We start from the raw sequence: 87,872 nt of genomic DNA on the forward strand, positions 1-87,872 counted from the left end.
CTACCTCGCTATGATTCGGATTATGGTGCGACGCTTAGCCTAATTTGATACCTCGGATGAATTCTCAAACATCCTCTAAGCTGAATATGCCAATCGGCGAACCGTAGGACTGCGACTGGCAACTTTGATGGACTGCTGAAAGGAGAGGCGATGAAATACTTCGAGAAACCGGGGCCTGAGATGCGCGATCGCGTTCCTCCCGGACAGCATTTAGCCAAAGGGTTTCCCGTCTTGACCTACGGCGACACCCCACAAATTGCACGCGGGGAGTGGCAGCTAAAAACCTGGGGGCTCGCGGACTCCAAGCGCTATACCTGGGACGACATGCTCGCGCTGCCCCAGCAAGATTTCACCGCCGACTTTCACTGCGTCACCACCTGGTCAAAGCTGGATGTGAAATGGACGGGCATCGCGGTGCCGGACTTTCTCGCCACACTCCAGGTCGAACCAACTGCGACCCATGTGTTGCTGCATTGCTTCGGCGACTACACCACCAACCTCACCCTAGAGGATTTCAATCGTCCCGAAAATTTCTTTGCCCACACCCTCTATGGGGAACCGTTGCCCGCTGATCATGGTGGCCCCATGCGCCTCGTCGTCCCCCACCTTTACGCCTGGAAGAGCGCTAAATGGCTCAACGGTATTGAGTTTTTAGCCGAAGAAAGCCTCGGCTTTTGGGAGCGTAACGGCTATCACCGTCGCGGCGAACCCTTTGCCGAAGAGCGTTATGCGGGTCGCTAATCCGGTTGGTGAACGGCAAACTGGATACCATGCTGAGCCCCCACCGCTCCAACCCGAGTCAGAGCGATAGGGGCAACTGGTCATCAAGCAGCTTCAGGCAATCACGGGGAAGGCCCGAAGACATTATTCGCTAATGAGGTGCGCCTCTAAGAACCACAAGCGCTTGTCAATGGTGCGTGACACTTCGGTGTAAAGGTCAGCTGTATCAGCATCGCCCAATTCATCCGTTGCATCGATCGCTTCACGTACATGCTTGGCATAGGCGGCATAGCGATCGGCGAGGGCGGTGACATGGTCGGCACCACTGACTGCATCAACCGGATACTCCGGCAAAATCGATTGCTCAGCGGCCATTCTGGCAGTCCCTAAGGCCGTACCGCCCAGCGCCGTGACTCGTTCGGCCACCATATCCACGTACTCTTCCAACTCGCCAGCCATCTCATCAAAGAGTTCGTGCAGCTGGTAAAAATCTTTGCCCTTCACGTTCCAGTGCGCTTGCTTGGTCTGAGTTTTGAGATCGAGCGTTGCTGCCAAGCTCTGGTTCAAAACGGTGACTACCTGCTCTCGCACAGATGCAGACAAGTCATTACGGGTCGGATAAAAGCGGGCAGTGGGTTTAGCAGTGGTTGCAACCATGAAAATTTCTCCTAATCATTCCTGAGCGGACCTATCGAGTGAAGCGAATTTCAGCGCCGCACTATCTTAACTCCTTTTATAAATCATACTCGTTATGACTTCGCATTGCAACCAGCAGGTAAACCATGGGGCTGCAAAGGCGATCGCGATCGCTGGCTAGCTGACATTGATGCGACTAGGAAGGCAGTGACGACGCTGATTTAGCGATCGATGAATTACTTGCTCGTGTTGCCCGGCTGTCGCGCTACACAGTCCCGATTGTGACTGACATATGCGTTCTAGCCAAACAACATTTAACTAGCAGCATCCCGGTAACCAATATGGTCTGTCATCTGTACAGCGGTAGATTCAGTGGCGACCAAAGCTCAAAGTGCCAGTCAAGAATGAGATGGCGAGTTGATCGGTAAATTTGTGTGACCCAGATAGCTAAGCCGTAGCAATTGGGGAGGAGGGTTGCCTTGCCGAGCTAAACAAATTGCTGTGCGAGGCATCTTTCCCGATGCAAGACACGCTAGAGTCTGGCGTGATTAAGATTACTAATTCTTTGGGAAAGCATTTATAAGTTTCTTGAGTCCAGATCCATTGATCCCTACAATTAATAGAATCAATTGATAAGCAAATATGCGCAGTTTGGTTAGGAGGAACTATGGCGAATCGTCCAATTATTTTGGGGATCGTGGGCGACAGCGCCGCGGGCAAGACCACCCTTACCCGTGGGATCGGTCAGATTTTAGGTGAGGATCAGGTCACGGCCATCTGTACGGACGATTACCACCGCTACGATCGCCAACAGCGCAAAGATATGGGTATCTCGGCGCTGCATCCTGACTGCAATTATCTCGACATCATCGAACAGCATTTGCAACTACTGCGAGAAGGCAAACCTATTCTGAAGCCGATCTACAACCACACCACGGGCATGTTTGATCCGCCTGAATACATCAAGCCGACCAAGTTTGTCATTGTGGAAGGGCTGTTAGGATATTCCACCGCGATCGCCCGCAACTGCTACGACGTGATGGTGTACCTCGCGCCTCCTGAGGAAATCCGCGCCACCTGGAAAATCAAGCGCGATACTCGCAAACGCGGTTACACCGAAGAGCAAGTGCTCGATCAGCTCAAGGCGCGCGAGCCCGATTCCGAAGCCTTTATCCGGCCCCAACGGCAGTGGGCCGACGTGATTGTCAGCTTTTATCCCCCAGCTGAGGGCAACGGCGGCAAAGATGACTTGCTGCTCGACGTGAAATTAGTGCTGCGCCCCACCATTCCCCACCCCGATTTCACCCATATTTTGGACGATACGGGCAATCACTTGGGAGATGCCATTCGCTTGGTGCTTGACCGGGACATGGGCAAGCCCGTGGATGTGCTGGAAATTGATGGTCAAGCGACCCAAGAACAGGTGCAAGAGCTGGAGCGGATTTTGTGTGGTGAAGTGCCTTACTTAGGGCAATTTTGCAGCCTCGAAGGCAATGACGAGATCGGTAAGCTGGTCGGCACAACTGGGGAAACTTTGCAAAGCTATCCCTTAGCGTTGACGCAGCTCTTCATCACTTATCACATGTTGAAAGCCGATAAGGTGGCGGCGCAGTTAGCCGCATAGCACGGTGGCACGATTGGACTGTTATCGGGGGGAGCGAGCACAATGCTCATCCCCCATTTTTGTGCCCAGGGTGATGAGCCGCCGAGCAGAGGTGTGGAATGGCGACAGGCTGGCAACCTACCCAACCAGTGGCCTGTAGGACTGGAGTCTACAGAAAATCGCGATCGCCCTTGAGCATCACAAAGTCTCAAAGTTACGTGGCATGAGCTGTTTGCCCGAGCTGTTTGGAAAACCCGACAGGATGACTGCTGGAGGTAGGGAAATTGCCCATCCAAACATGAGGTTAAGTTCCCCAAAGGCTTGTTAAAAGAACGTTACAGTATGAACAACTGCGATCGCGCCTTCTCCTGATGGTGTACCTGTAAGAGAGAGCGCTGTATAGTTCGCGATAAAAACTGTCTGGATAGCATTATGGGTTTCAAGCTTCACAACCTTTTTCGTCGTCTCAAGCCCCTGATTAAGCCAGTGATGGCGATCGCTCTTGTGGGCGTTTTGGTCTTTGGTCATGCGGATGGTGCCCTCGCCGCGCGGGCGGGTGGTCGCATTGGGGGCGGCAGCTTCCGGGCGCCAACCCGAGTGGCGCCGAGTCCGTCCTATCGCAGCCCCAGCGGGGGCGGTTACTATCCCGGCGGCGGCTTTGGTTTCCCGTTCTTGTTTCCGCTGTTTGGGTTTGGCGGGGGCTTTGGCGGTCTGTTCACGATCATCCTGTTCATCGGTTTAGCCAACTTCATCATGCGCACCGTGCGTGAGATGGGCAGCGATAACGATGGCGGCATGGGTGCGGCAGATAATCCGGCGGTGTCGGTCGCTAAGCTGCAAATTGGTCTGTTGGCTGAGGCCCGTTCTCTGCAAGAAGACCTCAACCGCATGGCATTGTCGGCAGACACGTCTTCGACCACTGGGCTGACGCAGGTGCTGCAAGAAGCGAGCCTGTCTCTGCTGCGTCACCCTGAATACTGGCAGTATGCGACTGCTCAGACCGAAGCCACCCGCTTACTGTCGGCCGAGCAAAAGTTCAACCAACTGGCGCTAGCTGAGCGCAGCAAGTTTACGGGCGAGTCGGTGAGCAATGTGAACAACCGCTTGCAGCAGGCTGCCGCTAAGGAAGCTGAGGCCGGGGAGCTGGCGACGGCTGAACCCGGTCAATACATCGTGGCCTCAGTGATTGTGGCCACTCAGGGCAAGCTCAATCTGCCCAAGGTGTCTTCGACTCAGGATGTGCGTCAGGCGTTGAGCACGTTGGGGGCCGTGTCGAGCGATCGCCTCTTGGCCGTCGAAATTCTCTGGACTCCTCAAGCGTCGGGTGAGACGCTGACAGCTGACGAAATGATTGCTGAATATCCCGAATTGACGCTGATCTAGCGGGCTGTAAAGCATCACAATCGATCATTGGCTAACCCGCTCGAATCGTTTTTGGTTCGGGCGGGTTTGTTAAAATTTGAGACTGCACTCTGGTTCGGGAACTTGCAACGATGACGGTATCTCAGGCGGCGACGACAAATAGCACCTCCAGCGCAGTGGATTTGTTGCCTATTGCGCAACGCACACGAGCCGCAGCCCAAGCCCTGGCCCCACTGCCCACGGCGACCAAGAACCGAGCCATTGCCGCGATCGCCGACGCCCTCGAAGCCCAGAGCGAAGCCATTTTGGCCGCCAACGCCGCTGACTGTGAAGCCGCGATCGCCGATCAACTGGCGAAACCGCTCTACAATCGCCTCAAACTGGATGCCGTGAAGCTGGCAGGGGCGATCGCGGGCGTTCGTGATGTGGCGAAACTGCCCGATCCGGTAGGCACCGTTCAGCTCCACACCGAGTTGGATACTGGCTTGGAACTGCAACGCATCAGCGCCCCGTTGGGCGTATTGGGAGTGATTTTCGAATCTCGTCCCGACGCTGTCATGCAAATTTCGAGCCTGGCGGTGAAATCGGGCAACGGCGTAATTTTGAAAGGCGGCAAAGAAGCCGTCTGCTCTTGTCAGGCGCTGGTGACGGCCATTCGCGCGGGCCTGGAAGCTGCTGGCGTGAATCCGGAGGCGGTGCAACTGTTGACCACCCGCGAAGAGACCCGCGCCATGCTGGCGTTAGAAGGGTATCTGGATCTCATTATTCCGCGCGGTTCCAATTCGTTTGTGCGGTTTGTGCAAGACAACACGCGCATTCCGGTCCTGGGACACGCTGACGGTATTTGTCACCTGTATGTGGACCAAGTGGCCGATTTTGAGAAAGCCATCCAAATTGCGATCGACGCTAAGGTCGGCTATCCTTCGGCCTGCAACGCGATCGAAACCTTGCTGGTACACGAAGCGATCGCTGCCGATTTTTTACCCCAGCTAGCAACTGCCCTGCGACAACATGGGGTGGAACTGCGGGGTGATGCGTTGACCCAATCCATTCTGCCAGACGTAACGCCCGCGACGGAGGCCGATTGGGCGACGGAATATAGCGATCTGGTACTGGCTATCAAAGGGGTGGATTCCTTGTCGGCGGCGATCGCCCACATCAACACCTATGGGTCGCGCCATACGGATGCGATTGTCACGGAAGATCCAGAAGCTGCCGCCACCTTCCGCAGTCAGGTCAATGCCGCTGGGGTCTATCACAACTGCTCTACTCGCTTTGCCGACGGCTTCCGGTACGGGTTCGGAGCCGAAGTGGGCATCAGTACCCAAACCATGCCGCCGCGCGGGCCGGTAGGGTTAGAGGGGCTTGTGACCTATAAATATCACCTGATTGGGAATGGCCACATTGTCGCCACCTATTCTGGTGAAACCGCCAAACCCTTTACCCACAAAAACTTGCTGTCTTAAGGATTAAGAATTTCACCCGTTGGCACCACTATCCTGGCGGTTCACCGTTAGACACGCATCGAGGCAACTTGCCGTCCCTAAGCAGATGCGTCATGCTAGCAAGCGAAGAGTTTTCTAAGCGATCGCGACCCATTCATCATGTTTGCGCTGCTCAACCGTTTCTTTAATCGCCATTCAGCCGACGTCCAGGCTGATGTCGAGATTTACACCTGGCAGACGTGCCCCTACTGCATTCGCGCTAAGCTACTGCTTTGGTGGAAAGGGGTGGCATATCAGGAATATAAAATTGATGGTGATGGGGCTGCCCGAGTGCGCATGGCCGAACGCGCCAACGGGCGCAAGTCGGTGCCCCAAATTTTTATCAACAACGATCATATCGGCGGCTGCGATGACCTGTATGCCCTGGATCGCCAAGGTCGCTTAGATCCGCTACTCAGACAGGTGAAAACGGCAGAGCTCTAGTAGCCGGGTCATTTCATTGCCTAACCCTTATCGCTCATCCTGCTGGGTGGCCGGCTCGTCAGGCACTAAATTTAGGATCGTGCGCAACAGCAATTGATCCTGAACGTTGATGCCAAAGCGGCCGCTTTCCACATCGCGCACCCAACTTTGACTCTTGCCCAGCCGTTCGGCTAATGCCCGCTGCGAGAGTTGCTGCTCTTGTCGGGCCGACTTAATCACATCGCTAGGAATCACATCCGTCATTTTTGCCGGGGTTGGTTTCGCCGTCTGTCGACGGGTAACCGACTTTTTCTTAATGGTCTGCTGCCACTCGTCAGACAGCTCAAAGCCACAGAGCCGGGCATTCAGCAGGCGTTGCCATTTATCCCGGGGGGCGGCATCCGTGAGACTGAGATGATGATTCGCATCCTCTGTCCAAAAGGCCAACGCTTCGTCCGCTGAGTCTGGAATTTGATTCACGCGCATCCACATCGGTTGAATATCGGGGGGATACGTTTCAGCATCAAAAATTGGCGTGAGCCCATAGTGATAGACCGCCTCTAAATCCCCTTCAAAAGTTTTGAGTAATCTTTTGTGGGCTCCCCGCACGGTCGTGGCTTCGGTGAGGCGATCGGCACCATAGGCAATTTTGAGCAGTGTCCGAACAGTCATGCGATGCTGGTCGCCCAACCGTAGCTTAAACAAGAGCCAGAGCAGTAACCGGACGGCCCCTTCGTGTTGTTGCCAGTTACTCATCACCTCTGCCAACAGAGATTGCGGCAGTGCCCCGTATTGGTAAAAGGCACGATGGCGGCGATAGTCTTGCTTATTGAGGAAATGCTTGGCCCAGACTCCGGCTTTGATCGTAAAGCTGAGACCAATTAAATGATTGTGTCCCTCGGCATCCTCTTCCCAGTAGTAGTGGGTATCGATGAGCTGCCAAACGGGGTGCTCGGTCAATAAAAAGGCGGGTACTTTGCCCTGGCGGGGCCAATCGACTGTCACGAATAGCCGACAGCATTGATAGACCAAAGACTTAATCAGGGTTAGCCGCTCAAGTTTGGTCAAATCGCGACGTTTATCAAGACCGAGATACTGCTCAAAGTGTTGGTCATTAATGACCAAGGTTTCTTGCCAAGGCTGATTTAACGTCGTAATTTGGGCGGCCAAAATCAGGTGTACACAGGCGGCGCGAATATCAAAGTCGGCAAAAATATCCTCGGACTGGGTGGTTGACGCCGTCAGGGGAACGAGGTCCGCATCTGTCGGGTCAGCAGCCAGGCGAAACTTGAGATTGCCCCGTCCTCGATTGACCGATCGCTGATAGCACCACGCGCCCTCGTCATCGGGCTGCCAGGCAACGGCAGAACGCTGCGCCAAAATGTTGCAACTTTCCCAAATGACGATGGAAGAGGCAAAGGGATTCGTTTTGCCATTGAGAAAGATTTCAGGAATTGCGGGTGGCAGCAACGTACTCTTACAACGCCCCTTTTTGGGCTGAAGCTTAGCGACGGCATTCACCTGGCAAAATTCCGCACAAAGTGGCATCGGTTCGTTCACACAGTCGTTGCACAAAGTCGGATCAACCCAAAAGCCGTCACCATCGGCTTGGGTCTTGATGGCTCCCTCAGGGCAAACGGATTGACAGACACTACACAGCGTACAGTTTTCGTTATTGACCGTCTGAGCCATTTAATCTTTCCCCTGGGTCGGTGGTCTGAAATCGGTCTGAGCAACTCGCTGACAAAAATACAGAATCCGCTTTATGGGCTTCGCAAGTCACGATTTTAGGCGACGGGTCATTAATTCGAGGCTTTGAGCAGGGGCAGGAAATGCTGCAATCTCATCAGCGCGATCGCTGAATGGGATGAGCCACTGCTCGGCAATCAAAAACCTGCGACAGGGTTGAATTCGACTCACCACGACAACCCATCAAGCAAAAAATTGGCAGAAGGTTTAGTGCAATGAGAGCGATACTGACCGATTTCTGCGCCAGTATTCGCGGCTATATATACCCGTTTGACATATAGGAATAACAATACCAATCGCTTAGATCGATAACGCTTGATACCGTTTTAGCACCTATTTTTCGGCGCTCTAGTCATCGGTTCAATTTGGACAATGAAGCGTTTTCTTTTGTAGCAAAAACAACTTACTGCCATCTCAAACATAGTGATTTACTCACATCTGTTACATTGCTAGATGATCTGAGAAGAGATGCAATGCTAATAACAAGAAACTAAAAAAACACACATGATTGAGAGGAGTCGTTTACGTTCTCTAACGATTTTTGGGTGTTTGATTAGCCGCTAGATGCAGTCTAAATAAAGCAATAGCCCAACTCAGCAAACCCTCGATAACGCTAGGGTTTGCTGAGTTGGGCTATTGCTTTATCTAAATCGCTCTTCCAAAGGAAGCAAGGTCCGCAACCCTGACGGCATCGCGAAGACCCCTCAGGGACAGCAGCAGAAATTTAGTTGGCGTTGGGTTGAGCCGGGCGATAGGGCAATTCCATGTCTGCACCGAGGCCAGCCTCGGAGGTTTCATCTGACTCTAGCCCGAGTGCTAAGAGCGGATTATTCAGCACGTCGGCCAGGTTGGTGACGGCGTAGGCAATCAATTCGTTGGGATCCAGCAAGATCCAGCCCTGTGCGGTCAATTCGCGGAGCTCAAAGTGCAAGTGCGGGCCGGTGGAGTTACCAGTGCTGCCGACCAACCCGACGACTTCGCCCTGCTGTACCCTTTCACCCGGTCGCACCAAGATGCGAGAGAGGTGGGCGTAGCGAGTTTCCAGGGTGCCTTCGGCGTGACGAAGGATGACGATCAGGCCGTAGCCCCCCATGTAGTCGGCGATGTGAACTTCGCCATCTTGGGTCGCGACAACGGGGGTGCCTTCGGGCGCGCCTAAGTCAGTCCCCGTATGGAAGCGACGATCGCCAAAAATCGGATGGGTGCGCCAGCCAAACAGTGACGTAATGGGCGAGGGGATCGCCAGCGGAAAGACAAACTCTTGGGTGCCGCGCCGCATCACGTTCAGAGAGCGCAGCTTTTCATTGAAGTATTCGCGGCTGATGACCGTCGTGTTGCCAATGGTGACGCCATTGCCACCGACGCTCACTGGTCCCACTGAGAACTGGGTACCTTCATTATCGGTCGCGCTGCCGTTAGCCGGGGAGTTGTTGGCTTGTGTCGAGCGATCGCAGAGGCTGCCAGCGACAGCTTGCCCTTGTCCGACCGTCAGTTGACAGCCAGTCGCGCGATCGGAAAACAGCAGAGATGGTGAATCGGGAGACCGGGTTGCCCCCAAGCTGTAATCAGTGGTGTCAATTAACGGATTGTTGAGCAGGGTTTCGGCATTGACCTCAACTGGCGGGACGCTATCCGCAACCGAGCCATCGGGCAGGGGACTCGCCTCTGCGGGGGCCGAAGATTCAAATACGGGGGTGGCAAAGGGCGGATTAGAGTCAGGAGAAGGGGCTGAGCTCAGCTGTGGCTTCAACAAAGACTCGGCTGAAGTTGCGGCGGGCGAAACGGGCGCTACGGTCTCAACCGCCGTGGGAATCTCCATCGGGCGGTCGGCCTCGGCGCGAACGGGCAGACTGCCGAGCAGTAGCGTCGCACTCATGGCCCCAACGCTGCTCAACCACAAAAGAGTGCCCCCAGATGCCAGGGACTTTAGATGAGCGTTCGATTGGCGGGAGAGTTGCTCCGGCTGCATATTCGCTGCTCCGTCAGACACCACGATAAACCTCAGTAATTGTAGCCTAGGCGAATCTCACCTGGCTTTAAAGATCGAACGAAGTTTTTACCCTCGTGTTGCACACTCACGATCAATTCACCCTGTAAAGAGACGCCCTCGACCCTAGCAGTGTGCCCGTCCACTGTAACTGTTTTTCCTTGATGGGCCAGTTTTTGGGTGTAGGCGTTTACGAAAGCGGCGTTGCCTTGCTGCTGCCAGTAATACAGTCCTTGCAAGATGCCCCGCAGCGCGATCGCGGCCAGTGCTTCCAGCGTTTTTACCCTGGGCACGGATGGCTCAGGCCACAGCTCGCGCACAGAAATCGCGTTGTCTGGCAAGGGGTTATCCCAATTCAGGCCCACGCCGACCACGACTTGCTGCAATTGCGGGGCATCGCCCGCCGTGGGGGATTTGACTAACCGACTCTCGGTTAAAATGCCGCCCACCTTTCGCTGCTGACTCACGAGATCGTTAGGCCACTTGATTTGGATCGGCGCGCCCAAATTCGTCAAACTGGTGGCGATGCCCCAGGCACTCGTCAACGTCAGCAGAAAACTTTGGGGTAGGGGCAACTCCGGTTCCAACACGAGAGACAGGTAAAGGCCCCCTGGCGGCGATACCCAAGTGCGGCCCCATTGCCCCCGCCCTGCTGTTTGCCTGGCGGCGATGACGACGGTGCCCGCGCCGCTGCCCTGGTCAATGAGTTGCCAGGCGGTTTCATTGGTTGAGGGCAATTGTTCGTAAAGATGGAGCTGAAAGTCTGGCCGGAGGGAGGCGACTTCAGCCTGCAGACCCAACTCAGCGGCGGAGCCCGTGAGTGCCTGGGTTATGCGTTGAGCATCGAGCATACTTGCGGGAGATAGCGGAAACTTGAACGACTTTTTAGTCTATAAGAGCCTATCCGACTGCTTGGATTTTATGACGGTGGGCGGTGCCCACCCTACGGTGTGTCAAGCTTTTTGGTGATCTGTGTCGATCGCTTTTTGGGGTTTCCGGATAGGCTCTCAGTGCAATGGTCGTGCCGAGACGTAAAATCACCACAACATCAAGGGTTGGTAGTAGTCTATCGACAACTCCAGAGAGTGCAGCGATCGCCCTGCTACGCTTAACGGAGCGATGAACCATCTGGTGGGCCTGAGAGTCCGGAACCTTGTCTCAGTTCCCAGTTTCCCTGTGCAGTGCAAAAGAGGATAAAGCGCATATGTCACCGACTCGGCAATCTAGCGAAGCAATGCTGCAAGCACTGCGATCTCAGGTCAATGCAGATCCCCATCATGCTCAGGCGCGGGCGCTCTGGACGATTGAAGACAGCGAAGAACTGTATCGCATTCATGGCTGGGGCGAGCCTTACTTTTCCATTAACGCGGCAGGGCATGTGATGGTCGCACCCAAGGGAGATCGCGGCGGTTCCCTCGACCTCTACGACCTGGTGACGGCACTCAAGCAGCGCAATCTGGGTTTGCCGATTCTGATCCGGTTTTCCGACATTTTGGAAGACCGGATTGAGCGGTTGAATGCCTGTTTTGCCAAAGCGATCGCCCGTTACCGCTACAGCGGCGTCTATCGCGGCGTCTTTCCGGTGAAATGTAACCAGCAGCGCCACCTGGTGGAAGATTTGGTGCGCTTTGGGCAGCCCCATCGCTTTGGTCTGGAAGCGGGTTCGAAGCCGGAACTGCTGATTGCTCTGGCGACGCTGGATAATCCCGGTGCTTTGCTGATCTGCAACGGCTACAAAGATCGGGAATATGTGGAAACCGCGATGCTCAGTCAACGGCTGGGGCACACCCCGATCATCGTGCTGGAGCAGTTGGAAGAAGTGCCCCTGGTGATCGAGGCTAGTCGGCGGCTGAATATTCGCCCTATTCTCGGGGTGCGGGCCAAGCTCAGCAGCAAAGGGATTGGCCGGTGGGGGGGCTCGGCGGGCGATCGCGCTAAGTTTGGCCTCGCCATTCCCGAAGTGCTCAGCGCGGTGGAGCAGCTCAAGGCCGCCGACATGCTGGACTGTCTGCAACTGCTGCACTTCCATATTGGTTCCCAGATTTCCGCCATCAGCGTGATCAAAGACGCCCTGCGGGAAGCCTGCCAAATTTATGTAGAACTGTCGGAACTCGGTGCCCAGATGGGCTATCTCGATGTTGGTGGCGGGCTCGGGGTGGATTATGACGGTTCTAAAACCAACTTTTCGGCGTCGAAAAACTACAGCATTCAAAACTACGCCAATGATGTAGTGGCGGAAGTGCAGGAAGCCTGTTCGGCGCGCAATCTGCCTGTGCCCACGCTGATCAGCGAAAGTGGGCGGGCGATCGCCTCCCATCAATCGGTACTGGTGTTTGACGTGTTGGGCACCAGCGATCGCCCCGGTTTAGAAGCCATTGAGCCCCCGACGGAAGACGACCACGCGCTACTGCGCGAGCTGTACGACACCTACGCCCACGTCACCATCAAAAATTACCAAGAGGCTTACCACGACGCCGTTCAGTTCAAAGACGAGGCCATCAGTCTGTTTAACTTTGGCTACTTGAGCTTGACGGAACGGGCCAAAGTCGAGCGGCTGTACTGGGCTTGCTGCCGCCGCATTTTAGAACTGGTGCGCCACGAAGAGTACGTGCCCGACGATTTGGAAGATCTGGACAAGAATCTGGCGTCGATTTACTACATCAATCTGTCGGTGTTTCAGTCCATGCCCGATGCGTGGGCGATCGACCAACTGTTTCCCATCATGCCCATCCATCGGTTGGATGAGGAGCCGACGAACCGGGCCACCCTGGCTGACCTCACCTGCGATAGCGACGGCAAAATCGAGCAGTTCATCGACTTGCGAGATGTGAAGTCAGTGCTGGAGTTGCATCCCTTGAAGGAGCAAGAGCCTTACTATCTCGGCCTATTTCTCGGCGGCGCGTATCAGGAAATCATGGGCAACCTGCACAATCTATTCGGTGACACCAACACTGTCCACATTCACATGACGCCCAAGGGCTATCAAATCGAGCACGTGGTGAAAGGCGACACCATGACGGAAGTGCTCAGTTATGTACAGTACGACTCCGAAGACCTGATCGAAAACATTCGCCGCCGTTCAGAATATGCTTTGCAAGACGGCAAAATCACCATTCAGGAGGCGCAACTGCTGCTCCAGCATTACGAGCACAGCCTGAACCATTACACTTACCTGTCTACGGATTGAAAGAGAGTAGCAATTGAATCTATTTCGATGAGGTTGTCCCAACCACTTATTTGAATCTATCCACTTCGATTTTGCAAAGCTTTTTGCAGTACTTGGCGGGCTTGGCGGGCTAACCGATGATCGGGAAATATCTTCAGAAAGGTCTTAAGGTCTTGAATGGCATCTTGAATGCTCTGGCGACTGGCCTGGCAGTGTAGAGCGTCTCGGTAATAGCGCTTAGCCTGCTCTTCATTTCCTGCGGCCAGATGACACAGCGCCAGCGGGAATATGTTGTGCCCATCGCTAGGATCCTTTTCATACTCTGCTTGAGTTAATTGAATTGCTGCAGAAAAGTCTGCTTCAGCAAACTCCAACTGTTGAAGGACTTTGTATACAGTGCCTCTAATAAGTAAACAGTGAGGGTTCTTACTGTCTAATTCAAGAGCAAGATTACAATTTTCTATTGCTTCGTGATATTGCCCTGAAAGTAAGTAGGTCAGGCAGCAATTGGCGATCGCCCAGTCATATTTGGGGTCAAGTTCAATGGCCCGAGTAAAGTCTTGCAGGGCTTCGTCATATCGTTCCATTAACTGATAAGTTTTACCGCGATGGGCAATTGCCCAGTCATATTTGGGGACAAGTTCAATGGCCCGAGTAAAGTCTTGCAGAGCTTCGTCATATCGTTCCATTAACTGATAAGTTTGACCGCGATGAGCGATCGCCCAGTCATATTTGGGGACAAGTTCAATGGCGCGAGTGAAGTCCTGCAGCGCCTCCTCATACCGCTCCATTAACTGATAGGTTTGACCGCGTTGGGCAATTGCCCAGTCATATTTAGGGACAAGTTCAATGACGCGAGTGAAGTCCTGCAGCGCATCTTCATACCGCTCCATGTACCGATAAGTTTGACCGCGTTGGGCGATCGCCCATTGATATTCTGGGTTCAGTTCAATGGCGCGAGTGAAGTCCTGCAGCGACTCTTCATATCGCGCCATTAATCGATAGGTTTGACCGCGATGGGCAATCGCCCATTGATATTCTGGGTTCAGTTCAATGGCGCGAGTGAAGTCCTGCAGCGCCTCTTCATACCGCTCCATGTACCGATAAGTTTGACCGCGTTGGGCGATCGCCCATTGATATTCTGGGTTCAGTTCAATGGCGCGAGTGAAGTCCTGCAGTGCCTCTTCATACCGCTTCATCAACTGATAGGTTTTGCCTCTTTCTGCAAGAACTAATTCAAACTTGGAGTCAAGTTCAATGACGCGAGTGAAGTCTTGCAGTGCCTTTTCATACCGCTTCATCAACTGGTAAGTTTTACCTCGGTTTGCAATTGCCCAATCGTATTCAGGATTAAGCTGAATTGCCCGGTTAGAGTCTTGCAGTGCCTTTTCGTAACTCCCTGTTATCCAATGAGTGAGACTTCTTTCAGTCATTGCCCATTGATATTCTGGGTCAAGCTCAATAGCGCGATTAAAGTCGTCTAATGCGTTCTCATACAGCTCCATCAATCGGTAAGTTTTGCCACGCCATCCAAAAGCAATTGGCTGCCATTGTGGGGCAATTTCACGACAGTTTATTAATGCGGTAAACATTGCGAGGGTTTTGTCATAACGATCTTTACTGTAGGCTTTTAAGCCCCCAGCCAATTGGTGGCCCCAGTACTCAATTGCGGTCATCTCACTGTCTTTACCGGCCTGGACCATGACGTCAGCCCATCGCTCAGCAAATGTCCGTTTGTTCTTCAGAGCCACCAAAAACTCGTTCAGCACAATGGGCAATTGCTTTTGTGGCGCTTGACATAGGCGGTGATACATCCCGTTCAACTGATGAACTTGCCATGTCAGATCCGTGTATCGATCGTTTTCTTCCAATGCCAGGGCACCGCATTGCGCCTGGTAATAATCTGCCAGCTTGCCATGCAAATAAGCCCAGCTTTGGGGCGAGGTTAGTCGCTTATGGCGCAGCATTTGCGCTCTCACTACATCGTGATACGCCCAGCCATCCGTGCGTTCTCGTACAAAGGGTTTTTGCTTCAGCCAAACAAATAGTTCATCTGCTCCATCATCAGGACGCAATTGGGCAATAATATCTTGGTTGAGTGATCGCGGCAGCGCTGCATCCAGAGCCACTTGTCGTCGTTGCGGGTCACTCTCCCACTTCAGAAACCGAGCGACTGCCGTATCGCTCGCATCACCGACCTGATCAGGGTGATCAGGGGTCCCTTCCGCCAGTGTGGCAACCAGCAGCGGTAAACATCCCGACAAATTTAAAATCATCGCCACCGTGCCGGGATCGGTGACACCCTTGCTCGCTAAATACTGCTGAGCTTCCGCCTCGGAAAACGGTTCTAGTGGCAAGCGGATCATGATGCCTTCATAAGTCGCCCAGCGATTGCGATTTAGCTCTTCTCGCCCCGCCATCACCCACAAAAAGTTGATCGGCACCTCACCATAGCTACCTTGCAACACATCCCGCAGCCAATCATCCAAAAACTCGCCCGTGCGCTCATAGGTATCAAATATCAGCACCACATCGACTTGTGATGCTACCCGACCCCAGTCTTGCAAAAACAGCGGCGTGAGCACCGCCACCGGGTCTCGAATCAAATGGACTTCATCCTTGTTGCCCAGTTTCTTCGCCACAAAGGTTGCCCATTCCCCCGCTTGAGTCGCGACCGCCTCTTCATCCACCAGGTCAAAGGCGACCCCCGCCCCCGGCACCTGACGTCCCAATTTCACCGCCGTTTTTGCCATGGTGCGCCCAATCAAGGCAGAAAATCCTTGGGGCGCTTCGGGATCAGCTTCTAACTCTTCCTGCTTTTGGCGATAAAGGCGATAGCGCTTGCTAAATTCTGGCAATTCATACCCCTGCTGCGCCAGATCACGGGCAAAGCGAGCCATCACTCCTGGAATATCGCGCTCCCCCTCATCGATGTAGGCCGTAATACCGCCCTGACTGCGGGCAATCTCTCGAAACTGTCTCAAGAGGGTGGTTTTGCCCACTCCCCCTTGTCCCCAAGGATTAAACACAAAGTATCGTCGGGCATCCTCCGGCGAATAGGTCAGATTTTGCCGGAATAAATCGAGCTGATCCTTTCGCCCTACGAAACTAGATTGCTGCCGTTGCCTGAGAATGTCTTGAAAGTTTTTTGGGGAGGGGGAGGATGGCATTAAAAGAAGTCAATCGGCTGCGGAACTGGACGCCTCAATTTTGGCAAATTTATGGGCGATTGCCGATCTTGTCGGGTGCTTTCTCTGCGGTAAAGCCGACTGTCCCTCTGAATAGTTATTTGGCAGCGCACAGCCAATGCATCAATCGCCTGAAACTTACAATCTCAGTTTGAAAAAGGCAATATCAAAAGCAAGAGCAAAAAAGAAGATGTCCAATTTCCAGGTCATCCGCGCCCATCCCCAAAACGCCTGCGGTACCGTTAATTGGAATCTCCTTAACAAGCTGTTGGTAATCAGCAATGACCATATCAACGACGAATCCTTCCACACCGATACCTGGCGGGAATGTTGGGCACGTTGCTGGAATGTGTCTGCCACAACTTTTTGGCTTGGCTGTAAACCTCCATGGCTAGACCTGGATGAAGGTTATAGGGATTCCAGGTGGCAGAGGAATTGGATCAGCTCTTCTTCGGAAAGCTCGTGGCGCGATCGCTTTTGATAGGTCTGTTCTAAATATTCGCGTCCCGTTTCCACCGACCAGCCGAGGCGGCGCAACTCAATATCCGTTTGGGCAATGACATCAGACAGGTTGATCGGCGCGGGCAATGATTCAGCGGAGATGGGGGCGGCAGCAGGTTCGGGCGGCGCTTCCGATACGGGCAGTGGCTCTTCGGTTGGGGCGATCGTTTCCTCAAAGTCATCCCCGTCGAGATGACTGTCATCGTCCTCAAAGCTGGCTAACTGAGGCTCGATCGCCTCGGGTTGGGGCTGAATTTTGGCCACCGTTTGGGAGGTGGCGATCGCTTTTGCTGGTTTCGACGGTGACGGTTTGGGCTTGGGCGTTCGCTCGGTTGCGGTTGGCGGCGAGATCGGGGCCGCCATGGCTGACTGAGATGGGGAGGGCTCAGGGGCGCTCTCTGGGGCCGGTAGAGGAGCGGTTGATTGGGGATGAAGGGGACTGGCCGATGCCACTGGCTCGGTCGCGGCATAGCCCAGGGCGGCCATGGCTCTGAGGCGCGCTTGGTCTTCGGCGACTTCGATCGCGGTGTGGGTCGCTAACCCTGAGGCGACTCCCGATGAAGCTGTGGTAATGGTGACTTTGACGACAAAGCGTTCGCGTTCCACCAGCAGCAACTCACTGAGGATCTGAGCATCGGGGTAGCGATCGCGAAAGGCTTGAAAAGACACAGTCATCCTTGCTCACATTGAGCTCGATACAGAGCTACCGACTAAGATTCCACCGGGTCGCTAACAGGAGCCGACAACCGCCGGGGGGCACCCATGATGCAACTGCCCGCCAGCACGAGGGCAACGATGCCGACCAGACTGGGCAAGCCGACCGGCAACGTCTTTAAAGCTGCGGCCACAGTGCCAAATAGCGACGAAGCCGCCGCCCCGCCACTAAAAAACATGCCAGTGCCTAGCCCCGCTTTGGAGGAAGGCACCAAGGACAGCGCGAAGGGAATGGTGCCGTTGGAAACCAAGCTGAACGCCGCCCCAAACAGGATTGCCAGGGCGATCGCGGCTCCATTGTTGGGCACGGCGGCGATTGCCGCACTCACAAACGCCAAAGCGGCCAACCCCAATACCATCGCTCGCCGATTGCCCAAGCGCACCGCCAGCACTCCCGCCGGAATGGCCGTCAACGCCAGCGTGACAAAGACCGTGCCCAAAACCAAACTCGGATTGCCGTCAGGCACTTGACCGTTGAGCACCCGGCTAAAGAGCAGCATTAACGAACGAAAGCCCAGCGTCACCCCGACGCCCGCCCCAAAGATCAAGGCCAGCCCGGCTATTGAAATATCCTGAGTCGCAGGCTGAGCGAGATCATCTCCCACCGCTGCCGGAGCCTCAGGCGCGGTCACCCGCAAAACAAACGCCGCCACCAGCAAGACCACCGAGCCCAACGCAAACGCGGTGACTGGCCCCCAACTGAGAATTCGTTCACTCGCCAGTGGCCCCATGGCCCCCGCTACGCCCCCGACCAAGGTCAACACACTCGCCGCCTGAGGCAACCGAGTGCCAAAGGCGTAGCGCCCCAGCAGCGACATCGCCGGACTGCGAAAGATGGTCATGGTCAGCGCCCACAGCACCAGCATCAGGGGCAATATCCAGCGTGCTGCTGCTGCCCAACCCCCTAGCACCGCAATGGGCAGAGCCAGGAACGCGCCAGCGGCCAAAATTGCCCCCAAGCTAATCAGCGGAAACCGCGTCCCCAACTGCTGCTGAAAGCGATCGCTCAGGCTGCCCATCAGCGGTTCCATCACCATGGCCAGCAGATTTTCTACCACCAGCAGCGCGGTCGCCAGGGTCTGCGGTAGCCCCACCTGAGTCAGCAGTTCCACCAAGTACAGGTTGTAAATCACCCACATGAGGGCGATCGCACCCTGCACTAGACCTAGACCCACCACTTTGGCCCATAAGACTTGAGCCGACGCGGGCCTCAACTCACTGGAGGACATAATGACAAGAACCTCATGCAACTGACCGACACCCGTCGTGGCCGTACCGAGCCAACCTGACGATGCACCTTGTTTCTAACGACACGCCCTGACCATTCGCCTCATCCAGGGCCGCCCATACTTGTTTGCGCCTGCTCACTTTAGCAAACTGACTTGGGCAACAGTAGGACGTTAAACCGTTATTTAATCAACCGTCGCCCCGTGGCATCCGGGGCCAGAAACGAGCGATCGCGATCGCCTAATTTCGTTGATCCAGACAAAAAAAGTGGCGGGAACCCCAGCCCATGCTGATCATTCCCGCCGGAGTCGAACTGAGTTAAGCCGCGAAGTCAAACAGCGTATCGAGATAGATACGATTAACGCGGCGATCGCAGTTGCCATTCTGCATCAGGAAAAGCGATAACGCAGCGCAGAACGCCCGTTGCTGATTCCAGGCCGGATGAGAATCGAGATAACACTGAAGCGATTCGTGGAGTTCTTCTGGGACTTCCACTAACAAGCTAACCATAGGGCCGCTCATCCATTCCTCCTTTGACACCATAACCAATCGGCAAACACTAGAAAACTGCACCTCCATGCACTCCAGACTTATCCCCACTCGCTGACGAGTTAGGAGTTTCAGTCGCTGAGTTCACAGGCGCTTACGTTTTCCAGTGGGCATCATTCTGCCTACTCCGCAAAACAGTGTCAATGTTGAAAAAAAACGGTACATCTGCCTACAAGAGCATTCGGAAACGAAGGAATCAGGCTTTCATGCGATCAACGCTGATGATCCCCGGTTTTTTTCGGTTTTCCCCATCGTGTGGAAATTCATTTTCCCTTAATCCACAGTTTTTCAGAAAGACCTTGAAACTCGTTGCAGGCTGTGGAAAAGTCTGTGGATTTTTCTACCAAAACTGTGGATTAAATGTGAAATCCAAAAAACTTTAAAAGATCTGACAATAAAGTTTTGCAACGCCAGGTCACAATCCCTTGAGCCAACCCCTTCCAACGGGCTCAAGCCCTTTCATAGAAAGGGTTTTGAGCTTTTGAGAAGGTTGCGTTTAACTCCGGACCATAAAGTATCAAGGGCGACATTTTGACTCTCTAGTTGATCTGAACTACTCAAGGGCGATCGCTGTTTGGATCCGGTCGTCTTTGGCAAAAGTGGCCCATTGTGATGGATGTCATAACGGTAATCTTGAGCCAGTCAAAAGCGAGTGGCGGCGGTGGATGTGGGAGGCTGAGCTCAAATTTAGGCCAGTGGTGATGGCTACATTGAAGATGTTTGGGATGAGAAAATATGCGGCTTATTTTGCCACTAATTAATCTCATTCATCGCGATTTTTGGTCGCTTTTTGGCAGTATCGGTTAAACCAATAAAGCCCCTCTTCTCGACCCTTGGTTGTCCCCAAAAAGGGCTTGATAAAGTTGGGGTTAGACGCAACGAAACCCAACGTCAGTCAGCTTGCCGTGAGCGACGCTGGCGCTTAGGCACAATGATGCCCGGCGGGCTGGACCCTGTCTTGCGTCCATTTGCGCTGCTTTGACGCCATTCTCGATGGAGCAAGGCCAGCTTTAAGCATTGGCCTGTGAAGGGCTATTGTGCTTTTCGGTTCAGCCATTTCAGGGCTTCGCGCCGACTCAGTGGCGCGAGTTGGGTGGCTGCCACTAGCGCTTTGACGGCATCGGCATCGGTTTTGGAATATTCACGCAAGGCCCAGCCGATCGCCTTTTGAATAAAGAACTCATCGGAGGCCTGATTTTCCGCCACAATCGCCCACAGCAGCGGCACATCTGTCTCGGCTTTATAACCGAGTTGAAAGAGGATGGTCGTGCGCCGTAGCCAAATGTGGTCAGATTGTCGCCAGGGGGTGAGGGTGCGATCGCGGATTTCCGGATATTTCTGTAACAGCTTGCCCACGTTATGGTTGGCGATGGCATCCACCGTATCCCACCAGGATTTAGTCGTCACCAAATATTCCAGCAGCGGCACCCAGTCGGGCGTCAGCTGCTTCTGGTACTTATCTAAAAAGTTGAGGGCGAGGTACTGATATTCGCGTTCGGGCCAGCTCCACAGCGTTCGGACGATGGCGTCGAGTTGGTCGAGTGGGGGTAAACCGTGATTTGCCACCAACTGTTTGAAGAGCGCTTTTGTTGCCGGAGTTTTAATGCCTAAAAACTCGAATTGGTTGCGCATGTATTTTTTCATCGGCACCGCTGCTTCAGGATCCGCTTGGGCGCTATACAGGTGTTGAATGGCGTCGAGATAGGGTGTCATGGCATTTCTGAGGGCAGCATGGTCTGAGTAACGTGCTGGTGGGCGCTGATAGCAAGATGTCAGCCGATGGGCAGCCGACTGCTGGGGGTACGTGTTTGGGCGATCGCCCGCAATGGAGAACTGAGTGCTCCCGTGGTTAAGGAATGGGGATTTAATGATGTGTGGACAGCCGTCTCGGCTGTCCAAGTGCAGACAAGATGCCTGCACAACCGTCTCGGCTGTCCAAGTGCAGACAAGATGCCTGCACAACCAAACTTGGATTTTATAAAATCCTCATTCCTAGGTCGGTGCCAGGGGAGGGCGATCGCGGCTGATCCCAGATATCCTCCCCTAGCACGATGGCCCGCCTAATTTTGAGCGGCACTCATGCTCTTTAAGGCGTCAACGATCGCATCGCGCAAAATCGATACGCCCAACTCGATTTCCTGATCCGAAACCGTCAGCGGTGGCGCAATACGAAAGATGCCGCCCATGCCCGGTAGGTTGACGATATTCATGCTCAAGCCTCGATCCAGAGCGTTTTGCGTAATGCGATCGCCCAACTCGGGGGCCGCCGCCTTGCTCTCTTTGTCGCGCACAATTTCCAGACCCAGCAACAGGCCACGCCCCCGTACATCGCCCACACAGTCAAACTCCGCTCGGAGCGCTTCGAGTCCCTGTCGGAGCTGGCGGCCCGCGCTCTCAGCTCGCTGCACCAACTGATCACGGAGCAGCACCTCCAACACCGTTAGTCCGATCGCTGCGGGCAGCGGGTCCGAAACGTGGGTGGTGTAAAACACAAAGCCCCGTTCATGACATTTTTCCTCAATCTCTGCCGAGGTGAGCACGGCCGACAGGGGCAATCCGGCTCCCAAGGTTTTTGAAAGGGTGAGAAAATCCGGCACGATCGCATCTCTCGCAAACGCAAACATTTCCCCAGTGCGACCGAGTCCGGTTTGGGCTTCGTCGATGATCAGCATCATGCCCCTGGCCTCGCAGTGGGCTTTGAGGGCTTGCAGATAGCCCACTGGCAAATCGAGAATGCCCCCCGCACTGAGAATCGGCTCAGCGATAAAGGCGGCCAGCGCGCCAGTCGATTGGCGATCGACCAGCTCAAAACCGTAGTCCAGCTCTGCTTGCCAGTCATATTCAGCCGCTGAACCAAAGGTCGGGCGATAAAAATTGGGGGCCATAATCGCCATGCCGCCCACACCCATGGGGCCGTAACCGCGCCGCGCCGCTGAATAGGTGGCGGCGGCGGCTCCCCCAGTCATGCCGTGCCAGGATTGAGCAAAACTCACGACTTCGTGCCCCCCGGTGGCTAGTCGCGCCATCTTCAGCGCCGCTTCGTTCGACTCTGCACCCGTGCTCAAAAACATCACTCGATCAAGACCGGTCGGGGTGAGGGCGGTGAGGGCTTCAGCCAGATCCACCACGGGTTCTGACAACATGCCGCTAAACAGATGCGCCAGCGTCCCAATCGACTGGCTGACCGTCTCAACAATGTCGGGGTGGCTGTGCCCCAAAATGGCGCTCATTTGACCAGAGGTAAAGTCGAGCATACGGCGGCCGCTGCGATCGTAAATAAACGAGCCTTCGGCGCGGTGAGCCACAAAGCTGGAGAAGGCCCCGCCATAACGAATGAGCGTCGTTTCAGCCTTCTCTAGCACGGGGTTGACGGGCAGAGCGGTGCTTGTCGTTTGAGCATTGCCACCAATTAAGACCATTCGCTTGACCTCATGAGATATTTGATGCGTCCTCGCACGGCGACGCATGCAGTAGTTTTAGCGTGATTTATCGGTCCACAGATGTTCTCGACGATGAACAATTGAGGGGCAACCCAGCGATCGCCTGCAACGCCAACGCGATGGCCTCGTCCCCTAATGGTGGAATTGATGTGGGAATGCGATCGCGGTCTCTTCGGTCGCGATGCGGCATGGCGTGCCAGCGTCAGGCCTGGGTCATTCCCTGAGCCATCAGGATTGATAAAATCCCAATCTTGTCGGGCAGGCATGAAGATGCCTGCGCTTGAACAGCTGTCTCAGCTGTTCATACCCCATTTAATTGCCTAAGGAATCAACATTTTGATGCCTAACAAAATCATGGCAGTGCCAAACGCCTGTCTTAAAAACTGCTCTGGCAAGTCAACGGCAAATTTCGCGCCAATTAAGCCACCAAAGACAAACCCGAGGCAAATGAAGATCGCCGCTCGCACATCCACATATCCCTGTTGGAAGTAGGTCCACGCGCCCAGCAACCCAATCGGCGGCACTAAGAGGGCTAGCGTGGTGCCCTGGGCGTAGTGTTGCGAAAACCCAAACAGGTAAACCAGAGCGGGGGTGATCAGGACCCCACCACCGATGCCAATAAGACCACTGAGCGTCCCGACACCGAGCCCCAATAGGAGAAACAGCGCTAGTTCTAAACCCATGTCAGCGATGCTCCAGCTGAGGACTACACGAGGCGGTTGCGAATGCGAGAGGAGATGGTATCAATGACGCCAACCGTCACCACTAGAATGATCAAAATCGCGCAAACGTTCTGATAATTAAAGGCGCGGAAGTTTTGATACAGAGCCACCCCGATGCCACCGGCACCCACGATGCCGAGCACCGACGCCGATCGCACATTGGACTCAAAGCGGTACAGGGTGAATGAAGTCCATAGAGGAATGACCTGAGGAATGACGCCGAAGATCACCTCTTGCACTTTGCTCGCCCCGGTGGCGCGAATGCCCTCAACCGGACCCGGCTCGATCGCTTCGATCGCTTCGGAAAAAAGCTTCCCCAGCGTCCCCGCCGTGTGCACAAACAGCGCCAGCACCCCCGCAAACGGCCCTAAGCCCACTGCGACGATAAAAATCAGCGCAAACACCAGCTCGTTGATGGCCCGCATGGCATCCAGCAATCGCCGCACAGGAAACACCACCCAAGGGGGACAAACATTCTCTGAGGCCAAAATCGATAAGGGAATCGCCACAATGACCGCCAGCAGAGTGCCCCAAATGCCCATCGCAATGGTTTCAATCGTGGCCTGAAAATAATTCCACCAGCGGGTGAAATCGGGCGGAAAAAACTTGACGACCAAATCGACCATGGCCCCAATGCCATTGAACAACTCGATGAAACTCAAGTCACTCAAAATGCCCGCATAAATAAGGACAGCAATTGCGAGCACTAAGCCACCGATGCTCCAGGGGGTCCAGAATGGTTTTTCTTGCGCTAGGGCCTGACGCACTGCCGGTGAGTACGCCGCTTGAGCGGAATTCAGAGAGGAGGTATCTTGCATGGTGTTTACGATATCAGGCGGGCAAAAAAACGCGCCATGAGAAGGCGTTAAAGCGGTTTCCCATGGCGCGTTGCTGTCACAACGTGAGGTGTTTTTACTTCAACGCTTCCAGTTGCTTTTCGAGCTCTGCTAGCTGGGTAGTTTTATCTGCTTCGCTGATGGCAGCATCATTCTTGATCTCTTCCATCTGTTTGGCAATATCAAGCTCACGGATGGTATTCCAATCAGTATCGCCAGCGGGGTCAAAACCCGCCCAGTCCAACGGGCCGAGCACGGCCTCATCATCAAAGTTATGGAAGAAGTCTTTGAACTCTTCTTTCAAACAGTCGGGAAGATCGGACTTGAACGCGATGGGGTCACTGGGAATCAACGGCGAAGTCCAGATGATTTGCACTTGCTCAAACGCTTCTGGATCAGTCTCTTGCAGACGCGCCATCGATTCGCTGTTGTTGGTAGCGACATCGACTTGATTGTTGGCGACAGCTTGTGCCGTCGCTTCGTGGCTGCCAGAAAACACAAGTTCGCTGAAGGCTTCATTTGGATTGACGCCATTCTGGGCGAACACGTAATAGCTCGGCACCAAGAAGCCCGAGGTCGAGTTCGGGTCATTGAAGGCGAAGGTCAAATCAGCAGAATTCTCGATGACGAACTGATCGCCATTCCCGGCTTCCACATCAATCTCGCCCACAATGGGATTCTCTATATTCGTAATGAGGTGAGCGTAGTAGCCCTTGCTGCCGTCGCTCGCCACCGTTTGGGCAAAAGCTTCAGCCCCAGAACGTTTGGCCGCCTCGATGTAGGACTTCCCGCCGTACCAGGCCAGCTGAATTTTGCCTGCCCCCATGGCTTCAATCACGCCCGCATAGTCGGTGGCGTAAAAGCCGTTGATCTGACGCCCCATATCCTCAGACATGGCGGCCAAGAAGGGCTCCCAAAGCTCTTCTAAATTGGCCTGAGACTCGGTAGAGATAATGCCGAAGTCAATCTCCGCAAACTCTGGGGCACAGACTTCACCATCAGCAGGGGCAGCCGCCTCGGTCGCTGCGTCGTTACCCGCATCTGCCGTATCCGTGGTCGCGGATGGATTGCTGCAGCTCACAATCAAGGCGGTGCCAACCAAAGCAAAGGCTAAACGAGCAGACCCATTCATGAAAAAAGCAGTTTTCATCGAAAAATCCTCATATTAGATGTCAACTCTGAACAACAAAAACGAACACCTGAAAACCGTTTCAGCAACTATGTGTGAGGCACTAAAACACTGGTGGTGACTAAACTTGAGACGCGGTGAAGATCTCGGCATGGCCGCTCAATACCAACTCTTTGGCTGCGGCGCCGTAGATATCACTCAGCCGTTGATCATTCAAATCTTGAATCGCCCCGTCAAACCGAACGACGCCATCCCGTAACGCCACCGCTCGCTTGAAGTAGCGGCGCACCATTTGCACTTGGTGCAGGGAGGTAATGACGGTGATGCCCTCATCCTCATTGAGGTGGGTGAGCAACTCCATGACCTTGCGGGCCGATTCTGGATCGAGGGAAGCAATCGGCTCATCGGCGAGGATGATTTGCGCTCCTTGCATCAAACAGCGAGCGATCGCCACCCGCTGCTGCTGCCCTCCTGACAGGCTAGAGGCCCGTTGGTAAGCCTGATTTAAGATGCCAACTCGCTCTAGCGCGGTCAAAGCTTTGAGCTTTTCTTGCTGACTAAAACCGCGAATCAGCGATCGCATCATGGAGGTTTGGGACAAGTTACCAACCAACACGTTCTCCAGTGCGGTCAGGCGATTCACCAGATTGAACTGCTGAAAAATGAAGCCCATTTGACTGCGCAATTGCCGCGCTTTGGAATGGAGCTTGCCATCGATCTGTAGCGGGCTCCCAAAGATTTCTACGGTGCCTCGCTCAGCCTGCTGCAAGCCATTCAAATTGCGCAGCAAAGTCGACTTGCCGGAGCCCGAGGCACCGACTAAAGCCACCATTTCGCCGACACCCACGGTCAGACCCACATCCTGCAGTGCTGGCTGCCCTTTGAAAGACTTAAACAGATGCTGCACGCTGACAGCAGGGATAGCAAAAGATGCTTCCAAGGCGCTCTCCGTAACTGATGGCATGGCCGCTATTTGCCCAACTGAATATCAACATCATGGCTTAAAGCTGACATGCACCCACTCGCCAGGCGAGGCAACGGCGATCGCCTAAGACTCATGTAGATGTCTAGACGAGCACCTCAGCAATAAACCACTACATATATTCAGATAGCGAGTTTAAGATTTGCCCCATCCTAGATTAAGTCAAGGGGAAGATTACTTAAAAAGTGTGCTCAGGCTCGATGGGGTGGCCGGAGTGCGGGCGCGGTAATGTTGATGCCGCAAGGCTGCTGGCATTCATTGAGGACGCGCCCGAAACCAATCACTTGGCTGGGGTGGGACGGGTCGCGGCGTCGGCTGGGGAATCGGCTGGGGAATCGGTCGCCTGACCAACCTGGGTAACGTTTGTAGGGGTCACAGCGCCGCCGCAATGAAAGTCAGCTCGGGGACTCGTCGTTATCGAGCACGAGTTCCATGCGATCGCCTCGAAAACGGGTGACCCCATACTCAATGACGGTGTCATGTTGGTTGACGTTGATGGACTCGGATAGCAGCACCGCTCCATTCGTCGGCATTTTGAGGAGCCGGGCATCTTCATTTTGGGCCAATTGGGCTGACACCCGGGTGCTGCGGCGAAAGTGCTCACACCCATACTCTTCTTGCAACATTTTGGAAATGGAACAGTAGACTTCGCAATGCTTGACCAGGTTGGGAAATTGCTGCCCGGAAAAGTGACTGCTCGAAATGCTGAGGGGCACCCCTTCGACGGAGCTGAGGCGCTCATATAAAACGACCGGCGCGCCGATCGCAATTTCTAACCGCTGCGATAACTTGGCATCGGCCTGCAGTTCCACCACCCGCAGCACCTGCCAACTGGGCTGGAGCGACTGCGCCTTGAGATCTTTGTTGAATCGCACTCGCCGACTGAGGTGCAAGGTAATTGGGGTGGCCGTTACAAAGGAGCCGCGTCCCCGCTCGACGCTGACAATCCCTTCGTTGCGCAGCACCTCGATCGCTCGTCGTAAAGTATGGCGATTGACCCCAAAGCGCTCACTGAGCTCCGGCTCGGTTGGCAGGCGATCGCCGACCTTATAAACCGTTTCTTCAATGTGGCGACGCAGCTCATCAGCAATCTGCAAATACAAAGGCAGGTCTTCTCGATGCATGTTGGGTGGCTAAGAACAGACGGAAATCGTTAGGTCAGTATAGTATTGCCCACCAAAAGCGTTGCGTTCAGAGCCATCATGTCCGATATTTTGTATAGACGTCTATACCAATTTAAGAGGCGGTTAACCCTTGGTTAAGTAATGGTTGAGATGAATGAGATTCGCTCAAGATCAGGCTGGATATCGGTGCTGGCTAAGGCTCCTTTGCCTTTATTGGAGCAGGGGGTCAAGTCTTTGGGGGCGCTGCCGGATTATGGATTTTTGCGATCGCCCGAAATTGGTCTCGCGATGGTGCGGGGGCGGGCTGAGGGCACGGGGCAGCCCTTTAATCTCGGAGAAATGACGATCACCCGCTGTGTGGTGCAGTTGGCCTTGACGAATCGGGATGGTGAGACGCTCTCGGGGTTTGGCTATGTGGCGGGGCGATCGCCGCGTCATGCCGAGCTGGCGGCGGTGTATGATGCGCTGCTCCAGCATCCAGACTGGCAGGCTCAGGTGCAGCATCAGGTGCTTGAGCCACTGGTGGCCGCGGCCCAGGCTCAGCGCCAAGCTGAGGCCGCCGAAGTGGAATCGACTCGGGTGAATTTCTTTACCTTGTTACGAGGAGAAAGTTGAGATGACCACGGCAACCGTTCAACTGCCTGGCTTCACCGATCCGGTGCATGAGGCACAGCAGACCTTTCGCGCGTTGTTGGATGCCCTGGCTCGACCGGGCTTGCCTCAAGCGATGGTTGCGGTCACGGCTCCGGCGGGTTTGACCCCCGAATGTGCGGCGGCTTGCCTAACGTTGCTGGATTTGGAAACCACGGTGTGGCTGCAGTCCGGCCTCTCTGAAGCGGCCCGGGCCTGGCTGCTCTTTCATACGGGCTGTCGGTTTACCGAGCAGCCGCAAGCGGCTGATTTTGCCATCATTCACGATGCGGCGAACCTGCCGCCACTGGACGCCTTTGGCTGGGGCACAGCGGAATATCCCGAAGCCTCAACGTCGTTGCTGATACAGCTCCCGGCGTTGACGGGGCCGACGACGGTCACTTTGCAGGGGCCGGGTATTCGCGAGGCGATCGCCCTGCAAACCCCACTGGGGCAACCCTTTTGGCAACAGTGGCAAGTGATGACCGCGAGCTATCCATTGGGCCTGGATGTTTGGTGTCTGGCTGACCATCAGGTCATCGGCTTGCCGCGCACCGCTCGTGTGACCGATTCACAGGAGAATTTGTAATGTCGGTATTAATGCGTGAGGTCACCGTGGATGACCTGCCGGCGGTGCTGCGGCTGTATGGCGAGTCCGGCGTCGATCACGAACCCTGGACTGACGTCGCGGCGGCTGAGCAGCTGTTTCAGCGCCTGCAGCACTATCCCAACTACACGATGTGGCTGGCCGTGTTGGCTGCCTCGCCGTCCCAGGCTGTCGGCACCTTTTCCCTGTTAATCATGGATGCCCTCGTCCACAGCGGCACCCCCGCGGGGGTGGTGGAGGGCGTCGCGGTGGACCCCGACTTTCAGGGACAAGGGATTGGTCGGCAAATGATGCAGCACGCGATCGCTCAGTGTCAGGCGGCAGGCTGCTACAAGATGAGCCTATCGACCAATCTCAAGCGTGAACCAGCCCATGCTTTTTATGAATCCCTGGGGTTCGAGAAGCACGGCTACTGTTTTTCGATGCCGTTAGCAGTCGGTTAACTCCCCGGAGATCACTATGCCCTACGTTGCCGTTAAAGGCGGTGAGCACGCCATTCAAAACGCCGAAGCCTTGCTTCAGGCCAAGCGACGCGGTGATACCACCGTGCCGGAACTCTCCCTGGAACAAATCAAGCAGCAGATGCAGCTCGCGGTTAATCGAGTGATGGCCGAAGGCAGCTTATACGACCCCGACCTGGCGGCCCTCGCCATCAAGCAAGCCTGGGGTGATTTGGTGGAGGCAGCCTTTTTGCTGCGGGCTTACCGCACGACCCTGCCGCGCCTCTATTACAGCGACCCGATTGATACGGGCAGCATGTACCTGCAGCGACGCATTTCTGCCATCTTTAAAGATGCTCCAGGGGGGCAAAAGCTCGGCCCCACCTTCGACTATGTGCATCGCCTGCTGGATTTCAAACTGGCGGCTGAAAGCAACGAATTTACCGCGCCGACTCAGCCCCCGATCGCGGCGACCGAATCGGCACCTCGGGTGGTTCAGACACTGGTTCAAGAGCAGCTCGTCACCCCGCCGCCTGCAACCCCCGTGGATGCGCCGCCCTTTGATGTGACGCGCCAGCCGCTCCATACCCCTACCAATCGTGATGCGCGTCTGCAAAATCTAGCGCGGGCTGATGAGGGCTTCTTGCTGTCGATGGCTTACTCGACCCAACGGGGCTACGGCAGCAATCATCCCTTTGCGGGCGAGATTCGCATGGGCGATGTGGAGGTCGTCATCTGTCCAGAAGAACTGGGGTTTGAGGTGGCGATCGCCGACATTACTGTCACCGAAGTGCAAATGGTCAACCAGTTCACCGGCAGCAAAGACATCCCGCCCCAGTTCACCCAGGGGTATGGCCTCACCTTTGGCTACAACGAACGCAAGGCAATGGCGATGGCCCTCGTCGATCGCGCCCTCCAGGCCAAAGATTTGGGAGAGGCGATCGACGGCCCCGCCCAAGATGAAGAATTTGTCCTCTTTCATTCCGACAATGTTGAGGCTCAGGGCTTTGTCCAGCATCTCAAACTGCCCCACTACATTGACTTCCAGGCCGAGCTGAATTTGATCCGCCAACTGCGACGGGACTATGACCAGGCCCAGCCGCATCAGGCTGAAGAAGTCCTCGTTGCAGACTCGCCCCCGTCGGCTAACGCCGAGCCGTCCTCTGCCACGGGCCAGGCCTCAGACCCCAACGTGCCCGCCAAGCATCCTGCCTCTGAGTCTCACTCTCCGTCGGAGCTGACGCCGTGAATCGGCGCTGCGTTTGTGCCAGGCACCGCTACCGAAGTCCTCAATCGCCTTGAACCCATGACCCCGCCATCTTCCCACTCCCCCATCGCCCCAGCGCTGCCCGAACCGGGCTTCAACTTCGCCTACCTCGACGAGCAAACCAAGCGATCGATTCGGCGGGCGCTGCTCAAAGCCGTCGCCATTCCCGGTCACCAGATTCCCTTTAGCTCGCGAGAAATGCCCATGTCCTACGGTTGGGGCACGGGCGGCATTCAGGTCACGGCCTCGGTGATTGGCCAGCAGGACACCCTCAAAGTGATCGATCAGGGGGCCGACGACACCACCAATGCGGTCAATATTCGGCGATTTTTCCGCAAGGTGTGCGGTATCAACACCACCGATCGCACGGCTGAGGCGACCGTGATTCAAACCCGCCACCGCATTCCCGAAACCCCCCTGCGGGAGGGGCAGACGATGGTCTACCAGGTGCCCATGCCCGAACCGCTGTATTTCATCGAACCGTCGCGCACGGAAGCCAACAAAATGCACGCCCTGGAAGAGTATGGCCCCATGTACGTGCGACTGTACGAAGATGTCACCCGCTTTGGCCACATCGCCATGGCCTATGACTATCCGGTCATGGTGAACGATCGCTACCTGATGAAGCCCAGCCCCATTCCCCGGTTCGACAATCCCAAACTGCACATGAGTCCGGCGCTACAGCTCTTTGGGGCCGGTCGCGAAAAACGCATCTATGCGCTGCCCCCTTACACCCCAGTCAAAAGCCTCGATTTTGAGGATCATCCTTTCACGGTGGAAACGTGGGACCAGCCCTGCGAATTTTGCGGCGCGACCGATAGCTATCTGGATGAGGTGGTGATCGATGATCGGGGCTCCCGCCTGTGGATTTGCTCGGATACGGACTATTGCCACCAGCGCCAGCAAGCCCAAGCGATCGCCCCTCAGACTTTGGGGTAATCCGGGGTGGGCCGCTGCTACAACCCATGCGATGGAAACGAGTTGACACTGAGTTATGAAAACCACTGAACCGCTATTAAAAATTGACGGGCTGACGAAACGGTTTGGGGCTATTCGGGCCTGCGATCGCATTGCCTTTGACCTTTATCCGGGGCAGGTGCTCGGCATTATTGGGGAATCGGGTTCCGGCAAAAGTACGTTGCTGAAAGCGATCGCGGGGGAGATTCCCGTCGATGGGGGGCAGGTGTTGTATCGCGATCGCACCGCCCAGCTCATCAACCTGCGCACCCTGCCAGAAGCCCGCCGTCGCCAACTGATGAAAACTGAATGGGGCTTTGTGCAGCAAAATCCTCGGGATGGTCTGCGGCTACAAGTCACCGCCGGGGCCAACATTGGGGAGCGCCTGCTCGACGTGGGGGAACGCCACTACGGCAATATTCGCGCCGAAGCCTTGGCTTGGCTCAACCAGGTGGAAATTCCGGATGCCCGCATGGATGACCTGCCCAGCAACTTTTCGGGCGGGATGCAGCAGCGGCTACAGCTCGCCCGCATTTTGGTCACCCGACCCCGGCTGGTGCTAATGGATGAACCCACTGGCGGGCTGGATGTGTCGGTGCAGGCGAGGCTGCTGGATTTGTTGCGATCGCTGGTGCGCACCCTGCATCTCAGCGTCATTTTGGTCACCCACGACATCGGCGTGGTGCGGCTGTTGGCCCACCGCCTGCTCGTGATGCAAAACGGCCAGGTCGTCGAAGCGGGACTAACCGACCAAGTGCTTGATGACCCGCATCATCCCTATACCCAGCAACTCGTCAGCGCGACCCTCGTGCCCTAATGACGACGGCTCGATCCGGCTCGGTGCTGCCCCTTCTTAAAACTCCCATGGTTATGACTTACACCCTGTTACCCACTCCCACCCGCCTCCCGACGGACTTGCCCCCGCACGCCGTCATCCATGCTGATCAACTCCACAAAACGTTCACACTGCATCATCAAGGGGGCGCGCAGATTCCCGTGCTGGCGGGGACGACGCTGACGGTGCAAGCGGGGGAATGTGTGGCGCTGCAAGGGCCATCAGGCTCCGGCAAGTCAACGTTTATGCGATCGCTGTATGCCAACTATCGCATCGACCAGGGGGCGATCTGGGTCAAACATCAGGGTGACTGGGTCAACTTGCCCCAACTCCCAGCCCACCAATTGCTGGCCGTGCGACAACAGACCATCGGCTATGTGAGTCAATTTCTGCGGGTCATTCCCCGAGTCCCTGCGTTGGAGGTCGCCGCTGAACCCCTGCTGGATTTGGGGGTAGAGCCGGAATCTGCCCGAGACAAGATTTGTCAGCTCTTTACCCAGTTGAATCTCCCGGAACGGCTGTGGCACCTGTCTCCGACTACCTTTTCTGGTGGCGAAAAGCAGCGGGTCAATATTGCCCGGGCCTTTGCCGTCAACTATCCGGTGATGCTGCTGGATGAACCGACCTCCGCCCTGGATGCGGCGAATCGGGAAGTCGTCATGGCGCTGATCGCCGCCCGCAAAGCCCAGGGATGCGCCATGGTCGGCATCTTTCACGATGACGAAGTGCGCGAGCGGGTCTGCGATCGCACCCTGCATTTCTAACTCCCCCAGTCCTACCCATCTCGTTAATGCCACCTCAACATCCCGTTAACCTCGATTTGATATCACAGGGCTAGCCTCCTTCACTGACGACTGTCACCCTCCCCCGCTGATTGCTGCTGTTCATCGTTTACGTCACCCGAGAGAGTTTATTCATGATCGAGTCGATTTACACCAATTACCGTCTACAACTCCCCACCGAAGAGGTGGTGGGCACGCTGGTGGTGCGAGATGGACGCATTGCGGATATTCAGCCGGGGGTGGTTGCCCAGGGCGAAAACGGCGCTGGCGACTATTTGCTGCCCGGTTTAGTAGAGCTGCACACGGATAATTTTGAACAGCGTCTGTCGCCGCGCCCCAAGGTATGCTGGCCCATGGATATGGCCGCTGTGCATCACGATCGCGACCTGGCGGCCGCTGGCATTACGACGGTGTGTGATGCGATCGCCGTGGGCGACATCACCCCCGACTCCATGCGGATGACCCAGTTCGACCCAATGATCAATACCATCCACGATGGCCAAACCGCTGGCCGGTTTGCCGTCGATCATCGATTGCATCTGCGCTGTGAGTTGGGCTACGAGGCTGTGCACGAAGTGACTGCGACCTATGCCGAACACCCGCTCCTCGCCCTGATTTCCTTGATGGATCACACGCCCGGTCAACGGCAGTTCGTCCAAATCGACAAATACAAAGAGTATTACCAGGGCAAGCACGGGGTCAGCAGTGCGGAGATGGAAGCCTTCATTCAAACGCGGATTGATGCCCAGCAGCGCCACGCCGAAGACAATCGCCGCAAGCTCGTTGAGCTGACCCAAGCTCACCAAATTTGTCTGGCCAGCCATGACGACGCCACCCCCGAGCATGTGCAGGAAGCGCTGCAAGATGGGGCCAAAATTGCGGAGTTTCCCACGACTTTGGACGCGGCGAAAGCGGCCCACCAACATGGCTTACAAGTGCTGATGGGGGCTCCCAATCTGATCCTGGGCGGTTCCCATTCAGGCAACGTGTCCGCGATGGAACTGATCGAACAGGACTTGGTCGATATTATCTCTTCGGACTATGTGCCCCAGAGTCTGGTGCAGGCCATCTTCCTGATTGCGCAGCAGCAGCAAAAACCGGTGTATGAGGCGATGCGGCTGTTCACCGCCAATCCGGCGCGGGCCATTGGGCTCGATCGCGATCGCGGCAGCCTCGCAGTGGGCAAGCGCGCCGACTTCCTCACCATTCACTATGACGGCACCGTCCCCCGCCTGACCGCCGTCCACCGTCAGGGTCGCCGCATCGCCTGATCGGCCCCCACCGATTTGTCCGGCGCGGTCCCCGACCCACCGATCTGCTCACCCTGGATTGCTATGCCATATACCCTCTCAAGCCTGCTCGATCTTTATCGCGATCGCGGTCAAGCCCAGTACGGCAATGAAGCCGTTAGTCAGCTCGAACACGCCCTTCAGTGCGCCACTTTAGCCGCAGCGGCAGGACAATCGGCCGAGTTGATTGCCGCTTGCTTATTCCACGACTTGGGGCACCTGCTCCACCCCCTGGGCGACGCCCCCGGATTGCGCACCATTGACGATCGCCATGAATACCGAGCCATGCCGGTTTTAGAGCAGATGTTTCCCAGCACCGTTACTAGACCCATTCAGCTGCACGTCGCCGCCAAGCGGTACCTCTGCGCCGTCGATGCCGGTTACTGGGATGCCCTATCCGCCGCCTCAAAGCGGAGTCTGGAACTCCAGGGTGGCGTATTTTCACCAACTGCGGCGGCGGCTTTCATTCAACAACCCGACGCCAAACAGGCGGTGCAACTGCGGCGTTGGGATGATTTAGCCAAAGTGCAGGGGCTAGAGACGCCCGATTTAGACCATTTCTTACCCATGCTGCAACAGGTCCATCGAGCGCCCTCCGAACCCCTCGGCTAAGGGGGCCGCTCAGCCCCAGTCGCCCAGTCTTGCCCCCATTCGTTGTTGTGTAGATGGTCAAAAATATGGAAAGCACTCATGTTCAGCCTCGGTTTGCCATGCTGCCGGATATGGCGCTGCAGCCTCGGGGCGTCGTCTCAGAACAGTATTTGCAGCGGGGACTGACAACCTTCCGCGCCGCTTGCGCCTGGACGCAGGACTTACCCTACGGTGCCAACTCCAATAACGAGGATTCTTTGATTCTGTTTGAGGAAGGTTACGGCACTTGCACCACCAAACATGGCGCGATCGCCCGCCTCGCTGAGGAACATCACCTGCCAGTTCATAAAAATCTGGGATTCTACCGACTGAACGATGAAATTGTCACCGGAGTCAATGCGTTGCTCGCCCCCTATCAGCTGGAGTTTATTCCCCAAATTCATTGCTTCCTGGTTTACGAAAATCATCGCATCGACCTGACTGAGGGCAACTGCAATGGCAAAAACAAAACCATTGCCGACTATGACTTTGTCGTACCAGTCGCCCCTGACCTGACCCACGAACAGCATCACGCTTACTATTTGGAGTATCTGCGACAGTATGCAGCGCTTGCGCCTGCGCTGGCGGCCCTCAGCGAGGAAACCGTGATGGACATATTAGCGGCGTGCGATCGCCAGCTCAAATATCAGTGTTCCATCATGCTGGATGCCGCCAACCCGCTGGTTCCAGCGACCCGCTGACTTGATTGTTGCGTCTGAGAGTTCACCATGAGTTTTGACCACAAACCGCGTATCCTGTTCCTCTACGGTTCTTTAAGAGAACGTTCCTACAGCCGTTTACTGGCCGAAGAAGCCGCCCGCATCATCGAAGACTTTGGCGCTGAGGTGCAATTCTTTGACCCCAGAGGTTTGCCATTGCACGGGGCTGAGCCTGACACCCATCCCAAAGTTCAGGAACTGCGAGAGTTATCCCTATGGTCGGAAGGCCAGGTGTGGTCTAGTCCAGAGATGCATGGCAACATTTCGGGACTGATGAAAACCCAGATTGATTGGATCCCGCTCAGCATCGGAGCGATTCGGCCAACCCAGGGCCGCACCCTGGCGGTCATGCAGGTCTCCGGCGGCTCCCAATCCTTCAACGCGGTCAATACCATGCGCTTGCTGGGACGCTGGATGCGCATGTTCACCATTCCCAATCAGTCTTCCGTAGCCAAGGCGTATCAAGAGTTCAATGAAGACGGCACCATGAAGGAATCAGCCTATCGCGATCGCGTAGTGGACGTGATGGAGGAGCTTTATCGCTTTACCCTGCTGCTACGAGACCAGGTGGATGACCTGACCGATCGCTACAGCGAACGTAAGGCCGCAGCGGCTAAACAGATTGAGCAAGCTGCTCAGAAAGCAGTGCAGTAATCCCAAAGCCGTACTCTACATATCAGGGGCATGGCATCTTCTCCGGTAATTCCCCCAGCTGACTCGGTAATCGAATGTACGAAGCTCATTCAATATTGAACGGGCCTTACAGGATTCGAACCTGTGACCGACCGCTTAGAAGGCGGTTGCTCTATCCTCTGAGCTAAAGGCCCTAGTCGAGAGTTGCATCTTACTAGAGAACTCCACTCCATTATCTATTCTCCTGACAAATCAGCAACCACCTCAGCCGTCATCACTTGTTGATCGGGAAGGCCGATTTGTCATGCTTTCCAGGCTTACAATTCCAGCGGCAAAAACGTCTGAAAGCATTGTCAACACTGGTTTAGCACATGTGCTGCAGGATTGACCAAACGCCCCATGTCCTGAGAGGGCAAATGGTCGGCCCAATCAGCGAATATCATATGATGCAAAGTTTCCAGTATTCATGCTGGTGAACCGACGGGATGGGCTAATGTAAGGTATCAATAACGTAGGGTTGAGAGGCCCTACGCTCTCTTAATTGAGAGGGTTGCCTGTCCGATCAGAATGAGCTATCAGGCGCGATCGCACCTATAGTTTTCTGAGCTTGACTCCACAGACACGAATCGCTGCATCATGTTCATTCTTAAGCGTCAGGATGTTGATATTAAAAATGTTCAGCATCCCAGTAAGGAACAGCCAATCCCAATCTTGTACTATCAGGGGCAGACTTTTCGGCTGCTGAGTGTTTTTGCGGCAGCGCAAGAAGAAGAAGCCATGGCGCTCTGGCGCGACCTGACTGACAACCGGGGCAAGGCCTGCGTGCTGTTAGAAGAGACCGAACGCTTTAGCATTTGGGGCAAGATTCGGCTGGATGCGTTAGACCAAGACAGCAGCCAAGGCAGTGGCCAACCAGCCGCCCAAGCGTTGATTCAAGGCTGCCTCTTAATTTTGCAGGCTTTATTTATTGATATTGAAGATTTGCTGGGAGCCAAGCAGGCTAACTTGTTTGAGAGCGAGATCTCGAGCGCTCTGATGCAGTGGCGGTTTCCGCAAGTCAATTCAGAAAAGGCCATTAAAAGTCTGTTGACGATGGATCCGCTGGCGACTCAGGTGCCCCCTTGGGAAGAGCACCACTTGCAGCGACTTTTAGAAGAAATGCATCGGTTGGGCAAGGATGCCTTTGGCAATGCCAACTTTACGGAGCGATCGCTCGATGCCATCGAAGATCTCTCGAATAATGAACAAAAACAGTTCATGAGTTGGCTCTCGATGTCGCCTTCTGGCAAGTTGTGGCAATAAGGAAGCAAACGGCTTGACATCAGCTCATGCTGCAAACTAGCCGAGTTTGATGCCCCCTGCCTTACGTATTGCTAACCCTGGATAGATTTAATGCGTCAGTTTAGCGATATTGCGGTAAAACAAGACCTACTGGGTTATTCTGCTGTGATTTGAGCGCCTCAAAAGCGACCTCAACGGGTTGAACTTTCCCAAACTTGTTGTGTGCTCTGAGGAGAGTATTCCATTGAGCAAGCAGTCTTCCTCCTCTTCTTCGCTGTTGTCAAACAATGCCCTGATCACCCTTTCGATCATTTGGGCATTGCTGGCAATTTTCATTTTTCTGTTTTTCAGCGTGCTGCCAGAAGGGGCCGACACGCGGCCAAACTGGTATCTCAACACCATTACCATTATTGAAACTGGCGCGTTTCTCTTTGCGAGTTTTTTGTGCTTTCGTAATTGGCAAAGTAGTCAAATCGTCAGTGGACGAGGCGTCTGGCTATCGATTGGAATTGGCTTGCTACTGTATGCCGGTGGCAATATCTTCTTTTATCTGTGGAATAACGTTTTTGGTCTAGATCCGTCGGTGTCCTTTGGCGACTTCTTTTATCTGTCGTCCTATGTCTTTTTGGCTGTGGGGATGTTTAAGGCGGTGTTGCCCCGTCGCCTCAACCTGGATCCCAAGCAATGGGCAATCGTGGTTATCGTGGCCGTCTTGGGTGCAGCGCTGGCGATTTTCCCCCAATTTGGCGGCGATGAGGCCGCGATCGCTCCCCCGATGCCGCCATCGGTGTCTGCTCGGGTCACGCTGGCGTCTCCGGCTTGGGCGCAAGACCCGCCGCCTGCTGAGCCTGCTCCTGCGGAACCCGTCCCCGCTGAATCGGCCCCCGCTGAACCGACGCCTACTGAACCCGTTCCGGTGGAAGTTGACGAAGCACCGCCATCGACAGCGCCGGGGTGGGCGGTGAGCATTGACAACCTCCTCGATCCGTTTGTGGATATTGTGGGCTATCTCTACATTTTCGGCGACTGGTTATTGTTGGTCGTGGCCACGACGTTGCTCGTTGCTTTTTGGGGCGGTCGCTTTTCGCAGTCGTGGAAATTGATCGCGATCGCGGCCTTCTGCCTCTACATCGCCGATATGTTTTTCGCCTACCAAGACAACTATATCGAAGGTGCGGTGTGGGAAGTCTTTTGGACGTTCTCCGCGCTGTTCTTTGGGCTGGGGGCCGTGGTAGAAAATGCGATCTCAAGTCGTTCGCGGCGCGGTGCTCGCCGCCGTCGAGTACAGTCCTGAAACCTGTCAGACTCCGTTGCGCTGTCTGCCTTGTTGACTCTCCAAAACTCGCGATCGCGCCTACCAATCCAAGCGGGCGATCGCGAGTTTTGATTTTTCTGGCTGTGTGGCAGCAGCGATGGGGGAAATCAAGCGATCGTGATTTCCTCCGACAAATACACGTCTTGAATCAGGTGAAAGAGCTTAACCCCTTCGGCAAAGTCGCGCTGAAAGGTTTTGCGACCGGAAATGAGGCCACAGCCCCCCGCCCGCTTGTTAATGACCGCCGTGCGTATCGCTGCCGCAAAATCATTTTTGCCTGAGGCTCCGCCAGAGTTGATGAGTCCGGCTCGGCCCGCATAGCAATTCAGCACTTGATAACGGGTTAAGTCGATGGGATGGTCGCTGGTCAGGTCGGAATAAACCCGGTCATCCGTGCGGCCAAACTTTTGCCCAGTGGCTTGGGCCACGGCTCGATAGCCGCCGTTATTTTCCGGCAGCTTTTGCTTGATGATGTCGGCTCCAATGGTGGTGCCCAGGTGGTTGGCCTGTCCCGTCAAATCAGCTGATAGGTGATAATCCTGATCTTGCTTGAAGGCACTGTTGCGTAGGTAACACCACAGAATCGTCGCCATTCCCAGTTCGTGGGCGCGGGCAAAAGCTGCTCGCACTTCTTGGAGCTGTCGGGTGGCCTGCTCGGATCCGAAGTAAATCGTCGCCCCCACGGCCACGGCTCCCAAGTTCCAAGCTTGCTCGACCGAGGCATACATGACCTGATCATTGGTGTTGGGAAAGGTCAAAAGTTCGCTGTGATTGAGCTTGGCGATAAAGGGGATGCGGTGGGCGTATTGACGTGACACACTGCCCAAGACGCCTACCGTGGTGGCAACGGCATTACAGCCTCCAGCGATCGCCAACTCGATAATATTTTCGGGATCAAAGTAAATGGGATTGGGCGCAAAAGAGGCCGCAGCGGAATGCTCGATGCCCTGATCGACAGGCAAAATCGACAAGTACCCAGTATTCGCCAATCGGCCGCTGCCATAAAGCTGTTGCAGGCTGCGGAGGACTTGGGGATTGCGATCGCTCTGCGCAAAAATTCGTGACACCCAGTCAGAGCCTGGCAAGTGTAACAAGGCTTTTGAAACCTTCGCGGTGTGGTTCAGTAAATCGTCCGCCTCATCACCTAAATAGTCACCGATTGTGTGCGCTACGGGAGTCGCCACCATTTCTTCTCTGTCTCCATATGCAACCTCAGCCAGTCTGACTTGCGGCCCATCCGAGGCGACCTAGCAATCTGCCAAGACTCACTGTTCATCTTTAGGCTAAGGGGCCGCTGGGGAAGCGGCTTCCCCCAGACCACAGATCTCGGCCCATAACCAGCGATAGAGACCGTCGCCCAGCCGTCGCCAGTGGAATCATCGGCAAGATGCAGCCGCCGATGGCAATCGGTAGCCTAGAGAGGCTGCCCCCAAATTTGTACAATGTCACAGTCTTTTTGCCACGCGGCCTTTGTGGCTCTAGCCACCAACCGTCTCAACGAGTTGACGAAATTTTATGAGGCGCTGCTGCAAACGCCACCCAGTAGTTTGATGGCCGATCGCTATGCCGAGTTTGCGATCGCCGGTCTCAAACTGGCCCTCTTTCAACCGCAGGCCACTCACCAAAGCGAATTTGCTCAGCCCGACCACGCCGCCATGAGTTTGTGTTTAGAAGTGGCGAATCTGGAGGCGGCGATCGCCCACCTCACCCACCTCGGCTACGCCCCACCGGAAGCCATCACCACAGCTTCCCACGGTCGCGAAGTCTACGCCTATGATCCCGACGGCAACCGCCTCATCTTGCATCAGTCGTCGTAACCGTTCCCCTCGTTAAGGCGAGCTGCCATGAGAACACGCTCTATTTTTGGGCGGTTTCGCGTTGGCGCTGCACGACCACTTGCCGAAAGCCCAGCACCACCAAAATATTCGAAATCGTCAAAAATGACTCCGCCGAGCCATGCAGCCAATCGACATTGGCGAGTTCGGCGCCGTAAGCCTGTTGCGCATAAATGCCAGCGGGAATCGTGATGACGACAAACACCAGTAAAAAATAAAATCCCACCAGGGCGAGACGCGGTGTTTGTCCTGACCGCGTCACAAAAAACAAAAATCCCAGATAGGGAAACAGCGACATGGCAAACAAATTTTGCTTGTCCAATAACGTTTCCATCGCCTTACTCCAAACGAATACTGCTGCTGGGGCGGGTTGCAGAGGAGGGGCTCGCCGCCGCTCTGCAACTAACCTTCTACGGAATCTTGTGAGGTCTTAGCTTGCCGCCAAATCCACCAGGCGGCGAGACATGCGGTGGAATTACCCACCACTGTCATGCCCGCTTGCAGCGTCACCAGCCACGACAGAGACTCGGCATTATCAAAAAAGTGCCAGGTGCAGGCACACATCGCGCTGATCAACGAGGGCAACATGCCAAAGGAGAGCGCTCGCCAAGCCGTGTGGCCCGTCACCCCGGCAAACACCCAAATGAACCAGATCGCGGCAATCCATTCAACAACGCTGGTGATGTGAACCACCCAGGTGGGAATTGAGAGGGCATGCATAGAATTTGCAACAGCAGATAACAGCAGGGGGCAGACAAGCTCAGCACGGCCATCGTTAGCAGTCACCAACTTGTCCTTCTAGTAAAAGGGCGATCGCCCTTGCCCATCATCCCCCAAGCGGACGTGTTTCCCAACCGTTGGGTCGCTTTTTTGCTCCTTGTAGGCGGCCAATTCAGCAGTATGGTAAGAGGGGCATTTGGGGCAACGGAGTGGGGATGAGAGTTGTACTGTGTGGTTATTACGGCATGGGAAACGGCGGCGATGAAGCCCTGTTGGCGGCGCTGCTGCAAATGCTGCCGCCGCACGTGACGCCGGTCGTGCTATCGGGCAATCCTGATGCTACCCGACGGGATCATGGCGTCGAGGCTTACCCCCGCAAGTCTTTAGCGGGAATTTGGGCGGCGTTTAAAGGCGCCGAGGGGTTTATCTGGGGCGGCGGTAGTTTGATGCAAGATGCCACCAGTGCCCTGAATCCGATTTACTACGGTGGGCTGATGCTGTGGGCTCAGCTGCGCGGCCTCAAAACGGTCGCCTGGGCTCAGGGCATCGGGCCGTTGCAGCGGGGCTGGGCACGACGACTGGCCTACAAAACCTATCACCAATGTACGGGGGTGACGGTGCGCGATCGCGCTTCGGCAGCCCAGGCGGCTAACTGGGGGGTACGGGCTTGGCTTTCTCCCGATCCGGTCTGGGCGTTGAGTTCCACCCCTGTGCCCGGACTGGCGGATTTTCCAGCCCCGCGCGTCGCGGTCTCATTGCGGAGTCACCCCTGGCTAACGCCCGATCGCCTAGCTAATTTTGGCGAAGCCCTGGCGAACTTTCAAACCGCTACAGATGCCAGCATTTTGTTAGTCCCGTTTCAAGCCAGTAATGATCTGGCCATTGCCGAGGCGATCGCGCCGCAACTCCCCGGCCCGCATCAGATCCTGTCGTTGACCGATCCCCGCCAGCTCAAAGGCGTATTTCGCGGAGTGGAAATGGCGATCGCCATGCGACTCCATGCGCTGATCATGGCCGCTGCCGAGGGCTGCCGCTGCTTTGCCCTGAGCTATGACCCCAAAGTGACCTATCTGGCCGAAGACCTCGCCATGCCCGGTTGGGAAATGGCTCCCGTCACTGATCCGGTCATGCCGACTGACTTTGCGCTGGCGGCGTGGCCCGACAGTGCCGCCGCGATGACCCAGACCTGGTTAAAACATTATGCGAATGGACTGCCCGCTTCACCAGAACAGATTCAGTCACGGGTCGATCGCGCCCTCATCCATCAAGAAATGCTGCAGCGATTTCTCGCCGACTCATAGCTCAGCCTGCAGGTAGGGACAACTGGGATCAACGTCGCACGGCCTGGACAAAGCGATCGCACCTGGCCAAATCGGCCACGGGCTGGATCTCTCGATATTGTTGGGTCGCCTTTAACAGTTCCCTAATCGCTGCCGATTGTCCCTGCATATGCTCCACCAGCCACAGGCCACCCGCGACCAAATAGTCCGGCGCCGTGATGACCAAGTGCCGGATTGCTGCCAAGCCATCATCACCCCCGTCTAAAGCCAGATGCGGTTCATGGTGGGCGACTTCGGGTTCCAGCGTTGAGACCACCGCCGTGGGAATATACGGTGGGTTGGAGACGATGCCAGCTAATTGGCCGTGCCACTTTGACAAAGGCTCAAACCATTCTCCTTGTAAAAACTGGATGCGATCGCTCAGGCCATGGTCCACTGCATTTTGTTGGGCGATCGCTAACGCCGCACCACTCACATCCACCGCGAGAATCTTGGCTTTTGGCAACGCCTGCGCGAGGCCCAGGGCGATCGCGCCGCTGCCAGTGCCCAAATCTACCCAAGTACCCTGGCTGAGAGCTGTCGCTTGGGGGTTTTGTGCCAGCCAGTCCATGACTACATCAATGACCAATTCCGTTTCGGGCCGGGGAATCAAGACGGCTGGCGACACCCGTAAGGACAAATCGCGCCAAGCCACCTCCCCCACCAAATGTTGAATGGGTACGCGATCACTCAGACGTTTTTGCCAGCGAGCCTCAAGTTCCGCCAGGAGAACCCGCGAGGGCACTTGGGTAACTTGCGCTAAAGTCCCGAGCCGCAGCGCCAGACTATCGACTTGGCACAACCCGCGCAGCAACCAATCCACTTCGGTCAGGTCAATTTGGTGGATTTGAGCTTGCGCCCGCGCCTGCGATCGCCAGGCCCACAAGTCCTGACCGCTCAGCCGATAGGGAAACGCCGCCACCCTCACACCCTGTGACTCTCATACCCTGCCACCTTCATACCCTGCCACCCTCACAGCACCCGCAATACGCTCGGCACCTGTTGAATATTGGCAAACTCCCGCAGTTCGGCCAACGCCGCTTGAAAGTTGCTCTCTTTCACTTCATGGGTGACCACGACCACCTCGGCCGTCTCCCCATGCACGTCAATTTGCACCACCGATTCAATGCTGACCTCGTGATTGCCAAAGCAGGTGCCGATGCGGCCAATGACGCCAGCCTGATCTTTCGCCAACAGTCGCACATAAAAGCGACTCACGATGTCCGCCATGGGACTCACCTGGCAATAATGCTGGTGCGTGCAGGCCAAGAGCGGATTTTGCGGCTCAGAGGCGGCGGCTACACTTTGCGATTGCAGCGTGCCCACAATATTCAAAATGTCGGACACCACCGCACTCGCGGTGGGCCCTTCCCCAGCCCCCGGCCCAAAGAACATCACCTGACCAATGGGATCACCTTCCACCAAGATGGCGTTGTAGACATCGTTGACGCTAGCCAGGGGATGATGCTTGGGCACCAATGTTGGATGCACCCGTAGTTGTAGCTGCTCCAGCGCTTCATTCGACATTGGGCAGGTATCCCGGCGGGCGATCGCCAGCAGCTTAATCACAAAGCCTAAGCGATCGGCATAGGCAATATCCGAGGCGCTCACATGCCGAATGCCTTCGCAAAACACGTCCTCTAGCTTGATGCGTCCGCCAAAGGCCAGCGATGCCAGAATGGCAATCTTGTCGGCAGCATCGAGACCGTCCACATCTGCCGTCGGGTCGGCTTCGGCATAGCCCAGCTTTTGCGCATCGGCCAGAATGGCCTCAAAGTCGCCACCCTCCTCCTGCATCCGGGTCAAAATATAGTTGGTCGTGCCGTTCACAATGCCCGTCACCGCTTGAATGCGGTTGACTCCCAGCGCTTGCTTCAACGGCTGAATTACCGGAATGCCGCCCCCGACTGCCGCCTCCAGCAACACATAGACGCCCGCTTCGTTCGCTGCTGTAAAAATTTCGTCGCCATAGCGGGCAATCACGGCCTTGTTGGCGGTCACCACATGCTTGCCTTGGCGAATGGCTTCTAAAATCAGCGATCGCGCTGGCTCTAAGCCCCCAATCAGCTCCACCACCACATCCACATTGGGGTCCGTGACAATCGCTTGTAAGTCGGTCGTTAAACGGTCTCTCGGCAACTCAATCGCGCGGGGTTTATCGAGCGATCGCACCCCCACCCGATAAATTTCCACGGCTTTCACTAGCGGGTGCCGCTCTGCCGGATCGAGCAAAATTTTTGCCGTGCCGATCCCGACTGTCCCTAAACCCAATAGACCTACTTTTACCGTCACCGTTAGCTGATTCCTTTTTGAAAGCCTTTACCAATGGTAGGGGATGCCGTTACGAACAAAAACCGGAGAGGCCCAAAAACCTCCCCGGTCCAAACAAAAGAGCGAATTGACTAACAACATGCCTCAGTTAAAGGCCGTAGTCGAACGGTGGATAGACCTAGTAGGTCTCAACGTGCCACCGATGCTCCTTCTTCATTTGCTTACGGAAATCGTCCCAATTGATACCGTTCTTCTCAGCTTCGGCGGCCATCGCGGCATCAATGCCGTCTTCCATGCCCTTCAGACCACACATATAAGTATGGGTCTTCGGATCTTGAATCATTTCCCAAATGCGAGCCGCATTTTCAGCCACCCGGTTTTGGATGTACATCTTGCCGCCTTCAGCATTTTGTTGCTCACGGCTAATGGCATACGTCAATTCAAAGTTGTCGGGATACTTGGCCTGTAGCTCTTCCAACTCCTCTTTGTAGAGAATGTTGGCCGTGTAGGGTACCCCAAAGATCAACCAAGCCTTACCGTGGAACTGATAGTCGGGATTGGCTTCCCGCTCAGCATCCTTAAACATGCGCCACAGGTACGCGCGGAACGGTGCAATGCCAGTGCCAGTTGCCAACATGATGATTTTGGCGTCTTCGTCATCGGGCAGCAGCATTTCCTTCCCGACCGGGCCAGTCACTTTAACTTCGGCACCGGGCTCGATATTGCAGAGGAACGAAGAGCAAGTACCGTAAACGGTTTCGCCACTCTCGGGATCTTGATACTCGAGCTGACGAACGCAGAGAGAAACGGTTTTGTCATCCATGTCATCGCCATGCTGGGTCGATGCAATGGAATACAGCCGCAGTTTGTGGGGCTTACCTTTCTCATCGGTGCCATCGGGGATGATGCCAGCACTCTGACCTTCGACGTAGTGATAGTCACTACCCGACAGGTCAATCTTGATGTGCTGCACAATCCCAGAACCGCCTTCGCCGACCAGAGGCTCATTCGAGATGACCTTAGCGATGAGCGGATCTTTGGGCTTATAGAGGTTAACGGGAACGTCTTTCTTTTTGGCTTTGGGCGTCGCTTGAGTCATAGACTTACCATTGTCTTGCTGTGTAGCAGCAGGCGCGCTCTGACCATTCGTATCGGCCTCATTTACCGGCGTGATGCTAACAATCTCACCACCCATGCGGGTAATGCGCTGCATCTCTTGATTCATCCGGCTGTAGGGCACGGTAATAAAAACGCTGCCGCTCTTACGAATGGGATTATCCATCTTGTCGGTTTCAGCGTTCTGCCGTAGCCCCTTGACTTCGTACCTAAATAAGCGACTTCCTGATACAGATGTGGCACTACCGCCACTCACGCTTGGATTATACATTTGCTGACTGTTATGACTCCGAGAATCGGTCTACATCGGCAAGCCTGCTTTGCTGTTCCACCCATGACAGAAGTAGGCACAAATATCGACAAGGCTCGCCTAAGCATCATTTTCCCTAGCGTATCACTGTACCGGAAAGCTCTCCCAATTTGGACTCACGGGACACCGTCAGACCCAAAATGGAAGACGTTTTAACGGCGATCGCGCACTGCCTGCCATGTATAAGGTAAAAGGTTTTTTCTTTCAGCATTGTGTTATTCATCGCATTTTTCGATCGATCACAGGCTTTTGGAACATTAATGCTGCGGGTTAGTCACTTTGCTGCGCTGCAGCAGTGGCCTCTCTCAGACCTTTAGACAACTCAGTTAGTCGCGATCGCGCCCCTGACCAAGCACATTAGTGCTACCCCAGTCTCATGATCTGATGACACGGGTTTAAGGCAGCGGCCTCTTGGCCCCCAGCACCGAGGAAGAATTGCTGTAATTGAGTAAATACACTTGTGAGCAGTGATACCGATTTGATACTATTGCGTCTTAGTGAAGATATTGATGGTGGAGCCTACTTTTGCTTATGCAACGGTGGGGATCTCTGTGAGACTGGTTTCTTAATTGAATCTATTCCATCGTGTTGTCTCTGCCCCTGAGCTGTTCTGCATTCATGGTCTTTAGGTCGTGAGTTCGGCGCAGGTTATTGACATAATCAAATGTTTCGAGCTGAGCAGCGATGAGTCAGCGTTAGCAGCCGCAACACATCTCATCTCTGATGTTCGTAACGCTAAAGGATCGAAGCACTAACAGGCGACAGTGATTGTCGCATTGTTTCACTCAGTGCTAAATCAAATCTAAATTATCAATTTTAGTTGTTTTCTGTGTTGCTCGAGGAAAGCTATGACAAGTATGCCGGATCGCGTGGTTTTGATTGGGGTTGCTGGCGACTCTGGATGTGGTAAGTCCACGTTTTTGAGACGACTTGCCGACCTGTTTGGTGAGGAATTTATTACCGTCATCTGTCTGGATGACTATCACAGCCTTGATCGAAAGCAGCGCAAAGCGGCTGGTGTTACGGCTTTGAATCCGAAGGCCAACAACTTCGATTTGATGTACGAGCAAATCAAGTCGCTGAAAGCGGGCAACTCTATTGATAAGCCAATTTATAACCACGAGACGGGTGAAATTGACCCTCCTGAGCGCGTCGATCCCAATCACATTGTGGTCGTCGAAGGGTTACACCCCATGTATGATGAGCGGGTGCGTGAGCTCCTCGACTTTAGCGTGTATCTCGATATTCACGACGATGTCAAGATTGCTTGGAAGATCAAGCGTGACATGGCTGAGCGGGGTCATACCTACGAGGACGTTCTTGCTTCCATCAATGCTCGCCGCCCTGACTTCGAAGCCTATATCGACATCCAAAAGCAGTATGCCGATGTGGTGATTCAGATTTTGCCGACGCAACTGATTCCCAACGACGAAGAGAAGAAGATTTTGCGCGTGCGTCTGTTGCAGAAAGAAGGCATTGAGGGCTTCGACCCGGTATACCTGTTTGACGAAGGCTCCACGATTGACTGGATTCCTTGCGGTCGTAAGTTGACCTGTTCCTATCCCGGCATTCGGATGCACTATGGTCCGGATAGCTACTACGGTAACGAAGTGTCGGTGCTTGAAATTGACGGTCAGTTTGAGCGTTTGGAAGAACTGATTTATGTCGAAAGCCACCTCAGCAATACGTCCACTAAGTATTACGGTGAGATGACTGAGTTGCTGCTTAAGCACCGTGAGTATCCAGGTTCCAACAATGGCAGTGGTTTGTTCCAAGTCTTGGTGGGTCTGAAGATGCGCGAGAGCTATGAAAAGATCATTGCGAAAACGCCCCAAGCGGTGGGTTAAACCCAGCAATTGAGCGATCGCGCTAATTCAATAGAAATTAAACGGGCGGTGAGGAGCACTCATCGCCCGTTTTGTTTTTGTGCGGGGTGAGAAACCTGGCCAGCACACACTGATCTACTACGGTTGCGGCTTGGCCAAAGCACGGTAGTTGCGGTCTAGTCAGCGGTCTCGGGCTCCGTTGGCAAGACCCTGACTGTGCCCGACAGTTTGAGTTTCTGATCGGCGACCTGACAATCGATCAGGGTCACTTCATCCCCCAGGTCAATTTCAAAGCCGTGCAGGTCAGACAAGGGGATGCTGGTGGGGGCGGTGCTGGTCTCGTCGGCGAGCCAGTGGGGATTATCGAGACAGAGTCGATGACCGTCGCGAATCGACAGTTGCGTGCTGATGGCGATCGCGGCCACCGTCGGGACCTTGGGCTGTAGCCGTAGAATAACTTGGTCAGCTTGGATGGCAGCCTCGGCCTGGTAGTGAGTATGCACGGTGCGATCGGGCAGCGAGTCGAGGACTGCTTGCAGTGGGGCAGCTTCTGGCTGAGAACGAGCCAGTAGCTGCAAAAAGTCATAGAGTCCTTCCCCCAAGAGGGGGGATTGCAGCGAGTCATTGAAATCAGCTTCGGTCAGCTCGACGGCTCCATGAATGGGGAAGGGGGCCAACAAGCGCAAAGGTTTACGGCGTATCACCTGGCCTAAATTGACGCGAATGCCAGAAGCGGTGACGGTGGCTTGGCTGAGATGAATGCCTTGATAAATCGCCTTTTGGGCGGAGAGGGCGATTTCAGGGATGTGGCCGGATAGAATTTCGCGATCGCGCCCCTGCACCTCAAATTGCAGATTTTCCACATGGTCAAGCTGTGTTGTGAGCCAGAACCGAATGGCTGGGGGCAGCACCCGACTAATCATCCGACTGCCACGGGGTTGGGTCGAAGACGCTTTTTCCACCGCTATGATGCCTCACTCACACACTGTATCCATCGTCATTCAACCACGTTGTTGGGGAGGCTGTGACGGGCAAAAATTGCGATCGCACGAGCGGGCGAGATCAAAATGTCAGGAAACATAGACATACAAAAGGGATTGATCCTAGAATGTCATGAAAATATGACATAACGATCCCCGAAACTGCCTTGCTTTCATGGAGACGCCATTAGTCAAGGCTTTCAAGGGTTGATTTGATTCTGCTGGATCTGTCATAGTGTCACCAAATTTCGATCCCCGCATCGTGATTTTGATCCCCGCTGAATGTTGACGGCAATATTGAGGCGGCAGTCCTACAAATTTAGGAGGAGTGAATCTTATGTCCGAGTCGATTCCAGCACTTGAGGATATGACCCTTCGACAGCTCCGCAAGGTGGCTAGCGAATACGAAGTTTCTCGCTATAGCCGCATGCGTAAATCTGAGCTGATCGAAGCCATCATGGCCGCTCAGACCCGCCGGACCTCCTCGATGCCGACCCCAACGGCAGCAGTAGAAGGCCAGACCGAGGTTGAGGCATCGAAGTTTGCGCCGGCGACGGAGCCAATTCCGGCTGAAGCCTTGGCTTCCGTGGATGAAGGGCTGCCTGACCTGCCTAGCGGCTATGGCGAGAGTCGCATCGTCTTGATGCCCCGTGATCCGCAATGGGCTTATGCCTATTGGGATATTCCCAACGATCACAAAGAGGAACTGCGCCGCCAAGGGGGGGCACGTTTAGCATTGCGCTTTTACGATGTGACCGACATTGATATGGGCTACCAAGCGCCCCATAGCTTGCAGCAGTACGAGTGTGACGAGATGGCGCGGGAGTGGTATTTGCCCATTCCGGTGAGCGATCGCGACTACGCCATTGAAATTGGCTACCTTTGCAACGACGGTCGCTGGCTGCTGCTGGCCCGTTCTGCCCCGGTTCACATTCCCCCGGTATACCCCTCCGACTGGATCGAAGATCACTTTGCCACCGTGGGCTGGGATCAAGATCTGCGGGGCGGCCAGATTGCGACCCTGACCCATCCGAATCGTCGGGTCGAGACGGGTGCGGGCAACCAAATTTATGATGAAATCTTCGGCATGGCCGAGTCCGCCGAAGCCCAGCGGGTGGCGGGTTCTCTCTTTGGCTCGATGCAGCATGTTCCTGGCTCGATGATCAGCTCGTTTGCGCTGCCGACCAGCTCTTACGTGTTGGCCTCAGGGATGGGCATGTGGGGCGGCGAAGTGCCCACCACAGCGCTGCCAACCACTTCGGGCATTGGTCTCAATATGTCAGGCATTGGCCTCAACATGTCGGGCGTCGGTTTCTCTGCTTCGGCACCGCCGATTCGTCCCCGTCAGTTCTGGTTGGTCGCGGATGCTGAGCTGATTGTGTACGGCGCAACTGAGCCCGATGCGACCGTCACCATTGGCGGTAAGCCGATCAAACTCAATCCTGACGGCACGTTCCGGTTCCAAATGTCCTTCCAGGATGGCTTGATTGACTACCCCATCTTTGCGGTCGCCGCTGATGGTGAGCAAAACCGCGCCATTCACATGAAGTTCAACCGGGAGACGCCCTACCGCCGCACCAACACGAAGGAAGAAGCGGTGCAAGAGTGGATGAGCTAGCTCGCTGGCTCAAACCCGTTAACCAAATTAGTTGAATCCTGAGAGCGTTGCTAAGCAGCGCTCTTTTTTTGTGGCTGATATTGTGGCTGGTCGCAGGCGGCGAGGGGAGCGCTGAACTTCAACGAAACGCAACGATCGCGTGTCGCTGTTGCTCTCGGGGCAACCTGAACAGTATCAGGGGTGTGTTTCGTCGGGATGCATGCCTGAAGCATCATCTACCCGCAGTGTCCACATTATGAATCCGCTACAAGATGTCTTCATTTCCTATGGACGGGCCGATAGTAAGCAGTTTGCCAAGCGGTTGAACGATCGCCTCGTTGCCGAGGGGTTGGAGGTGTGGTTTGATTTTGACGACATTCCATTAGGGGTGGACTATCAAAAGCAAATTGATGACGGCATTGAAAAGGCGGACAACTTTCTCTTCATTATTTCGCCCCATGCCATTAACTCACCCTATTGCCGCTTAGAAGTGGAACTGGCCCTGCAACGGGGCAAGCGCATCATTCCGGTATTGCATGTCGAAGCGATTGACCGAGAGCTGTGGCAGCAGCGATATCCCACGGGCACGGATGCCGAATGGGATGAGTACACCGCTGCAGGCAAACACGCCAGCTTTCCCAACATGCCGCCAGAGATTGGCAAAATTAATTGGGTGTACATGCGGGAAGACCTGGATGATTTTGAGGCCTCTTTTCAGGGACTGCTGGCGATTTTTGCCCGCGATCGCGACTACGTCCATCACCACACGATGCTGCTGCAAGCGGCTCTGACCTGGGAAGCGCACCAGCGGCAGACCCCGTTTTTGCTGACTTCGGAGCAGCGATCGCAGGCTGAAAGCTGGCTACATCAGCGCTTTTCTGACCGCCAGCCCCCTTGTGAGCCAACGGTGTTGCATTGCGAATACATCACCGCCAGCATTAAACAGGCGCAGGGCGGCATGACAGCGGCCTTTTTGTCCTATGCAGACGAAGACAAAGCGGTGACGGAGCAGGTCCGGCAGTTGTTGATGCGGGAAGGCTTGACCGTCTGGACTAACTACACCGACTTGACGACGGGGGAAGACTTTCAAAGCGCGATTGATCGAGGCATCGAAGCCACGGACACCCTGGTGTTGGTGGTGTCGCCTGCGGCGATCGCCTCCGCTTATTGTTACCACGAAGTGCAATATGCTCTGAGCTTGCACAAACGGATTGTGCCGCTGCTGTATCAACCCGTGGCGGGGGAACCGTTGGTCGAGGACTGGGCAGCGATCCAGTCGTTGCAATATATCGATGTGACGCACTGGAGCGCCGCGACGCCGGTGCCGCAACGGGATGAACCGGCGGTCAGCCAGTTGCTCAACATTCTGCAAACGGATGCGGGCTATTACCAACGCCACAAAGTTGCCCTGACCCAAGCGCTCAAGTGGGATCGCCAGAGCCGTCCCCCCGGCCTCTTGCTGCGGGGCAATACTCTCCGTCAATTTGAGGGATGGTTGGCGGTCGCCCAGGAGCGATCGCAGTCCCCCGCCCTCAGCTTGCAAACGGAGTTCATCGAGGCGAGCCGCAATCAGCCTGAAGATCTCACCCTGGATGTCTTTTTGGCCTATGCGGATGAGGATGTCGAGTTTGCGGCTCAACTCAATGCGGCGCTACAAAATCAGGGAAAAAGTACCTGGTTTGATGAGGAAAGTATCGACGCGGCAGCCGACTACCAAGCGGAACTGAACGAGGGCATTGAGCAGGCAGACAACATTGTCTTCATTGTTTCCCCAGCGGCGATCGCCCTCACGAGCTGCCTAAAGTCGCTGAGTTATGCTGCCAGCCTGGACAAACGGATCATTCCCGTACAGCTCCAGCCGGTGGAGGTGACGAGTTTGCCCCCGGCCATCCAAGCGCTAAAAGCGATTGATTTTCAGACGTATCGGAGTGACTTTTACGAAAAATACAGTGAATTAGTGCGCACCTTAGACCGCGATCGCGACCATATCCGGGGGCACACAAAATGGCTAAACCGCTCCCTGGAATGGGAGGCCGAGGGCCGCCCCAACGATATGCTGCTGCGGGGCAATGAATTGGCCGTGGCGGAGGGGTGGTTGCAGCAGGCGATCGCACTCCACAAGCTCCCGGTTCCTAGTGCACTCCAAAAAACTTTTTGTCAGGAAAGCCGGGCCGTGGTGGCAGCGGCAGAGCAGGCCGAAAAAGAGCGTCAGGAAAAAATATTGCGCCTCCAGCAAGAACGGGCTCAGGAAGCGGAGGCCCGGCTGAGCGCCGAACAGCGCAGTGCACGGGTGCAAAAATTCTTTTTGGGGGCGGTGAGTGTCGGGTTTGCGATCGCCTGTGGGCTCAGTTTCTCGACCTGGAGGCAGTATCACCGTTCGTTAATCAACGAACTCGTTGCCACCACCAAATCCAGCGCCGCTTTATTTGCCTCCAATCGCAAACTGCAAGCGATCGTTGAAGCCATTCGCGCCCAAAACCAGCTCAGCCAACTGCGGGGTGAGCATCCCGACTTGGCCGCTGCCGCCGATGAAGTGCTGCAACAAGCCATCTACGGTGTGCGAGCCACCAACCAACTGGTCGGCCACGAAGACTGGGTGGTCGCCACCGCTTTTAGTCCCAACGGACAACAGTTGGCCAGTGGCGACAAAGCGGGAGTGATCAAAATTTGGCAAGCCGACGGCAAACTGCTGCATACCCTGGCCGCCCATGACCGGGGCGTCTGGGGCTTGGCCTTTAGCCCCGATGAGCAGCACCTCGTGTCCGGTGGGGCCGATCACCAAGTCCGCATTTGGGATACCGACGGCACCCTGGTGCGCACCCTGAGCGGTCATGAAGATATTGTGGCGGGGGTAGCCTACAGTCCCGATGGTCGGGTCATTGCGTCCGTCAGTGTGGATCAAACTCTGCGTTTGTGGACGGCAGCGGGTGAGCCCATGGGCGTGTTTGATCAAAATAAAGGCTACGTCGTCTCAGTGGCCTTTAGTCCTGACAGTCGCCAGGTGGCGGCCACCACCACCGATGGCCTGGTGACCATCTGGAACCGGACGGGAGAAAAAGTGGCCGTTTTGAAGGGGCATACTGGCCCAGTGTGGAATGTCGCCTTTAGCCCTGATGGTCAAACGATCGCGTCCGTGGGCGCCGATGGCACCATCAAACTGTGGAGCCTCGACGGCACCCTGATCAAAACCATGGAGGGCCATCGCGATGATGTGGAAGGGATCGCTTTCAGCCCTGATGGGCAGTACATCGTATCGGGTGGGGCCGACCATACCGTGCGGCTGTGGCGGCGGGATGGTACCCCCATCGCCATCTTTCGCGGTCACGAAGATTGGGTCTGGTCGGTCAGCATGAGTCCCGATGGCCAAACCATTGCTTCCGGGGGGGGCGATAACTTGGTCACCCTCTGGCGCTTGAGCGACTTATTCACCACCTTAGAGGGCCATTCGACCGAGGTGTGGGATGTGGCGATGAGCCCTAACAACCAATTAATTGCCTCCGCCGTAGGAGATGGCACCGTCTGGCTGTGGGAGCGCGATGGCAGCTTGCGCCAGCAAATTAAAGCCCACACCAGCGGGATTGAACAGGTGGCCTTTAGTCCCGATAGTCAGGCGATCGCCACCGCCAGCTGGGATACGACGATCAAGCTCTGGGATTTAGCTGGCAACTTGCAGCAAACCTTTGAGGGCCACGACAACTGGGTACTGGGGGTGCGTTTCAGTCCCGATGGCCAATTGCTGGCCTCTTGCAGTGAAGACGGCACCGTGCGCATCTGGCAGCGTACCGGCGAAAGCGTGGCGGTGATGGGGGTGGGCGAAAACTATGGCGCGGCGGATGGGCTCAGCTTTAGCCCCGACGGCCAATTCATTGCCGTGGCGTTTGAAGATCACGTCGTCCGCATTTGGGATCGCGCGGGCAACTTGGTGCAAGAACTGATCGGCCATGAGGGACCGGTCTACAGCACCGCATTTAGTCCCGATGGTCAGATGCTGGCTTCTGCCGGGGCCGATCGCACCATTCGTCTGTGGAATCGGGACGGTGAATTACTACAAACGCTCACTGGGCATGAAGACTGGGTGTGGCGAGTCGCCTTTAGCCCGGATGGGCAGACCTTAGCCTCAGGGGGCAACGATCGCACGGTTCGCCTCTGGTCGGTGGACGGCATGTTATTAAAAACTTTCCGGGGACACCAGGCGGCCGTCGAGGGGATTCAGTTCAGTCCCGATGGTCAGACCCTCGCCTCCGCCAGTTGGGACACCCGTGTCATTTTATGGAATCTGGAGGAAGCGGGGGATATTGATCCCCTGACCTATGGCTGCGATTGGATTCGGGGATACTTAGCCCACAGTGCCGATGTAGACGATCAAGATCGGACGTTATGCGATCGGGCCGCGCCTTAACTTAGCAGGCCGGGATTGCTCAGTCGCCAACCCGGTCATCCTGTATCCGCACTCAGCCCGTCGAACCAATCCAGGCAATGTTTAAGGGGGAACAGGTTTTGCTAACCAAACTGGGTATCAGTCAGCGGCTCGATGGCCTTCTCGGTAAAATCTCGCCAACCGATTGCAGGCGAGCCTGATCAGATCCCCGGTTCCGTATCTCGCAGGCGACGCATCAACCAATCAAACCGAATACCACCGAGCTTCATGTTGTCTGCCATATCCGACGACAGCAGCGCTTGATTGAGTTCGGTGGGCTCCCAAAATTCCGCCTCCAAATGCTTGACCGTGCCCCTCAGACGAATCGACAACAGGGTTGCTAGAGATTGATACCAGCGTTTCGCAAAGCCAATATCCTGATCAAGCTTGCGGTTTAGCACCGATCGCTCCACCATGAGCACCACCGACGGTTCACTCGCAGTCACCGTCGCCGACGGTGGCAAATGATCGACAAATGACATTTCGCCCATCACCTCACCGCTCGACAGACGCGCGATGTAAGCCTTGGGAGAATGGTCTAGCGACACCAAAAACTGCCCTGTCAAGATCAGGTAGATCGCGTCAATCAATTCCCCTTCACGAATCAAGACTTCACCATCGGCGAGTTCACGTCGGGTTCCTGCAGTCACTAGCCAATCCACATCTTCGTCTTCCAAGATGCCTAATATAAATAGAATGCGTTCCATGGCTTAAATCTGTCCTAAGTGGATTGATCGTCGCTTAACGGCTAATTGCTTCGCAGCAGCAGGTACAAGATGTGGGACGAGATACTTACGGTTAATAACGAGTTGCAGTGTTGTTTACAGATATCGATGCGGTAGAAGTCCGAGCCTATTTCCTTGGGCAAAAAGTTGACTTACAACCCTTTACTCAAACGGCCCCGCTGGCGGTAGATCCCCTGACAATTCATAGTGGTGACGACAATTGTGTCGTCTTATTTGATTATGGAGTGGCGGTCTTATTCGGCTTTTCTGGCATTGAGGAAGCTAAGTTTTTGAACGATATTCAAGGACTGATTGTAAGCCCGTTTGACAAACCTGAGACAGAAGACGTGCTAATTCGTCAGGCCCCGGTTAATGAAGGCAAAGTCGAAGGCGGGGTGATTTTGGTGCCGCAGTTTGATGTTCCCGTATTGCAACTGGTGGCTCATGTCTTAGCCAAGAGCGTGGTGCTGGATCAGTATGAGGCCGAAACGGCGCAAGTCTTTGATTTGATTGAACCCTTTGCGGCTAGCCTCCAGCAGCCCAAGTCGCCCCGCCACGGGGCCAAGATTTTGCTCAATCAAATTGGCAACTCATTGCTCATCCATCACAAAATTGTGGGTCGGGTGGAAATCGTCGATAAGCCGGAACTGCTGTGGGAATATCCCGAACTGGATCGGTTTTATGCCCGAGTTGAGGATGAGTATGAAATTCGGGAACGGCACTCATCTCTAGACCGCAAGCTGGATCTGGTGTCGCGTACGGCTGAGACCGCGCTGGACATTCAGCAACAAAATACGGGCCTGCGGCTGGAATGGTATGTCGTGATCTTAATTGTGATTGAAGTTCTGTTATCGGTTTATGAGCTGATAATGATGAATAAATCCCTGACAGGAGGATAACTATGGGGGCCATTGTCGAAGTGACGAGCCCGACCTTTGAAGAGGCGGTGCTAGAGCAGTCGTATCAAATGCCAGTGGTGATCGATTTTTATGCCCAGTGGTGTGGCCCCTGCCAAATGTTGAAACCTTTGTTGGAAAAGCTGACTCAGGAGTACGAGTTTACGCTGGCGAAGGTGGATATTGACCAAAGTCCCGAGCTGGCGCGGATTTATCACGTGGAGGGAGTGCCTGATGTCAAGGTGGCGGTGAAGGGAGAGATGTTCAACGGATTTGTTGGCATGTTGGACGAGGGCCAACTGCGATCGTTTTTAGAACAGCTCAATCTCAAGTCCCAGTTTGAGGAAGCGTTGGCCGAGTTGGCGACGATTCGCACGACCGGAGATCGGAGGCAACTACAAGAGAAATACGCGGAGCTGTTGCGACAGTATCCCGATCGCCCTCAATTGCTGCTCGATGCCGCACAGTTTTACCTCAGCCAAAAGGAGTTTGACGAAGCGATCGCCCTGCTAGACCGTATCGACCCGCTACAAAAGCCCTATGGTGACCAAGCCCAAGCCGTGCGATCGCTGATGGAATTTCATCAAACGGTGGCGGAGCTAAGCCCTGACAGTGAAGCGGATGAGCTGTATCTGGCCGGAGCAAAAGCGGCGATCGCGGGTGACTATGAAGCGGGGCTGGCGCAATTTTTGGCGCTGGTGCAGTGCGATCGCAAATATCGCGCCGATGCTGGCCGCAAATCCATGCTGACCTTATTCAACCTGTTGGGCAACGACCACCCCTTGACCCAGACCTACCGCAAACAACTGATGCAGACCCTTTATTAGCCGTGGTTGGGCGGCTGGGTCAGAGGGTGATTGGGTCGCTGGGTGCCTGGAACCGCTGCAAGTCAGCGAAAGAGACTGCTGTTAGCAGCGTAGCCCTTACGGCGGCAACCCTGAGAATGCTAAATCGCTGAGACCTAAGGTTTAGAGGCTGCCAGCTCTGCCGACTTCTAACTCAATCCTTCTTTACCGCTATGCCCCTGCCGCGCTCACACCCACTCACCCACTTCACCCTGCCACCCTCACACTCTGCTACTCCCCCACTTGCCACGCCGCATCAAAAAAGTCATATTCACACTGCATCGCATAGCGAAACGTTTCTGCTGCGAGCTCATTGTCGGGACTGTATTGATCAACCAAAGTCTCGAGCTGCGCTGCCAGGGGCTCAAAGTCTTGGCTGCTATAGGTCCGGACCCAGTCACCATACTCATGAGTCGGAATGCCCTGACTGGCGAGCGATTGGCCGATGAACGCATATAAACGCATACAGGGCGACATCGCGATCGCCGTGAGACCCGCTGTTTGCTGCCAAGCCGTCGCTAACAAAAAGTCGGTATAGCGCCGTGTCGCGCCGCCAGGGTGCACTGCGGACAAATCCACCCCCCACGCTTTGGCATAGTGGCCGTGCAGTTTGAGCTCATGCAATACGCCTCCAGCTAGCTCATGAAAGGTCATGAATCCTGGCCAATCCGGTGCCTTAGCCGCCGCCACGCTGTAGGCCCGCGCAAACGCTTCGAGAAAGAAGGCATCTTGCCCCACGTAATAGGCAAAGGTGTCTCGTGGCAAGGTGCCGTCATAGATTCCCTGGACAAAGGGATGAGTCAGGCAAGCCTGGGCTAAATCTTGGTTGGCTTGCCAAAGGCGCTGAGACAAAGTCATTACAAAGTCAATGTAAGCAACCTCTCTCTTGTAACCGAAGTGGGGGCATGAGCTCTACCCAAATCTGCTTCAACAGAGCGATTACCAACGCGATCGCGTTAATGCGGAAAGCTGCCGTAGGGAAAGCCCGCATTCTCATCCACCAGGGCATATGCGCCATTGTCGGCCATCGCCGCAGCGGATAACGGCATATCCTGCGCTTCACTGCCATACATAAAGTCTGGTTGGCGAGGGGGTTCCTGCGCCGCCTGTCGTTTGTCTTGCAGGTCTTTGTTCAATTCACGAATGCGGCGAGATAGCAAGCGAATGATATTGATGGCGATCCCCGGTGTTTCATCGATCGCTTCGTAAAGTTGGTTCTGCGTGAGAATCAGGCAATCACATTCTTCTAACGTGGTGACCGAGGCTGATCGCGGCTCCGCATCAAATAGCGACATTTCCCCAAAACACGCGCCCGCATCTAGCTCAGCTAAGGTTTGACCATCTTTGCGATGCACTTTGACCTGTCCTTTCACCACAATGTAGAGCGCCCGTCCTTCATGGCCCTCAGTCAAAATGGTGTGTCGCTCAGGAAACGAGATCTCATCCATGATCGACACCAGTCTGATCAAAAAGTCATCCCTTAACTCGTTGAAGATCGGGACTTCTCGAACAAACAGTAAGCGGTCAACACTCGTCAGCATACAAAGTCAAACATTCACCCCAAGCATAACAACGGTTACTCAGCCGACCTTGGCGCCGGGGAGAATCTTTAAGGAACCGGCATTTGACCATCAAGGATACGTCAGAATCCTGAACTCTGTGGCGAAATTTGTCTGCGGTGCCAAACATTGGTCAAGATGGCCTGCATTGCCTGAAGTTGGCGACTTTGCGCTTCAGGGAGCTCTACTCTGGAGAACGAGCGATCGCGGCCCACTCTCTGATCGATCTAGCTTACTGGCGTTGCAGCACGGCTTGTCTTTCGGCAACTTGCTTCAACCGCCGCAATTGAGCCTCCATATCTTGCTTAGTCAGCTTGGCCGCAAACGTATTGAAACCAAAGGCGACGATGGGATTGGGTACGGCAAACTGAAACCGATTTAGCAGCAAGGTGCCGCGCTCATTGGGCTGACATTCCCAGCGATCGCGCCCCTCAAAAAAGCCCTCAAACTCCCACACAATCAATCCCGGTGCGCGTTCTACCACCGTGCTGATGAGCGTTGGCTGCCACACAGGCAATTGAATGATGAACTGACTCTTGCCGCCCAATTCAGTATCCCAAGTGTCGCCCATCGGCTCGCAACGCAGGGCCGGATTGAGCCACTGATGCATGAGGGCGAGATCGGTCACACAGTGCTCAACTAGCGTCGCATTCGTCGCCACTTGAATGGATTGCTCAAAAACTTGTTCTGAATGTGCCATAAAGACCCAGTAAACCTCATCAATTCAGCATGTTTAGCCCTCTCCTGACCGGTGGCTTAGCCCCAACAACACGAGCGTAGCCGCATCCTACATTTGGCTGACGAGGTAGGCGAGTGAGTATCGATCAAGTTTCTTCGAAGAAATGCCAAATTTTGGCTGACCGATACTGCAAAAGCGCCTGCTGAGCATCCCAGACAATCGGCATCAAAGTCGCTGTTGCTCTAAGATGCCGTTTCTGCCACGCCGAATTTGAGGATTGCACTATGACTTCCGATAGGTTTTTCGAAAGTTGATAGCCTCTCATTATAAAAAAAACGATCTTGACTTGTGTTTATCGTAGTTTCACGTAAATATAGCTCCATAAGTAAGCTCAATGGAGTATATGGGGGCGTAATTCCGTGTTATGTCGCCCTAAGCAGAACGAATAAGCGAAAAATCGTATCTCAGGAACCATGACAGTCAGTCTTAATTTCTCACCTGTACATGGGGCATCTCCCCCCCTGGAGATACCCACCGCCATTGCCCAAGTGGACATGGCTCCCTTCGAAGCTTTCATTAGCGAGATGAGCACGACCCTCGGCTCATTCTTACCTAGCTTGATTTGGGCAATCATTATTTTGATTGCCGGTTGGATTGTGGCCACGATCGCCGCCTCGATCACCAAGGGAATTCTAAATCGAACCACGCTGGATGATCGCCTCACCAACATGGTGATGGGGCAAGATCCCAATCGGGATGTGCCGATCGAAGCGTGGGCGGCAACTGCCGTTTACTGGATCATCCTGACCTTTACGTTGGTGGCCTTCCTCAATGCTCTAGAGCTTGAGGTGGTGTCAGAACCGCTCAACGACTTTTTGCAACAGATCTTTCAGTACCTGCCTCGCATTGGCGGTGCTGCCGTGTTGTTGGCAGTCGCCTGGGCGACGGCCACCATTGTTAAAGTGCTCGTGACTCAAGGGTTGTCACGGTTCAACCTCGACGATCGCTTATCCGAAGAGATGGGCCAGGATGGTAGCCCCATCGTTGTCAATGAGTCCGTTGGCAGCATTCTTTACTGGTTCATTTTCTTGTTGTTTGTGCCGCTCATTTTGAGTGCGCTGAACTTGCCGGGTCTGCTCGCCCCCGTCGAAGAGCTGATCAACGACTTCCTGCAAGCGATTCCCCGTATTTTGACCGCTGGTGTCATCTTGGTGGTGGGCTGGTTTATTGCCCGCATCGTGCGCAAGATTGTGACCAACCTGTTGCAGGCGACCCAAGCTGACCAAATTGGTGCCCGGTTTGGCCTATCGGGTGGGGCGGCTCCCACAACGTCAGCCCCTGGCACACCGCCCCCGCCTCCCTCTGCCATGGGCAGCGCTGAAGAAGGGCTCTCCTTGTCTCAGCTGGCTGGCACCATTGTGTTTGTGCTGATTTTGATCCCAGCGGTTGTTGCGGCGCTGAATGAGCTCAACATTGATGCCATCTCTGGGCCAGCCATTTCCATGCTGGAACTGATCTTGGATTCCATTCCGCGGATCATCATGGCAGGCGTCGTATTGGCAGTGGCCTATGTGGTCGGTCAATTTGTCTCTGATTTAGTGGTGGGTCTACTCCGCAGTGCTGGGTTTGACAATATTCTCGGTATTTTGGGTCTGCCCGAGCTGAATACCCCGCAGTCTCGTGTGGACAACATTGATGCTGAAGGTCAACCGGCGACTCGCGTCCAGACCGCTACGACTTCGCCTTCTGAAGTGGTTGGTCTGATTGCGCTGGTGGCGATCGTGCTCTTTGGCGCGATTACGGCAACCGAAATTCTCGGGTTTGAGACTTTGTCCACAATCGTCCGAGCCATCTTGCGGATCTCGGCGAGAGTGCTGAGTGGCGTAGTGGTGTTTGCTGTGGGGCTTTACTTTGCCAACCTGGCGTTCCGGCTCATTCGTAACATGGGCGGTGCTCAGGCCAATATTTTGGCGCAGTCGGCGCGCATTGCGTTGATTGCTCTGGTCACGGCGATGGGTCTCCAGCAAATGGGGGTCGCTACTGACATTGTGAATCTGGCGTTTGGTTTGCTGTTGGGCGCTGTGGCTGTGGCGATCGCGATCGCCTTTGGTCTCGGTGGCCGCGACATTGCCTCTGAGCAGATTCGCGAATGGTTGAACGCCTTTAAACAGCGTTAATTCTGCTGATCCGTTCAAGTTTGTGCTGCTCTGCACCCCGGTTGGTATACCAGCCGGGGTGCATTGTCTAAAGGGGGCCGCTATAGTGAACAACACATTGATTCGAGATCGCACACCCGCTGGGCCGATGGATAGTAGTGAAATTGCTCGATATATTGAACACACCGACGGCATCTCGAAGCCGTGGCTGTTGATTCAGTGGCGGTTACAAAAGCTCAAAGAACGCCAAACTGAGATGCCGCCGGACATATATTTGCAAGAACTGACCGGGTTACACCAGGCGCTGATGGATTTGGGAGAATGGTGGGTCGGTCGCGAAGATGAGGTATTTTGACAGCCTGGTGACTGATTCCACCCTGTTACCTGTCGGGCCGACTTTGCTCAACGGCCATCAGCCGCGATTGTTTGATCGCGAACTGAGTTGGCTGGCCTTTAACCGTCGTTTGACCTATGAAGCTGGGCAGCCGCATCAACCCACGTTGGTGCGACTGCTTAAGTTAGCCCAAGCGGCGACCTCGCTCGATGAGTACTTTATGGTGCGAATGCCGTTGCTCAAGGGCATTGTGCAGGGCAAAGAGGCGATCGCGTTGCGAGGCGATCGCTTAATCCGGTTACAAACTTATCTCAAGGCGTTGATTGACCGTCAGCAAGCTCATTTTGCGTACAATCTCCGCCCCACTTTGACCCATCAAGGCATTCACCTGCTGGATTACGCTGCCCTCGATGCGGGGCAACAGCGTCACTATGAGGCCCGCGTCGCCGATGAAGTGATGCCCGTCTTGGCGGCGTTGGTGACGCCACCCGGGGGCACTATGCCAGATTTTTCTAATCTGAGTTTGAATTTAGCGGTTTGGTTAGAGCAGGCGGGTAAGAAGCAACTGGCCTGGGTGAAGCTGCCCCGGGTGTTGCCGCGATTTTTGCTGCAACGAGAGGAGGCGTCCCCCGCTGCGTGGATAGCCGTACCGTTAGAACAGGTCATCATCGCCTACCTGTCGGACCTATTTCCTGACTCCGTGGTGCGCGGTGGGTATCCCTTTCGGGTCACGCGCAGCACCGATCTGGGCGTCCTCGATTCCGAAACCGCGAATTTGATCGACCTGATTGAAGAGGGGGTGCAGCAGCGCCGGCAGCAAGGCCATCCCGTACGGCTGGAGGTGAGTGCCACCATGCCCCCGTGGTTGCGATCTCACATGGCCCGTCAACTCGGCCTCGCGCCGTCGGATGTCTATGCGCTTAGTGGGTGGCTTGGGCTCAACGATTTGCACGAACTGACGCGGTTGCCGCGCCCCGATTTGCGAGCCACCCCCTGGCAATCGGGATTGCCCTCGGCGCTCAAGCCCCAACCGCCGCCATCGATGTTGTCGTTTGTACCGTTATCAGCGGCTTCTGAGGCAGATTTGTTTCGGGCGATTGCCCAACAAGACATCCTGCTGCATTTTCCTTACCACTCGTTTGCAGAGACGGTCGAACGGTTTGTGGCCCAGGCGGCGACCGACCCGCAGGTGCTGACCATCAAGATGACCTTGTACCGCACCGCTGTGGATGCCCCCATGGTGCGATCGCTGATGGCGGCGGCCAGAGCCGGTAAGCAGGTGGTCGTGCTGGTAGAACTGACCGCCCCCCTGGATGAAGCCATTAACATCCACTGGGCCAAACGGTTGGAACAGGCGGGAGCGCATGTGGTGTACGGGGTCGTCGGGTTTCGTACCCACACCAACCTCGTGCTGGTGGCCCGCCGAGAGGCCGCCCAAATTCAGCAATATGCCTATCTCGGCACGGGTGACTATTTGCCTGATCGCCCCCAACCCTACGAAGATCTCGGCCTGTTTACCAGTCGGCCTGACATTGCCACTGACCTCAGCCATCTGTTCAACTTTTTGACTGGCTGCGCCCATCAAATCGGCTATCAAACCCTGATGGTGGCTCCCGGCCAGCTCAAACACCAATTGCAAGCCTTGATTCAACGAGAGGCCGAACATGCCCAACAAGGTCGGCCAGCACGGCTCATCGTCAAGCTCAATTTGCTGGCCGATCCCGGCATGATCGAGTCGCTCTACGCAGCTTCGCAAGCGGGCGTCGAAATTGACCTGATCGTGCGCAGCATTTGTCGACTGCGACCGGGGGTGCCAGGGCTGAGCGATCGCATCCGCGTCCACAGTTTGCTGGGTGATTTTGTGGAACATAGCCGCATTGTGTATTGCCAAAACGGCGATCGCCCCGAAGCGTGGATTGGCACCGCTGACTGGACTCCGCGCGGCCTTAACGAACGCATTGAAGTGATGGTGCCGCTGCCCACCGCCGCGCTCGTTGCCGAGATTGACACCCTGCTGCAAACCCTGTTGGCCGACACCCAAAACCGCTGGCAACTCCAGCCCAACGGACAATACACCCCGTGCCACGCAGCCGTGCCTCAGCCCCAGTCAGCCCAGCAGGCCTTGATTGAGCGATCGCAAGCCTCTGACATCACTCAGCCCCAGTAACGATCCGCGTCCTCAATCGGTCAGATGAGACGACGGATGATCCCCCATTCGACTCGTGTCGAGTCGAGCGATCGCCGCTATGATGCAAGCACTGGCATCACGGCTCTGGAGGGGCGTCATCATGACCCAATCAAGCAATAACTGGAATCCGCTCAGGCTAGTCGATACGCTGACTTTCTTCGGCGAAGTGCCGTTTATCGGCAACATTCGCTGGCTACAGCAACTGTTTGGTGAAACCTTTAACCCCGAAGCCCCCGAAGCCACTGCCATGCGTCCCCATCAAGAAGTCGTACTCCTGTCTGGCGAAGGGCCAGCCGCCGATGCCCTCACCGATTTGCTGCATCGTCAAGGACACGCCGTGCGATCGCAGCTCTTGCCCAACGACTCGCCCTTGCCCGACGCTGACTCTAATCGCATTGTGAATGCCCAAGCGGTGATTTGGCAGGGGGTGCCCGATGACGAGGAATGCTTTGCCGCCCAACTCGCCGATTTACAATCACTGCCAGTCAGTGAAGACTTTCCCCTCTTTGACTTTCGCATCAGCGACACCGAGGGTCTCCGAGAAGTGTGGGGCGCTGTAGATGACGTCGTGATGGGCGGCGTCAGTGCCAGCGACATGGCCCTGCTGCCAGGGTATGCGCGGTTTTCTGGCAATGTCTCGACCGCGAACTCTGGTGGGTTTGCCAGTGTCCGCACGCGCAACTTTGAGCCCGCGTTTAACCTGCAAGGCTGGCAGGGAGTGCGGCTAGTGTTGCGGGGCGACGGCCAGCGCTACAAAGTGATTTTACGCAATAGCAATAGCTGGGATAGCCGCGCCTACTGCCATTCTGTGGATACAGAGCCCGATCAGTGGGTTGTGGTAGATGTTCCCTTCTCCGCTTTTATCGCCACCTTCCGCGCCAAAACCCAGCCCACTGCGCCACGCCTCGACCCCACCTCGATTTGCTCCTTTCAACTGATGTTGAGCAAATTTGAGTACGACGGCGATAAAAACCCCCATTTTCATCCCGGCCCATTTTCGTTGGATGTGCGATCGCTGAGCACCTACCGAGCCGTCCCGACGCCAAAATTAGTGGCGATCGCCGACTCTCCCCAACAAGCCGAAACCTATGCTGGAATGCTCGCTCCCAGCGGTCTGCCACACCAAATTCTCACGCAAAATCAACCCGACTTTGATGCCAAGTTGGCCGAGGCGATTCCCAGTTAGGCAATCGGCGAGCCAATTACACCCCTGCATGGTTTGTGGACGTCAATCGGTCAGCGGCATCTGATCTGTTGAGTCGGTGTGGTTACTTACGCACCCGGTGGCGATAGTAATGCCACAACAAATGAGCCACCGCACCACGATAGGGATCTAAGGCATCGGTCGCTGCCAGCAGTTCTTTGCGAGTGGGACGATTGGTCTGCTGTTTCAGTAACTGATAACCCGTCTGCAAAGCCAAGTCAGCAGCGGGGAAGCTACTCAACCGATTGAGACAAAACAGTAAATACACTTCTGCTGTCCAGGGGCCGATGCCCTTAATTTGGGTCAGCTGCTCAATAGCGGCAGCATCTGGCAGCGATCGCAACTCTTCTAAATTCAGCTGCCCGGCGGAGACGGCAGCGGCTAGGCATTGACAGGTGGCAATTTTGGCCCGACTCAACCCCACTTGCTTGAGCTGCGCCTCATTTGCCGTTTGCAAGGTTTCGGGCGTCAACTCGTTCTGCAAAACCAGCCTTTGAAAAATCGCCTGCGCCGCTTGGGAAGATAATTGCTGGCCGATGATAATGCGGATCAGTGCAGCAAACCCTAGCGGCCAGCTGCGTACTAGGAGGGGGCCGACTTCTGCTTCAATCTTCTGAAAGTCGGGGTCGCGATCGCTCACAATGGCGATTGCCTGCCTCAGTTCGGCACTGGGTGGAAACAACGCATCTGGATGAAACCGGGCTAAATCGCTGGGCTGCATAGGGGGGGATCACTGTCTCAATTCATTTCAGTGCGGCGCTCTGAGAGCGCTATTTAGCACCTGGAAGCGGCAGCACGGCGGGTGGGGCAACCGAGCGCAAACATACATCTCGGCCAAATAGCAAAATTCCCGCACTGTTGAATCACAATGCGGGAATCGCTGGGCTAAGAAAATTGAGACAATAGTGCCTCTAAGGCTCTTAGTCCCCTCTGGGGGAGCATCAAAATTTACGCCCCAGGTGCCGAATAGGTACTCTTACCACCACCCCACAGCGGGCCGATCACCTTCGGCTGTAGCAGGATGTGGCCGGAGATTGCCACCAGATCTTCCTCAGTCAAGCTCCGCATTTTGGGATAAATGTCGGAACTCTTCATGCTGGGGTGCAGCTGCGAAATCTCCGTCAGGCCATCATAGGTGGTCGGATTCTTCAGATAGTCGACCAACGCTTCAAGATTATCTCGGGGGGGTAGCGCACCCGCGAGACTCTCTGGATCCAAACCTACGGTGGGGTTTGTTTTAGTAATTCCGCCGTTGTGACAGATACTGCAAGCATAGTTAAACTGTCGGCGGCCACGAGACACTTGCTCTAATGACAGAACAACGGTGTCTCCTTGCTCATTAAGCTTGATGGTGCGCGTCGCCTCATCTAGCTCTGCTGCAAAAGCGGGGGTGCTAAATAGCTGGCTCATCACCACGACCGCGATCGCAGCTAGCCAAATGCATCTCTTAAGCATGGTTCTCCTCAAAGGTATTTATGGCTAGCCAATACACAACACAGCGGACTTAGGCTCGGTGCGTCATCGTAAGACTGGGACATCATCATCGCGAATAACCGGTGGAATTACCTGCTTGATGAACTCGCCCGCAGTCCTAACGCTACTGAGTGTTAAGTCCTTCTCATATTCCTTATCATGCCACCGAACGGGCTGATTCCCAAAGCGTTTCACACATTGCAGCAACTTAGGAAGCGGTGTGACCGCTACGTAATGCCACCTGATGGTTAGAAACAGTCGGCAACGGTTTCAGCGGTGATGAGGGCACCGGCTGATGCAAGCGAATGAGCTTAGCTAGGGTGCTGTTCAGTTCGGTGCGGGGCACAATCACATCGACGAACCCATGTTTCAGCAGATATTCTGCCGATTGAAAGTCATCGGGCAGCTTTTCGCGCACGGTTTGCTCGATCACGCGCCGCCCTGCAAACGCAATCAAGGCTTGGGGCTCAGCCACAATAACGTCGCCGAGCATGGCAAAGCTGGCTGTAACCCCGCCAGTGGTGGGATGGGACAACACGGGCACGTACAGCAATCCGGCTTCCCGATGGCGCTCTAGAGCACCAGAGATTTTAGCCATTTGCATCAGGCTCAACATGCCTTCTTGCATCCGCGCCCCGCCCGAGGCACACACGATCACGACAGGCAGACCAGCGGCAGTGCTGTGTTCAATCAACCGAGTGAGCTTTTCCCCAACGACTGACCCCATACTGCCGCCCATAAAGCGAAAGTCCATGACACCCAAGCCGATGGGCAGACCGTCGAGTTTGCCTGTGCCCGTTTGGACGGCATCGGTGAGCTGAGTGCGGGCTTGCATGTCGCGCAGGCGATCGCTGTAAGCTTTGCGATCGCGAAACTTGAGCGGATCCTGAGGTTGCACCTGGGCATTCAACGGTTGCCAGGTGCCCTGGTCAATCAATTGTTGAATGCGATCGTCGCTAAAGACACGGTGGTGGTGGCCGCAATCGACGCAGACAAACTGATTAGCCTTGAGATCCTTGGTGTAAGTCATGACGCCGCAGGCTTCACATTTGGACCATAGGCCGTCCGCGATCTCACGTTCTTGGCGCTCTTGGCTAATGGGGCCATCTTTGCGGCGATTTGCAAACCAATCAAACAGGGACATATTTCTGAAAAACCGTGCAGGCTGGAGGAAACACTGAATGATCCCACAGGGGGATATGAGAATTATCCTATCGGGTTTGGTTACGCCTACGCGAATTCACGGCGAGATGGAGGGCTCAGGAGGTAGCATGGCCGCGCTGAAATCGCCATTAGTCAAGGGGCAAAGGGTATACTATCGCCCACAGCCTTAGCGTGTGAAACTGCTCAAAATTCATCTGTCGGTGACTCTCCTCCATGCTTGGAAAGCATTCCTGCGTGGGGGAAATAGTGGTTTCAAGCGCTCTTCAAAGGCTAGTTCAGGGTGCTTCAACAGAATGATGAATATTTCTAAAGCAATTGCTTCATCCGTCGGCAATGGAATCGCTGATGACGCATTGAAGGATGCCGATAACGGTTTCTGGTTGCAGGCGTTGCCTCAGGCAACGCAACTTGCCTGGCAACGGCGATTTTACTGCATTCGTTGGGTCGATCGCTTAGCCGAACAAGATCTGATTGTGCAACCCGATGGCCAAAAGTTTGCGGCCTTTCGGTTGGCTTGGCAACAGTTGTGTCGCCAGGGCTATCTGTCTGACGATCTCCAGCAATGGCCAGTGTTGCAGCAGTTAGCGACCGATTGGTTTCAGACTGACCCCGCTGGGCATCAAGCAGAAATTGCCGCTTGGGACGAATATCTCGCCGCGATCGCTGATTACCACCAAGCTCACCTCGTAATTGCGAGCCTCCGTGACTATGAAGTCATGCTAGACCGACTGGCTGGCAGTTGCTTTCAGCTGTTGCCCGATTTGCAGGTGCATCAGCGGGCGATCGCCCGCCAGTTTGGTTGGGTCGATCAGTTCTATAACAATCTGCGCGACTTATATGAAGATGCACAACAGGGCGTGTGCTACTTTCCGACTGAGGTGCTGACGCAGTTTGGCCTATCAAGAGCCGCGATGCTTGATTTGAGCTGCTTGCAGCAGCCGGGTTATCGCCACCTCATGCAATTTTGGGTAGAAGACTATTTGCCGCAGTTACGGCAACAACATCTGGTCTTGCTACAAGCGGAAGATCTGTCGCCAGCATGGCAACGGTTGACCGCTTGGTTTGGTCATCGCTATCGCCGCATTGAGCAGGTGATGCAAGATTGCGACTACGATTTTGTGGCGTTTGCGCAGCAATATTGGCCTCTCGTGGCGCGAGAATTGAGCATTCAGCCAGCTGCCCGGATGTCTTGAGACGGACGCTCGCCCAGGCTAGCGGGTCGAGTCTCAGAGATTGCCCTGCTCATGATCAAGAAACCTGATTTTCGTGCGGTAGCAGGCTTGCTATGGTGAAACAGGCGATCGCGCCATTTTCCCATTTGTCTTTTACCGACCTTTTCTCGTAAGACCTCAAAACAATATGGCCGACAATTCAGTCACGGAAACTTCGCTGCCTCAGTCCACCGACGCGGCTACAGCCCCTCCCGAAGAGCCGAAACCTAGCTATGTCAAGCTGGCCATGCGCAACATGGTCCGTAAAGGGGGCAAATCACTCTTTCATTTCAGCCTGACGGTGGTGGCGCTGTTAGGGCTGTTGGTGGGGCTCTCTTATCTCACCCGTTAGTCGCGATGGCAAATCATGAGCTCACGGTAGAAGTCGAGGTGTTTGGTGAGGCGATCGCCGAGGTTGAAGCGATCGCCCCAGCGACCACTTGGCAAACCTGGCTCCAAACCTGGCTGCGACAGCTGGCCCCCACCCTGTCACCCATCCAAGCGTACGAGCTTAGCCTGCAGTTCACCACTGATGCAGGTATTGCTGCCCTCAATCGCGATTTTCGTCAGCAAGATCGACCGACTGATGTGCTTTCCTTTGCGGGCGTCGATGATACGCCGTTGCCACTGGCCGTCCTTGCGACCATTCCCTTTAACCTGGGCGATTTGGTTATCTCGGTTGAAACGGCCCAAAAACAATGCGATGCCCATGGTCATTCCCTGAGGGAAGAGTTGGCGTGGCTGGCCGCCCATGGTCTTTTGCACTTGCTGGGTTGGGATCATCCCGATGAGGCCCAACTGCAGGCCATGTGGGCGATGCAGCGATCGCTCCTCGCCAGCGTCGGGCTGTCGCTACCAGAGTCGGCTTACGTGGCCGAAACCGGATGAGCGGAGCGCCAAGTGCATCTGGCGATCGCTGCGGCCAGGATGGTCCGAAGTCGGCAATATCACACAACAAAAAACCGCACACTGAACAACGGGAACCCGACTATCTGCACTATGCTATTGCTGCGGAGGGGCAATATGATGTCTTTACGGCAAGATCTAGCAGCGATCGCCCGCTCCTTGAGTGAAATTTAGACGCGACTATTTGCGCTTTTATGCCGACTTCTCCTTCCTCAGTTTCCAAATCCAAGCTGCCCAGCGCCCCAGCCGAACCCGCGAACCAGTCGGTGCGACCTCCCGCGTTTCAAGTAGCGCATAATCTCGCGGTGAGCTTTCTCTATGCTGGGCAAGGCATTTATTACGCCCTGCGGACTCAGCGCAACTTTCGCATCCATGCGCTGGTGACCAGTGTCGTGATTACCCTCGGTGTCTTGCTGGAATTACCAAGAATTGACATCGCCGTGCTGGGGCTAACCTGTGGTGTGGTCATGGCTCTAGAGCTCATCAACACTGCCTTAGAGGCCGTCGTTGACCTCGCCGTCGAACAGAGCTTTCATCAACTCGCTAAGATTGCAAAAGACTGTGCGGCTGGTGCCGTGTTTATTGCGGCGCTCACGGCTATTTTTGTCGCAGTTTGCCTACTGTTGCCGCCTCTGTGGCAACAGGCACAGCCTTATCTATGGTGAGGATGGGAGCGCTCAGAAAAATTAATTACCACCCATGCCTGACTTGGGTAGTCTTTGGCTTCAAGCAACCCAAAGACATCCAGCATTTGAATCGGTTGAGGCGCGTGATTTGACCCCAACCGACGAGAGCGATTCACGCCTCGACAACCCCCTAATCTTGCTTCGACTGGAGGACACCGCAGTCATGATTGTGGTCATCGATAATTACGACAGCTTTACTTACAACCTGGTGCAATATCTAGGCGAACTGGGGCAATCGTTCCCCGTGGCGCAGGATATCCGGGTGTACCGCAACGACGAAATCACGGTGGATGAATTGGCGGCGTTGGCCCCTGACGGCATTGTGATTTCTCCCGGGCCAGGACGTCCCGACGATGCGGGCATTTCCCTAGAACTGATTCGCCAGTTGGGGCCGAGTGTGCCAATTTTGGGCGTATGCCTGGGACATCAAAGTATCGGCCAAGTTTTTGGCGGCACCGTGACCGCAGCGGCTGAACTGATGCATGGCAAGACGTCACCCATTCACCATACGGGGCAGGGCGTTTTTGCTGGACTGGACAATCCGTTTACCGCCACGCGCTATCACAGTCTCGTCATCGAAAAAGCAACCTGTCCTGAAGTCCTTGAAATTACCGCCTGGGTTGAGGATGGGGCCATTATGGGGGTGCGCCATCGAGCATATCCCCACATTCAAGGGGTGCAGTTCCACCCGGAGAGTGTGCTGACGGAGTCGGGCAAGGTGCTGCTGGGCAACTTTTTACAGGAACTGAAGACCGCGATCACCACTGCGTAACCCTTTAGCCAGTTCAGTTCAATTCCTTTGGAGTCAGCCAGGATCACCAGCACTTACATTGACTGGGGCCGACCGACTCTGGCAGCCAAGATTGGGTTGCTGACGGCTGACCGGCTCTTGTGAATGACAGCGGGGGCTAATCATCGCTATTCTGAGTGGGTGAAGTTCCCAAAGCGGTGAAGCGGTGAATCGTCCCCCTCAGCACTGATATGACAAATCAAAGTATTGGCCTTGAGCCTGGGTTGTATGACTACTTGCTGCAAGTGTCGCTGCGAGAGCATCCGGTGTTAACTGAGTTGCGTCAAGTGACAGCCCAGCACGCCATGGGGCAAATGCAGATCGCTCCAGAGCAAGGCCAGTTTATGGCGTTGTTAGTTCAGTTAATGGGGGTGCGGCGAGCGCTAGAGGTGGGCGTCTTTACGGGCTATAGTGCCTTAGCGGTGGCGCTGGCCCTACCCAACGGTGGACAACTCATCGCGTGTGATGTGAGCGAAGAGTACACCGCGATCGCTCAGCAGTATTGGCAAAAGGCGGGCGTTGCCAACAAGATTGACCTGCGGTTAGCGCCCGCTACCGAAACCCTTCAACATCTGATTGACGCTGGCCAAAGCAACACCTTTGACTTTGCGTTTATCGACGCCGATAAGAGCAATTACGACACCTATTACGAACAAGCGCTGCAGTTAGTGCGAGCGGGGGGTGTGATTGCGATCGACAATGTGCTTTGGTACGGTCGCGTCGCCGATGCAACCGTCAACGACAATCGCACCGAAAAAATTCGTGCTTTGAATCAGAAACTACACCAGGACGATCGCATTGATCTGAGCCTGTTGCCCATCGGCGATGGTGTCACTCTGGCCCGGAAGCGTTGATAGCTGAACGCGATCGTGCCTCAGCTATTCCCCATCTATGCCGCGTTCTTAGGCCACTGGTTGGCCGCTCAGCAGAGCACTATTGCCCCCCGATCGCCGCCTGCTGGCTGGAATACATTGCGCGTAAGACTAACGCCGGATCCACCCAATTATCGTTATATTTCAAGCCCCAGTGCAGGTGCGGTCCGGTGGTGCGGCCCGTCATCCCGATGCGCCCAATCCGCATCCCCGTATCAACCAATTGCCCTTCGCGAATGCGCAAACCGCCCTCATTATCGAGCATGTAGCGGCCGCTGCCGTCTTGGGTGACATAGCCCTGCATGTGGCAGTAAATGTGCATCCAATTGCCTGACTGCACCACCACCGACGTGCCGCAGGAACTATCATCGGAAACTTCAATCACCTGGCCGCCCCACCAACTGCGAATGTAGCTGCCGGAAGGAGCCGCCATATCTAACCCATAGTGAAAGCGCTGGTCACCCCCGTAAGGGTCAGACCGATAGCCAAACGGTGACGTATACGCTTGAAAGTTTTCTACCGGGAAGGAGGCTTGTTGCCATTGAGTATTGGCGGCTGAGAGCGGGTCTAATGCCTGCGTCGGGGCAGCCTGTCCCAAGTTTAAGAAAACGACGATCGCAGCCGCGAGTAAGCCGCCTGCTAGCTGCCACACTCTAACCATAGAGCGTGCTCTTAGAGTCAAAATGGCATCCAAACGCCGAGAACGAATCCAACGCTTCATAGTGCAGAACCAGGGCGATATCAAAAATAGAAGAGCAAAATTCAACGATCGCTGAAACTCATGACGACTAAGAATAGCCCAGCTTGGTCAAAGTGACACTGCTAAAAGAGGCACAGCAAAACTGATTGGCGATCGCTCCCCGCAACAGGACGACAGGAAAAATATGGCTAAATTCAATCGGTCGGTCACGCCAAGGAATGATTGCAGTCGGTTGACCGCAAAAGTCACGACCGCAAAAATTTACATCATGATACAGAGTCCTGAATTGGGGATCAGGGAAAATTGTCGCTTGGCTCCGATTGAGTCCCCTGTGATCAACTGAGGCCCAGTTAACTCGCCAGCAACTGGGCTGACCGTCAGTTCAGAGACTGCTTTGAGGCGGCGTAATTGCGGGAAAAAAGGCCACACACAGTACCCTAAAGCCAAGGGGGCAGATGGCTAGGCAATGTACCGGCAACAGACAGATGTCCCCACCGATGAAGTGAAGGAGTCGACGGTGGCCGCAGAACATCAGTTTGTACTGGACCTAACGGTGGCGTTAGGGGCTTCAGCCGTCAGTGGATATGTTGCGAATCGGCTGCGACAACCAGCCCTGTTGGGGTATTTAGCGGCGGGGTTACTAATCGGCCCGTCGGGGTTTCGATTGCTGAATGACGTGCAGCAAATTGAAGAATTGGCCGAAATCGGCGTCGCGTTTTTGCTGTTTGCGCTGGGGGTTGAGTTTTCCCTCGCAGAACTGCGGCGGGTGCAAAAAATCGCCGTCCAAGGCAGCCTCTGGCAGATGGGGCTCACCACTGTACTCGTGTCTGTGGTGTCGATCTTGACCGGGTGGGCGACGTCGCCGCTGCAAGGAGTTTTTCTCGGCTTCGTGCTGTCTCTGTCTTCTACAGCAGTCGTGCTCAAGCTTTTGACCGAGCGCGGCGAAACCGTGGCAGTACACGGTCAACTAATGTTGGCGTTGCTCATTGCCCAAGACCTTGCATTGGGGTTGATGCTGGCGTTTTTGCCTGCCCTCGTTCAGCCAGAGCGGTTTTGGGTTGTTTTACTCGCCGCAGTGTTGAAGTTCACGCTGTTTTTAGGGGGCGCGATCGCGGTCGGGCGGTGGTGCATTCCTCGTTTGATGCGCACTGTGGCTGCCACCGAGAGCCAGGAATTATTTTTGCTCACCACGATCGCGCTGTGTCTAGGCATTGCGTGGATTACCTCCATCCTGGGGCTGTCGATTGAGCTGGGGGCCTTTGTGGCGGGGCTCATGGTCGCCGAAGTGGACTATTCAGAACAGGCGTTGGGGCGCGTTTTACCGCTGCGCGATACCTTTGCCTGTCTCTTTTTTGCCTCGGTCGGCATGCTGATCGACCCACAAGTGTTGTTAAACAACTGGGTGATTATTTTAGAACTGGTGACAGTGGTGATGGTAGGTAAAGCGCTGATTATTTTGCCGATCATTCTGCGGTTTGGCTATTCCTTCAAAACGGCGCTGTTAGTAAGTGTCGGGCTCAACCAAATTGGCGAATTTTCCTTTGTGCTGTCATTGCAGGGGTTGGAACTGGGCTTGATCAGTGATCAGCAGTATCTGTTGTTGTTGGGCACGACGGCCATCACCTTGGTGCTAACGCCAGCGTGGCTCAACAGTGCGCCGTGGTTGACGCGATCGCTACAAAAAATTCCCGCCGTTGATCGCTGGCTCAGTCAAATGGCGGAGCCCAAGCTGCTGTCGGTGCCTGACACCTTAGCCGAACATGTGATTGTGGCGGGCTATGGGCGCGTGGGCCAAGTCCTGGTGAATATTTTGCTCAATCGCGGCTACAAGGTACTGGTGATTGAGAACAGTGAAGCGGCCATTCAAAAGCTACGCCATCGACGCATTCCCTACATTTATGGCGATGCTGACGCTGAACAGGTGCTCGAAAAAACTCACCTGCCCCAAGCCAAGGCCATGGCGATTGCCCTGCCCGACCCCGCGAGCACGCGGTTATTGCTGCAGCGGGCGTTAGCGCGATCGCCCCACCTCGACATCATTGCCCGTTCTCATACCGACCGCGAAATTGATCTGTTGACCCAGATTGGCGCACGGGAAGTGGTGCAACCCGAATTTGAAGCGGCGATGGAATTGGGCGCACACCTGCTGCGATCGCTCGGCGAAGATACCGTGGGCATTCAGCAAGTGTTAAACAACATTCGCCGCGATCGCTATCAAAGTGTCCGTAGCTAAACTGATGCCTCCTGACCCGGCCCATTGGTTGGATGGGCGATCGCGGCTTTGCCAAAGCCCCCACCGTTTTTGATTACAATCAAGGCGCATTGGTTCATTATTGACGCGGTTATGCACAGCGACATCATTCAAACCGTCACTTCTTCCGAAGAGTCCATCGTGCTGTTTGAAATGAGCGATTCTCGGGGCAAAATGACCGCTGCTTCGCGGCATCCTCAAGAGCTCGCCACCAAATCAGCCCAAGCCCTTGGCCAAGCGATGGGCACCATTCACGCCCTGGCTAATCGCACCTCCGAAACGCTGGCTAAGTTGCCCCAACCGCCAGCCACCTGCGAAGTCGAATTTGGGATCAAAGTGGATGCTCAAGCAGGGGTTTTGGTCAGCAACTCTGCCGAGGCGAGCAACTTGCGGATTAAATTTGTGTGGGTGCCTACCCCCTCTAAACCTGCCTCAGAATAGGCACGACAGCGATCGTGCAATCATCTTGTGGGCAGGATTGCTAAAGGTACATGCGGCTCCAACCGCTGGTGCGTAACTGCTCAAGCTGCACAATCAAGTAACGCTGCTCAGTTTGTAGCCAGCCTTCTGCTTTGAACTCTTTGAGTAAACGCGTGACCGTCACTCGGGTGGTGCCAATCGCCGTGGCTAGTTGGTGATGGGTCAAGCGCACCGGAATTCGCACCCCACCGGGCTCGACTTGTCCGAACTCATGGGCAATTAATAGCAGCAATTGACGGAGGCGATCGCCGACTAATCGCTGCCCCGCGATCGCCAGCCACGCTTCTGACTGTTGCAGCCGTCGCATCAAATGACGACAAATTCCTGCTAGCAATAGGGGAGATGCTTCCACTTCCGCCGTCGGTAACGGTAAGACATCCACATCGGTCAGAGCGGTGGCCCAAAAGGGATCCACAATCGTAAAAGGTAAGCCAATAGGCATCGACGGCCCCGCCAAGCCCAACAGCGTTTCACTGCCATCGGGTTGAATGGTGTAAAGCTGCACCACCCCTCGACAGACAATCAGCACTTCGCTCATCTTTAAGGGCATCGTGCGCCCGGCCGCATACGGCGTTAGCGTTCGTTCTCGGTAGAGCTGCTCTAACACTGCCACAAAACCATCCTGAGATGACAGATGCTGAGCAGTGTGGGGGCGCAAAGAGGAGTTGACAGACACAGCTGATTGACCTGAGAACAATAGTTAAATATCCGCCGATGACCACTGTTAGCTTGGGCGGGCGCTGGGCGATCGCCTTACCCCAAAACTGCCATTGGGTACACCTTGCCTAAATATTTCTATCTGTCATGGTCAGCAATCATGCTTAAGGGCAGGCGAATCTGTGTTTAACAGCGGGTTAACATTTCATCAAAGATAGAGAACTGCGGTTGGGGGCGATTCTCGCCCGATAGGAATGAGTGCTCTATGGCGTCAAAATGCTGGCTGATATCTGTGCTCCGGACCTCATCAGCTCATGGTTGGTTGCTTGCCAACCAACAGCAGTGCTACAGCGGTGCCTGCACGGCGGCTCCTTCATTTTGCGGATGGTTGATGGCTGTCCCAATCGCGATCGCCTCCATTGATGCAGCCTCATAGGGACGCAAGAGTGCGGTCAACTCGCCCCGGTTGTAATGGGTCGGGTCTAGCCAAACGTCATAAGCGGCTGAGGGCAAAATCACCGGCATCCGATGATGAATCGGCGCCATTAACGTATTCGCCGCAGTCGTCAAAATCGTGCAAGAGAAGTGCAGCTCATCGGTTTGGGGCGATCGCCAACGTTCCCATAAGCCTGCAAAGGCAAACAGCGATCGCGCTTTGAGCCGAATCAGGTGCGGCTGCTTAGCTTGCCCCTTGGGAGCCTGCTGCCATTCGTAAAACCCATCTGCCACAATCAAACACCGCCGTCGCTGAAAGGCATCGCGAAAGGCGGGTTTATCCGCAACGGTTTCTGACCGAGCATTGATCAGCTTGTTGCCAATTTGAACATCTTTGCTCCACCCGGGCACTAAGCCCCAGCGCTTGGCATGATGCAGGCGATCGCCAGTACGGCGTGACTGCACAATCACCGAAATATCCTGGCTAGGCGCAATGTTGTATCGCGGGGAGAGTTCCGGCACTGCTGCAAGTTGAAACGTCTGAGCAACATCTGCCCCGGCATGAGTTTGAGCAAATCGCCCACACATTGCGTAATTCCAATCTCAATTTCCGCCTGCTCTAAACGTTGCCCGTTTCTCAACCCTAAGCTTGGAGAGCTGTTTGCTGCTGGGCCATTTCGTTTCGCAAGTTGGCCGTCATTTCAGTCAGCCCGGACTCAAACACTTCGAAAAAATAAGGTTGTAGCGGGCCCATACTGGCCTTAGCCTCAATCTTTTGTACAAGCAGGGTTGCGTCGGCTTGATTGGGTCCGCTGACGGGTGAAAGCTCCCAAGTCCCGTTCATTTCATCCAGCGTACCGTCCACCATGCGGTATTCAATCCGCTCCTGGGGATACTCGATGTTCTCGGTCACGATTTTGACGCGGATGGGCAAAATGCCGACTTTGCGGCTGTCTTTCCGCTCAACCAGTACACAATTGTCGCGTCTTTCCAGCACGCGGCTAGCCTTGACCGAAGGCAAGAAATCGGGAAAGCGTTCGTAATTAGTCAGAACGTCCCACACTACTGACGCGGGCGCGGGCACTAGTGATAGCACCGTGTAGGTTCCCTCACTGCCGAGCATCACGACCTCCCCGGCCTGCAGAGCTTGCTGCTGCTCGGGAGCCAAATCGAGGGTTAACTGGTCGAGGGAAGACGTGAGAGACATAAGATATGAACTAAATACTTGTACCTTCATCGTAACGAATTATTGCATGGTTAGTTTCTCGGATGTTCAATCCGCCTACGTAGATTTCCCGACTCAGGTGCAGAGCCTCATGCTAAGCACGGTCACTCCTGAAGGGCAACCGCAGGCCAGCTACACCCCATTTGTGATGGGTCGCGATCGCACCTTCTACATTTTTGTCAGTGGTCTTTCTAGCCATACTCAAAATCTGCAAAAGACTTCTCAAGCAGGCATCCTACTCATCGAAGATGAAGCTCAAGCGCAACAAATTTTTGCTCGGCGACGTTTGATGTACGACTGTGATGTCACCTTGATCGAACGTCACGATCCCCAATGGGCCAACCTGGCAGATCAGTTTAAGCGGCGATTTGGCAACCTGATTGATATGTTGCGGCAGTTGCCTGATTTTCAAATTTTTCAACTCGCACCCAGTGGTGGCCGTTTTGTCGTGGGCTTTGGGGCGGCCTATGAGGTCAACCCCGACAATCTGGAACAGTTGATGCCCACCGAAAATTAATCCTTCGCCCCCGCCTGAGGTTGCTGGCTGAGCAGCCACGTTAGGGGGCTTACGCTCCGGGCCGACGGCGGTTTTGGCAAGCTGGATATCAGCTTGCTACCCAGCGGGAACCACCAGGTGACAATCGCTCAACCCATCCTTTTCGAACTGCTCTCCTCACCTTCCGGAAACTGTGTAGAAGGCTTATGGGTTCTGGTACAAGTGTTAAAGTTTTCTCCAAACATTCTGCGCAGGACAGCGTTTAGGTGTAGCTTTGAGAAGTTAAATTTGGCTCACACGCCAAGCTCCAAACCCTTACACACTAATTTTTCTGCCTCATATGATCACGCTGATTTAATTGAGCGCAAATGGGGCAAACTATTGTGAACATTAGCCCAAAATACTTTTATGACTGCTGAAAAAACTTTCGCCAGCGCGGCTGCCTCCCCCCTTGCGGCGACCGCCCTCAAATTAGTAGGTGTCGTCACTATCCTGTCAGCACTCCTCGATTTTCTAGTGCTGTTGATTCCCCCTAATTTTTTAGATGCGCAATGGCAACTGAATGCGACGACTCAAATCGTGGATCGAGGCATTGTGCCGTTAGTTGGGATTTCCCTACTTTTAGCAGGCTATTGGATTGACCGCAGTGCTGGGACTGCGAGATCCAGCGGTAATCTGCTGACCGATCTCCGATTCTGGGCTTGTGTGGTGTCCAGCATTTTGGGCCTCGTCTTCCTGTTGCTGACTTTCTTGCATGTGAACAATGTGCGCATTACGGCTCAAGAAGCTCTGGCGCAGGTCGCGCGAGAAGCTAATCAAGCCCGCGAAGAGTTGGGCCAGCGACTGGAAGGCGAGCTCAATCAACAGTTGAGCCAGCTTGAAGTCTTGTTTCAGGATGAAGCGCTGTTGGATCAAGCGATCGCAGCCGGGCAATTACCAGAAGAGATTCAACAATTTCAAGGCAACCCTGATGGCTTGAATGAGTTTTTGTCAGAGCGAGCGGGACAAGCGGCCCAAGAGATTGAGACCGAAATCGGCACTCGTCAGGAAGACGCGCGCGCACGAGTCCGGCAAGAGGCGATTAAATCTGCTGCGCGAATTTCAATCAGCAGCTTTTTGATGTCGATCGCTTACATCGTGATTGGTTGGACGGGGCTTCGTCGCCTCATGAGCATGGGGGGTGCTTAGGCGATACTATAGCCGCCTGCATCCGCGTACGGAATCTTTATTTCACACATCATAGGCCCGGTAGATGGCAGGATTAATCTGTCATTTGCCGGGCTTTTGGCTGGTATCACTGGCTCACTGCCGGGCAGCTTGAGGCCGGAGAAATCGGCCGCTTAGTTGCAAAATCTTCTGCTTTCGAGACAGGATGATTGTCAAGGGATGTCGGCATCTTGGAAAAGCCGCATCCAGGAGCCTAAAATTTTGCGAAAACTGCCGTCCTTGCCTTTTTCAGTCAAATTTGCGTACGGTACTGGAGAACTGGCAGCGGCAGTACCCTCGAGCCTATCTGCCTTTTTCCTGCTGTACTTTTTTACGGATGTCGCAGGGATGACCCCAGCGCTGGCCGGGGGCGTCCTCATGTTTGGCCGGCTATGGGATGCCATCAACGATCCGCTGATTGGCTGGCTTAGCGATCGCACGCGATCGCCCCTCGGTCGTCGCTATCCTTGGATGCTGGCAGGGGTCGTGCCCCTGTCGATTTGCTTCATTCTGTTGTGGACGGTGCCCCCAGTCGAAACTCAATGGGGATTGTTCACTTATTACGCGCTCTTGTCACTGTTTGCCTTTGCGTCGCTCACTTCCGTCCAACTGCCCTATACGGCCCTTGCGGCAGAGCTCTCAGATGATTATGACGAGCGTACGGCTCTCATCGGTATGAAGTCAGCCTTCAGCATTGGCGGCAGCATTCTTGGCTTGGTGATGGCGCAAATCGTCTTCGATCGCATTAGTGACCCCGAGGCGCAGTATCACCTTCTGGGGCGACTGTCGGCGAGTCTAGCCGTGTTTATGATCGTGTTTTGTGTGGTCGGCACCTATCGCCGCTACTGGCAGGTCCAGGCTCACCGCGATCGCTCCCGCGCGCATCCGGCCACGACTTCCCTATTCGTAGAAATTCGCAGTGTGTTTCGGAACTCAGCGTTTCGTAAAATTCTCGGCCTTTATCTCTGTGGTTGGATTGGTATTCAACTCACGGCAGTGATGCTGCCCTACTTTGTTGGAGCCTGGATGGGACTGCCAGAAAGTCACTTTGCGCGTATGGCTCTGACCGTTCAGGGCACCGCGATCGCCATGGTCGTCGTGTGGGAGCGCGTTGCTAAATTCAGCGATAAGCGAACCATTTTTTTGTTAGGCGCCCCCCTGGCAATTTTTGCGTTGACCGCGCTGCTGACACTACAACCCGGCAATGTGACCATGATGTATCTGCTGGGCATGTTTGCGGGAATGGGGGTCGCCACGCTTTACATGGTCCCATTTTCCATGTTGCCCGACGTCGTCGACCTCGACGAGTTAGAAACCGGGTTACGCCGCGAAGGGCTGTATTTCAGTGCGGTTGTCTTTCTCCAAAAAGTGGGGATTGCGATCGCCCTGTTCGCCTCCGGTAGTCTGCTCGATTTGACCGGATTCGTCGCCAATGCCGCCAATCAGCCAGATTTGGCCCTTTGGACAATTCGTCTGCTGATTGGCCCCTTGCCAGCAATATTGCTGTTGGGTAGTGTTTGGTTTGCCTATCGCTATCCCATCAGCCGCGATCGCCATCAACAGATTTTGTTGGCACTGGCCGAGCGACGACCACCAGAGCATCCGACTCCGCCTGCCTCCATCGCGAGCAAGTCAAGTTAAAGTCAGTGGCCTGGAGACTGGGGATGGCGAGTTCCTGTTGAGTAACTGATCCCCATTCACAGCAGCCCACTTGGTCGATATGCCGAAGATGATCCCTTGGCAAAGCGTCTGCAAACGGTAAGATAGAAAAGCTGTAGTCTCGGCAAAGTCTTGTGAGCAACGTCCGCACTGTATCTGACACCAAACGCGCCTTTTACGAAAACTTTGACCGCCCAGTTACGTCGGTATATCGCCGCGTGATTGAAGAACTCATGGTGGAGATGCATCTCCTGTCGGTGAGTGGTGACTTTGTCTACGACCCCATTTATGCGTTGGGCATCGTGACGACCTACGACACCTTTATGGAAGGTTATCGCCCCGAAGGTGATGTCGAACCGATTTTCGTGGCTCTGTGTAAATCCGTAGAGTCCACCCCAGAGCAATATCGCAACGATGCCCAACACGCTCTGAGCACTGTCGAGGGTATGTCGCTCGACGACCTTAAGTCACTTTTAGGCAACTTATCTGAAGCCAATGCCGAAGGTCTTGCGACAATTTTAAAGGGAGTCGCTGAGCGCGATCGCTTCAAATATAGCCGGGCTTTTGGCATTGGCTTTTATACTCTCACCGCCAAGATTGACGCTGATTTAATTCAAGACAAAGAGTCACTGATGGCCTTTATGAAAGAGGCCGCCGAAGCACTTGGCATCTCTTTCGACAAGCTCCAAAAAGATATCGAGCTTTATCGCAGTAATCTAGACAAGATGGTGCAAGCCAAGGCACTCATGGCAGAAGTGCTAGAAGCAGAACGGAAAAAGCGCGAAGAACGGGCGCAAGCAAAAGCTGAAAAAGAGCAGGCGACTAGTTCGCCAGAGTCAGCCGATGTAACCTCAGAAGAAGTTGCTGCTGAACCCGTTGCGACGCCTGCTGCAGAAACTGACGAGCAGTCTCCGTCTGCTTAGTCGTCTTACAGCGGATGTTGACCGGCGGGCAAAACGTTTGGCTAGTGCATTCATGCTGCCACGGCTGAAGAATCGGCATTCCTCAACCGCGACATGAGTTGGTTGCAGAGCCCGATGCTGGCGATGCTTAGCGTTAGGCTCTGCTGATGCATTAAGTCGAAAATCATGATGTTTCAACTGCTGGGTGCTCCTCAATATTGAGCAACAGTGGGGGTCGTTGCGGGATTAGGCGTCTGCGGTTGCGATCGCAATTGCCCCATAACCGCCGCAATCTGTTCCAACGCCGTATCAATGTCGGCTTGGTCAACCATCAGGTTAGTAACGGCTCGCAAAGTGTGGGCAGCGGTAGGTAAGACGCCGACGCCGACGGCTGCTAACTCGTTGGCCAAGACCGTTGCCGGTAGAGTGGGCGGAGTGTGGAAATACACTAGATTTGTAACCACTGTGTCAAGGTCAACACTGATGCCGTCGATAGCCTGTAACCCTTGAGCCAATCTTTGGGCATGGGCATGATCATCAGTTAGGCGATCTCGTTGGTGTTTAAGGGCATAGAGCGCTCCGGCGGCAATAATGCCTGCTTGGCGCATGCCGCCACCAAACATTTTGCGAAACCGTCGCGCTCGCTGCATCAATTCCTTAGAACCAACTAGAGCTGAACCGACCGGGGCACCTAACCCCTTCGAAAAGCATACGCTCACAGTGTCAAAGGGGTTTGCATACTCGGCTTCCGTAATTCCAGTGGCGATACAGGCATTCCAAAAGCGGGCGCCGTCGAGATGCAGTCGCAGATTATTCGCTTGACACACTTGAGCGATCGCCCGAATTTCTGATAACGGAAATATACTGCCGCCGCCACGGTTGTGAGTGTTTTCCAAACAGACAAGCTTGGTGCGAGGGTAGTGTTCATTCCAGGGGCGCAGGGCGGCTTGTAGATCAGCGGCAGTAAAGATGCCGCGATCGCCCGTAATGAGCTTGCACATGACCCCAGACAGCGCTGCCGGACCGCCCGCCTCATAAAAATAAATGTGCGCCTGGCTTTCCAGAATAATTTCATCGCCGGGTTCAGTGTGAATGCGCAGTGCGACTTGATTAGTCATCGTGCCTGAGGGCATGTATACGGCGGCTTCTTTGCCGAGCAGTTCGGCTACGGTTTCTTCTAATTCGTTGACAGTCGGGTCATCGCCCAGGACATCATCGCCGACCGGGGCATCGGCGATCACTTGGCGCATGGCGGGCGTAGGCTGAGTCACAGTATCGCTACGTAAATCAATCATCATCAAGTATTGAGTCCACTATTTGGTGATGGCGCAATGCCTATTTGTGTATGGCTAGCGGGGACGACCTAATGAGCCCGGTTGCTGTTTAGGCATTACTGCTTGAAGCCAAAAAAACAAAAACAGCGAGAAGCGATCGCTCCTCGCTGTTAAATTAACGCAGATAAAGCATCTTCAAGATGGATTAGGATGCCGCAGCACGTTCCTTAGCTTCTTTGATGACCACTTCAGCAACATTGCTGGGACAAGGTGCATAGTGAGAGAACGTCATCGAAAACTGGCCACGGCCTGAGGTCATTGTGCGCAAGTCACCAATGTAGCCAAACATCTCACTCAAGGGAGCTTCTGCTTTAATGCGTACCCCAGTCGGGCCGGTGTCTTGGCCTAAAATCATGCCTCGGCGGCGGTTAAGGTCGCCAATAACATCCCCCATATAATCATCTGGGGTAAAGACATCGACCTTCATGATGGGTTCGAGTAATTGCAGGCCTGCCTTAGGCAGCGATTGTCTGTAAGCAGCTTTTGCGGCAATTTCAAAGGCGATCGCTGACGAGTCAACCGGGTGAAAACCGCCATCATTCAGGGTTACTTTCAGGTCAACCACAGGGAAGCCTGCCAGGGGGCCTTTCTCAACGCTCGTCTCAAATCCTTTCTGCACTGCAGGCCAGAATTCGCGAGGCACGTTACCGCCAGTCACCTTAGACTCAAACTCAAAGCCTGTGCCGGTTTCAGCCGGTTCAATGGTGTAATCAATCTTCGCAAATTGACCTGAACCACCGGATTGCTTTTTATGGGTGTAGCTATCGCTAAAGACCTTAGTGATGGCTTCACGATAGGCAACCTGAGGCTTACCCACTTCAACCTCAACCCCATGGGTGCGCTTCAGAATGTCAACCTTAATATCCAAGTGCAGTTCACCCATCCCTTTCATGATGGTTTCGCCGCTTTCTTGGTCGGTTTCAACGTAGAAGGAGGGATCTTCCTGAACCATCTTGCTCAGGGCCATCCCCATCTTTTCGTTATCACCTTTCTTCTTCGGCTCTACTGCCACAGAAATGACTGGTTCTGGAAACACCATGGGTTCCAAGGTTGCCGGATCTTTTGGATCACAGAGCGTATGACCAGTCTGAACGTTCTTCAGACCCACAAGCGCCACAATGTCCCCAGCTTGAGCAGACTCAATCTCTTCGCGAGAGTTGGCGTGCATTTCGACGATGCGCCCAACTCGCTCTGTCTTACCCGTCGCCGTATCCAAGACCGTGTCGCCTTTGTTGATGACGCCTGAGTAAATTCGAGTAAAGGTCAAGGAGCCAAAGCGATCGTCCATAATCTTGAAGGCTAGCGATCGGAAAGGCTTCTCTGGATCAACGTAGGCAAACTTGCCAGTCTCGTTACCTTCCAGATCAATTTCCGGCTGTGGCGGAACCTCGTTGGGTGCTGGTAAATAATCAACCACTGCGTCTAGCACATTTTGTACGCCTTTGTTCTTGAAAGACGATCCACAGAATGTTGGGAAGAATGCCAAGTTGCGGGTTCCTTTACGGATGCACTGCTTGATTTCGTCGATGGTGACTTCCTCACCTTCGAGATACTTCATCAAGATTTCTTCATCTTGCTCAACCGCAAGCTCAACCATCGCTTCGCGATACTCTTCTACCTGTTCCTTCATGTCTTCAGGAATGTCGGTGATTTCGTAGTTTTCGGGCAAGCCACTATCATCCCAAACCCAGGCTTTGCGAGTTAGGAGATCAACAACGCCCACAAAGTCACTTTCGGTACCAATCGGCAGCACCATCACTAAAGGTGTTGCGGCTAGCACTTCTTCCACTTGTTTAACGACGCGATAAAAATCGGCACCGGTTCTGTCTAGCTTATTGACGTAAATCAGCCGTGCCACTTTGGAGTCGTTAGCATAGCGCCAGTTCGTTTCTGACTGGGGTTCCACCCCACCAGATCCGCAAAAGACGCCCACGCCGCCATCTAACACTTTCAGGGAACGATAGACTTCAATCGTAAAGTCAACGTGCCCTGGCGTATCGATAATGTTGAGTTGGCAATCCTTCCAAAAGCAAGACGTGGCGGCAGACTGAATTGTGATGCCGCGCTCTTGCTCCTGCTCCATGAAGTCTGTAGTTGCCGCACCTTCATGTACCTCACCAATCTTGTGGATTTTGCCCGTGAGCTTCAAAATCCGCTCAGTAGTAGTGGTTTTACCAGCATCCACGTGGGCAAAAATGCCAATGTTGCGATATCGCGTAAGGTCCTTTTTCATAACTGCTCTCTAGATTTCTGTGCGACAAACCATTAATGACGACTATTTATGATGATAGTCGTCTGCAAGGTATCTTTGCTGCCTCAATAGAGGGGCGTTTGCACTCTGGCTGTCAGAACATACCCACGCTAACTTCAAAAAATGGCAGCATTGCTAATTGTAAAGTGTCATGACCGAAATATGTAAGTCCCCACGATAGGTTGTTTTGCTCAGACACCGTCTCTCGCTCATTGACGAGCATTTTTGATCTAACAAGCCTTAGTCATCCAGAAGTCCAAGTTCTAGTGCTCTTTAAGTCTGAGCAACTTACGCCGTCTGACACTACCGGGGAGAGGTGCTTTGCTACTCTCTCGCATTTAATATGGAAGAGGTTAATCAGTGAAGCCATTGTCTTTAAAGCGTTGTAGAGACGTGCTGAGGACTGTCTGCTGCAAGAAGCCTAAGCGGCTGCTTAGGCTTCTTTTGCGTAATGAGCTTTAACTAATCACCGCCGTGAACTGGACAGCGATCATCCACTAGCAGGTTAATTATTTAGATGGTTTCGTCAGCTCTAGGAGCAGCCCCCATCGGTTCTACGGCGTTTCTTAATAGTGTGATCTGAGCTTCAAAATCCAGCGTCTCGATCGCTGCTAGCAATTCTTGTCCTTGCTGACTGAATTCGTAATTGTCAGGCATGGCGATAATCTCACCGCGATCCATACCAATAGCTAGAGCATACCAAAAGGCCAGTTTAGTGTTTGTACTCAAAGAACCGTACTCACGACTGATGAGGTTGTTGGGATCTTTGTGAGCGATCGCCCTCATCGCAGCTAGTTGATCTTGTTTGGACTGCTGCTTCACTTGCTCATACAACCCTTCGGCAATTTTCGCTGCTGCCGCCCCTGGTGCAGCAGGGGTAATCGACTGGCCCATTTTTCGATAGACAAACCACAACCAAGCGAGTTGATCATCAACGCTCAATCCGCGAAAAATTTTGCAAGCTTTCTCAAGATTATTGACGGCATTAGAAAAAGTCGTCATTCAAGAAATCCTCTGTTGCTCCATAAACAAGCATGAACCAAGAGCTACTGAGTCAGTTACTGTGAATCAGCACACAAAGTACAAGTTGTTCTTATGACAAGGATCACTTAATTCCAAGACTTTTGACATCCTGCCCCCGCCAGAAAAACTCTCTCTCATTCGAGAGAGATGATTATCCGCAAAGTACAGGGACAAAACTATGGCGGTGAAAGCTGCAAGCTAACCGTGGTCGGGATTTGACAAATCGAGGAGCGAGGCGGTGAGCTAG

At 54.7% G+C, this 87,872-nt stretch carries 78 protein-coding genes and 1 tRNA gene; 42 read left to right on the forward strand and 37 right to left on the reverse strand.

Translation table 11 applies throughout. The features are described from left to right. Nucleotides 1-150 precede the first annotated feature (150 nt). Entirely contained in the window at nt 151-741 is a 591-nt protein-coding gene (locus tag DYY88_RS22990; protein WP_039727255.1) for a sulfite oxidase-like oxidoreductase, read from the forward strand. A 123-nt stretch (nt 742-864) separates the two neighbouring features. Here DYY88_RS22990 and dps read toward each other — a convergent pair whose 3' ends face one another. After that, on the reverse strand, nt 865-1,377 hold the full coding sequence (gene dps / locus DYY88_RS22995; RefSeq protein WP_039727256.1) for a DNA starvation/stationary phase protection protein Dps: 513 nt from the start codon (nt 1,375-1,377) through the stop codon (nt 865-867). A gap of 646 nt (nt 1,378-2,023) precedes the next feature. Here dps and DYY88_RS23000 point away from each other — a divergent pair. The 4 genes from DYY88_RS23000 (at nt 2,024) to grxC (ending at nt 6,249) form a co-directional block, all read left to right on the forward strand. Continuing rightward, nucleotides 2,024-2,980: a phosphoribulokinase gene (locus DYY88_RS23000; protein ID WP_039727258.1), complete on the forward strand. Its 957-nt coding sequence runs from the start codon at nt 2,024-2,026 to the stop codon at nt 2,978-2,980. Between the two features lie 411 nt (nt 2,981-3,391). Continuing rightward, the gene (locus tag DYY88_RS23005; protein WP_039727261.1) at nt 3,392-4,342 is read left to right on the forward strand and encodes a DUF1517 domain-containing protein; all 951 of its coding nucleotides are present in this window, start codon (nt 3,392-3,394) and stop codon (nt 4,340-4,342) included. Between the two features lie 110 nt (nt 4,343-4,452). Then, on the forward strand, nt 4,453-5,787 hold the full coding sequence (locus DYY88_RS23010; RefSeq protein ID WP_039727263.1) for a glutamate-5-semialdehyde dehydrogenase: 1,335 nt from the start codon (nt 4,453-4,455) through the stop codon (nt 5,785-5,787). Between the two features lie 138 nt (nt 5,788-5,925). Further along, nucleotides 5,926-6,249: a glutaredoxin 3 gene (gene grxC / locus DYY88_RS23015; RefSeq protein WP_039727265.1), complete on the forward strand. Its 324-nt coding sequence runs from the start codon at nt 5,926-5,928 to the stop codon at nt 6,247-6,249. A gap of 27 nt (nt 6,250-6,276) precedes the next feature. Here the strand turns inward: grxC and DYY88_RS23020 are convergent, their stop codons facing one another. The 3 genes from DYY88_RS23020 to DYY88_RS23030 all read right to left on the reverse strand — a co-directional run bounded on the left by DYY88_RS23020 (nt 6,277) and on the right by DYY88_RS23030 (nt 10,815). Continuing rightward, entirely contained in the window at nt 6,277-7,920 is a 1,644-nt protein-coding gene (locus tag DYY88_RS23020; RefSeq protein WP_044151244.1) for a helix-turn-helix domain-containing protein, read from the reverse strand. A gap of 781 nt (nt 7,921-8,701) precedes the next feature. After that, nucleotides 8,702-9,853, reverse strand: a complete 1,152-nt coding sequence (locus DYY88_RS23025; protein ID WP_052288453.1) for a peptidoglycan DD-metalloendopeptidase family protein — start codon at nt 9,851-9,853, stop codon at nt 8,702-8,704. 125 nt (nt 9,854-9,978) lie between these two features. Then, entirely contained in the window at nt 9,979-10,815 is an 837-nt protein-coding gene (locus tag DYY88_RS23030) for a biotin--[acetyl-CoA-carboxylase] ligase (protein WP_044151245.1), read from the reverse strand. 353 nt (nt 10,816-11,168) lie between these two features. On the opposite strand from DYY88_RS23030, the gene speA reads away from it, so the two are divergent. After that, the gene (gene speA, locus DYY88_RS23035) at nt 11,169-13,151 is read left to right on the forward strand and encodes a biosynthetic arginine decarboxylase (RefSeq protein ID WP_084607079.1); all 1,983 of its coding nucleotides are present in this window, start codon (nt 11,169-11,171) and stop codon (nt 13,149-13,151) included. Nucleotides 13,152-13,207: 56 nt separating this feature from the next. On the opposite strand, the gene DYY88_RS23040 is transcribed toward speA, so the two are convergent. The 11 genes from DYY88_RS23040 to phnF form a co-directional block, all read right to left on the reverse strand. Continuing rightward, nucleotides 13,208-16,300 (reverse strand): tetratricopeptide repeat protein, encoded by a 3,093-nt coding sequence (locus tag DYY88_RS23040; protein WP_130199574.1) that lies wholly within the window; start codon nt 16,298-16,300, stop codon nt 13,208-13,210. A 426-nt stretch (nt 16,301-16,726) separates the two neighbouring features. Further along, nucleotides 16,727-17,494, reverse strand: coding sequence for a slr1353 family protein (locus DYY88_RS23045; protein ID WP_039727268.1), 768 nt, complete (start codon nt 17,492-17,494; stop codon nt 16,727-16,729). Between the two features lie 35 nt (nt 17,495-17,529). Next, nucleotides 17,530-18,762 (reverse strand): MFS transporter, encoded by a 1,233-nt coding sequence (locus tag DYY88_RS23050; protein ID WP_039727269.1) that lies wholly within the window; start codon nt 18,760-18,762, stop codon nt 17,530-17,532. 316 nt (nt 18,763-19,078) lie between these two features. After that, entirely contained in the window at nt 19,079-19,270 is a 192-nt protein-coding gene (locus DYY88_RS23055; protein WP_201279011.1) for a DUF2811 domain-containing protein, read from the reverse strand. Nucleotides 19,271-20,341: 1,071 nt separating this feature from the next. Next, nucleotides 20,342-21,022, reverse strand: coding sequence for a DNA alkylation repair protein (locus DYY88_RS23060; RefSeq protein ID WP_039727271.1), 681 nt, complete (start codon nt 21,020-21,022; stop codon nt 20,342-20,344). Between the two features lie 347 nt (nt 21,023-21,369). Next, nucleotides 21,370-22,728 carry an aspartate aminotransferase family protein gene (locus DYY88_RS23065; protein ID WP_084607080.1) on the reverse strand — a complete coding sequence of 453 codons (1,359 nt, stop codon included), beginning with the start codon at nt 22,726-22,728 and terminating at the stop codon, nt 21,370-21,372. Between the two features lie 341 nt (nt 22,729-23,069). Then, entirely contained in the window at nt 23,070-23,432 is a 363-nt protein-coding gene (locus tag DYY88_RS23070) for a sulfite exporter TauE/SafE family protein (protein WP_039727272.1), read from the reverse strand. Between the two features lie 23 nt (nt 23,433-23,455). Then, complete coding sequence (gene phnE / locus DYY88_RS23075; RefSeq protein ID WP_044151248.1) at nt 23,456-24,289, reverse strand: phosphonate ABC transporter, permease protein PhnE; 834 nt, start codon at nt 24,287-24,289, stop codon at nt 23,456-23,458. 94 nt (nt 24,290-24,383) lie between these two features. Next, on the reverse strand, nt 24,384-25,457 hold the full coding sequence (gene phnD / locus DYY88_RS23080) for a phosphonate ABC transporter substrate-binding protein (protein WP_039727273.1): 1,074 nt from the start codon (nt 25,455-25,457) through the stop codon (nt 24,384-24,386). A 100-nt stretch (nt 25,458-25,557) separates the two neighbouring features. Further along, complete coding sequence (gene phnC, locus DYY88_RS23085) at nt 25,558-26,376, reverse strand: phosphonate ABC transporter ATP-binding protein (protein WP_039729958.1); 819 nt, start codon at nt 26,374-26,376, stop codon at nt 25,558-25,560. A gap of 437 nt (nt 26,377-26,813) precedes the next feature. After that, nucleotides 26,814-27,542 carry a phosphonate metabolism transcriptional regulator PhnF gene (gene phnF, locus DYY88_RS23090; protein WP_039727274.1) on the reverse strand — a complete coding sequence of 243 codons (729 nt, stop codon included), beginning with the start codon at nt 27,540-27,542 and terminating at the stop codon, nt 26,814-26,816. A 141-nt stretch (nt 27,543-27,683) separates the two neighbouring features. Between phnF and phnG the strand changes: the two genes are divergently transcribed. The 11 genes from phnG (at nt 27,684) to arsH (ending at nt 36,352) form a co-directional block, all read left to right on the forward strand. Then, nucleotides 27,684-28,157, forward strand: coding sequence for a phosphonate C-P lyase system protein PhnG (gene phnG / locus DYY88_RS23095; RefSeq protein WP_236146356.1), 474 nt, complete (start codon nt 27,684-27,686; stop codon nt 28,155-28,157). A gap of 1 nt (nt 28,158) precedes the next feature. Then, on the forward strand, nt 28,159-28,761 hold the full coding sequence (gene phnH / locus DYY88_RS23100) for a phosphonate C-P lyase system protein PhnH (RefSeq protein ID WP_039727276.1): 603 nt from the start codon (nt 28,159-28,161) through the stop codon (nt 28,759-28,761). After that, the gene (locus DYY88_RS23105; RefSeq protein ID WP_039727277.1) at nt 28,761-29,222 is read left to right on the forward strand and encodes a GNAT family N-acetyltransferase; all 462 of its coding nucleotides are present in this window, start codon (nt 28,761-28,763) and stop codon (nt 29,220-29,222) included. The genes phnH and DYY88_RS23105 overlap by 1 nt, the downstream gene beginning before the upstream one ends. A gap of 16 nt (nt 29,223-29,238) precedes the next feature. Beyond that, nucleotides 29,239-30,468 (forward strand): carbon-phosphorus lyase complex subunit, encoded by a 1,230-nt coding sequence (locus DYY88_RS23110; RefSeq protein ID WP_084607081.1) that lies wholly within the window; start codon nt 29,239-29,241, stop codon nt 30,466-30,468. A gap of 15 nt (nt 30,469-30,483) precedes the next feature. Next, nucleotides 30,484-31,425: an alpha-D-ribose 1-methylphosphonate 5-phosphate C-P-lyase PhnJ gene (locus DYY88_RS23115; RefSeq protein WP_302849266.1), complete on the forward strand. Its 942-nt coding sequence runs from the start codon at nt 30,484-30,486 to the stop codon at nt 31,423-31,425. Nucleotides 31,426-31,480: 55 nt separating this feature from the next. Then, nucleotides 31,481-32,260 carry a phosphonate C-P lyase system protein PhnK gene (gene phnK / locus DYY88_RS23120; protein ID WP_039727278.1) on the forward strand — a complete coding sequence of 260 codons (780 nt, stop codon included), beginning with the start codon at nt 31,481-31,483 and terminating at the stop codon, nt 32,258-32,260. Between the two features lie 47 nt (nt 32,261-32,307). Next, nucleotides 32,308-33,042, forward strand: a complete 735-nt coding sequence (phnL, locus tag DYY88_RS23125; RefSeq protein ID WP_242517665.1) for a phosphonate C-P lyase system protein PhnL — start codon at nt 32,308-32,310, stop codon at nt 33,040-33,042. Nucleotides 33,043-33,194: 152 nt separating this feature from the next. After that, complete coding sequence (locus DYY88_RS23130) at nt 33,195-34,331, forward strand: alpha-D-ribose 1-methylphosphonate 5-triphosphate diphosphatase (RefSeq protein WP_039729963.1); 1,137 nt, start codon at nt 33,195-33,197, stop codon at nt 34,329-34,331. A gap of 63 nt (nt 34,332-34,394) precedes the next feature. Beyond that, nucleotides 34,395-34,961, forward strand: coding sequence for a phosphonate degradation HD-domain oxygenase (locus DYY88_RS23135; protein ID WP_039727279.1), 567 nt, complete (start codon nt 34,395-34,397; stop codon nt 34,959-34,961). A gap of 65 nt (nt 34,962-35,026) precedes the next feature. Continuing rightward, nucleotides 35,027-35,680 (forward strand): hypothetical protein, encoded by a 654-nt coding sequence (locus tag DYY88_RS23140; protein ID WP_201279012.1) that lies wholly within the window; start codon nt 35,027-35,029, stop codon nt 35,678-35,680. Nucleotides 35,681-35,707: 27 nt separating this feature from the next. Further along, nucleotides 35,708-36,352 (forward strand): arsenical resistance protein ArsH, encoded by a 645-nt coding sequence (gene arsH, locus DYY88_RS23145; RefSeq protein ID WP_039727280.1) that lies wholly within the window; start codon nt 35,708-35,710, stop codon nt 36,350-36,352. A gap of 100 nt (nt 36,353-36,452) precedes the next feature. Here the strand turns inward: arsH and DYY88_RS23150 are convergent. Continuing rightward, nucleotides 36,453-36,525: transfer RNA gene (locus DYY88_RS23150), tRNA-Arg, on the reverse strand. A gap of 442 nt (nt 36,526-36,967) precedes the next feature. Between DYY88_RS23150 and DYY88_RS23155 the strand changes: the two genes are divergently transcribed. Then, on the forward strand, nt 36,968-37,633 hold the full coding sequence (locus DYY88_RS23155; protein ID WP_039727282.1) for an Npun_F0813 family protein: 666 nt from the start codon (nt 36,968-36,970) through the stop codon (nt 37,631-37,633). A gap of 223 nt (nt 37,634-37,856) precedes the next feature. After that, nucleotides 37,857-38,906: a hypothetical protein gene (locus DYY88_RS23160; RefSeq protein WP_052288455.1), complete on the forward strand. Its 1,050-nt coding sequence runs from the start codon at nt 37,857-37,859 to the stop codon at nt 38,904-38,906. Nucleotides 38,907-39,034: 128 nt separating this feature from the next. Here the strand turns inward: DYY88_RS23160 and DYY88_RS23165 are convergent, their stop codons facing one another. Next, nucleotides 39,035-40,114, reverse strand: a complete 1,080-nt coding sequence (locus DYY88_RS23165) for a class I fructose-bisphosphate aldolase (protein ID WP_039727284.1) — start codon at nt 40,112-40,114, stop codon at nt 39,035-39,037. Nucleotides 40,115-40,369: 255 nt separating this feature from the next. Here DYY88_RS23165 and DYY88_RS23170 point away from each other — a divergent pair, with 255 nt between their 5' ends. Next, the gene (locus tag DYY88_RS23170; RefSeq protein ID WP_039727285.1) at nt 40,370-40,744 is read left to right on the forward strand and encodes a VOC family protein; all 375 of its coding nucleotides are present in this window, start codon (nt 40,370-40,372) and stop codon (nt 40,742-40,744) included. A gap of 40 nt (nt 40,745-40,784) precedes the next feature. On the opposite strand, the gene DYY88_RS23175 is transcribed toward DYY88_RS23170, so the two are convergent. Beyond that, nucleotides 40,785-41,096 carry a DUF3593 domain-containing protein gene (locus DYY88_RS23175; protein ID WP_039727287.1) on the reverse strand — a complete coding sequence of 104 codons (312 nt, stop codon included), beginning with the start codon at nt 41,094-41,096 and terminating at the stop codon, nt 40,785-40,787. A 68-nt stretch (nt 41,097-41,164) separates the two neighbouring features. Next, nucleotides 41,165-41,482 (reverse strand): DUF2499 domain-containing protein, encoded by a 318-nt coding sequence (locus DYY88_RS23180; RefSeq protein ID WP_039727288.1) that lies wholly within the window; start codon nt 41,480-41,482, stop codon nt 41,165-41,167. A gap of 215 nt (nt 41,483-41,697) precedes the next feature. Here DYY88_RS23180 and csaB point away from each other — a divergent pair, with 215 nt between their 5' ends. Next, nucleotides 41,698-42,783: a polysaccharide pyruvyl transferase CsaB gene (csaB, locus tag DYY88_RS23185; RefSeq protein WP_039727289.1), complete on the forward strand. Its 1,086-nt coding sequence runs from the start codon at nt 41,698-41,700 to the stop codon at nt 42,781-42,783. A 28-nt stretch (nt 42,784-42,811) separates the two neighbouring features. On the opposite strand, the gene prmC is transcribed toward csaB, so the two are convergent. The 3 genes from prmC to cpcD/petH all read right to left on the reverse strand — a co-directional run bounded on the left by prmC (nt 42,812) and on the right by cpcD/petH (nt 46,459). Continuing rightward, nucleotides 42,812-43,723 (reverse strand): peptide chain release factor N(5)-glutamine methyltransferase, encoded by a 912-nt coding sequence (gene prmC / locus DYY88_RS23190; RefSeq protein ID WP_039727290.1) that lies wholly within the window; start codon nt 43,721-43,723, stop codon nt 42,812-42,814. Between the two features lie 50 nt (nt 43,724-43,773). Then, nucleotides 43,774-45,093 carry a homoserine dehydrogenase gene (locus tag DYY88_RS23195; protein ID WP_039727292.1) on the reverse strand — a complete coding sequence of 440 codons (1,320 nt, stop codon included), beginning with the start codon at nt 45,091-45,093 and terminating at the stop codon, nt 43,774-43,776. A gap of 157 nt (nt 45,094-45,250) precedes the next feature. Continuing rightward, entirely contained in the window at nt 45,251-46,459 is a 1,209-nt protein-coding gene (gene cpcD/petH, locus DYY88_RS23200) for a bifunctional rod-capping linker CpcD/ferredoxin--NADP reductase PetH (protein ID WP_039727293.1), read from the reverse strand. 887 nt (nt 46,460-47,346) lie between these two features. On the opposite strand from cpcD/petH, the gene DYY88_RS23205 reads away from it, so the two are divergent. After that, nucleotides 47,347-48,345 (forward strand): phosphoribulokinase, encoded by a 999-nt coding sequence (locus DYY88_RS23205; protein WP_039727294.1) that lies wholly within the window; start codon nt 47,347-47,349, stop codon nt 48,343-48,345. A gap of 155 nt (nt 48,346-48,500) precedes the next feature. Here the strand turns inward: DYY88_RS23205 and DYY88_RS23210 are convergent, their stop codons facing one another. Next, nucleotides 48,501-49,286 (reverse strand): LmeA family phospholipid-binding protein, encoded by a 786-nt coding sequence (locus DYY88_RS23210; RefSeq protein WP_130199575.1) that lies wholly within the window; start codon nt 49,284-49,286, stop codon nt 48,501-48,503. Between the two features lie 355 nt (nt 49,287-49,641). On the opposite strand from DYY88_RS23210, the gene DYY88_RS23215 reads away from it, so the two are divergent. Both DYY88_RS23215 and DYY88_RS23220 read left to right on the forward strand, forming a co-directional pair. Then, nucleotides 49,642-50,922 (forward strand): DUF4912 domain-containing protein, encoded by a 1,281-nt coding sequence (locus DYY88_RS23215; RefSeq protein WP_039727296.1) that lies wholly within the window; start codon nt 49,642-49,644, stop codon nt 50,920-50,922. A 199-nt stretch (nt 50,923-51,121) separates the two neighbouring features. Then, a complete protein-coding gene (locus tag DYY88_RS23220; protein WP_130199576.1) occupies nt 51,122-55,300 on the forward strand; it encodes a TIR domain-containing protein in 4,179 nt (1,392 codons plus the stop codon). Between the two features lie 179 nt (nt 55,301-55,479). Here DYY88_RS23220 and DYY88_RS23225 read toward each other — a convergent pair whose 3' ends face one another. Beyond that, complete coding sequence (locus tag DYY88_RS23225) at nt 55,480-56,025, reverse strand: cyclic nucleotide-binding domain-containing protein (protein ID WP_039727297.1); 546 nt, start codon at nt 56,023-56,025, stop codon at nt 55,480-55,482. Between the two features lie 107 nt (nt 56,026-56,132). Here DYY88_RS23225 and DYY88_RS23230 point away from each other — a divergent pair, with 107 nt between their 5' ends. Further along, a complete protein-coding gene (locus DYY88_RS23230; protein WP_039727298.1) occupies nt 56,133-56,942 on the forward strand; it encodes an RMD1 family protein in 810 nt (269 codons plus the stop codon). Nucleotides 56,943-56,944: 2 nt separating this feature from the next. Beyond that, nucleotides 56,945-57,766, forward strand: coding sequence for a tetratricopeptide repeat protein (locus tag DYY88_RS23235; protein ID WP_039727299.1), 822 nt, complete (start codon nt 56,945-56,947; stop codon nt 57,764-57,766). Nucleotides 57,767-58,015: 249 nt separating this feature from the next. On the opposite strand, the gene DYY88_RS23240 is transcribed toward DYY88_RS23235, so the two are convergent. From DYY88_RS23240 to DYY88_RS23250, 3 genes are all read right to left on the reverse strand, one after another. Further along, nucleotides 58,016-58,642 carry a TenA family protein gene (locus DYY88_RS23240; protein ID WP_039727300.1) on the reverse strand — a complete coding sequence of 209 codons (627 nt, stop codon included), beginning with the start codon at nt 58,640-58,642 and terminating at the stop codon, nt 58,016-58,018. 98 nt (nt 58,643-58,740) lie between these two features. Further along, nucleotides 58,741-59,232 carry a Crp/Fnr family transcriptional regulator gene (locus tag DYY88_RS23245; protein WP_302849267.1) on the reverse strand — a complete coding sequence of 164 codons (492 nt, stop codon included), beginning with the start codon at nt 59,230-59,232 and terminating at the stop codon, nt 58,741-58,743. Between the two features lie 343 nt (nt 59,233-59,575). After that, nucleotides 59,576-60,043 carry an SRPBCC family protein gene (locus DYY88_RS23250; RefSeq protein WP_039727301.1) on the reverse strand — a complete coding sequence of 156 codons (468 nt, stop codon included), beginning with the start codon at nt 60,041-60,043 and terminating at the stop codon, nt 59,576-59,578. 452 nt (nt 60,044-60,495) lie between these two features. On the opposite strand from DYY88_RS23250, the gene DYY88_RS23255 reads away from it, so the two are divergent. The 4 genes from DYY88_RS23255 (at nt 60,496) to DYY88_RS23270 (ending at nt 65,886) form a co-directional block, all read left to right on the forward strand. Then, nucleotides 60,496-62,199 (forward strand): mechanosensitive ion channel, encoded by a 1,704-nt coding sequence (locus tag DYY88_RS23255; protein WP_063776181.1) that lies wholly within the window; start codon nt 60,496-60,498, stop codon nt 62,197-62,199. Nucleotides 62,200-62,326: 127 nt separating this feature from the next. After that, nucleotides 62,327-62,533, forward strand: a complete 207-nt coding sequence (locus DYY88_RS23260; RefSeq protein ID WP_039727303.1) for a hypothetical protein — start codon at nt 62,327-62,329, stop codon at nt 62,531-62,533. Between the two features lie 7 nt (nt 62,534-62,540). Next, nucleotides 62,541-64,679 (forward strand): polyphosphate kinase 1, encoded by a 2,139-nt coding sequence (ppk1, locus tag DYY88_RS23265; RefSeq protein WP_160299562.1) that lies wholly within the window; start codon nt 62,541-62,543, stop codon nt 64,677-64,679. 121 nt (nt 64,680-64,800) lie between these two features. Continuing rightward, complete coding sequence (locus DYY88_RS23270; protein ID WP_039727305.1) at nt 64,801-65,886, forward strand: CIA30 family protein; 1,086 nt, start codon at nt 64,801-64,803, stop codon at nt 65,884-65,886. Between the two features lie 82 nt (nt 65,887-65,968). On the opposite strand, the gene DYY88_RS23275 is transcribed toward DYY88_RS23270, so the two are convergent. The 3 genes from DYY88_RS23275 to accD all read right to left on the reverse strand — a co-directional run bounded on the left by DYY88_RS23275 (nt 65,969) and on the right by accD (nt 68,521). Next, nucleotides 65,969-66,625: a DNA-3-methyladenine glycosylase family protein gene (locus DYY88_RS23275; RefSeq protein ID WP_044151251.1), complete on the reverse strand. Its 657-nt coding sequence runs from the start codon at nt 66,623-66,625 to the stop codon at nt 65,969-65,971. Between the two features lie 227 nt (nt 66,626-66,852). Further along, nucleotides 66,853-67,359 (reverse strand): photosystem II cytochrome c-550, encoded by a 507-nt coding sequence (psbV, locus tag DYY88_RS23280; protein ID WP_039727306.1) that lies wholly within the window; start codon nt 67,357-67,359, stop codon nt 66,853-66,855. A 226-nt stretch (nt 67,360-67,585) separates the two neighbouring features. Then, nucleotides 67,586-68,521 carry an acetyl-CoA carboxylase, carboxyltransferase subunit beta gene (accD, locus tag DYY88_RS23285; protein WP_039727307.1) on the reverse strand — a complete coding sequence of 312 codons (936 nt, stop codon included), beginning with the start codon at nt 68,519-68,521 and terminating at the stop codon, nt 67,586-67,588. A 316-nt stretch (nt 68,522-68,837) separates the two neighbouring features. On the opposite strand from accD, the gene DYY88_RS23290 reads away from it, so the two are divergent. From DYY88_RS23290 to DYY88_RS23315, 6 genes are all read left to right on the forward strand, one after another. Beyond that, nucleotides 68,838-69,734 carry a squalene/phytoene synthase family protein gene (locus DYY88_RS23290; protein ID WP_039727308.1) on the forward strand — a complete coding sequence of 299 codons (897 nt, stop codon included), beginning with the start codon at nt 68,838-68,840 and terminating at the stop codon, nt 69,732-69,734. 166 nt (nt 69,735-69,900) lie between these two features. Further along, nucleotides 69,901-70,104, forward strand: a complete 204-nt coding sequence (locus DYY88_RS23295) for a DUF3285 domain-containing protein (protein ID WP_039727309.1) — start codon at nt 69,901-69,903, stop codon at nt 70,102-70,104. Between the two features lie 5 nt (nt 70,105-70,109). After that, nucleotides 70,110-70,640 carry an rRNA maturation RNase YbeY gene (ybeY, locus tag DYY88_RS23300; protein WP_039727310.1) on the forward strand — a complete coding sequence of 177 codons (531 nt, stop codon included), beginning with the start codon at nt 70,110-70,112 and terminating at the stop codon, nt 70,638-70,640. A gap of 212 nt (nt 70,641-70,852) precedes the next feature. Continuing rightward, entirely contained in the window at nt 70,853-71,323 is a 471-nt protein-coding gene (locus DYY88_RS23305; protein ID WP_039727311.1) for a diacylglycerol kinase family protein, read from the forward strand. Between the two features lie 184 nt (nt 71,324-71,507). Beyond that, the gene (locus tag DYY88_RS23310; RefSeq protein WP_039729968.1) at nt 71,508-72,116 is read left to right on the forward strand and encodes an anthranilate synthase component II; all 609 of its coding nucleotides are present in this window, start codon (nt 71,508-71,510) and stop codon (nt 72,114-72,116) included. A gap of 209 nt (nt 72,117-72,325) precedes the next feature. Continuing rightward, complete coding sequence (locus DYY88_RS23315) at nt 72,326-72,988, forward strand: class I SAM-dependent methyltransferase (protein ID WP_039727312.1); 663 nt, start codon at nt 72,326-72,328, stop codon at nt 72,986-72,988. A 79-nt stretch (nt 72,989-73,067) separates the two neighbouring features. Here DYY88_RS23315 and DYY88_RS23320 read toward each other — a convergent pair whose 3' ends face one another. After that, a complete protein-coding gene (locus DYY88_RS23320; RefSeq protein ID WP_084607084.1) occupies nt 73,068-73,667 on the reverse strand; it encodes a M23 family metallopeptidase in 600 nt (199 codons plus the stop codon). Nucleotides 73,668-74,172: 505 nt separating this feature from the next. Here DYY88_RS23320 and DYY88_RS23325 point away from each other — a divergent pair. Then, nucleotides 74,173-75,939, forward strand: a complete 1,767-nt coding sequence (locus tag DYY88_RS23325; RefSeq protein ID WP_130199578.1) for a cation:proton antiporter — start codon at nt 74,173-74,175, stop codon at nt 75,937-75,939. 69 nt (nt 75,940-76,008) lie between these two features. Next, nucleotides 76,009-76,398, forward strand: coding sequence for a CU044_2847 family protein (locus DYY88_RS23330; protein ID WP_130199579.1), 390 nt, complete (start codon nt 76,009-76,011; stop codon nt 76,396-76,398). Nucleotides 76,399-76,438: 40 nt separating this feature from the next. Here DYY88_RS23330 and DYY88_RS23335 read toward each other — a convergent pair whose 3' ends face one another. The 3 genes from DYY88_RS23335 to DYY88_RS23345 all read right to left on the reverse strand — a co-directional run bounded on the left by DYY88_RS23335 (nt 76,439) and on the right by DYY88_RS23345 (nt 78,736). Then, entirely contained in the window at nt 76,439-77,113 is a 675-nt protein-coding gene (locus DYY88_RS23335; RefSeq protein WP_242517666.1) for a Crp/Fnr family transcriptional regulator, read from the reverse strand. Between the two features lie 326 nt (nt 77,114-77,439). Further along, nucleotides 77,440-78,117 carry an SOS response-associated peptidase gene (locus DYY88_RS23340; RefSeq protein WP_039727315.1) on the reverse strand — a complete coding sequence of 226 codons (678 nt, stop codon included), beginning with the start codon at nt 78,115-78,117 and terminating at the stop codon, nt 77,440-77,442. Nucleotides 78,118-78,172: 55 nt separating this feature from the next. Next, nucleotides 78,173-78,736: an SRPBCC family protein gene (locus tag DYY88_RS23345; protein WP_039727316.1), complete on the reverse strand. Its 564-nt coding sequence runs from the start codon at nt 78,734-78,736 to the stop codon at nt 78,173-78,175. A 46-nt stretch (nt 78,737-78,782) separates the two neighbouring features. Between DYY88_RS23345 and DYY88_RS23350 the strand changes: the two genes are divergently transcribed. The 4 genes from DYY88_RS23350 (at nt 78,783) to psb29 (ending at nt 83,038) form a co-directional block, all read left to right on the forward strand. Next, complete coding sequence (locus DYY88_RS23350; protein WP_039727318.1) at nt 78,783-79,271, forward strand: HugZ family pyridoxamine 5'-phosphate oxidase; 489 nt, start codon at nt 78,783-78,785, stop codon at nt 79,269-79,271. 387 nt (nt 79,272-79,658) lie between these two features. After that, nucleotides 79,659-80,438 (forward strand): hormogonium polysaccharide biosynthesis protein HpsJ, encoded by a 780-nt coding sequence (gene hpsJ-B, locus DYY88_RS23355; RefSeq protein WP_039727319.1) that lies wholly within the window; start codon nt 79,659-79,661, stop codon nt 80,436-80,438. Nucleotides 80,439-80,678: 240 nt separating this feature from the next. After that, nucleotides 80,679-82,097, forward strand: a complete 1,419-nt coding sequence (locus DYY88_RS23360) for an MFS transporter (protein ID WP_242517667.1) — start codon at nt 80,679-80,681, stop codon at nt 82,095-82,097. A 152-nt stretch (nt 82,098-82,249) separates the two neighbouring features. Beyond that, a complete protein-coding gene (gene psb29, locus DYY88_RS23365) occupies nt 82,250-83,038 on the forward strand; it encodes a photosystem II biogenesis protein Psp29 (protein ID WP_039727320.1) in 789 nt (262 codons plus the stop codon). 191 nt (nt 83,039-83,229) lie between these two features. Here psb29 and DYY88_RS23370 read toward each other — a convergent pair whose 3' ends face one another. The 3 genes from DYY88_RS23370 to DYY88_RS23380 all read right to left on the reverse strand — a co-directional run bounded on the left by DYY88_RS23370 (nt 83,230) and on the right by DYY88_RS23380 (nt 87,604). Further along, nucleotides 83,230-84,315 carry a threonine aldolase family protein gene (locus DYY88_RS23370; RefSeq protein WP_201279014.1) on the reverse strand — a complete coding sequence of 362 codons (1,086 nt, stop codon included), beginning with the start codon at nt 84,313-84,315 and terminating at the stop codon, nt 83,230-83,232. Between the two features lie 181 nt (nt 84,316-84,496). Beyond that, complete coding sequence (gene fusA, locus DYY88_RS23375) at nt 84,497-86,584, reverse strand: elongation factor G (protein ID WP_039727321.1); 2,088 nt, start codon at nt 86,582-86,584, stop codon at nt 84,497-84,499. A gap of 531 nt (nt 86,585-87,115) precedes the next feature. Then, on the reverse strand, nt 87,116-87,604 hold the full coding sequence (locus DYY88_RS23380) for an orange carotenoid protein N-terminal domain-containing protein (protein WP_039727322.1): 489 nt from the start codon (nt 87,602-87,604) through the stop codon (nt 87,116-87,118). Between the last annotated feature and the right edge of the window lie 268 nt (nt 87,605-87,872).

Origin of the sequence: Leptolyngbya iicbica LK, from assembly GCF_004212215.1 — a bacterium.
Classification (GTDB): Bacteria; Cyanobacteriota; Cyanobacteriia; order Phormidesmidales; family Phormidesmidaceae; genus Halomicronema; species Halomicronema iicbica.

Bases quoted from the DNA above. Each gene is read 5' to 3' on its own strand.
- phnL (WP_242517665.1), top strand. From the start codon at position 32,308: ATGGTTATGACTTACACCCTGTTACCCACTCCCACCCGCCTCCCGACG.
- DYY88_RS23205 (WP_039727294.1), top strand. From the start codon at position 47,347: ATGACAAGTATGCCGGATCGCGTGGTTTTGATTGGGGTTGCTGGCGAC.
- accD (WP_039727307.1), bottom strand. From the start codon at position 68,521: ATGTCCCTGTTTGATTGGTTTGCAAATCGCCGCAAAGATGGCCCCATT.
- DYY88_RS23010 (WP_039727263.1), top strand. From the start codon at position 4,453: ATGACGGTATCTCAGGCGGCGACGACAAATAGCACCTCCAGCGCAGTG.
- DYY88_RS23310 (WP_039729968.1), top strand. From the start codon at position 71,508: ATGATTGTGGTCATCGATAATTACGACAGCTTTACTTACAACCTGGTG.
- DYY88_RS22990 (WP_039727255.1), top strand. From the start codon at position 151: ATGAAATACTTCGAGAAACCGGGGCCTGAGATGCGCGATCGCGTTCCT.
- DYY88_RS23005 (WP_039727261.1), top strand. From the start codon at position 3,392: ATGGGTTTCAAGCTTCACAACCTTTTTCGTCGTCTCAAGCCCCTGATT.
- DYY88_RS23240 (WP_039727300.1), bottom strand. From the start codon at position 58,642: ATGACTTTGTCTCAGCGCCTTTGGCAAGCCAACCAAGATTTAGCCCAG.
- DYY88_RS23030 (WP_044151245.1), bottom strand. From the start codon at position 10,815: ATGCTCGATGCTCAACGCATAACCCAGGCACTCACGGGCTCCGCCGCT.
- phnE (WP_044151248.1), bottom strand. From the start codon at position 24,289: ATGCAAGATACCTCCTCTCTGAATTCCGCTCAAGCGGCGTACTCACCG.
- DYY88_RS23370 (WP_201279014.1), bottom strand. From the start codon at position 84,315: ATGATGATTGATTTACGTAGCGATACTGTGACTCAGCCTACGCCCGCC.
- DYY88_RS23235 (WP_039727299.1), top strand. From the start codon at position 56,945: ATGGGGGCCATTGTCGAAGTGACGAGCCCGACCTTTGAAGAGGCGGTG.
- DYY88_RS23380 (WP_039727322.1), bottom strand. From the start codon at position 87,604: ATGACGACTTTTTCTAATGCCGTCAATAATCTTGAGAAAGCTTGCAAA.
- DYY88_RS23045 (WP_039727268.1), bottom strand. From the start codon at position 17,494: ATGACTGTGTCTTTTCAAGCCTTTCGCGATCGCTACCCCGATGCTCAG.
- DYY88_RS23260 (WP_039727303.1), top strand. From the start codon at position 62,327: ATGGATAGTAGTGAAATTGCTCGATATATTGAACACACCGACGGCATC.
- DYY88_RS23315 (WP_039727312.1), top strand. From the start codon at position 72,326: ATGACAAATCAAAGTATTGGCCTTGAGCCTGGGTTGTATGACTACTTG.
- DYY88_RS23345 (WP_039727316.1), bottom strand. From the start codon at position 78,736: ATGTCTCTCACGTCTTCCCTCGACCAGTTAACCCTCGATTTGGCTCCC.
- DYY88_RS23175 (WP_039727287.1), bottom strand. From the start codon at position 41,096: ATGGAAACGTTATTGGACAAGCAAAATTTGTTTGCCATGTCGCTGTTT.
- DYY88_RS23140 (WP_201279012.1), top strand. From the start codon at position 35,027: ATGGAAAGCACTCATGTTCAGCCTCGGTTTGCCATGCTGCCGGATATG.
- DYY88_RS23155 (WP_039727282.1), top strand. From the start codon at position 36,968: ATGTTCATTCTTAAGCGTCAGGATGTTGATATTAAAAATGTTCAGCAT.
- DYY88_RS23220 (WP_130199576.1), top strand. From the start codon at position 51,122: ATGCCTGAAGCATCATCTACCCGCAGTGTCCACATTATGAATCCGCTA.
- DYY88_RS23110 (WP_084607081.1), top strand. From the start codon at position 29,239: ATGCCCTACGTTGCCGTTAAAGGCGGTGAGCACGCCATTCAAAACGCC.
- DYY88_RS23350 (WP_039727318.1), top strand. From the start codon at position 78,783: ATGGTTAGTTTCTCGGATGTTCAATCCGCCTACGTAGATTTCCCGACT.
- cpcD/petH (WP_039727293.1), bottom strand. From the start codon at position 46,459: ATGTATAATCCAAGCGTGAGTGGCGGTAGTGCCACATCTGTATCAGGA.
- DYY88_RS23025 (WP_052288453.1), bottom strand. From the start codon at position 9,853: ATGAGTGCGACGCTACTGCTCGGCAGTCTGCCCGTTCGCGCCGAGGCC.
- DYY88_RS23275 (WP_044151251.1), bottom strand. From the start codon at position 66,625: ATGCAGCCCAGCGATTTAGCCCGGTTTCATCCAGATGCGTTGTTTCCA.
- phnH (WP_039727276.1), top strand. From the start codon at position 28,159: ATGACCACGGCAACCGTTCAACTGCCTGGCTTCACCGATCCGGTGCAT.
- fusA (WP_039727321.1), bottom strand. From the start codon at position 86,584: ATGAAAAAGGACCTTACGCGATATCGCAACATTGGCATTTTTGCCCAC.
- DYY88_RS23000 (WP_039727258.1), top strand. From the start codon at position 2,024: ATGGCGAATCGTCCAATTATTTTGGGGATCGTGGGCGACAGCGCCGCG.
- DYY88_RS23165 (WP_039727284.1), bottom strand. From the start codon at position 40,114: ATGGTGGCGACTCCCGTAGCGCACACAATCGGTGACTATTTAGGTGAT.
- DYY88_RS23180 (WP_039727288.1), bottom strand. From the start codon at position 41,482: ATGCATGCCCTCTCAATTCCCACCTGGGTGGTTCACATCACCAGCGTT.
- DYY88_RS23340 (WP_039727315.1), bottom strand. From the start codon at position 78,117: ATGTGTGGGCGATTTGCTCAAACTCATGCCGGGGCAGATGTTGCTCAG.
- speA (WP_084607079.1), top strand. From the start codon at position 11,169: ATGTCACCGACTCGGCAATCTAGCGAAGCAATGCTGCAAGCACTGCGA.
- arsH (WP_039727280.1), top strand. From the start codon at position 35,708: ATGAGTTTTGACCACAAACCGCGTATCCTGTTCCTCTACGGTTCTTTA.
- DYY88_RS23105 (WP_039727277.1), top strand. From the start codon at position 28,761: ATGTCGGTATTAATGCGTGAGGTCACCGTGGATGACCTGCCGGCGGTG.
- grxC (WP_039727265.1), top strand. From the start codon at position 5,926: ATGTTTGCGCTGCTCAACCGTTTCTTTAATCGCCATTCAGCCGACGTC.
- DYY88_RS23250 (WP_039727301.1), bottom strand. From the start codon at position 60,043: ATGGCACATTCAGAACAAGTTTTTGAGCAATCCATTCAAGTGGCGACG.
- DYY88_RS23060 (WP_039727271.1), bottom strand. From the start codon at position 21,022: ATGACACCCTATCTCGACGCCATTCAACACCTGTATAGCGCCCAAGCG.
- DYY88_RS23255 (WP_063776181.1), top strand. From the start codon at position 60,496: ATGACAGTCAGTCTTAATTTCTCACCTGTACATGGGGCATCTCCCCCC.
- DYY88_RS23270 (WP_039727305.1), top strand. From the start codon at position 64,801: ATGACCCAATCAAGCAATAACTGGAATCCGCTCAGGCTAGTCGATACG.
- DYY88_RS23055 (WP_201279011.1), bottom strand. From the start codon at position 19,270: ATGGTTAGCTTGTTAGTGGAAGTCCCAGAAGAACTCCACGAATCGCTT.
- ybeY (WP_039727310.1), top strand. From the start codon at position 70,110: ATGGCAAATCATGAGCTCACGGTAGAAGTCGAGGTGTTTGGTGAGGCG.
- hpsJ-B (WP_039727319.1), top strand. From the start codon at position 79,659: ATGACTGCTGAAAAAACTTTCGCCAGCGCGGCTGCCTCCCCCCTTGCG.
- phnD (WP_039727273.1), bottom strand. From the start codon at position 25,457: ATGAAAACTGCTTTTTTCATGAATGGGTCTGCTCGTTTAGCCTTTGCT.
- phnK (WP_039727278.1), top strand. From the start codon at position 31,481: ATGAAAACCACTGAACCGCTATTAAAAATTGACGGGCTGACGAAACGG.
- DYY88_RS23290 (WP_039727308.1), top strand. From the start codon at position 68,838: ATGAATATTTCTAAAGCAATTGCTTCATCCGTCGGCAATGGAATCGCT.
- DYY88_RS23170 (WP_039727285.1), top strand. From the start codon at position 40,370: ATGTCACAGTCTTTTTGCCACGCGGCCTTTGTGGCTCTAGCCACCAAC.
- DYY88_RS23225 (WP_039727297.1), bottom strand. From the start codon at position 56,025: ATGGAACGCATTCTATTTATATTAGGCATCTTGGAAGACGAAGATGTG.
- DYY88_RS23320 (WP_084607084.1), bottom strand. From the start codon at position 73,667: ATGGTTAGAGTGTGGCAGCTAGCAGGCGGCTTACTCGCGGCTGCGATC.
- DYY88_RS23325 (WP_130199578.1), top strand. From the start codon at position 74,173: ATGTACCGGCAACAGACAGATGTCCCCACCGATGAAGTGAAGGAGTCG.
- DYY88_RS23070 (WP_039727272.1), bottom strand. From the start codon at position 23,432: ATGGGTTTAGAACTAGCGCTGTTTCTCCTATTGGGGCTCGGTGTCGGG.
- DYY88_RS23050 (WP_039727269.1), bottom strand. From the start codon at position 18,762: ATGTCCTCCAGTGAGTTGAGGCCCGCGTCGGCTCAAGTCTTATGGGCC.
- DYY88_RS23065 (WP_084607080.1), bottom strand. From the start codon at position 22,728: ATGGTCTTAATTGGTGGCAATGCTCAAACGACAAGCACCGCTCTGCCC.
- DYY88_RS23215 (WP_039727296.1), top strand. From the start codon at position 49,642: ATGTCCGAGTCGATTCCAGCACTTGAGGATATGACCCTTCGACAGCTC.
- DYY88_RS23245 (WP_302849267.1), bottom strand. From the start codon at position 59,232: ATGGATGAGATCTCGTTTCCTGAGCGACACACCATTTTGACTGAGGGC.
- dps (WP_039727256.1), bottom strand. From the start codon at position 1,377: ATGGTTGCAACCACTGCTAAACCCACTGCCCGCTTTTATCCGACCCGT.
- psbV (WP_039727306.1), bottom strand. From the start codon at position 67,359: ATGCTTAAGAGATGCATTTGGCTAGCTGCGATCGCGGTCGTGGTGATG.
- DYY88_RS23130 (WP_039729963.1), top strand. From the start codon at position 33,195: ATGATCGAGTCGATTTACACCAATTACCGTCTACAACTCCCCACCGAA.
- DYY88_RS23295 (WP_039727309.1), top strand. From the start codon at position 69,901: ATGGCCGACAATTCAGTCACGGAAACTTCGCTGCCTCAGTCCACCGAC.
- phnG (WP_236146356.1), top strand. From the start codon at position 27,684: ATGGTTGAGATGAATGAGATTCGCTCAAGATCAGGCTGGATATCGGTG.
- DYY88_RS23135 (WP_039727279.1), top strand. From the start codon at position 34,395: ATGCCATATACCCTCTCAAGCCTGCTCGATCTTTATCGCGATCGCGGT.
- DYY88_RS23305 (WP_039727311.1), top strand. From the start codon at position 70,853: ATGCCGACTTCTCCTTCCTCAGTTTCCAAATCCAAGCTGCCCAGCGCC.
- DYY88_RS23040 (WP_130199574.1), bottom strand. From the start codon at position 16,300: ATGCCATCCTCCCCCTCCCCAAAAAACTTTCAAGACATTCTCAGGCAA.
- DYY88_RS23020 (WP_044151244.1), bottom strand. From the start codon at position 7,920: ATGGCTCAGACGGTCAATAACGAAAACTGTACGCTGTGTAGTGTCTGT.
- phnF (WP_039727274.1), bottom strand. From the start codon at position 27,542: ATGCATCGAGAAGACCTGCCTTTGTATTTGCAGATTGCTGATGAGCTG.
- csaB (WP_039727289.1), top strand. From the start codon at position 41,698: ATGAGAGTTGTACTGTGTGGTTATTACGGCATGGGAAACGGCGGCGAT.